Genomic DNA, 113510 nt, shown 5'->3' on the forward strand with positions numbered 1-113510 from the left:
CGTTGCCGTCGGGGTAGAACTCGACGGTGGACAGCGACGCGAGGTCCAGGTGCAGCCGGAACAGCAGCGACGGACCGGCGTCCAGGCCCAGCCGCAGCAGGGTCTTGATCGGCGTCACGTGGCTGACCAGCAGGATCGTGCGCCCGGCGTGGGCCTCGATCAGCTCGTCCCGGGCCTGGCGGACGCGCGCGTGGACCGCGTCGAAGCTCTCGCCGCCGGGTGGCGCGCACGACGGGTCGGACAACCAGCGGCGGTGCAGCTCCGGATCGTGCTCCGCGGCCTCGGAGAAGGTGAGGCCCTCCCAGTCGCCGAAGTCGGTTTCGATCAGGCCCGGGTGCGTCTCGACCCGGCCGCCGAGGGCGTCGGCGGCCGCTTGGGCGGTCTGCTTCGTCCGGGTCAGCGGCGACGCGATGATGGGCACGGCCCCACCGTCCTCGCCGATCAGGCCCGGCCGTCCGGCCAGCCGCTTGGCGGAGGCGGCGGCCTGCTCCCGGCCGCGCTCGGTGAGCGGGACGTCCCCGCGGCCGGAGTAGCGGCGGTCGACCGACATCTCCGTCTGGCCGTGGCGCAGCAGGAGCAGCCGGGTGGGTGTGCCGCGGGCACCGGTCCAGCCGGTCAGGGGGGCCCGGCCCGGCTCGGTGGCCCCGGCCGGGGCGGCGGCGGGGGTGGGACGGCCGGTGCCGCCGTCCATCGCGACGTTGGCGAGCCGGTCGGCGTGCGAGTTCTCGGCGCGGGGGATCCACTGGTAGGAGACGCGGTCGAAGCGCCCGGCCAGGGCCCGCGCCTCGGCGGCGAGCGGCTGCAGGGCCGCGTGCTTGATCTTCCACCGGCCGGACATCTGCTCCACGACGAGCTTGGAGTCCATCCGGATGTCCACAGTGGACGCACCGGTCTCGGCCGCCGCCTTGAGCCCGGCGACCAGTCCGGAGTACTCGGCCACGTTGTTGGTGGCCACGCCGAGGAACTCGTGCCGTTCGAGCAGGACCGCACCGGTCTTCGCGTCCTTGACCACGGCGCCGTACCCGGCCGGGCCGGGGTTGCCGCGCGAGCCGCCGTCGGCTTCGACGACCACGCGGCCGGTCACAGCCCCGACTCCAGGGTGCGGACCAGGATCGCCCCGCAGTTCTCGCACTGCACCACGGTGTCCTCGGCGGTGGCCTTGATCTCGCTGATCGTGTTGCGGTCCAGCTCGAGCTGGCAGGCGCCGCAGCGGCGGGCGCGCAGCAGGGCCGCGCCGATGCCCTTGTGCTCGAGGGTGCGCTGGTACAGCTTGAGCAGCGGTTCCGGGAAGCGCGGCAGCAGGCGCGCGCGGTCCTCGTCGCGGCGGGCGCGCGTGGTGTCGAGGTCCTTGAACGCCTCGTCGCGGCGGGTGACCGCGGCGGCCACCTCCTGCTCGGCCCGGTCGACCTCGGCCCCGGTGCGCTTGGCGTCCAGCTCCAGGGCCTCGCGCTGCTCCATCAGCTCCAGCAGGTCGTCCTCCAGCGCGCCCTGGCGCCGGCCGAGGGTCTGCAGCTCGTGCTCGATGTCGGTCATTTGCTTGGAGTTCACGGAGCCGGACTCCAGGAGCTTGCGGTCGCGGTCCACGCGGGCGCGCACCGACTCGATCTCCTTCTCCTGCCGGGCGATCTCGCGGTCGAGGTCGGACACGGCGGTCTGGACCGAGACGAGGGCGTCGCGCTTGCCCCGGACGTCCTGCTCCCCGGCGTCGATCTCGGCGAGTTCGGGGAGGGTGCGGCGGCGGTGCGCCGTGCGCGAAAGCTCGGCGTCCACCTTCGCGAGTTCGAGCAGCTGGCGCTGGACGGCGGGGTCGGCCTTCACGGTGCTCCTTGGTGGCTAGCGCGGACGGTCCACGGGTCGGTGCACCGCGTGGACACGTGGCAGTCGAGGTTACCCGCAAAGGCCGCGCCGACCACGCCCGAGGCTTGACCGCACCAGGGCCATTCGCTGGCCCAGTGGGTGAGCCCGACCAGTGCGGGCACCGTCCCGGTGGCCGCGAGGTGCTCCCCGGCGGGGTGGTGGCGCAGGTCCGCGGTGACGTAGGCGTCGACCCCCGCGGCGGCGGCCCGGGCGAGGTGGGAGTCCCCGGCCCCGCCGGAGACCGCGACGGTGCGGACCGGCCGGTCGGGGTCACCGGCGCCGAGCACGCCGGGCACCGTCGCGGGCAGCGCCCGGGCGACCCGCCGCACGAACGCGTCGAACGGCTCGGGCTCGGGCAGCTCCCCGATCCGGCCGAGCCCGGTGCGGCTGCCGGGGGCGTGCGGGTCGAGCGGCCGCCGCACGGTGAGACCGATGGCCCCGGCGAGCGCGTCGGACACCCCGGGGTCGGCCGAGTCGGCGTTGGTGTGCGCGCAGTAGAGCGCGACGCCGCCCCGGATCAGGCGGTGCACGAGCCCGCCCTTGGCGGTGTCCGCCGGCACCCCGTGCACCCCGCGCAGCAGCAGGGGGTGGTGCGCGACGATCAGCTGCGCGCCCCGCTCCTCGGCCTCGGCCACGGTCGCTTCGACCGGGTCGACGCAGAAGAGCACGCGGGTCACTTCCTCGGCGGGGTCGCCGCAGACGAGACCCACGGCGTCCCAGCTCTCGGCGAGGTGCTTCGGGTAGCTGCGTTCCAGGACTTCGATGATCTCGGACAGAGCGGGCACCGGGGGATCCTCCCACGGTGGCACCGGCGCGCGATCGACGTCACCCCTCGCCGAGCCTTGCGGTGAGGGGCCGGAGTCGCCGATGCGCCGACCGGAGAGCCGTTCTGGGAGACTCGGTCCGTGACCCATGTCGTGTTCGTCTGCTCGGGCAACATCTGCCGGTCCCCCATGGCGGAGCTGGTGTTCCGGGCGAAGCTGGCCGAAGCGGGGCTCGACGGGGCCGTACGCGTGTCGAGCGCCGGTACCGGGCCCTGGCACGTCGGGGAGGCGGCGGACCGGCGGGCCCGGGCGACGTTGAAGAAGCACGGCTATCCCACCGAGCACGTCGCCTCCGAGGTCAGTGACGAAGACCTCGAAGCCGACCTGCTGCTGGCCGCCGACGAGGGGCACCTGGAGTTCCTGCAGGCACGCGCCGCGGAGCCCGGGCGGGTCCGGTTGCTGCGGGACTTCGACCCCGCCGCGCCGCCCTGCTCCGAGGTTCCGGACCCGTACTACGGTGCCGACGGCGGGTTCGAAGAGGTGCTCGGCATGATCGAACGCGCCGTACCCGCCCTGCTCGACTGGGTGCGCGCGCACGGTTAGCCCCCTTCGTCCCCCGCGGAACCCACTGGTGGAGAGGTCGCCGCGCGCCCGGTGGCGGTGACCGCCTACCGTGGAGGGGTGCGGTTGCGCTTTCTGTTCCGGCCCGGCTGGCTGGCCTTGACGGTGGTGGTGTTCACCTTCGCCGTCTGCTGCTTCACGCTCCTGGCCCCCTGGCAGTTCCGGCGCGACGCGGAGCAGTCGGCGCAGAACAACGCGCTGACCACGTCGTTCACCGCACAGCCGGCCGCCGTCTCGGAGCTGCTGGCGCCCGGTGCGGCGCCGGACCAGCACAACGAGTGGCACCTGGTGAAGCTGACCGGCACGTACATCCCCTCCGCCGAGGTCGTGGCCCGGCTGCGGACCGTGCAGGGCGAAGCGGCGTTCGAGGTGCTGACCCCGCTGCGCGCCTCCGACGGCACCGTCTACCTCGTCGACCGCGGCTACGTGCGGCTCAACGACAAGTCCGGTGTGCTCCCGTACGCCGCCGCTCCCGGCGGGCAGGTGACGGTGGTCGCGCGCATCCGCGGCGATGAGGCCGACCCGAAGCACCGAGACGCTTTCGCGGACGCGTCCACCGACGGCAAGCTGCAGAGCTACACCGTGGACTCGCAGGTGGTCGCCCGCGCGTCGGGCCTGCCGATCCGCCCCGGGTACTTCCAGCTGGACCAGAACCAGCCCGGTGTGCTGGGCGCCCTGCCGCTGCCGCAGCTCGACTCGGGCCCGTTCTTCTCCTACGCGCTGCAGTGGATCGCCTTCGGCTCCATGGCCGTGCTGGGCTGGCTGTACTTCACCGTCCGCGAGCTGAAGCCCGGCGGCGCGCTGACCACGGAGAAGGCCGACCGGACCCGTCGCAAGTCCGTCGCCGAGATGCTGGCCGAGGACGACGAGGAGTTCACGGCCGTCCGGTAGCCCGGCGATCTCCACCGACGCGGTCCACCCGCGGTTTCGCCGATTCCCCTGCCGCCCGAGCGCTCAGCTCCTGCGGTGCCGCAGACCCGCCGCCAGGGCCAGTACCACCGAGGTCGCGCCGGCGAGCCAGCCGACCACCCGGGAGAGTTCGACCGCCCTGGTCACGTGGCCCGCGTCCGGGTTGCGGCCGACGCCGAGGACCGGGAGCTCGACGACGCCGTGCGGGTAGACGGTGCGGCCGCCGACGCGGATTTCCAGCGCACCGGCGAAAGCGGCTTCGACGCGGCCGGCGTTCGGGCTCGGGTGGGCGATCGTGTCGCGGCGCCAGGCCCGCCAGGCCCCACCGGCCGAGCCGCCGACCACGGGGGCCGCCAGCACGGTCAGCCCCGCCGCGGCGCGGGTCGGGAGCAGGTGGATCAGCTCGTCGATCCGCTCGACCGCCCAGTGGGGCCGGCCGGTGCGGCCCCGGGCCACCGATCGCAGCACGCTGATCGTGCGGGAGGCGAGCAGGCCCGGCACCCCCGCGAGCGCGCCCCACAGCAATGGCGCGACAACCACTTCGGACGTGTTCTCCGCCAGGGTCTCGACGGCGGCGCGGGAAAGCGCGATCGGGCCGAGCCCGTCCGCGACCCGGGCGTCCCACGCGGACAGCGTGGCGCGGGCCGGTTCGAGATCGCCTTGTTCGAGGTCCCGCGCCAGCTCGGTGCCCTGGGTGACGAGACCGGCCGCGCCGACCACCGCCCAGGTCGCGACGGCCGTCGTCGCGGCCTGCGCCACCGGCCGCCCCCGCGTGGCCCGCTCCACCACCACACCGACGGCCACCGCCGCGGCCGCGACCCCCAGGCCGAGCACCACCGGGCGCACCGCCGCGGGGGCGGTAGAGGTGAGGGGAATCGCCGGGGTGGACCGGATCGCGGCGGCGGCGGGGGATGCGGCGTTGGCGGGCGAAGCTGCGAAATTCCCGTCATGGACTGGTCCACCGACCTCGGGCACGGCCGCCGAAGCAGTGGTCCCGCCACCACCCCCGGGCCCGATCGAAGCCGTGGCCAGGCGTCGGAAGGCCGTCACCGGTGGCCGCTCCCGGGGGTCGCCCAGCACCCCGTCGGCCGCCAGGCCCAGCATCAAACCGATGGCGCGCGCCGCGCTCACAGAAGGCCCCCGGATTTCGTGACGAGGTCAGTGCGGGCCGAGGTTACCCGGCCACGGCGGCGGCGATTTCGTCGCGTGCCTGCTCGACGATGGCGCGCATGGCGCGCTCCGCGCGGTCCGGCTCGGCGGCGTCGACCGCGCGGGCGACCTCCACGTGCAGGGCCACCGCTTCCGGCTGGGGCTCCGGCGGCATCAGCCCGTGCTCCGTGCGGCCCGCCAGCACCTCGGCGACCACCGAGGAGAGCTGCGCGAACATCGGGTTCCCCGAGGCGGCCAGCAGCAAGTCGTGGAACTCCACGTCGTGGCCGAGGAACTCCGGCAGGTCGCGCGCCCGCGCCGTGCGCTCCAAACGGGACGCCAGCGCGCGCAGCCGGCCCCGCTCCTCCGGGGTCGCGCGCACGGCGGCGAACCGCGCGGCGCACGGTTCCACCCCCGAGCGGAGTTCGGTCAGCGTGCGCAACGCCACGGCGCGGCCGGGGCCGTCCAGTTGCCAGCGGATCAGGCGCGGGTCGTAGTGGTTCCACTCGGACGGTTCGCGCACGATCACGCCCACGCGACGACGGCTAGTGGTCAGCCGCATCGTTTCCAGCACGCGCACCACTTCGCGCGCGACAGTCCGCGAGGCACCGAAGCGCTCCTGCAGCTCGTCGGAACGCAACACGGAGCCAGGCGCCAGCTCGCCGCCCGCGATCGCCGCGCCCAGCTCGTCCAGTACTTCCTCGTGCCGGTCACTCCCCACGTCGGCCAATCTAACCTGCTGATTCGATTAAGTACTACTTCTTGTTGATTAAGTAGTACTTTTGAGTTTGACTACTCCGGACACAAGGACGTGGGAGGTGCGGATGACCGTCGTCGTGGTGATGGGGGTTTCGGGGTCCGGCAAGACGACGGTCGGTTCGGCGCTGGCCGAGCGGCTGGGCGTCGAGTACGCCGAGGCCGACACCTTCCACTCCCAGGCCAACATCGGCAAGATGACCGCGGGCCACGCGCTGACCGACGCCGACCGCGCACCCTGGCTCGAGTCCATCGCCCGGTGGATCCGGAGGCACCAGGAGACCGGCGGGGTGGTCACCTCCTCCGCGCTCAAGCGCCGGTACCGCGACGTCCTGCGCACCGGCGGCGACGTGTGGTTCCTGCACCTGGACGGCGACCGGTCCGTCCTGGCCGAGCGGATGAAGACCCGCACCGGCCACTTCATGCCCGTCTCGCTGCTCGACTCCCAGCTCGCCGACCTCGAACCGCTGCAGCCGGACGAGCCGGGCCGCGTCTTCGACATCACCGAGCGGCCCGAAGCCATCGTCGCCGCCACGCTGGCCGGCTTCCGGGAGCACGCGTGAGCACCCTCGCCGCCGGCTGGACCGGCCACGACACCCGCCTGATCGGCGCGACGGTGCTCGCCATCGCCGTGATCGTGGTGCTGATCAGCAGGGTGAAACTGCATCCGCTGCTCGCGCTCACCCTCGGCTCCGGCGTGCTCGGCCTGGTCGCCGGGATGCCGGTCGACCAGGTGCTCAAGAGCTTCGAGAACGGCGTCGGCACCACCATCGCGTCGGTCGGCGTGCTGATCGCGTTCGGCGCCATGCTCGGCAAGCTGCTGGCCGATTCCGGGGGCGCCGACCGGATCGTGGACACCGTGCTCGGCCGGGTGCGCGGACGCGGGCTGCCGTGGGCGATGGCGCTGGTGGCCGTGTTGATCGGGCTGCCGATGTTCTTCGAGATCGGCCTGGTGATGCTGATCCCGGTGGTGCTGCTGGTGGCCAAGCGCAGCGGAAAACCCGTGCTGCTGCTGGGAGTTCCGGCACTGGCCGGGCTTTCCGTGCTGCACGGGCTGATCCCGCCGCACCCCGGCCCGCTCGCGGCCGCGGGCGCGCTGAACGCCAACGTCGGCCTCACCCTGGCCCTCGGCCTGCTCGTCGGCCTGCCCACGGTGGTCGTCGCGGGCCCGCTGTTCGGCCGCCTGGCCGCGAAGCTGGTGCCCGGCGCCGCCCCGCCCGAGCGGCTCGTACCCGATTCGGAGCTCACCGGGGCCGAGCACCGGCCGAGCTTCGCCGCGACCCTGTCCACCGTGCTCCTGCCCGTGGTGCTCATGCTGGCCAAGGCCCTGGCCGACATCCTGGCGGACCAGGGGAACGGCGTCCGCCGCGTGCTCGACTTCGTCGGTGACCCGCTGGTGGCGCTGCTGCTCGCGGTGCTCGCCGGAATGGTCCTGCTGGGCCGCCCCGCGCGGCTGAACCGCGCCCGGCTGACCGCGATCGTCGGCGAATCGCTGGGCCCGATCGCCGGCATCATGCTCATCGTCGCCGCGGGCGGCGGGTTCAAGCAGACGCTGGTGGACGCCGGGGTCGGCGGCGTCATCACCAGCCTCGCCACCGGGGCGCACTTCTCCCCGCTGCTGCTGGGCTGGCTGGTCGCCGTCGCGATCCGGCTGGCCACGGGCTCGGCCACCGTCGCGACCGTGTCCGCCGCCGGCATCGTCGCCCCGCTGGCGGCCACTCTCGACCCGGCCCACAACGCCCTGCTGGTGCTGGCCGTCGGCGCCGGCTCACTGTTCTTCTCCCACGTGAACGACGCCGGGTTCTGGCTGGTCAAGGAGTACTTCGGACTGTCGGTCGGGCAGACCCTGAAGACCTGGTCGGCGATGGAGACGATCATCTCGGTGGTGGCGATCGCGCTGATCCTGCCGCTCGGCGCCCTGCTCTGAAAACCCGCGCGCCGGCGCCGCCGGACCGACCCGGTTGACACGTGACCTTTTGGTCACCTATTCTCCTCCCATGCCGGAGGACGACCTGGTGTTCAAGGCGCTGGCGGACCCCACCCGGCGGTTCCTGCTCGACCAGCTGTTCGCGCGGGACGGGCGGACGCTGGGCGAGTTGGAGTCCGAAGTGGACATGACCCGCTTCGGGGTGATGAAGCACCTGAAGCTGCTGGAGGAGGCCGGGCTGGTGACCAGCCGCAAGGAGGGCCGCGAGAAGCGGCACTTCCTGAACGCGGTGCCGATCCGCCAGATCCACGACCGGTGGATCGGCAAGTACACCGCTCGCCACGCCGCGGCGCTGCTCGACCTCAAAGCCGAACTGGAGAAGGAGCCACCGAAGTGACCGAGACGAAGACCGTGCAGGTCAACCGCGTCTACATCAAGGCGAGCCCGCAGGCGATCTGGGACGCCATCACCAAGCCCGAGTGGACGGCCAAGTACGGCTACGGCGGTCTGGCCGACTACGACCTCACCCCCGGCGGCAAGCACCGCGTGCGCCCGACGCCGGAGTTCGTCGCGGCCGGGTTCACCGGGGATCTGCTCGACGGCGAGGTCGTCGAGGCCGATCCGCCGCGCAGACTGGTCATCACCTGGCGGATGCTGATGGACCCGAGCCTGATCGCCGAGCCGTACACCACGCTCACCTACGACATCGAGGAAACGAAGTCGACCGGCACCCGGCTCACCGTGACCCACGACCTCACCGGCGCGCCGAACCACGCCGCGATGGTCGCCGGGGTGCACGAGGACCTCGACGCCGGCCCCGGGCAGAACGCGGGCGGCGGCTGGCCCTGGGTGCTTTCGGACCTCAAGTCCCTGCTGGAGACCGGCGAAACCGTCGCGGTCCGCTGACCTCCCGGCTCGTGTGCCGGTTCCGATCCGCCGCCGGACGCGGCGGATCGGGGCCGGACACGAGACCGTCCCGGTCGTGCAGGCCGGGGGCGGTCCGGCCGGAGCCTCGGGTCAGCGCCGTCCGGTCACTCGTCCACGTCGGCCCAGGCCTTGAGCATCACGCGGGCGATGGAGGAGTTGCCCGGCAGGATGATCGCCGCCGCGCCGCCCGCGATCGGGGTCGGGACGGCGCCCTCGGTGCGGACTTCGCTGTTGCGGAAGGCCTCGCGGACCTCTTCGCGGGTGACCCACAGGGCCTCTTCGATCTCGCCGTCCGCCGGGACCAGCGGCTTCGCCGGGTCGGCGCGGGCGGTGAAGCCCAGCATGATCGAGCGCGGGAACGGCCAGGGCTGGCTGCCCAGGTACCGCACGTCCGAGACCTCGGCGCCGACCTCCTCGCGGATTTCGCGCTCGACACAGCCTTCCAGCGATTCCCCGGCCTCGACGAAGCCGGCCAGCACCGAGAACCGGTTCGCGGGCCAGATCGGCTGGCGCGCGAGCAGCACCCGCGAGCCGTTGATCCCTTCGTGGTCGTGCACCAGGCAGATCACCGCCGGGTCGGTGCGCGGGTACTCCTCGTGGCCCTCGGCCTCGCACCGGCTGGCCCAGCCGAACTGGATCAGCTCGGTCGGCGAGCCGTCACGGGTGCAGAACTTGGCCCGGCGGCGCCAGTTGCGCAGGGCCTGCGCGGTGGTGAACAGCCCGGCCGAGGTGTCGTCCAGCCGGTCGCCGTAGCCGCGCAGGTCGACCCAGATCTCGCCGGCCACGCGCGGGACCTCTTCGACGAAGCCCCAGCTCCCGGGCATCCGCACGGTGTCCGCGTCGCCCTCGGCGCGGCCGGGCAGCGACCAGTAGCCGGTGTCCTCCCACTCGCCGAGGAACACCGCGTCGGCCGGCGGCTCGCTGCCGAAGTCGATCGCCTTGCGGGTGGCCAGCGAGGTGGCGCCCTCGGCGACCGGGGTGCGCCCGGTGTCGTCGAGCAGCACCACCCGCGACTGCGGCCACTTCGAAATCAGCCGCTCCGGGTTGCTGCGCAGCATCTCCTGACGGTCCACAGTGGACCGCGACAGCGTCGGGAGTGAATCCAGGGTGTACGGGACGGCCATCGGTGCTACTCGCCCGCGATCTCTTCGCCGACCGTGACGTCGCCCAGCGCGGTCAGCTTCGGGCCCAGCAGCTCCGCGTCGCCCACGACCACGCCGGTGAACCGCTTGGGCGCGAAGAAGTCCAGCGCCGCCTGCGCGACCTGCTCCTCGGTCACCGCCGCGACCCGGGCCGGGTGCTCCTGCAGCCATTCCACGCTCAGGCCGGTGGCGGCGAGCGCCATCACCTGGCCGGCCAGGCCGGTCTGCGAGGAGGTCGAGGTGAGCAGCGAGCCGATCGCGTACTGGCGCACCGACTCGACCTCTTCGGCCGTCGGCGGCACCAGGCCGAGGCGGCCCAGCTCGTAGCGGGTCTCCAGCAGCGCCGCGGCCGTGACCTCGTTCGCCGTGTCGGCGTCGACGTTCACCGTCGCGTTCTGGTCGGTGAACTCGAAGCCCGAGTGCGCGCCGTAGGTGTAGCCCTTGTCCTCGCGGATGTTCTCCACCAGGCGCGAGGAGAAGTACCCGCCGTAGGCCAGGTTCGCCAGTTGCAGCGCCGGGTAACGCGGGTCGGTGCGGGGCACCGACTGCGCGGACAGCCGGATCTGCGACTGGACCGCGCCGGGCCGCGGGACCAGCAGGACGTGGCCGCCGGTCAGCTCGGGCAGCGGCGGCAGCCGCAGCGCGGAGCGGTCCGACGCCCAGCCGCCCAGCGCGCGCTCGAGGTCGGCCGGCACGGTCTGCGGATCGAGGTCGCCCACGATCACCAGCACGGAACCGCGCGGCAGCACCGAAGCCGCGTGCAGCGCCCGCACCTGATCAGGAGTCACGACTGCGACATCAGCGGCCTGCGGCACCTCGCGCGTGGCCGGGTGGTCGCCGTAGCGCTGCTTCTGCAACGCCTCCCGCGCGATCGTGCGCGGCTGCGTGCGCGAGACCGCGATGCGCTCGATCAGCCGCTCACGCTCGCGGCCCACTTCGGCGTCGGTGTGCGCCGCGCCGGTGAGCACGTCGCCGAGCACGTCGAGCAGGGTCGGCAGTCCGTCCGAAAGCGCGGAACCGGTGACGTAGAGCCGTTCCGGGTCGACGCCGGCGCCCAGGTCGCCGCCGATCAGCGCCAGCTCGGCGTCGATCTCGACCCGGTCGCGGCGCGCGGTACCGGTCAGCAGGGTCTCCGCCAGCACCTCCGCGGTGGCCGGGTGCAGCTTGTCCTCGCCGGCGAACGGGATCCAGACGCGGAGCTCGACCAGCGGCACGGTCGCCTTGCGCACGGCCAGCACCCGCAGGCCGTTGCTCAGCGTGGTGTCCACGTGGGACAGGTCCGCGGCCACGGACTGCGCGCCCAGCGGGGGCAGCGGGCGCGGACCGGCCGCCGTGCGGCCGATCTCCTCCGCGGTGCGATGAGTAGCCGAAGTCACTGCTCGGTCCCTTCCGTGGTGTCCGGGTTCTCGGCGCCGGCCGGTTTGACGACCAGCACGGCGCGCGAATCGGGCCGCAGCGCCTTCGCCGCGGCCGACACCGCCTCGCCGGTGACCGCCGACATGCGGCCGGCCAGCCGGTGCACCAGCGTCGCGTCGCCGTACAGCAGCTCGAACGCGCCGAAGGCGAGCGTGCGCGACACCAGCCGGTCGTGCTCCGAGTGCAGGCTCGCGGCCCAGCGGGCGGTGACCTTCTTCAGTTCCTGCTCGTCCGGCGGCGTCGAGGCGAGCTTCTCCAGCTCCTCGTCGAGCGCGGCGAGCACCCGTTCGCGTGAGACGTCCGGCGGGTGGATCGCGGTGATGGTGAACGTGTCCGGGTCGCGGGCCTCGAACGGGCCGAACAGCCCGGCGCCCGCGCCGATGTCGACCACCAGCGGCTCGCGGTGCACCAGGCGCTGCTGCAGGCGCGAACCGTCGCCGTCGGTCAGCAGGCTGGCCAGCACCAGGTAGGCGAGGTAGCCGTCGAGGTCGTTGATCGGGTCGGGCATGCGGTAGCCCACGGCGAGCGCGGGCAGCGGCGCGTGCGCGTCCTGGTGCTCCCCGTGCAGCTCGCGGGTCGGCGCGGGCTCGGCGAACGAGCGGCGCGGCGGCGCGGGCCGGTGCGGGACGTCGCCGAAGTGCTTCCCGATCAGCGCCTTGGCCTCCTCCACCTCGAAATCACCCGCGACGGTGAGCACCGCGTTCGCCGGGGAGTAGAAGGTGTCGAAGAACGCCGCGCAGTCCTCCAGGGTGGCGCCCTCCAGGTCCTCGAACGCGCCGTAACCGTCGTGGGCGTTCGCGAAGGTGTCGTACAGCACCGGCGGCAGCAGGATCCACGGGAAACCGCCGTACGGCCGGTTCCGCACGTTGAGGCGGATCTCCTCCTTGACGACCTCGATCTGGTTCGCCAGGTTCTCCGCGGTCAGCTTCGGCGCGCGCATGCGGTCGGCCTCGAGGAACAGCGCGCGCTCGAGCGCGGCCGAGGGCAGCACCTCGTAGTAGTCGGTGTAGTCCGGGTGGGTGGACCCGTTGAAGGTCCCGCCGCTGGACTGCACGTGGCGGAAGTGGGCCAGCTTCTCCAGGCTCTCGCTGCCCTGGAACATCAGGTGCTCGAACAGGTGCGCGAACCCCGTCAGCCCCTCCGGTTCGGAGCGGAAGCCCACGTCGTAGTGCACGCTGACCCCGACGACCGGCGCGGTCGGGTCCGGAGCGAGCACCACGCGCAGACCGTTGTCGGTGGTGAATCGGACGAGTTCGGGATCGGCCATGCCCCCACCCTACGCAGGCGCGGGGTCCCTCGGCGCGTCCGGTCGCCCGCCTCGCACGCGGTGCTGCGCCGTCGCGAACGCGGCGACCAGTGCGGTGGCGAAACCGCTGGTCGCGGCGATCGCGGCGGCGTCTTCGGCGGCCGTCCCGTACCAATACGCCTGTGGCGAACGGCCCGCTCGCGCGAACGCCGCCACCCACCGGTCGGCTTCACCGAGCGCGAGCGCGTACGGCAACGCCCGGGAGAAGAGCACTTCGCGGTCCGCGGCGGTGAGGCGGTCGGGCTCCGGCGAAGCCAGCCGGGCGCGCAGGCCGGTCAGGCGGCGACGCAGGAGCAGGCCCGAAGCCGTCCGCGCCGGAAGCAGCCGGGCGCCGAGGGCGAGGGCCACCCCGCAGGCGATCACCACGAGGCCGAGCTGGGTGTAGCCGACGGTGAAGGTGAGCAGCACGGTCAGGAACGCGCCGTACAGACACAACCGCGAGCCGGCCCGAGCCAGCCGAGGGCCGCGACGGGACAGCCAGCGGCGACGGACGACGTCGGCCAGCAGCCGGTCCTCGACCAGCGGTGTTCGCCCGAACAGCGGTGTCTCCTCGAACAGCGGTGTCTTCGCGCGCAGAGCCGAAACCGGGGCCGAATCGCCGGGTACCACGGCCTCGTACACCGCCCGTTCGAATCGGCCCAGCTGCTCGTCCGGCGGGTTCCGGCGGACGAGCACCCAGTCGCGCGGACCGTCCTCGCTCACCCAGAGGTAGTTGCGCACGCACAGGTCCAGCACGGTCGCCGCGAGGTCGACGGGGCCGGCCCGGCCGGTCAGCAGCGGGCCGACGTGACCCGGCAGCACCCCGTCGGGCGAGGAGAACCGCCCGTCCGCCAGCAGGTCCACCGGCAGTTCCATCGGCAGTTCCATTGGCACTGGCTCGACCGGCGCGGCGTCGCGGCGTCGCAGGAACGCCACCAGTGCGAGGGCCACGAGCAGCAGGACCACCAGCGCGCCCCAGGCCCACCCCACCGGGGCCGACGCCGAGAGCGCGCCCGCCACGGTCCGAGCCGGCACCAGCCGCTCGGTGACCGGCACGGTGCCGCCGGGCAGTTCGGCCGTCAGCTCCACCCGCTGCCCCGCGGCGAGCTTCGAAACCGAGACCCGGGTGAGCCCGGAGTGGTCGATCTGCGCGGCCCCGCACGGGGAGCTCGAGCCGGGCGGGCCGGCCAGGCAGGTCACCGCGTCCGGCAGGCTCGGCGCGGCGAACGTGGCCCGCACCAGCTCCAGCCGGGTGTCCCAGCCGCCCGCCAGGTCCCAGGTCACCCGCTCGACCCCACGGCCCGCGCCGACCGCGCCGTCCACTGTGTACTGGACGACCGAGGTGCCGCCGCGCAGGTCGAGCGTGACCGCGTCGGCCGAGGTCTCGGTGCTGGCCGCGCCCTGGATGTTGAGGTCGCGGATGGTGAGCAGCCGGTCCTGGTCGTCCTCGGCCGGCGCGCGCAACGGGATGCGGCGGCTCATCGAAGTGCCTTCGGGCACGGAGACGGCCTCGGTGACGGAGAGGCTGCCATCGCGCTGGACCTTCAGCGTGATCTCCGCGCTCTGCGGCAACGCGGGGAGGTCCTGCGCCGAGGCGGGCGCGGCGATCAGCAGCAGCACGGGGACGGTCAGGAGAAGGGCGCGCCTCATGCGAAAACCCCGTCCAGGGCCCGGCGGCGCTCGGACAGGGCGAGCACCCCGTCGAGGGCGGCGGCCAGCGCTTCGTCCCCGGGCCGGGGCGGGGCGGTGAGGGTCCGGCCGCGAGCGGTGCGACGAGGCAGGCCGGGTGCGGCGGCGATCAGCGCGAGACCGGCGACGATCACCCAGACGCCCAACAGCGCGTCGCCGACGGTGAAGGTGAGCACGGCCGTCGTGAGCACACCTGACGCCAGCAAAGCGAAGCCGAGCCTTCGCACGCGGACGGGCCAGCGGGATAGCCAGCCTTCGCGGACGGCGTCGGCCCGTAGGCGCGTACGCAGCGCTTCGGGATCGAGGGGACGGGCTTCCGATAGGCGGGGCCCGTCGAAGGCCATGAGCACGGTGCGCTCGAAGTCCCGCAGTTCGTCGCCTTCGCCGCGGGTGACCAGCCAGTCGGCGCCGTCGGTCTCGGTGAAGTGCAGGTGCCCGCGGGCGGCCAGGTCCAGCGCGGTTCCGGCCAGGTCGAGCCGGTCTTCGACGATGGCGGCGTACGCGGGTGGGACCACGGTGACTCTCGTGGCCCTGGTGGTCGCGCGGTCACGGCGCCGCAGCCCGGCGACCGCCAGCGCGCCGAGCAGCAGGGCCAAGGCGAGCACGATGAGCCCCACGGCAGGGACCGGGCCGAACGCGAAAGCCGCCGCGATCGTCGAGACCGGGACGAACCGGGCGTTGGCCGGCAACGATCCCGGCGGCAGTTGCACGGCGAGGTCGATGCGGTCGCCCCGGGCGAGGCCGTCCTGCTCGACGCGCACCACGCCGTGCTCGCCGATCTCCGAGAAGGTGCACTGCCGCGCGGAGCCGGGGGCCCCGGCGAAACAGTCCGCAGTGGACATTCCGGGCACGGGTGGGGTGAAAGTGGCGGTCACCCGGTTCAGGCCGGTGTCCCAGCCGCCGGTGACCGACCAGCGCAGCCGGCCGGTGTCGTCGACCGCACCGTCCACTGTGTAGCTCAGCGTGGCCGGGCCGCCGGTGAAGGTCGCGGTCACGCCGTCGCGGCCGGTTTCGGCGTGGCCGCCGGTGAGGTGCACGTTCCCGATCGCGTAGACGCGGTCCTGCTTCGCGGTCGCGGGCGCCCGCAACGGGATCCGGTGGACGGCGGGACCACCGGTGGTGACCCGCTCGGTGACGGTGAGCGAGCCGTCTCGCCCGCCCGTCACGGTGACATCGTCGGTCACCCCGCCGGACGGCGCGAGCACCAGCGCCACGGCCAGTTCGGTCAGCACGCCGTCAGCGTAGGGCCGCGGTCAGGCCGGTGGGGTGAACGGGTTCTCCGGCTCGTCACGCGGCGCCGGGGCGGACGGGACAGCGGAAGACTGGGGCGGAGCAGGCTGGGGTGCATAACCGGGGTGGGGCGCGTAACCGGGCTGCGGCGGCGGTCCGTAAGCGGAAGCGAGCCGGGCCTGGTCGCGGTTGCGGCGTTCGGCCAGCACCGCCTGCAGGAACGCCCACGGCGGCACCCCGTACGGGCCGGCCGTCCCGATGGCCGCCGCCACCTGGTGGGCGAGCCCCTGTCCGAGCGACGCGGCCGCGTCCGGGCTCAGCTCGTAGTAGCGCCCGAGGAACTGCCGGGACGCCAGCGCCAGTTCGTCGGGCAGGCGGCTGAGGTCGAGCTGCGCGGCCCACCCCGCCAGTCCCGGCGGCATCACCACGTTCGCCTGCGCGCTTTCCGGCACCCGCTCGCGGATCACCAGCGTGCCGGCCAGGAAGTCGCCGACCCGGCGGCCGTCGGACGAGGTCAGGGAGACGATCACGGCCACCGCGCCCAGGAAGCCCAGGGCCCAGAAGTCCACGAAGAACCCGGCCAGCGCGCGGGTCAGCGCGTGGCGGAAGCGGATCGGGCCGCCGTCGAGGCGGACCACGCGCAGGCCCAGCGCCAGCTTGCCGAGCGAGCGGCCGCGGCTGAGCGTTTCGAACAGCACCGGGTAGCCGATCACCACCAGCACGAAGACCACCAGGATCAGGGTCAGGGCCAGCGAGCGGTCGGCACCGGAGAGGGTGGACACCAGCACGATCACCGCGACCAGCAGCAGCCCGGCCTGGACGAGGACGTCGAGCAGCATCGCGACCGCGCGGCTGGCCAACTTGGCCACCCGCAGGTCCAGCACCACGGCTTCGCCGGTGACGAGATCGGACTCTTCCTGCACCGGGCCAGCCTAGTGAACCGGGCGGCACCCGACACCGAGATACCGACACCGAGACAACCCACGTCGTGATCGGCGGGGCGGTCGGGTCGTGACCTCCGGTGAACCCGGCCGCCACCCGCGGCGCTGATCGGCGAGCACGCGGCGGAGTTCGTCCTCGGCGGCTGAGCAACCTCTAAGCTGGGGGCCACGGCAGAGGGGGTGACCGGTGGACGTCGACGTCTTCGTCGCGGCGCACAGCGCGGAGTGGGCGCGGCTCGGCCGGCTCGTGCGGCAGCGGCGGCTCAGCGGCGAGGAGGCCGACGAGCTGGTGACGCTGTACCAGCGCGCGGCGACGCACCTTTCGGTCATCCGCTCGACGGCGCCCGACCCGGCGCTGCTCGCGCGGCTGTCCACGCTGGTGACGCGGGCGCGCTCGGCGGTCACGGGCTCGCACAGCCCGGCCTGGCGGGAAGTGGCGCTGTTCTTCACCCGCCGGTTCCCGGCCGCGGTGTACCTGAGCCGGCGCTGGTGGATCCCGGCCGCGCTGGCCTCGGTGGCGGTGATGGCCGTGCTCGGCGTGTGGATCGCGGGCGATCCGCAGGTCCGGGCGTCGCTGATCTCCCCCGACGAGCTGAAGGCGATGACCGCGCCCGGCGGCCAGTACGAGACCTACTACTCGACCGGCCCCGCGGCCTCGTTCGCGGCGAAGGTCTGGACGAACAACGCCTGGGTGGCCGCGACCTGCCTGTTCCTCGGCGTCGCGCTCGGCCTGCCGGTGATCAGCGCGCTGTGGCTCAACTCGCTGAACGCCGGCATCGCGATCGGCCTGATGTCCTCGGCCGGTCGCGGCGACGTGCTGCTCGGCCTGCTCCTGCCGCACGGGCTGCTGGAGCTGACCGCGGTGTTCATCGCCGCGGGCACCGGGCTGAAGCTCGGCTGGACGGTGATCGACCCGGGCCGCCGTTCCCGCAGCGCCGCTTTGGGCGAGCAGGGCCGTTCGGTGGTGGTGATCGCGCTCGGGCTGGCCTGCGTGCTGCTGGTCTCGGGCGTGATCGAGGCCTTCGTGACCCCTTCGGGCTGGCCGACCGGGCTGCGCATCGGCATCGGCGTGGGGGTGGAACTGCTGTTCCTGGCCTACGTGTTCACCCTCGGCCGTCGTGCCGCCCGCGAGGGCGAGGCCGGCGACCTGGAGGCCCAGTACACCGGCGACGCGCTGCCGGAGGCCGGCTGAGGCGCGCCGGGTTCGGGCCGCTCCCACCGGCCCGGCTTCCCCCTTCACAACCGCCCCGCCGCCTTCAACGCCAGGTACCGATCCGCCAGCGCCGGCGGCAGCTCCTCCGGCACCGCATCCACCACACCCACCCCGCGCCGGCCCAGCTGCGCCACCGCCGACGCGCGCTCAGCCATCGTGCGCTCCGCCGCGGCCGCCGCGTACACCGCTTCGGCGTCACCACGCCCGCGCGCCATCTCCTCGACGCGCGGGTCCGCCACCGAGGCGACGATCACTTCGTGCCGCGAAGTCAGCGAGCCCAGAACGGGGAACAAGCCCTCCTCCAACGGTGCCGGGTCGAGACCGGTCAGCAGCACCACCAGCGCCCGTCGCCGGGTGCGGCGCAGGATCTCCGAGACCAGGCCACGCGCGTCCGTCTCGATCAGCGACGGCTCCAGCGGCGCCATCGCGTTCACCAGCGAAGGCAGCAGCGTGGTCGCCGAAGAGCCCGGCACGGCGGCCCGCAGGCGGCGGTCGTAGGCCAGCAGGTCCACCCGGTCGCCCGCGCGGGAGGCCAGCGCGGCCAGCAGGAGTGCGGCGTCCATCGCCGCGTCGAGCCGCGGGGCGTCGCCGACGCGGCCGGCCGAGACCCGGCCCGTGTCGAGGACCAGCACCAGGTGCCGGTCGCGCTCCGGTCGCCAGGTCCGCACCATCACGTCGGAGGCCCGGGCCGAGGCGCGCCAGTCGATCGAGCGCACGTCGTCACCGATCACGTACTCGCGCAGGGAGTCGAACTCCGTGCCCTGGCCCCGGATCAGCACCGCGTTGCGCCCGTCGAGCTGCTGCAGCCGCGCGAGCCGCGACGGCAGGTGCTTGCGGCTGTGGAACGGCGGCAGCACCCGCACCGACCACGGCACCGCGTGCGAGCCCTGCCGCGCCGCCAGCCCCAGCGGGCCCAGCGCGCGCACGGTCACGCGGACCGCCGGCCGGTCGCCGCGGCGCGTCGGCAGCAGCCGGGTGGTGAACGCCCGCCGCTCCCCCGCCGGAACGGCGATCCGGTGCCGGTCCGCGGCCCCGGCGCTCGGCGGCCACGCGTCGCGCAGCAGCCCGCGCACCGTGCGCCGTCCGGGGTTGGTGACGGTCAGCGTCACCTCGGCCGGCTCGCCGAGGCGCACGGAAGTGGTGCCGGCGCGGGAAAATCGCAGCGCGCGCACGCTGCCCGCGAGCGCCAGGTCCACCGCCACGAGCACCAGCAGCACCGCCAGCACGGCCACCACGCCCGTCCCCGACGGCACGAGCAGCCCGACCACCAGCGCACCCAGCAGGGCCAGCAGTCCGAGCCGCCCGGTCAGCGCCATCGGCTCAGCGCGGCACCGGCACGGCGGCCAGCACCCGGTCGAGGACGCCGTCCGCGGTCACGCCTTCGAGCTCGGCCTCCGGCCGCACGCCCAGCCGGTGCCGCAGCGCCGGGCGGGCGAGCGCCTTGACGTCGTCCGGCGTCGCGTAGTCGCGCCCGGCGAGCCAGGCCCACGCCCGGGTCACGGCGAGCAAAGCCGTGGCGCCGCGCGGGGAAACGCCCAGTTGCACGGCCGGCAGCTCCCGCGTCGCGCGGCACAGGTCCACCACGTAGCCGATCACCTCGGGCCCGACGGTCACCCGCGCCACCGCCTGGCGCGCCGCCGCGAGGTGCTCCGCCCCGGCCACCGGCCGCAGGCCCGCAGCCGCGAGGTCCCGCGGGTCGAAGCCCTGCGCGTGCCGCCACAGGATGCCGATCTCGTCCTCACGGGTGGGCGCGGGCATGGTCAGCTTGAGCAGGAACCGGTCGAGCTGCGCCTCCGGCAGCGGGTAGGTGCCCTCGTACTCCACCGGGTTCTGCGTCGCCACCACCACGAACGGGTCGGGCAGCGGACGCGAGCGGCCGTCGATCGAGACCTGTCGCTCCTCCATCGCCTCCAGCAGCGAGGACTGCGTCTTCGGCGGCGTCCGGTTGATCTCGTCGGCCAGCAGCAGGTTGGTGAACACCGGGCCCTCGCGGAAGGAGAACTCGCCGCTGTGCGCGTCGTAGACGATGGAGCCCGTGACGTCGCCCGGCATCAGGTCCGGGGTGAACTGCACGCGGGTGGTCTTCAGGTCCAGCGAGGCGGCCAAAGCCCGCACCAGCAACGTCTTCGCGACACCGGGCACGCCTTCGAGCAGCACGTGGCCGCGGCAGAGCAGCGCCAGGATGAGCCCGGTGACGGCCGCGTCGTGGCCCACCACGGCCTTGCCGACCTCGGCGCGCAGGGCGATCAGCGCCGCCCGCGCGTCGACCGGCGCCTGCGTCTGTTCGGTGCTCAAGACCGCTCCACCTCTCGTTCCACCCTGTCCAGTTCGCCCGCCAGCCGCACCAGCCCGGCCTCGTCGGCCGGCGGCGGGCCGTGCAGCACCGCGCCGACCTCGGCCGGAGCCCGCCCGGCCCGGGCGCTCACCGTCTCCACCAGCGACGCCGGCTCCGCCTCGCGCGGCAGGCCCAGTCTCGACCGCAGCCGCCCGCGGGCCGCTTCCCGCAACGTCTCCGCGGCGTGCCCGCTCGCCCCGCCCCGGCGATACAGCCGCGCGCGGCCCTCGGCCGTCTCGGCCGCGCGCACGACGATCGGCAACGGCTCGCGCACCACGGGACCGAGCCGCCGGGCCCGCCACAGGGCCAGCAGCACCACGGCGAACCCGGCCATCAGCGCACCGTAGCGCCAGCCCGCCGGGATCAGGTCGAAGAACGGCTTCTTGGCGGTTTCCAGCGCGGGGTCCACGGGCGAAGGCAGGTACCAGACGAGCCGGCCGTGATCGCCCAGCAGCCGCAGGCCCAGCGCCGCGTCGCCCTCGTCGGCGAGGCGGTCGTTGGTCAGCGGCGCGGCGGTGCCGAGCACCGTGACGGTGCCGGTGCGGTCGGCGAACTGCACGAACGTCGGGTCGGCGCCGTCGCGGTAGCAGGACCGCGCGGACGGGTCCGTGGTGCGGTACCGCATCCCGCCGAGCGTGGCCGGACCCGCGGCGACGGCGGAGCCGACCGTGCAGTCCGGGTTCAGCGTGCGCACTTCGCCGGAACCGGCCGCGCTGAGGCTGGGCAGCACCTGACGCAGCGCGTCCGGACCGGGCGCGATCAGCACGAGGTGCGCGACCCGGCGGCGCAGCTCGGTCAGCCCGGTGCCGGGAACCAGGTCCGGCGCGGTGACCAGCAGGGTCCCGCCGTCGGCCTGGTCCGTGGCCTCGCTGATGGTGTGCGCCGGGTGGATGTCCACGCCCTGGCGGCCCAGCAGCCGGGCCAGCGCGTGGCTGCCGTCCGGTTCGTAGGAGCCGGGCTCGAGCTCGCCACTGGTCTGCTCGCCGCGGCTGAGCACCAGGGCCAGCCCGGTGAGCACGATCAGCAGCAGCAGCGCGAGCGGGATCCGGGCACCGCGCCAGATACCGCGCAGGTCGGGCGAGACCGAAGTGTCGCTCACGCGCCCACCAGGGCCGGTCGCTCGCGGCGGACGCGGTTCTCCAGCTCGGTCAGCGCGCGGTAGGCGTCTTCGGTACCGGGACGGCCGCCGTAGTGCACGTCGTCGAACCGCCGGGCGCCCGAGGTGAGGTCGGCGGCCAGGTCCGGCAGCAGCACCCCGGCTTCGGCGGCGGCCTCGTCGGCGGTCCGGCCGGAGCGGTGGTCGAGCAGCGCGCGCTCCTCCAACCCCCGCACGAGCGCACGGAAGCGCTCACGGACGGCGTCGGCGAACTGCCCCCGAGCCGCGGCTTCTTCGGCGGCGCGGCGGTACTCGCCGGCGGACCGGCGACGGCCCTCGAAGACCTGCCCGGCCTGCTGCCGGGCGCGGCCGACCGGGCCGATCCGCAACCGCACCACCACGGCCAGCACGATCAGCAGCGCGAGCACCAGCAGCAGCCCCAGCGGACCGCCGGGCACGCCGGACAGCGAGTCGAGCAGCTTGCCGAAGAGCTCGCCCAGCCACCGGCCGACCCGCTCCAGCAGCCCCGGCTGGGCGGCCCGGTACCGGGGGTCGGACAGCTCCTGGGCCGCCTGCGCGCGGGCGGTGTCCCGGTCGAGGTCGACCGGGACGTCGATGAGCCGGAACGTCACCACGCCTGCTGCGGCGGCATCGGCGGGTTGAGCCCCGCCGCGCGCGCCAGCTCGATGTCCATGCCCTCGCGCCGCATCCGCTGGTCGAGGTAGAGCACCACGCTGACCAGCGCCTTGAACGGCGTGACGATGGTCGCCGCGATCACCCCGCCGACCGCCTGCAGCACCAGGCTGCCGGCGCTCTGGTGGGGCACCGTGGCCTGCGGGTCGAACATCCCGGAGAACGCGCCCGAGCCGAGGTCGAACGGCACGCCGATGATCGCGGTGATCAGCCAGCCGATCAGCGCCGCCAGCAGCAGGATGCCGAACACCCGCCAGAACGCGCCGGACACCAGTCGCTGCGAGCGCTTGAAGGCTTCGCGGACCGTGCCCCGCTCCAGCACCAGCGCCGGTCCGGCCAGCGCCCAGAAGACGTACGGGACCACCGCGGGCAGCAGGCAGAAGACCGCGGCGACCGCGGTGGCCAGCGTGTAGAGCAGGGTCAGGCCCAGCAGCGGCAGCAGCCGCGGCGCCACCTCGCGCATCGCCGCGCGGAAGCCGACGGGACGGCCGAGCACGGCCTTGCCCATCACCACGGTGAGGAAGCCGGTGAGGAAGGTTTCGCCCAGGATCGAGATGATCAGCGTCGGGATCAGCGTGAGCAGGGTGCTGCCCAGCAGGTTGTACACCGCGTCGAGCTGCTCCTGCTGGGTCGCGCCGGGCCCGAGGGAGGTGACGCGGGTGAAGTCCGGCAGCAGCGTCAGCGAAATGATCAGGTTCAGCCCCGCCACGATCACCGCGACGACCGCCGAGACGCCCAGCACGAGCACCGGGTAGCGGCGGATCGCGGTGATCGCGCCGTCGAGGATGTCGCCGATGTTGAGCGGGCGCAACGCGATCACGCCGGGCTTGCCGAGCCCCTGCGGGTGCCAGGCCCCACCGGGACGGCCGTACCCGCCCCCGGGTTGCTGCGGCATCGGCGGCGGCCCGGGCGAGCGCCACTGCGGTCCCGGCGGCTGGCCCGGCGAGTGCCACTGCTGACCGGGCGGTCCGGGCTGACCCGGCTGTCCGGGTGCGCTGCCGGTTCCGCCGGGAGACGGCGGGTTCTGCCGCGGCAGCCCGGAAACCGGGGTCCTGGCGTCGTCACCGGACCCGGCCGGAGAGGACTCGGGCCGGGACTGCGAAGACGGCGGGGAAGCGGAACCGGCGCCGGGACCTTCGGGCTTCGGGAAGCCCTGGCTCGGGGTCGGCGTCTCGTCATCCGCACCGGGCCCCGGCGAGCCGGGTGTGTCTGTCATCGGAACCCCTCGTCCTCACGACCCGTCACTATCTGGCGCTCACTCTTCCAGAGGCCCTTGAACCCGGCCAGACCTGGGGTGACGACCGGGACGGGTGACCAGTCTCGGCAAGTGGTGGGGCTGGGGCCGGTTCCCCCGATATGCTGAACGCCGAGCCGGGGGCCGCCCGGTTTCGCGCCGAGACCCACCGGGACTGCCCTGATGACGCAACCGCCCCACGGCCCGGTGCCGCCTCGCGGGACCGTGCAACCGCCCCCGGTGCCGGGCCGCGGGCCGGTCCAGCCGCCGATGGGCCCGCCGGACGGGCCGTACCAGGGGCCGCCGCCCGGCGCCCAGAACCCGGGCACCCAGAACACCGGCGCCCAGAACCAGGCCACCCAGAACCTTGGCATCCAGAACCAGGCCACCCAGAATCTCGGCGCCCCGTACTCGGGCCAGCCGTACCCCGGCCAGCCCTACCCCGGGCCGCCCGGTCAGCCCCCGCAGGGCCCGTGGAATCAGCAGCACGGTTTCCCGCCGCCGCCGCGGCGCCCGACCGGCCTGATCATCGGGCTCTGCCTGGGCGCGGTGGCCGTGCTGGTGCTGGGCGTGGTGACCATCGTCGCGCTGCGCGGCTCCGGTTCCACCGTCACCAACGCCGGCTACCAGAACACGCCGTCGCCGGTGCCGAGCAGCCCGTACGAGCTGCCGCCGAACAACGACCCGTCGTCCACCCCCGCGCCGTCGACCTCGGACGCGCCGAGCACCGAGCCCAGCTCGACCGGCCCGCAGAAGGTGCTCAAGCTCGCCGACCACCCGATCCTGCAGGACCCGAACGCCGGGCTGCAGAACCGGGTCTGCACCCTGCCGCCCTGGGTGAGCACGCAGGAGGGCGCGGAGGCGTTCTTCACCGCGGCCAGCAAGTGCCTGGACGCGGCCTGGGGCCCGTTCCTCGAGGCCTACAACCTGCCGTTCACCTCGCCCGCGCTGCACTTCCCGACCGGGCCGAGCTTCGAGACCGAGTGCGGCACCATCCAGGTCGGCATCGCGACCGCCGCGTATTACTGCGAGAACAACCTGTACGTGCCGTTCAAGGGGTTGCAGACCGACCAGTACGGCAACAACCCGGGCGTCTACCTGGCCCTGTTCGCGCACGAGTACGGCCACCACGTTCAGGAGGTGGCCGGGATCATGGACGCCGCCTGGCAGAAGATCTACGCGGCCGGCCAGAACAGCCCGGACGGCCTCGACATGTCACGCCGCAAGGAGTTGCAGGCCCAGTGCTTCTCGGGCATGTTCCTCGGCGCGCACGTCGACCAGGGCGGCACGGTCACCCGCGACATGTACAACAAGGCCTGGAACGACCAGGAGACCCGCGGCGACAACACCTCGCACAGCCACGACCACGGCACCAACGCCCACTACGCGCAGTGGTGGCGGGCGGGCGCCCGCAGCAACCGCATCACCGACTGCAACACCTTCGCCGCCCCGGCCTCCGACGTCAGCTGAGCCCCGGCCAACCCCGGGCGAGGAAGGCAGGATCGGCCGCGTCCGCCCGGAAGTCCCGGCTGGGGTCAGCTCAGCAGGGCCAGCCGTCCGGGCCCCTTGACCACCAGGAACGCGTACATCCCGCCGGCGAAGCAGGCGAACACCAGCAGCGCCAGCGCGATCGGGCCGCGGGCGTCCTGGGAGCCGGCCGAGGTGTCGGCCGCGCGAACGGTGACCGGCCCCTGCGCCGGGGCGTCGGCGGGGACGCCCACCTCCACCTGGTCGCCCTGGGCGTGGCCGCAGCCGTTCAGACTGCCCTCACGGGTCTGTCCGCCGAGGGTGAACTTGACCGACTCCACCGGGTCCGCGGCCGAACAGGCCGCCGGCTTGGTGATCTGGGCCGGGGTGGGCGTGCCCGCGTCGTTCACGACGACCCCGAACAACCCCGGACCGGCGATCCAGGCCAGCAGGACCACGAGCACACCGACGGCAGTGGGGATGCCGACCTGCAGCCACCGCTGCAGGGAGGTCTTTCTCGCCGGGCCGGAAGGAAGCACGGACGCCATGGTTCCAGATCCCCCCGGCAAAACCCAGTGAAGGTGACGGCGGCCCCGGCGGGCGCGCCACGCCCGAGTGAGGGCCACGACTGGATCGGCGGGTGCTGTTCCGGGTGAACGGGTGACCTGGGGCGTTGTTGTCGCGCATCGAGGGACCGGACTGTCTGACCTTGTCGAAGGGTTCAACCGGGCACCCTGCGTAGCAGTGAAGCTTCCCGCCATCTTTGCATGGTGGCATGAATTTCCGAGGTAGCAGTTTGCCGTCAAACTATTTTTTCTTTTACACGCCAATCCGCGAGCGCCGTCAAGCAGATATTTTTACGTGCAATGACTATGTTACTTATTTATAGGGTTTATAAAGAGAAGATCTGGCAATCAGCCCGCCGGTAATCCAAGTTATGAGCAGCAGGCGGCACCCCGGCTACGCGCCCGTGCACTCAGCCGCCGAGCCATCGCCTGTCTCTTCGTGTCGTCTCGAACAAGGTCGGCAGCGGCGATGACAACCAGGTCAGCGCCACCGAGCAGGGCCGCGACAACGGCGGCGAGTTCGTTTCGGGGGCGAGGCTCATACAGCATCCGCACGAGGCCACACCCGCCGTGAACTGCGGCTTTCTGCCACCGTCGGCATTGCCCGTCGTCGGCGTAGTCAGGGAGTTGAGGCCCGATGATGACCTCCGTGCGACGCGGGCTCGCACCCCCGGCAGGGCTCCGCGATGTCGGGGTCCACCGGCCAACACCGCGACTACGCCAGCACCGGCTTCGACTGTAGCGGCCCGGCCCCTTTCTTTGCCTGCACCCACGTCGGCATCGGCCCGCCTCACCACTTCAACGTCAGCACCCGTATACCTCGATCCGTAGTCCCGGCCGCTGAACCCGCCGACCTCATCTTCTACAGCCCGCGACAACCCACCACGTCGAGCAACAGCCGGGTGATCAACGCCCGAGAATCCGGACCCTCGTCCGATCAGTCGCTTGGTCTGAACAGGTACGCAGGCGCCGTCCGGCTCCTGTGGTAAGCCCGCTCCTACGTAGGTTGATGCCGTGCGGGCCCGTCAGACTGGTGCGGTGGCTACTGCTTGTCGACATCCCGACGGACGAGCTTCACGAACACGCCTGAGAGCGCCAGAAAGCCGAAAATGGCCACCGCTACGACGACACCGGCCAGGACGAGGCTAGGTCCGAGCGCTAGAAAGAGCCGTAGCAGAAGGAAGGCTGCTACATAGATGGGTGGCGTTGCTGCTGCGGTCCACAACAGCGGGTGTCTTTCCCATGAAGCTCGCAATGTCACTCCTGGACAGGCTCCGCGGGGGCGAGTCGTCCGCTGCCCCCGCGAAGCATAGTAGTCAGGTCAGGGACGCGTAGATGGTGCCGCCGATCAGGCCCGAGCCGCTGCCGAGAATGGCTCCTACTTTTCCGCCGAGTTCCGCCCCGGCCAAGATTCCCGGCGGACCCGCCGCGATGCCTCCCAAGATCGCTCCGCCGACCACACCGAGGGCAGTGCCGATTGTCACGCCTCCCCCCACTCCCTTGACCAGATTCCCAAAGCTGAATCCGCCGGTGGGGTCACTGTTGTTGATGGGGTCGTCTTTGGCGTAGGCGTAGTGGTTGGCTTCCTGTCCAGTGGGGTCGGGTGAGGTGAAGCGGCCCCAGCCGGGGAAGTACCAGCGGTAGCCCAGCAGCGTGTCGACGTTGTACTGGTACTGGCCGAGATAGTGGAACGAGTTGTCCCCAGCCGATGCGCCGGTCGCGGTGCTGCCGCCGTAGGGGTCGTACCGGTAACTGGCAGCCAGCACACCGGTGGTGGAAACCAGCCCCACAACACTGCCCTGATAGTCCGTGACCAGGTTGTACCGGCTCGTCCCGGCCTGCTCGGTCACGATGGTGCCCTTGGGGTCCCGGACCACGCTGGTCCGAACCCCGTTGTGCACAGCCTGGGTCACACCCAGGGCGGTGGTGGTGAACTGGTCGGTCGTGGTCGCGGTGGGAGTGGCGTAGGTGAGCTTGTGGGGCTGGGTCTGGTCCAGGGTGTCGTAGCTGGCGGTGAAGCTGTCACCGGCCGCATCGGTACCCGAGGTCAGCTGGCTGGTGTCGCTGAAGTAATTGGTCTCGGTCGGGCTGGTCGAACCAGTGAGGTTGCCGGTCGTGTCGTAGCTGCGGGTCCGGTTGTCGTTGGTGAGTTCGTCGGCAGCGTTGAAGGTGAACCTGGTGGCATCCAGCTTGGTCATGTTGCCGGCGTTGTCGTATTCGAAGCCCGCGGCGCCGGCGGTCTTCAACCGCTGCATGGTGTCGTAGGCGTAGCTGGTGGTGCCGGAAGCGTCGGTCTTGGACTGCATCTGATCGGAGTCGGTGCCGTCGCTACGCGTGTATTTGTAAGTGGTACTCAGCAATTGAGTGCCACCACTGTTCTTCACGGTAAGACTGGTCTGCCGACCGGAATTGTCGTAACCGTTGGTCTGGCTACCCGCCCCCGGCCAGGTGACGCTGGTGCGGCGGTCGGCGTTGTCGTAGCCGAAACCGGTGCTCTGCCCGAACGGGTCCTTCACCGAGGTGAGCCGGTTCGCGGCGTCGTAGCCGTACACGCTTTGGCCGCCGGGATCGGTCATGGCGGTGAGGTTGCCGGTCAGGTCGTAGCCGTAGGTGATCTTCTCGGCCGGGCCGGTGGTGTCGGTGCGGGTGTCGGTGAGCAGCTGGCCACCGGTGTCGTAGGTGAACGTGTGCACCGCGGTCGCGGTCTCACGGCGCAGGAGGCTGCCGTTGTTGTCGTAGGTGACCGCCTGCAGCACGACGTTGTCGCTGTGGCGGGTCACCGACACGACCCGGTCGAGCTTGTCGTAGCCGTAGTCCAGCCGGATCCCGCGGCCGTCGGTGACCGACGCGACCCGCGAGAGCGAGTCGTAGGTGTAGCTGGTCGGTCCGAGCGGGGTGGGCGGGGTGACCTTGCTGAGGTTGCCGGCGTTGTCGTAGTCGTAGGTGGTCGAGTGCCCGTTGCCGTCGACACTGGTCCGGACCAGGCCCAGCGGCTGCCAGTAGGTCAAGGTCTGCAGGTCGGCGTTGAGCCCGTCGGAGTGAATGGTCTTCACGTTTCCGGCGTCGTCGTAGGTGCGGGAGATCTTGTCCCCGGCCGGGTCCGTCACCGTGGTCGGCAGGTGCGGGTGGGCGGCGTCGGTGTAGCCGACCCCGGTCTTCGCGCCGGTGGGCAGCTGGGTGCCGATCAGGTTGTTCAACGGGTCGTAGCTGTTGGTGGTGGAGTTGTTCAGCCCGTCCGCGGTGGTCTGGACATCGCTGTTGGCGGTCCACTGCTGGGCCTGGGAATGGCTCAGCGCGTCCGTCGCCGACGTCTGCCGGCCCTGGCTGTCGTACTTGTAGGTCACCGAGTGCGAGCTCGGGTCGGTCTCGGTGGTCTGCCCGTTGCCGTAGCCGAACTGGGTGACCGAGTCGCCGGCCTGCCGGGGCACGGTCACCTTCGTGACGCGGTGGTTGCCATCGTAGGCGAAGCTGTAGGTCTTACCGTCCGGGTCCCCGACCGTGGCCAGGTCACCGGACGGCGTCCAGGTCAGGTGCATCGAGGTGCCGGAGCGGTCGGTGAAGTCGGTCAGCTGCGACGCGCTGTTGTAGCTGTAGGTCGCCGCGGTCGTGCCGGTCGGGTCGGTGATCGCCGAGACCAGCCCGTTCTGGTAGCCGAAGCGGGTGACCCGGCCCTGGGAGTCGGTGACCGACGCCGTGGTGCCGTCGGAGTTGTAACGCGGCGTGGTGCTGTTGCCGTTGCGGTCGGCCTGCGAAAGCAGCCAGCCCGCCGGGCTGAACGTCCACCGCTCGTTCGAGCTGTCGAAGATCAGGCTGTACTTGCCGTCCGAGCCCTTGGACAGCTCCGCGTGCACCCCCGGCGCCTCGACGTAGCTGCCGTCGGTGTTGTGCTTGTAGGTCGCGCAGTACCCGGAATCGCTGTGCAGGACCACATCACTGCCGTTGAACGTCAACCCCACGTCCTGGCCGCTGCTCAACGCCCAGCCGGTGCCGAAGCTGCCGTTGCCCGGACGCTGGTTGTTGTAGACCTGGCTCAACGACAGGTTCTCACCCGTGCCCCTGACCGTCAGCTGCCGCTGCGTGATCGTCAGGTTCCCGTCGTGGGTGTTGACCAGCGCCTCCATCCGGTCCGAGACCGGGAACCGCTCCAACGGGTACTGCGGGAGCAAGCCGGTCTCGTTCACCCCGCACGACGACACCGCTGCCGGACCGAAACCGGGCTTCCACCCCGGCGCCCAGTTCGCCGCCGGCGGCTGGCCACCGGTCGGGGTGTGGTTCACCGCCGTCGGCGGCGTCCACACCGTCGTCGGCGGCGCCACCGCATGCGCCTCAGCGGACGCGGTGTGCGGTACAGCGACCACCAGCGCCCCCCACGTCACAGCGGCCACCGCCGCAGCAGATCTGTGCCTCATCAGTTTTCCCCTCAACCCAGCTGAGTGCAGCATGAAACCGCGCCAGAAGACCCCGAACAGGCACAACGAAAAACCCCCGCAGAAGCCCCCTCGCACGGCCGAACATCGTGCAGGGGGCTTGATCGTCCACCACCGTTACTTCGTCACAGCAAACAGTCCGTTAGGTCCCGTTCGCGAGCATTTCTCCATCTAATGGAGCAAGGAAAGTTTCCCCGCCGTTCCTGGTTGGTTATTCACGGCTGGCGCTCGCGATGGCCGCAAGCGCCGGGAACGCATGGTGCGGTGACCGATCAGGCTCAGGAACGGTGCGAAGTATGGGCAAGAACAAGCCGAAATGGGACGGAGAACCGCATCGAGTACTACCAGCCGGCCTCGTTCCGGGCCTAGGACACCCTCCCCGCCTCGGGCCTACCGCTCGACCTTGTCCGCCTGGGTGACCTTCTTGACGTACAGCAGCCGGTCGCCGGGCTCGATGGCGTCGGACTGCGGGGCGTCCACGCGGTAGAGCACGCCGTCGCGGACCACGCCGAGCACGATGTCCGGCAGGTGCCGCGGCGAGCCGCCCTCCTCCGAGGGCTCCACCGGGCGTTCGGCGATGGCCAGCCCCGATTCCGGGGTCAGCAGGTCCTCGACCATGTCGACCACCAGCGGGGTGGAGGTGGCCAGGCCGAGCAGCCGTCCCGCGGTCTCGCTGGACACCACCACCTGGCTGGCCCCGGACTGCTTGAGCAGGTGGACGTTCTCCGCCTCCCGCACCGACGCCACGATGTGCGAGTTCGGCGCCAGCTCCCGCGCAGTCAGCGTGACCAGCACGGCGGTGTCGTCCCGGTTCGGCGCGACGACCACGGCGCGCGCGTGCTGCACGCCCGCCACCCGCAGCACGTCCGCGCGGGTCGCCGAGCCGTGCACGGTGACCAGGCCGAGCGCGCTGGCCGCGTCCAGGGCCTGCTGGTCGGTGTCGACCACCACGATCCGGCTGGGCTGGACCTCCTCGTCGCCGAGCAGCGCGTTGACGGCCGAGCGGCCCTTGGTGCCGAACCCGACGACGACGGTGTGGTCGCGCACCTTCGTCCTCCACTTCTGGATCTTGAATGCCTGCCGGGAGCGCTCGGTGAGCACCTCCAGCGTGGTCCCGACGAGGACGATGAGGAACAGCACCCGCAGCGGGGTGATGATCACGATGTTGACCAGCCGCGCCGAGGCCGAGGCCGGGGCGATGTCGCCGTAGCCGGTGGTCGAAAGCGAGACGGTGGAGTAGTAGATGGCGTCCAGGAAGGAGACGCCGTCGCCGTTGACGTCACGGTAGCCGCTGCGGTCGGCGTACACGATCAGCACCGTGGCCAGCAGCGCGAGCAGCGCCCCGATGATCCGCTTGACGATCGAACGCATCGGGCTGACGGTCAGCTCGGGCATCCGGATCACGCCGACGAGCTCGTGATCGGGGCGGTCGTTCAGCCGGACGTTCAGCGGCAGCCGCTTGAGGGCCTTCATGCACCGGCTCCCCGCGGGTGTTCGGCGTCACTCACGTCGGGGAGCCTAGCCCAAGGTCACCCGCCGCACACCCGCCGCTGTGGCAGGGTGGGGGCATGTCCGACTCCCGTGGTTCGCAGCGGCCCGCCTTCCTCCTCGCCGGTCTGCTGGCCACCTCCGGCGCCCTGCACTTCCTGCGCCCGAAGCCGTTCGACTCCCTGGTCCCGAAGGAGCTGCCCGGCACCCGCCGGGCCTGGACCTACGGCTCGGGGGTCGGCGAGCTGGGGGTGGCCGCGGCCATCCTCGCCCCGCGCACCCGCGAGCTCGGCGGGCTCGCGGCGGCGTTGCTGTTCGTCGGGGTGTTCCCGGGCAACGTGAAGATGGCGCTCGACTACCAGCGCAAGGGCCGCCCGGCCCGCGACCGCGCCATCGCCTGGCTGCGGCTGCCGGTGCAGTGGCCGCTGGTCCAGTGGGCGCTCACGGTCCGCGAACGCGGCTGATCCCTCACTCGGACGGCACGTTCCGCAGCAGGTCACGCAGGCCCTCGGCGTCCAGCAGATCGGCCGGGCGCAGCGTGTTCCCGTGGCGGACGTAGTGGAACGCCGCCCGCACCCGCTCGACCGGCACGCCCTTGAGCGCGGCCCAGGCCAGCCGGTACGCGCCGAGCTGCACCGAGAGCGCCGGGAGCCGCTCGGCCGAGGGCACGCCGCCGGTCTTCCAGTCCACCACGGTCCAGCCGCCGTCGGGATCGGCGTACACGGCGTCCATCCGGCCGCGGACGGTCACGCCCTCGACCTCGGCGGAGAACGGGATCTCCACGGCCAGCGGCACCCGCTCGGCCCACTCGCTGCGTTCGAAGGCCGCCTGCAACTGCTCGAAATCGCTGTCCGGGGCCTCGCCGAAGTCGGCGGCGCCGGGCAGGTCGTCGATCTCCAGCAGGCGGTCGCCGGAGAAGCGCTGCTCCAGCCAGCCGTGGAAGGCCGTGCCGCGCCGGGCGAAACTGCTGGGCGGCAACGGAAGCGGACGACGGAGCCGTTGCGCGAGCCCGTCCGCGTCGGCCGCCAGCTCGACCAGCTGGCTCACCGACAGCCGGGACGGCAGCACCACCCGGTCCACTGTGGCCCGGGACCGGGCGCGCTCGGCCAGCAGCACGTCGGTGTCCGAAGCCCAGCCGTCCGGGTCCTCCGGGTCGACCTCGTCCGACGGGTCCGTTTCGGGCTCCTCGAACGGTTCCGCACCGTCTTCGTAGCCGTCTTCGAACTCGTCCGGTTCCGGGGGCAGCGGCCAGTCTTCGTCCGGCGCCGCCCCGGCCGTCTCGACCGTGTCCACAGTGTCCACAGTGGATGCAACGACCGCCGGTTCCGGCTCCGGCGGTGCGACGGCCATCTCCGCGAAGACCAGCTCCACCCCCGTCGACACGCCGGTCCGCCGGTCGCCCAGCGGGTCCAGCGGCCAGCGGCCGGTCCGGGAGTCGGCGACCAGCGGGTTCTCCTCGTCCTCGGCCGGTTCCCCGGCCCACGGGCCGAGCGAGCCGAGCGGCGGGTCCGAAGCCCGCAGCACCTCGGCGATGTCGGTCAGGAACACCGAAGGTCCCTTGGGCCGCGCGCTGCTCTCGTTCCACCAGTGCCCGGAGACGATCAGCGCACGCTCGGAGCGGGTCAGCGCGACGTAGCACAGCCGCCGCTCCTCGTCGGCCTCCCGCTCGGCGAAACCCTCCTCGTGCAGTTCGAGCCCTTCCTGGACCTCCTTGCGGTCGAAGCCGGCGGAGACGCGCAGTTCGGGCAGATCGGCCGAGTCGCCGCGCAGCACCGCGGGCAGCGCCGTCGAGGTCCGCAGCCACGAGGACGAGCGGCGCTTGCTCGGGAACACGTCGGCCACCAGGTGCGGGACGGCGACGACCGCCCACTCCAGCCCCTTGGCCGAGTGCACGGTCAGCACCTGCACCCGGTCCGGCACCACCTCGACCTCGCCGGGCGTGAGTCCGTCCTCCGCGTGCGCGGCGGTGTTCAGGTAGTCCACGAAGGACAGCAGGGTGGCGGTCGGCGCGGTCTCGGCGTAGTCGGTGACCACCTCGGCGAACGCGTCCAGGTGCGCGCGGCCCGCCGAGCCCGGCCGGGCCAGCGACTCGACGTCCAGCAGCAGGGTCCGCTCGACGTCGGCCACCAGCTCGGGCAGCGACTGGTCCAGCCGTCGCCGCAGCGCGGCCAGCTCGGCGCCCACGCGCCGGATCCGCCGGTACCCGTCCTCGGAGTACCGCTCGGGCGCGCCCGGCTCGTCCACGGCGTCGATCAGGCCCGTCTGCTCGGCGCGTTCGGTGACCAGCGCCGGTTCCTCGCCCGCGGCCCCGGCGGGCGCCGGCGAGGAGAGTTCGTTGGCCCGCCGCCACAACGCCGCCAGATCAGCCGCCGCGAGCCGCCAGCGCGCCCCGGTCAGCAGGCGCGCGGCCGCGCTGCCCGCGAGCGGGTCGGCCAGCACCCGCAGCGTGCTGACCAGGTCGGCGACCTCCGGCTCGTCCAGCAGCCCGCCGAGCCCGACCACCTCCACGGGCAGCCCGCGCCGCCGCAGCTCCCCCGCGATCGGCGCCATGTCCGCGCGCCGGCGCACCAGCACGGCCGCGGTCGGCGGTTTCCCGTGCTCCTCCTTCTCCGCGAACCAGCGTCGGGCCAGCGCGTCCGCGACCCACTCGCGTTCGGCGCGCACGTCCGGCTGAAGCGAGACGGCGATGTCCGCCGGCCCCGCGCCCTCGCGGGCCCGCAGCCGCTCCACGCCCAGCCCGCGCGCCCGCAGCGGCTCGGCCACGGCGTTGGCCAGCTCCAGCACCTCCGGCGGGTTGCGGAAGCTGGTCAGCAGCCCGAATTCGTGCGCCGGCTCCAGCCGCTGCCCGCCGTGCCGGGGGAAGTCCGTGGTGAACCGCGGCAGGTTGGCCGCGCTCGCGCCGCGCCAGCCGTAGATCGCCTGCGCCGGATCGCCGACCGCGGTGACCGGCATCGGCCGGTGCCCGCCGCCGCCGAACAGCGAGCGCAGCAGCACCCGCTGGGCGTGCCCGGTGTCCTGGTACTCGTCGAGCAGCACGGCGCCGTAGCGTTCGCGCTCGCCGGTCACCACGGCCGGGTAGTCCTCGGCCAGCTGCGCCGCCAGCGACATCTGGTCGGCGAAGTCGAGCGCGCCCTCGGCCCGCTTGCGCCGGTGGTAGGCCTCGACCAGGGGCAGCAGTTCGAGCCGGAACCGTTGCGCCGCCATCACTTCGGTCAGCTTCACCGGCAGCGAGGCCCGCTGGCCCCTCGCCCGTGGCGCGTTCTCGATCACGTCGCACAGCCACGAGGTGTACTCGGCCAGCCGTTCGGCCGGCACCAGGTGCTCGCCCAGCTCCCCGGCCAGCGCGAGCAGCTGCGCGGTGACCGAGGACGGCACCCGGTCGGTCTCCAGGTCGTTGTCCCAAGTGGACACCACGCGGTGGGCGAGCTGCCAGGACGAGGTCTCCGAAAGCAGCCGCACGCCGGGCTGCACCGGCAGCCGCAGCCCGTGCTCGCCCAGCAGGCGGCCGGCGTAGGCGTGGTAGGTCAGCACCGTCGGCTCACCGGCGACGACGGTGGCGCGCAGCCCGCCCGTCGGGTCGAGCCGCTCCAGCAGCCCGGAACCGGCCAGCCGTCGCAGCCGCGCCCGCACGCGCTCGCCGAGCTGGCGCGCGGCCTTGCGGGTGAAGGTCAGGCCCAGCACCCGCTCGGGGCTGACGATCCCGTTGGTGACCAGCCAGACCACCCGCGCGGCCATCGTCTCGGTCTTGCCCGCGCCCGCGCCCGCGACCACCAGCGAAGGTTCCACCGGCGAGGCGATCACCGTCGCCTGCTCCGGCGTCGGGCGGTGCAGGCCCAGCGCGTCGGCGATCTCCGCCGGCTCCACCGGGTTCGCGATCAGCAGCGGGCTCACGGTCCGGTCACCTGGCGTCCCTCGGGCCGCAGCGGGCAGCAGCCGCGGGCCGGGCAGCGGTCGCAGTCCGGGTTCTCGCTGGCCTGGTAGTCCGGCCCGGCCGCGGCGTTCGCCGCCGAGCGCACCAGCTCGAGCCACTGCTTGCCGCTCTCGGCGTCGAGCGGCGGCTGGTCGCGCTGGGTCGAGCCGGTCTGCTTGTTGGACTTCGCGACGTACACCAGCCGAGCGCCGCCGGGGGTGTCCTTGCCCTCGATCGCGCCGAGCAGCACGGCCAGCTGGTAGGCGGCCAGCTGCGGGTGCTGCTCCGCGTCGGCGGCGGACACCGGCACCTTGCCGGTCTTGATGTCGACGATCACCGGGCGGCCGTCCTTGTCCATTTCGACCCGGTCGACCCGCCCGCGCAGCAGCACCCGCACCTCGCCGTCGCCCAGCGGCAGCTCGACCTCGATGTCCTGCTCGACCCCGGCCTCGATCAGCTCGCGGCGGCTGGTCTCCAGCCAGGTGACGAAGTTGCGCAGCATCTTCTCCACCCGGCCGCGCTCGCGGCGGGAGAACCACGGAGCGCCCGCGTCCACCCGCGCCCACGCCTCGTCGAGCGCCGCCTGAATCTGCTCCTCGGTGCTGCCGCCCGCGACGGCCTGGGCCAGCCCGTGCACCAGCGTGCCGGTGACCGCGGCGAGCTGCGCCGGGTCGCTGCCGCCGTGGCGCTCGATCAGCCAGCGCAGTGGGCACTTGACCAGGATTTCCACAGTGGACGGTGAGATGCGCATCAGGTCGCCCGGACCGTGCACCGGCCGGTCGGTCGACGGTGGCAGCAGCCCGTACCAGGTGCTCGGGTGCGCCCCGGGCACCCCGGCGTTCGCCAGCCGCGCGAGCTGCTTCGCCGCGCGGGCCCGGCGCGCGGGCTCGGACTTGTCGTCGCAGACCACCTCGCGCAGCTCACCGACCAGCTCGGCCAGCACGAGCGAGCGGCCGGGCGGCTTCATCCGCGAGTCGAGCGCGCCGTCGTCGGCCCCGTTCTCCTCCAGGTCGTCGAGGAACCGCGAGGGTTGCTCGTCCTCCCCGGCGACCGCCGTGACCAGCAGGGTCCGGCGGGCGCGCCCGGCCGCCAGGTAGAACAGCCGCCGCTCCTCCGCGAGGATCGGCGCGACGGCCGACACCTTGTCGTTGTCGTCCACTCCGGACAGCAGGTCGACCAGCCGTTCCACGCCCAGCAGCGAGCCGCGCAGCCGCAGATCCGGCCAGGCGCCCTCCTGCACCCCGGCCACCGCGACCACTGTCCACTCCCGACCGGCGGAGGCGTGCGCGGTGAGCAGCGAGACGCCGTCACCCGGGATCGCCGCGGGCGCCAGCGTGTCCCCGGCGATGTTCTGCGAAGCCAGGTAATCGGCGAACGCCGCGACGCTCGCGCGTGGCAGCCGGTCGACGTACCGGCCGGCCGAGTCGAACAGCGCCACCACGGCGTCGAGGTCGCGGTCGGCCTGCGCGCCGAGCGAGCCGCCACGGTCGACCATCCGCAGCAGCCGTTCCTGCAGCCCGCTGGCCTGCCACAGCTCCCACAGCACCTGCTCGACGCCGTCACCGCGCCGCACCGCCTGGTTCGTGACGCTCAGCAGCGAGCCGACGCGCCGCACGGGCAACGCCTCCGCGTCGGCCAGCCCGGCCAGGACGTCGCCGCCCCGCAGGGCTTCCACCAGCAACTCGTCGCTGGAACGCTGCCCGCCACCGGCCAGCTCCAGCCGCCGCAGACCGCGACGCAGCCGCCGCAGCGCCAGCGGGTCCGCGCCACCGAGCGGGGACGAGAGCAGCATCTCGGCCAGGTCGACGTCGAGCAGTTCGGGCTCGGCCGCGATCCGCAGCACGGCGAGCAGGGGACGGACGCCCGCGTGCCGGGCCAGTGGCAGCTCCTCGGTGGCCGAGCCGATCGGCACCCCGGCCGCGCGCAGGGCCCGTTGCAGCACCAGGAAAGTACGCGCGGGCGAGCGCACCAGCACGGCCATCTCGGTCCACGGCACCCCGTCGACCAGGTGGGCCCGGCGGAGCTGGTCGGCGATCCAGCCGGCCTCGGCGGCCGGGGTCGGCATCAGCCGCACCCGCACCTTACCCCCGCGTTTGCCTGGTGGAGTCCCGAGTTTCCGGTGCTGGGACGCGCCGGGCAGCGTGGCGCCCAGGCGCGTCACGGCCTCGCGCACGGCCGGGGCCAGCCGGTGGGAGGTGGTGAGCACCACCGTCCGGTCACCGTCGGTGTCCGCGTCGGCGAACAGGCGCGGATCGGCGCCGCGGAAGGAGAACACGGACTGGTCCGGGTCCCCGGCCACCACGAACTCCGCGGCGGTGTGCCCGATCAGCCGGATCAGCTGGCTCTGCAGCGGGTCGAGGTGGTGCGCGTCGTCGACGAACAGGTGCCGCACGCGGGCCCGTTCACGGTCGCGCAGCTCGTCGTCGTCCTCCAGCGCGAGCAGCGCCGAGGTGACCAGCTCGGCGGCGTCGAGGGCGGGTGCGCTGCGGACCCCCAGCGCGTTGCCGCCCGCGCCCTGCAGCTGGGTGACCTCCTCGTACTGCGCCCAGAACCGCCCGGCGGCCACCCACTCCTCGCGGTCCTTGCGGCGCCCCAGCTCTTCGAGGTCTTCGGGGCCGAGTCCGCGTTCGGCCGCGCGCATCAGCAGGTCGCGCAGCTCCTCGGCGAAGCCGGGCACGACCAGCGCTGGGCGCAGCGGCTCGGGCCAGTCGAGCGCGCCGGACTCGAGATCGCCCTCCAGCAGCTCCCGCACGACCACGTCCTGTTCGGCGCCGGCCAACAGCCGGGGCGCGGGCAGCTCCTCGGCGCGGGCCTCCAGGCGCAGCAGCGAAAAAGCGTACGAGTGCACGGTGCGCACCAGCGGCTCACTCACCGTGCGCGGCAGCGGTGAGCCCTGATCGGGTTCAGCGGTGAGCCACCGGGTGAGGTCGGCCCGCACGGCGTCCGCGGCCTTGCGGGAGGAGGTGAGCACGAGCACGCTCTCCGGGTCCGCTCCGTCGGCGATCCGCCGCGCCGCCGCGGAGGCGAGCAGCGAGGTCTTCCCGGTACCCGGCCCGCCGAGCACGCGCACGAAGCCCGCGGGCGCGGCGAGCACCCGATGGGCGCCTTCACCCCAGGTGAACGACGGCAGGCCGACGGCGGGCGGGCGCACCAGCCGCGCCCGTCCCTGCGCCGTTCTCCGCCCGTTCACACCAGCGATGGAACCATGCCCGCCCGCGGGGGTGGCGCACCGGCACGCCCTTGGCGGGCCGGGGCGGCGAACTGTCGGTGTGGTGCGGCAAAGTGCGGTCCCATGGACGAAGAACTGCACGAGCGGATCCGCGCGGTGATCGCCGACGTGCCCGCGGGCGCAGTCGCGACGTACGGCGACATCGCGGCAATCTCCGGCGCCCCTTCCCCCCGCCTGGTCGGCCGAGTCCTCGCCGAGGACGGTGACGACCTGCCGTGGCAGCGAATCCTGCGCGCGAACGGCACCCCGGCCCCCCACCTGGCCCACCGCCAACTGGAGCGGCTGCGCGAAGAGGGCGTACTAGCCGACGGCCCCCGCGTCGACCTGCGCAAGTACCGCTGGCTCCCGGACGCCCTGGCCGACGATGGCCCGGAGGGGCTGTTTTAGCCAGGTTGTTCCAGCCAGGTTGTTCCAGACGGGCTGTTCTAGACGGGCTGCTCTACCGGGCCGTTCCAGCCGGGTTGTTCCAGACGGGCCGTCCTGGCCGGGTTGTTACAGCCAGGCTGCTCCAGCCGGGGCTGCTCCAGCCGATTGTTCCAGACGGGCTGTTTCTACCGGGCCGTTCCAGCCGGGTTGTTCCAGGCGGGCCGTTCTAGCCGGTTGCTCCAGACGGGCTGCTCCAACTGGGCTGTTTCAGCCGGATTGATCCCACCAGTCCGCTCCCGCCAGTCCGCTCCCGCCAGTCCGCTCCCACCAGTCCGCTCCCGCTGAGTCGCTCCCCCGGCTGCTCCCGCCAAGCTGCTCCCCCAAGCCGCTCTCCCCAACACCACCCCCAAACCGCTCCCGCCGGATTCCTCCTGGCCCCTTCCCGCCGGATTACTCCCCGTGGAACACCCCAGCCGAGCCTCCCCGGCCGAGTCATCCCCACTGGCCCGGCTCAAACCGCACCGTTCAGCCTGGGCTGGTCTCGCCGGGCTGTCCCCAGCAGGCCGTCCCTCCAAAGACCGCCCCACCCAAGCCCCGGCCAGCGCATCCGTTCCCACCGTGGCCCTCCGCCCACAAGATAGGTTAGCCTGGCCTAATGGGACTGAACTACCACCGTGGCCGGGTCGCCGCGGTTCGCCGGGTGACGCCGCACATGGCCAGGATCACCTTTGCCGCGCCGGGTCTCGCGGCGGCCGGGCCGGTCGCGCCCGACGCGTACCTGAAGGTCTTCTTCCCCCGGCCCGGCGAGACCGAGCCCGTGCTCCCGCCGACGCCGGTGGCCGTTGAGGTGGCGGCCTGGTATCGCTCCGGCTACCTGGCGATGCCCGACGACGTCCGTCCGCCGATGCGCACCTACACCGTGCGCGCCGCCCGTCCGGACGCCGGCGAGGTCGATGTGGACTTCGCGCTGCACGAAGACGACGGCGGCCCGGCCTCGACGTGGGCGGCGGGGGCGAACGTGGGCGACACCGTCGCGTTCCTCGGCCCGCACGGCCTGTACGAGGTCCCCGAAGGCACCGGCTGGCAGCTGCTGGCCGGAGACCAGACCGCGCTGCCCGCGATCGGCGCCATCGTGGAGTCCCTGCCCGCCTCGACCCGCGCGGTGGTGTACGTCGAGGTTCCGGACCGTGCGGAGCGCCAGGTGTTCGACACCCGCGGCGCCGTGGAGCTGCACTGGGTGATCAGCGGCGACCGTCCGCGCGGCGAGGCCCTGCTGGACGCCATCCGCGTCGCGGACCTACCGGGTGGCGCGCCTTACGCGTGGGTCTCGGGCGAGGCAGGCATGGTGAAGCGGCTCCGCCGCCACCTGGTGCACGACCGGGGGTTCGACAAGCGCGCGATCTGCTTCACCGGGTACTGGCGCCAGGGGATGAGCGAGGAAGCCGTGGGCCGCGCGAACGTGGCGGCGAGTTCGTGAGCGACTACGCCGGTCGGAACCGGGCCGAGCGCTCACGAACTGCCCTTGGCCAACACCGTGACCAGTAGCTTCACCAAGGCCCCCAACCGCTGCCGCTCCGGCTGCACCGTCCGGATCCCCGCGTCCTCCAGCGGCGCCGCCGTGACCGGCCCGACGCAGGCGCACACGACATCACCACGTCGCAGAACCGCCAGCAGTTCCTCGCGGCGGCCGTGCTCGGCGGCCAGCGCCAGGAAGTTCGCCGCCGCCGGGGCGCTGGTGAAGGCGATGGCCTCGACCCCGCCCGAGAGCACGTCGTGGACCAGCGAGAGGACCGGTTCGGTGTTCGGCGGCGAGTGCCAGCGGTAGGGCTGCACCGCGATCGGCGACGCGCCCGCGTCCGCGAGCAGGTTCGTGTACTCCGGCAGCGGCGTGCCGTGCAGCTGAACCGCGATCCGGGCCCCCGAGACCCCGGCGTCCACCAAGCCGCCGAACAGCTCGGCGTTGCTCTCCCCCGGGGCCGAGAACTCCTCGCGCAGACCCGCGCCGCGCAGAGCGCCGACCGCTTTCGGGCCGCGGGCGAAGATTCGTGAAGCGGCGAAGGCGTCCAGCAGCGGCCGGCGCAGGCCCCAGCCCTCGGCGGCTTCGAGCCAGCCGCAGAAGCCCGCGCCGGTGGTGACGGCGGTGAAGCCGATCGGGCGGGCGAGCACGTCTTCCGTGGCCGCCCGCAGGCGCGGGTCGTCGGGCAACGGGACGATGGTGATCGTCGGAGCGTGCCGGACGTCGGCGCCGGCCCGGGTCAGGGCCCCGATCAGGTCGTCGGCACGGCGCTCGGCCGTGACCCCGATCCGCACGCCGTCCAGCTCACCCATACACCGCGCCCATCTCCTCGATCGCCTTCGCGAGCCGCGCCCGCAGGTCCGCCGGTTCGAGCACTTCCAGGTGGGGCCCGAACCGCAGCAGCTCGCCGATCGCGGGCTCGCCCGGCTCCACCGGTAGCTCCAGGGTGAGCCAGCCGTCCTCGTCGGGCCCGGTCTCGCCGTCGACGGCCGCGCGCAGCGCCCGCGCACCGGCACCGCCCAAGTAGAACGGTACGAGAGCCTGAGCGCGCGCCGAAAGCCGCACCTTCGCCGCCGTCGGGTACATCCGCTTCTCGAACTGCGCGGACCAGTCCTGCCAGTACTGCGCGAGATCGAAGTCCGGCGGCCGCTCGAACGGCTCGCCCAGGTCCTCCAGCGCCAGTACCCGCGAAACGCGGTAGGTGCGATCGGTCCCTTCGCACCTACCGGCCAGGTACCAGTTGCCCGCCTTGAGGATCAGGCCCAGCGGCTCCAGCACCCGCTCGACCACCCGCGCGCCCCACCGCTCGTACCGGATCCGCACGCGGTGCGCCGACCACACCGCGTCGGCGACCGCCGAAAGGTGCGGCAGGCTCTCGATGCCGCGATGCCAGCCCGGCACGTCCAGGTAGAACCGCTCGGCGACGCGGCCCGCGCGGCTTCGCAGCTCCGGCGGAAGCGCCGCGTGCAGCTTGAGCTGCGCCGCCGCCAGCACCGTGCCGAGCCCCAGCTCGGCTGCCGCCCCCGGGAGCCCGGCGAGCGAAAGGGACTGTGCCTCCGTCTCGGTCAGCCCGGTCAAGCGCGTGCGGTAGCCGTCGACGAGCTGGTACCCCCCGGTCCGCCCGCGGTCGGCGTACACCGGGACACCGGAGGCCGAAAGCGCTTCGATGTCGCGGTAGACCGTGCGTACGGACACCTCCAGCTCGGCCGCCAGCTCCTCCGCCGTCATCCGGCCGCGGTTCTGCAGCAGCAGGAGGACGGACAGGAGGCGGCTGGCGCGCATGAACGGCGATTATGCCGGTAAAACCTGACACGAGCTGACAGGTATGACTGGTTCAGTAGCCCACATGAACGCCTTCACCCTGCAGAACTGGGAAGAACACCTGGCCAGCGGCACCGAAGGGGCACCTCGGGTGGCCTACGCGCACGCCACGATGGCGTACACCGGCGTCATCGAAGGCGAGTCGATCTGCGACTACCTGCTGTACTACCCCGGTGAGGGTTACGACGGCGGTGAGACGACTTCGCCCGGTTACGAGCGCTTCACCGGCACCGTTGCCGGCCGGCGCGGGAGCTTCGTCGTACGGCACGAAGTCGCCTTCGACCCGAAGGGCATCGAATCGAGGTTCGAGGTCGTGCCCGGCTCGGGCACGGGCGAGCTGGCCGGGCTCACCGGGACCGGTTCGGTGCACGGAGCGCTGGGCGAGCCGTCGATGAGCTACACCTTCGACCACCGGCTCTGAGCGGAAGGGAAACAGTGGTGCTGGAAGTGTCGCGCCAGCAGGTGCTGGCGTACCGGGTCGCGGAGCACGGGCTGCACCGGCGCGCGGGCGAACCGGCGGCGGTGTTCGACCTGGGCCTGCAGGACAGCCTGCGCGACACGGCGTTGCTCGCGCTCGCCGCACGCTCGGCCGTGCCCGTGCGGCCGACGACGCTGATCGAAGACCCCCGCCTGGCCCTCGTGTGGTCGCACCGCGGAGCTCCCCACTTCCACCGCCGCGCGGACCTGCCGGAGCTGGCCGCGTCACTGGTCCCGCTCGGCGAGGCCGACGCCCTGTCCCGGATCCTGTGGCGGCAGAAGGAACTGAGCGCAACCGGACTGTCCGCAGTGGACGTTCTCTTCACCACGGCCCGCGCGCTGCGCCAGGTCGTGACCGCGACGATGACCAAGGGCGCGGCCAGCGCCGCGGTGACGAAGCTGCTGCCGGACTCGTTCTCCTACGCGTGCCGGGGCTGCCGGGCCACGCACGTCTACGAGCAGCTCATGCGCGTCGCCGCCCTGCCCGGCGGAATCCGGCTGGCGGCGGGCCGATCCCCAGCCACACTGGCGCCACTGGAGGACCGTGGCCGGTTCTCGACCCGAGCGGACCCGTCGGCCGCGGCGCGCGTGCTGGAGCGGTACCTGCGCCTGAACGGTCCGGCGACCCCGGCCGACGCCGCGGCGTTCGCCGGCACGACCAAAGCCGTGGCCACGCAGAACTGGCCGGCCGACCTGGTCGAGGTCCGCGTGGACGGCCGCCGCGCCTTCCTCCCCGCGGACCGGATCGCCGCTCTGGAAAACCCGCCCTCGCCGTCCCCGGTCCGGCTGCTGCCGCCGCTGGACCCGTTCACTCAGGCGCGCGACAAGGCCGTGCTGGTCCCGGACCAGGCGTACGCGAAGGAGATCTGGAAGGTCCTCGGCAGCCCCGGCGCCCTGCTCGTCGACGGTGAGCTGCACGGCACCTGGCGGGCCAAGGCCACGGGGGCCCGCCTGAACTTGACCATCACCCCGTTCACCCCGTGCAGCCGCGCGACCCGGACCGCGGCCGAGGACGAAGCCGCTCTCGTGGCGACCGCCCGCGGCTACGACCAGCACGCGGTGACCTGGGCCTGAACGCCCACCGGCGGTTCAGAGCACGGCGCTGACCTCGCGCGCCGCGGCCCGCAGGCCGTCGAGCGCCGCGCCGGTGGAACGGGGGTTGAGCGCGTTCGCGGCCAGCCGGAACAGCACCGCGCGCAGCAGCAGTTGCGGCCACTCCGGCAGGTGGGCCCAGCGGTCGATCAACGCGGCCGTCGCGCCGCCCCAGGACAGCGCGTCGACCGCGGCGATGGCCGCGCCCCACTCGCCCGGGCGGTAGTACGGCACGAAGCCGACGATGCCGGGCGCCGCGGCGCCGTCGAACAGCACGCCGCCGAGCAGTTCGCCGTGGGCGACCTGCGGCGCCAGCTTCACCGGGCGGCGGGCCGGAGCCAGGACCTCGAACCAGCGGCCGCCCCTGGCCTCGTCGAGCGGAAGGTCCTGCTCCTCCCAGGCGATCCGGTCCGCGATCGCGTCGACATCGGTGCGGGCGGCCAGGAAGTCCGGCCGTGGCAGGTCGGCGGTGGCGCGGTGCAGCTTCACCGCGGTGAGCACGGCCTCGTCGCAGCGGTGCTCGGGCGTGCCGGAGAGGTGGTGCCAGGCCGACCAGTCGCCGACGATCCAGCGCCCGTCCCGCGAGCGAACCGGCTTGGCCACCCGCAGGCCCGGCTCGTCGACGTGGTCCAGCGCCCGCGCGGTCCACAGGGTGCGGGACTTGTCGGTGACCGGCTTGAGCACCAGCTCTCCGCAGCGCCAGGCCGACGAGTCCGGCAAGGACGAAACCCGGCCGGGGTCGCCGCCGAAGGCTGCGCACACGCGCTCGGGTGGCCGTTCGAGAGTGGACCGCACAACCAGGCACGCTACCCCGGCCGATTCGCCACGAACGAGCAGACGCGCTGGTCACGCACCGTTTTCTCAGATGCGGACGAGCCCGCCGAAACGCCGTCGAGGCCCCCGGCTCCCCGGGCGGAGCGGAGCAAGGGGCCTCGGCGGCGACTACGGTCAGTAGGTCGGAAGGCTCGGGTCGATCTGCCGGGCCCAGGCCAGCACGCCACCGCCCAGGTGGGTCGCGTCCTTGAACCCGGCCGAGTGCAGCGCCGCGAGCGCCTCCGCGGACCGCGCGCCGGACTTGCAGTGCAGCACGATCGGCTTGTCCTGCGGCAGCTCGGCCAGCGCCTCACCGGAGAGGATCCGGTCCTTCGGGATCAGCTTCGCGCCCTTGATGTTGACGATCTCGTACTCGTGCGGCTCACGGACGTCGATCAGGGCGAAGTCCTCGCCGCGGTCGAATTTGGCCTTGAGCTCGGCGGGCGTGATCGTGCTGCCCGAAGCGGCCTCGGCCGCCTCGTCGGAGACCACTCCGCAGAACGCCTCGTAGTCGATCAGCTCGGTGATCTTCGGGGTCTCGGGGTCCTTGCGGATCTTGACCTCGCGGTACTTCATCTCCAGCGCGTCGTAGCTGATCAGCCGCCCGAGCAGCGGCTCGCCGATACCGGTGATCAGCTTGATCGCCTCGGTCACCATGATCGAGCCGATGGACGCGCAGAGCACGCCCAGCACGCCGCCCTCGGCGCACGAGGGCACCATCCCGGGCGGCGGCGGCTCGGGGTAGAGGTCGCGGTAGTTCAGCCCCTTGCCGTTCGGCGCGTCCTCCCAGAACACGCTGACCTGGCCCTCGAACCGGAAGATCGAGCCCCACACGTACGGCTTGCCCAGCAGCACGGCGGCGTCGTTGACCAGGTACCGGGTGGCGAAGTTGTCCGTGCCGTCGACGATCAGGTCGTACTGGCCGAAGATCTCCAGCGCGTTGGCCGATTCGAGCCGCTCGGTGTGCAGGTAGACCTTGACCAGCGGGTTGATCTCGGCGATCGACTCCTGCGCCGAGGCGGCCTTGAGCTTGCCGACGTCGGAGATGCCGTGGATCACCTGGCGCTGCAGGTTGGACTCGTCGACCACGTCGAAGTCGACGATGCCGAGCGTGCCCACCCCCGCCGCGGCGAGGTACAGCAGCGCGGGACTGCCCAGACCGCCGGCGCCGATGACCAGGACCTTCGCGTTCTTGAGCCGCTTCTGCCCGACCACCCCTACGTCAGGGATGATCAGGTGACGGCTGTACCGGGCCACCTCTTCCTTGGTGAGCTCGGCAGCCGGCTCGACGAGCGGCGGCAGGGCCGTGTCTGACATCGGGTCCTCCATCTCGCGCGGATCGCGTTGTCGATCCCAGTGTCTACAACGCGCGCACGCAAGCGCGCCTTCCCCCGGTCCAGATCGTGGGAAAGGGGTTGCTTTGTGCGGCTACTGCGGCGGGGTCGGGTTCGGCCAGGCGTTGGGCACGCAGACGTGGTGGTCGGCGGCCACCTTGCCCTTGTCGCCGCCGGGGATGTTGTTGAGCGCGGCCACGTAGTCGTCGGCCACGCCGAACGACTGCTGCATCATCACCGGCGCGGGCTGGCCGTTGCCGGGGCAGCCGACGTGGATGTTGCCCAGGGCGTGGCCCACCTCGTGGTTGATCGCGTACTGGCGGTAACCGGTCATGTCCGCGCCGTAGACCTTGGCCCCGCGCACCCAGCGGGCCAGGTTGATCAGCACCCGGCCCATGCTGCGCCGGTAGCAGGAGGCCTCGAACTTGATCTGGAACCCGCAGGCGTCGGCCCGGTGCGTGGTGTTGGGCGAGGTCAGGCTCACCTGGAAGTCCGGGTCCGGGAAGCTGACGTCGACCCGCTGCAACCGGATCTCGCCGTTCCAGGTCCAGCTGCGCGGATCGGACAGGATGCCCTGGACCGCGGTGCCGAAGCTGTCGTCACCGGCGTAGCTGGACGGGTCGATGCCGTCCTCGACCGCGACGGTGTAGGTGTAGAGCTTGCCGGCCCGGCCGACCACCGGACCGGAGCCCGGGACGACGTGCCAGGTGCCCTTGCCGTCCTGGGTGAAGGCGCCGCCGGTGGGCAGTTCCGCGGTCGGCACGGTGACGTCGACCGGTTTCGCCGGGTTCTCCGGGATGCCGTCGCCGCCGTCGATCGCGCCCGCCGCGGAGTCGCCGACAGCCGCCTCGCCGGTCGCGGCCCCGGACGTGCCCGGCTCGGGCGGGCCGGTGGCGGTGTTGAACACCACCAGCGCGGTGATCACCACCAGGATCGGCAGCGCGTACACCCGCCAGCCGTAGGTCTTGATGAACTTGCCGACGCCGCCGCCGGGCTTCCGGGCCGGGCGGCGGGCGGGCCGCTCGGGCTCGCCCTCGCCCTTCGGCTGCCACGACGCGCGCAGCGGCTCCCCGGTGGTCCGGCGAGTGCCCGGGCGGTACCGGTCCTCGCCGATGCGCTGGGCCGGGGGCTTCGAGGGGCGGAACTGCCCCACGCGGGGCGAACCGGTGTCGGTCAGCGGGGAGTTCGCGGGCTTGCGGGCCGAGCCGGACGAAGATTTGGCCGAGCCGGACGAGGCCGGTGGAGCACCCGACCCGGACGACGACGTGCGCCGCGACGACCCGGCGTACGAAGCCCGCTGGTCGTCTCCTCGAGCGTCGTGCCTGAGCCGGTCCACCGCCCCAGAGTGCCATAACCGCACGGTGATGCCGAAAGCGACTGGCGCATTACCGAGAGATCATCTTTCACCCGTTCGGACTACCATTGACCGTTTTCCGCCGACTCCCAGAGCCCGAGCACGGCCCGCGCTACGACGTTCGGACGTTCCATCTGCGCCACGTGGCCGGTTCGGGGGAGCACCAGTAGCCGGCCGTGCGGCAGCAGCCGCGCGGTGCGGGGCGCGCGGCGGACCGAGATCACCCGGTCGTGCAAGCCCCAGACGATCAGCGTGGGTGCGTGCACCCGCGGCGCGACCGCCCAGAGCGAGCCCTCGCCCCGGGCCGACCAGGCCCGGAAGATGCCGAACGTGCTGCGGGCCAGGGCCGGTGCGGCCCAGGCGAGCGCGGCCCGCGCGCCGTGCTCCTCGGCCAGCTCGTCCAACCGCGCGTCCGGGAACCGCTCCGGCTCGTGAAAGCACAGCCGGATCACCTGCGCCGCGCGTTCACGCGGGGTCAGCGCGGCCATCCGCCGGCGCACGCGCGAGCCCACCACCGGCAGCAGCAGCAGCGGCATCAACGGGTCGGACAGCCGGCGCGGGTCCGGGCGGCGGTCCGGCATCGCGGGCGAGATGAGCGTGAGCGTCCGGACCAGTTCGGGCCGCTGGGCCGCGAGGAGCAGGGCGACCGCGCCGCCCATGGAGTTGCCGAGCAGGTGGACGGGCCCGGCACCGAGCCCCTCCACGTACTTCGCGAGGACTCGCGCGTGTGCGCCGAGGCTGAAGTCGAACGGCTCTTCGGGCTCGGAGTAGCCGAAGCCCGGCAGGTCGACCGCCCGCCCGGTGGCGACCGGGGAGAGCAGCGCGGCGAGGTCGGTCCAGTTGCTGGACGAGCCACCGAGCCCGTGGACGTAGACCGCGACCGGGCCGTCCGGGCCCGGGGTGCGGCGGACGTTGAGCGCGACGCCGCCGACCTCTTCGACCGCCCCCGGCCAGGGCGGGAGCACCGGTTCGAGCGGCGGCAGCGGCCGTGTGGAGAGGGGCACGTGGGTCAGGGCCGCGCGGGCGGCGGTTCGGGCGGTCGGACTGGTCACGGATCCAGAATGCCCGACCCTTGGCGTTTCCGGCATACCGACGAGTAATCTCAACACCACTTCACGCGGTGGTGACCCCGCCCGTCGAAGCCGCGGACGGGAGGGACAATGACCGACATGGCGCGACTGCAGCAACGGGGAGTCCGGCTGCCGAGGACGGAACGCCGCGCCCAGCTCCTGGCGGCCGCCCAACGCGTTTTCGCCGAGAACGGCTACCACGCCGCGGCGATGGACGAGATCGCCGAAGAGGCCGGTGTCAGCAAACCGGTGCTCTACCAGCACTTCCCCGGGAAGCTGGACCTCTACATCGCGCTGCTGGAGAGCCACGTCGACGATCTGGTCGCCCGGGTCAAGGGCGCACTGGACTCGACCACCGAGAACCGGCAGCGGGTGCCCGCCACCGTGGCGGCGTTCTTCGACTTCGTGAGCAACGACGCCGGCGCCTTCCGCATGGTCTTCGAATCGGACCTGCGGGGCGAGCCGGCCGTGCAGGAGGCGGTGGACCGGGCCACCTCGGCCAGCGTCGAGGCGATCACCGAGACGATCACCGCGGACGCGGGCCTGGACGAGGACAAGGCCCGGCTGCTGGCCGTGGGCCTGGTCGGGATGAGCCAGGTGAGCGCCCGCTACTGGCTCCAGCACAACCAGGCGATCAGCAAGGAGGAGGCGGTGGCGCTGACCGCCAACCTGGCCTGGCGCGGGGTCGGCGGAGGGTTCCCGCTCAAGGACAGCTGAGGGTCCCCGCCCCGGATCGGGGTCGTCAGGGACGTCGGGGACCAGGACGGTGGGAGCCGGCCCGGCCGCTCACGGACGAGTGCGCGGGGTGGCCGCCCGGACCAGCGCCCCGATCCGGACCGCCACCTCACCCGAGCGCTCCAGCGGCAGCATGTGCCCGGCCCCCGGGTAGCGCACGAACTCCGCGTCCGGCAGCTCGTCGGCGATCACCTTGGCGTGCGCCAGCGGGCACAGCCGGTCCTTCTCCCCGGCCAGCACCACCGTCGGCGTGCCGCGCAGGGCCGCCAGGGCGACCCGCCGGTCGTGCGTGGAGATGGCGTCCTGGAACTCGCCGAGGCTCGCCGGGTGCGCGCACAGCAGCTGCTCGGCGACCAGCCGCACGTCGGCCCGCCGCGGGTGGTTCCCGAACACCAGGAACCGGGCCCCGGAGCTCACCACCGCCGGGTTCAGCGGCAGCCGCTCGCCGCGGCGGTGGGCCAGTGTCTTCGCGAGCCGCCGCTCGAACCGCACGGAGAACTCCCCGGCCAGCCCCGGCAGGCCCAGCGTGATCCGGTCCATCTGGCCCGAGGACGTGGCCACGAACGCCGCCCCGGCCACGCGCAAGGCCACCAGCTCCGGATGCCGTTCGGCCAGCGCCATCACGGTCATCCCGCCCATGGAGTGCCCGGCCAGCACGATCGGCCCGGACGGCACCCGCGCGGCGATCAGCTCGGCCAGGTCGTCGGCCAGGCGCGGGATCGTCGCGCTGCGGCCGCGGGCCGGCCCCGAACCGCCGTGGCCGCGCAGGTCGTAGCGGACCACCCGGGCCGCCGGGCCGAGCGCGGACACCACCCCGTCCCAGGTGCGGTGGTCCTGCGTCCAGCCGTGCACCAGCACCAGCGTCACCGCGGCGTCGGCCGGGCCGGAGACCTCCACGTGCAGCGCGCAGCCGTCGCTGGTGACGAACCGGTGCTCCCGCGCCGGGTGGCGCAGCCGTTCGGCGGTGGTCACGGCCTACTCGCCCTTCGGCAGCAGGAACGACTTGCGCCAGAAGTACCTTCCGGGCAGCCCCACCAGCCCGGACTCCTGCAGGAACGGCATGATCTTCTCCCCGGCCCAGGCGATGGTGGCCTGCCAGTGCGGGTTGGTCAGCGCGGCCTGGACGCCGTCGCGCGGGCGGATGCCGACGGCCTTGTAGACGTTCGGGTTGATGAACGCGCGGGTGACGAAGTAGGAGATCAGCGCGATGGTGAACTGCTGGTAGGCGATCTCCGCCTTCGACAGCTTCGCCATCCCGCGCGTCACCTCCTCGCGGGCGAACGTGACGTGCCGCGCCTCCTCCAGCACGTGGATGCGATTGACCATCCGGACCAGCGGCTGGACCTGCTCGCTGGCCATCTGCTCGCGCTGGAGCCGGTCGAGCACCTCTTCGGCGACCAGGATCGCGCCGTAGCGCGCGGGGCCGTAGGAAATGGCCGGCATCAGCTTCGCGAAGCGGCGCAGCACCGGCACCGGCCCGTACGCGGGGCAGCCGATCCGCGCGGCCATGCGCGCGAACATCGTGGAGTGGCGGCATTCGTCGGCGATCTCGGTGAGCGCGAACTGCGCGTGCGCCGTGGTCGGGTCCTCTTCGTAGACCTCTTTGAGCAGCATCTGCATCAGCAGGATCTCGAACCACAGTCCGGTGGTGGCCACGCTGGCCACCTCGTGCTTGCCCAGCTCGATCCGCTGCTCCGGGCTCAGCTTGTCCCACAGTTCGGTGCCGTAGAGCGAGGAGCGCTCGTCGAGGATGAACTTCTTGCCCTCGACCAGCGGCGCGGCCCAGTCGATGTCGACGTCGGGGTCGTAGAACTTGTTCGCCGAGGACTTCAGCAGCCGCTCGGCGGTCCTGTCCCGGTCCGTGTCCTTGAGCGTCCGCGTCATGAACTCGCCCCTTCCGGCGCCGGTGCCACATACATGTAACCCGAGGTAACAGTTACCTCTGGTAGCATGACCGGCGTGATCGAACGTGTCAAGCGCTCCAGCAAGCAGTCCGGCAAGCAACCCGCTTCCGGAGAGGCGACGACCGGCGACGCCCGGCGCGACCGCTGGCGCAAGCACCGCATCGCCCGCCGCGCGGAGTTCGTCGAAGCCGCGCTGCGGGCGCTCGACAACCACGGTCCCGACCTGGGCATGGAGGACGTCGCCGCGGAGGCGGGCGTCACCAAGCCGGTGCTGTACCGGCACTTCGAGGACAAGGCCGACCTGTACGTGGCCCTCGGCCAGCGCGGCACGGAGATCCTCTTCGAGCGGCTGATCCCGGCCATCAACGCCGAACTGGCGCCGGTGCCGCGGATCCGGATGGCGCTCGACGCGTTCTTCACCGTGATCGAGGAGCACCCGAACCTCTACCGCCTGCTCGCACACGGCGGACTGCCGGGCAAGGTCGTGGACTCCGACGTGGTGGCCGAGGACAAGGAGGTCATAGCCACCGCGTTGACCGCGCTGCTCGGGGACTACATGCGGATGTTCACGATGGACTCCGGCGCCGCCGAGCCGTGGGCGCACGGCATCGTCGGCATGGTCCAGAGCACCGGTGAGTGGTGGCTCGACCGCCGTTCGATGAGCCGCGACTCGGTCGTGGAGTACCTCACGCAGATCATCTGGGCCGCGATCGACGGGCTGACCCGCCAGCACGGCGTGGTGATCGACCCGAGCCTGCCGCTGGAGGCCAACAAGGTCGTCCAGCTCGGCCGTTCGGAGAACCCGCAGGACCCGGCCGACAGCGACGCCGGCTGAGCAGAGGAGCACGGTCATGAGCGAGCACGACGAAGACGGCTACACCGGCCCCGCGACGCTGGTCGCCGACGGCCGTGAGCTGGCGGTCGAGGTCGACCTGCGCGGGTACTTCCAGCCCATCGACGGCTACTACCACTGGTACGGCCGGATCGCCGCCGACCCGGCCGTCGCCGAGCTGGCCGGCGGGAAGAAGAAGGCGTGCGAGCTGCGCGCCGGTGACCGCACCGCCGCCGGCGAGCTGTCCGACCCCGACCCGTGGGGCCGCTACCGCGTGATGGGCACCTCGACCCCGCCGTTCGCGGTGCCGACCAGCCTCGAAGAGCTCAACGCCTGAGAAGACGCAGGGAGGCCGCCCCGGGAAATCCCGGAGCGGCCTCCCTGCGTTGTCCAGCCGGGCCTCAGCCGCTGACGCCGAAACCGACCTTGCGCGTGTCCGAGGGGGCGATCTCGACGTACGCGATGCGGTCGGCGGGCACGAGGTACTTGCGGCCCTTCTCGTCGTTGAGGCGGAAGAGCCCGTCACCGGCCGTCAGCGCGTCGGCGACCAGCTGCTCCACCTCGTCGGCGGTCTGGCCGCTGGACACCACCAGCTCGCGCGGGGTGTCCTTGATGCCGATCTTGACCTCCACGTGGGACCTCCGCAGAAAATTCGATGTTGTTACGCCTGGCAAGGCTAGCCGAAGCACCGCGCTCCGGTGCCGCGCGTCCGCGCGGTGAGGCGACGTCACGGGCCTCAGCCGAGACCGAGGGCCTGCATGCGCTTGGTGTGCCCCTGCTGCAACCGGCGGAACAGCGCGCCGATTCCCGACAGGTCGCCCGAGCCGGCCACGATGAGTTCGGCCAGGCCATCGCGCTCGGCGACGACGTACTGGGCCTGGGTCAGCGCCTCCCCGAGCAGGCGGCGGCCCCACAGCGCGAGCTTGTCGCGCGTCTTCGGGTCGGCCTTGATCCCGGCGGCGACTTCGCGCTCGGCGAACGCCGAATGGCCCGTGTCGGCCAGCACGGTGAGCACCAGGTCCTTGGTCTCGGCGTCGAGCCAGCTGGCGATCTCGCGGTAGAGGTCGGCCGCCAGCCCGTCGCCGACGTACGCCTTGACCAATGACTCCAGCCAGGACTTCGGGCGCGTCGAGGCGTGCCAGGCGTCCACCTGCGCCACGAACGGGCCCATCGCGTCCTCGACCGTGACGCCGCTGCCGGCCAGGTGCGCGGCCAGCAGGTCGTAGTGACCGATCTCCGCCGCGGCCATCGACGCCAGCGCGGCGCGCCCGGCCAGGGTGGGCGCGCTGCGGGCGTCCTCGGCCATCCGGTCGAACGCGGAAAGTTCGAGATAGGCGATCACGCCGAGCAGGTCGACGACGCCTTCGCTGATCTCTTTCGCCTCGGTCACGGCGACGAGGGTACCGCCGAACGGGCCTTGACCGCCGGGAAGAGACCGATCCCACCCGGCCCGCCGCGCCCGGTACTGTCGAAAAACTCCTGACCAGCTACACTGCGGGTGGATAGACCAAGCTTCCGCACGCCATGGGGCGGCGGGAACCAGGCGGGCGACCGGCGCCACCAGGGCAACCGGGCCCGCCGCAAATTGTGCGTGCACGCCTCCAGCGGCATTCCCGGGTGGACGGCTCCGACACCGTAAGCCGGTGCGAGCCCGAGCCCCCGGTCGAGTGTCGAGTGACAAACCGGCCTGTGCGCGCTGGTCACGAGAGAGGCGATCACCCTGACCGCAGAAGGTTCCACCACCGAAACCACGGGAAAGACGGCCGCGGCGGCCCTCGAGCACAGTGAGAGCGCACCGCCCGCGCTCGACGTTTCGCACCCGTTGCAGGCCGGGGCCCCGGTCACGCCCGAGGCCCCCACGTTCGCCGAGTTCGGCGTCAAGCCGGAGATCGTCCGCGCGCTGGCCGAGGCCGGCATCGAGCGCACGTTCGCGATCCAGGAGCTCACCCTGCCGCTGGCCATGGCCGGCGACGACCTGATCGGCCAGGCCCGCACCGGGATGGGCAAGACGCTGGGCTTCGGCGTCCCGCTGCTGCACCGCGTCCAGGTCCCCGGCGACGGCACCCCCCAGGTGCTGGTCGTGGTCCCGACCCGTGAGCTGTGCGTGCAGGTGGCCAGCGACCTCAAGGGCGCGGGCAAGCACCTCGGCATCCGCACGCTGGCCATCTACGGCGGCCGCCCCTACGAGCAGCAGATCGACGCGCTGCGCAAGGGCGTCGACGTGGTGATCGGCACCCCGGGCCGGCTGCTCGACCTGGCCGAGCGCCAGGACCTGGTGCTGGGCAAGGTCCGCGGACTGGTGCTCGACGAGGCCGACGAGATGCTCGACCTGGGCTTCCTGCCCGACATCGAGCGCATCCTGCGGATGGTGCCGGACGAGCGGCAGACCATGCTGTTCTCGGCCACCATGCCCGGCCCGATCATCACGCTGGCCCGCACCTTCCTGCGCCAGCCGACGCACATCCGCGCCGAGGAGAACGACGCGAGCGCGATCCACGAGCGCACCACCCAGTTCGTCTACCGGGCGCACTCGATGGACAAGCCCGAGGTCATCGCCCGCATCCTGCAGGCCAAGGACCGCGGGCTGACGATGATCTTCAGCCGCACCAAGCGCACCGCGCAGAAGGTGGCCGACGACCTGGTGGAACGCGGTTTCGCCGCCGCCGCCGTGCACGGCGACCTGGGCCAGGGCGCGCGGGAGCAGGCGTTGCGCGCGTTCCGCTCGGGCAAGGTCGACGTGCTGGTCGCCACCGACGTGGCCGCCCGCGGCATCGACATCGACGACGTCACGCACGTGATCAACTACCAGTGCCCGGACGACGAGAAGACCTACGTGCACCGCATCGGCCGCACCGGCCGCGCGGGCCGCACCGGTGTCGCCGTGACCCTGGTCGACTGGGACGAGATCCCGCGCTGGAAGCTCATCTCGGACACCCTCGGCCTGGACCAGCCGGAGCCGGTGGAGACCTACTCCTCGTCGAAGCACCTGTTCGACGACCTGGACATCCCGGAGGGCACGACCGGGCGGCTGCCGCTGTCCAAGCGCACCCGCGCCGGGCTGGCCGCGGAGGAGGAAGAGGACCTGGGCGGCAAGCGCCGTGGCCGGGGCGGTCCCGGGCGTGGCAACGCCGGTGGCCCGGGCCCCGACGCCGAAGAGGCCCCGCGCAAGCGCAACCGCACCCCGCGCAAGCGGACCCGCGGCGGCGCGCGGGCGGCCGAGGCCGTGGAAGCCGCCGACAACGCGGCTGCGGACTCGTCCCCGGACTCCGCGGAGGGTGGCGAGCGCAGCCGCTCCCGCCGTCGCTCGCGGGGCGCGGGCAACTCGAGCCCCGAAGCCACCGGCCCCGCCGGCTCGGCCGAGAAGGACTCCTCCGGCGAAAACGGTGAGCGCCCGGCCCGTCGCCGCCGCCGTCGCCGCCCCTCCGCGACGTCTGATACACCTGCGTCGGCAGACTGAGGGAACAGCGGAGCCGAACGGCGGGAGCAAGGCACGTGAGCGACCACGGGGACGGTGTCGGGTTCACCCCACCGGAACAGCCCGGATCGGACGTAGCGGGCGTCCCCGCCGACGGCCAGCAGCAGAACACCGGAACGCCCGGCGTCGAGAACCTCGACGCCGGGCGCTTCGGCTCCAGTGAAACCGCACCCGTCGAGGGCAGCGCGCAGAAGCACGAGGCCGCGCCCGCCGCGTACGAGGCGAAGCAGCACGAAGCCGAGCCACCCTCGCACCGAGCGAAGTATTACAAGGCCGAGCCATCGGCGTACGGCGACGAGGATGCCCTGATCCCGTCACCGCACGACGTCGCTCCAGGCCGGGGCAGCAAGCCTTCGGTGAAGGCGCGGAAGTCGCAGTGGAACCGGGGCCGGGACCGGGTGATCGCGGCCCTGATCGCGGTGGTCGTGGTGGTGGTCGCGCTGATCGTGGCCGCCAACAGCGACAACCTGCACACCAGCCGCGCGCTCGCCGAGCCGCCGCCCGCTCTGCCGCCGGCGCCCGAAGCGGTGCCGGGCTCGATGGCCCAGCTGTGGCAGGCGCCCAGTTCGGCCACGCCCGTCCCGATCGGCGAGGGCGGCACCGCCACCACCGCCGACGGCGGCGAGGTCGCCGGACGCGATCCGCTCACCGGGCGGATCCGCTGGCACTACACGCGGGACAACCTGCAACTGTGCACTGTGGACAGTGCCTGGGGCCGGGTGAACGCCGTGTACCACAAGTCGCAGGGCTGCAGCGAGGTCACGCAGCTCGACCCGGCGACCGGCCGGATCACCGCGCAGCGCAACGGCGACGCCGAACTCGGCACCCGGCTGGTCAGCGACGGCAGCCACGTCACCACCACGGGCCGGCGACTGCTCGACACCTGGCGCGACGACCTGGTGAAGAGCATGGAGTACGGCCAGGTCCCGGCCATCGTGAACCCGAACAAGCAGCCGCGCACCGGCTGCACCTACGGCACGGTCGCCGCGGCGGCGGACAAGGTCGGCGTGATCGAGCGCTGCCCGGGCGACCCGCACGACCGGCTCACCGTCTACAAGGCGACGGGCGAGCACGAGGACGAGCCGCCCGTGGTGTTCAGCTCGGTGCTGGCCGGCTCGCGCGCGCGGGTGATCGCGATGTCGGGCGACCTGACCGCGGTGCTGCTGCCGGAGGAGAAACTGCTGGTCATCTACGGTGCGGACGGGGCGGAGAAGTCCGCGTACCCGATGAACCTGCCGGCGGGCGACCTCGCTGGCGACCCAGCGGGCGGAGTCGAGCCGACCTCCCGCACCGACAGCGGCATCTACTGGTTCACCGGCACGAAGACCGTCGCCCTCTCCCGTGACGACCTCACCCCGCGTTGGACCCTGGACGGCACCCTGGGCCCCGGCATCACCTTCGCCCGCCAACTGGTCGTCCCGATCAAGGGCGGCCTGGCCGTGCTGAACGAACCGGACGGCTCCACCATCCGCACCGTCGGCGTCAACCGCGGTGACTACGCCGGCCCGGTCCGGCTGACCGAACTGGGCCCGGTGCTGTTGGAGCAGCGCGGCCCCACCGTGGCCGCGCTGAAGTGACCTCCGGCCGGTTCAGGCCCACCAGAACAACGTCAGCGCCACGAACGCGATCACCAGGACCCCGATCCCGGCCACCCCGGCGACCGTCCCGTTCCGCCGATCGGCCTGGCGCTGGACGAGCAACGCCGCCACCGCCGCGACCGGATGACCGATCAGCAGGAACAGCCCCGGCCCCGGCGCACCGGTCGCCGAGCCCACCACGGCCTCGCCCAGCACACCCACCGCCAGCACGGCCAGCCCGGCCGCGATCGAGCCGGTGAACCCCCGCCACCACCGCCCCCGCTCCTTCACGACCGCATGGTCAGCCACGACTCCGGCTTCCCCGGCTCCACCACCTCCACCGGCCACGGTCCCGGCTGCGCCCGCGCCAACAGCCACCACTCCGCCTTGCCCCGGCCCACCAGCCACCGCTGTCCCAGCCAAGGCTCCGGGTTTCGCCGCCCCATCAGCTACAGCTCCGGCTGCCCCAGCCCCACCAACCACGACGCCGGGTTGCCCTTGCCCGGCCCCACCAGTTACAGCTCCGCCTTGCCCTGCCCCACCATTTATGGTTCCGGCTGTCCCAGCCCTACCGGCTACGACTCCGCTCTGCCCCGGCCTACCGACCACCGCTCCGCCTTGCCCGGGCCCACCGGCAACGACTCTGGGTGCCCCCGCGCCACCGGTCACCGCTCCGGCTTGCCCCGGCCCACCGGCCACCACTCCGGGTGCCCCCGGCCCACCAGCCACCACTCCTGCTTGCCCCGCGCCACCGGTCACCGCTCCGGCTTGCCCCGGCCCACCGGCCACCACTCCGGGTGCCCCCGGCCCACCAGCCACCACTCCTGCTTGCCCCGCGCCACCGGTCACCGCTCCGGCTTGCCCCGGCCCACCGGTCACCGCTCCGGGTGCCCCCGCTTCACCGGCCACGGCTGTCCCAGTCTCGCCAGCCGTTACTGCGGCTTTCCCCGCCTCGGTTCCAGTTGCCCCCGCCCCATCGGCCGTCCCAGCCCCACCGGTTCCGGCTTCGGGTCCGGTCCCCGTTTCGGCTTCGGCTTTCGCCCGCCCAGCAACGGATTCCACCGTCAGCTCCACCGTCGCGTCGGCCGCCCCCTCGGCGTCGGTGGGCAACTCGGCCGTGGCCTCCGCCGCCGCATCCGCGCCCGGGCGGTCGCCGGTGCGCAGGGGAACGGTCGCCAGCTTCTCGGTGTCGGGTGACGCCACGTTCTCGTCGGTCCAATCTCCGTCGGGGCAGTCAGATTCCGGGCAACGGCGGTCCGGGCAGTCGGGTCGTCGGCGAACGCTGATCCGGGCCGTCGTCTTCCAGGGGCGGCGTCAGGGGGCGAGCAGCTCCCACGACGGCAGCCCCGGCGCCGCCTGCTGGCCCTCGGCGCAGCTCGGGCGGAAGTCGCACCAGGAGCAGCGGCGGTCGGGGCGGGCGGGGAAGAGGACGTCGCCGTCGCCGCCCGCGTCCAGGGTATCCGTCGCGAGGCGGAGGTCTCCGGCGGTCTCCTCGGCGCGTTCGAGGTGGCGCCGCAAGGTTTCCGGGGTGTGCTCGGCGGCCGCGACGGTGCCCGTCGGCAGGTGGTGCAGCTCGACCTTCGTGCACGGCATCCGCAACGTCCGCGAGGACGCCACCGCGTACATCGCCAACGCCTGCGACGCCCGCGCTTCGTACTCGTCCGGCTCCCGCCGCCCCGTCTTGTAGTCGACGATCACCAGCTCACCACCGCGCTGGTCGATGCGGTCGGCCCGGCCCTCGATGATCAGCGTCGGCGGTCCGCCGGCCGGGCTGACCGGAGCCGAAACCCAGCGCTCGAGCCCGATCGGGTCCTCGCTGACGTCGTTGTCCTCCACGTACTCCGCGACCCAGCCCTGGGCCCGGGCCCGGTACCGCGCGGCCTGCTCGGCATCGGCGAAGCCCGCGTCCTTCCAGTGCTCAGCCACGAGCGCCATCGCCCGCTGCGCCGTGCGCTTGGCCGCCGGGAGGTCGAGCAGCGCGCGCAAAGCGTTGTGCACCACCGCGCCCAGGGTGCTGTGGGCCCACGGGCCGGTGCGCTGCGGAGTCGGCCGCTGCAGGTAGTTCAGGCGGTAGCGGCGCGGGCAGTCCTCGAACGTGGCCAGCCGCGCCGGTGAGACCTTGGTCAGCCGCTGCGGCTGCTCGACCCCGAAGTCGAACCCCAGCTGTTCCTTCACGCCGCCCCCTCTCCTGGAGTCGGCGCCCACGCTACGCACCACCACCGACACTTTCCGGAGCGGGGCGCCTCCCCGGACCGCTCCGTGACCACCGGGGCACCCGGAAACCCTTGCCACTGAACGAAAGTTCTCAGCCCGAACCGTCGATGAAGCCCTTGACCGAGTTGGCCACCAGCTCGACCGCGATGGCCGCGAGCAGCAGACCGGCGATCTTGGCCAGCAGCGTGATGCCGCTTTCCTTGATCAGCCGGATGACCACGCCCGAGAAGCGCATGCACGTCCACAGCACGAAGTGCACGGCGACGATCGCCAGCGCCAGCGCGATGTACGCGCCGAGGTGGCCGTCGGCCTGGCGCACGAACACGATCGTCGCCGCGATCGCCCCCGGTCCGGCCAGCAGCGGCGTGCCGAGCGGCACCAGCGCGACGTTGACGTCGTCGCTGGCCTCGGGCTCGCTGCCGCCCTTGCCGGTCAGCAACTGGAGCGCGATGAGCAGCAGCAGCAGTCCCCCGGCGCCCTGCAACGCGGGGATGCCGATGCCGAGGTAGGCCAGGATCGCCTGCCCGGCCACCGCGAACAGCGAGATGACCAGCAGCGAGACCAGCACCGCCTGCCGCGCGGCCTTGACCCGGGTGGCCATCGGCTTGCGGCCGACCAGGCTCAGGAACACCGGCACCGTGCCGGGTGGGTCCATGATCACCACCAGGGTGATGGTGGCGCTGATGAACAGCTTGGCGTCGAAGAAGTCCGAGAGCACCATCTCACCCCCTCACGATCTGGGAACCGACGGCGCGCGAGACGAGCTCCTCGAACTGGCCCGGGTCGGTGGTGTCCTGGCCGAGCCCGATGGTCTTGTTCGTGCCGTGGTAGTCACTCGAACCGGTGCGGACCAGCCCGAGTTCGCCGGCCAGCTCCCGGGTCCGGACCCGGGTCTGCGCGGTGTGGTTGGGGTGGTCGACCTCGACGCCGGTCAACCCGCGCCCGGCCAGCTTTCGCAGGGTGTCCTCACTGATCGTCGCCCCGCGGCTGTACGCGAAGGGGTGCGCGATCACCGTGACGCCGCCCGCGGCCGCGATCATGTCGATCGCCTCCTCCACGGGGGTGTCGCGCCGCGGCACGTAGTACCCGCGCCGGCTGCTGAGGTAGTCGGCGAACGCCTCGTCGACACTGCCGACCAGGCCCGCGCGGACCAGCGCCTGCGCGAGGTGGGGACGGCCGGCGGGTGAGTCGGCGGGCAGCAGGCCCATGATCTCGTCGGCGTCGACCGGGAGCCCGTCCGCGGCCATGCGGTCGGCCATCGCGCGCAGCCGCGTGCGGCGTTCGGCCCGCAGCCGCGTCTGCTCGGCGACCAGCGCCGGCGAGGCCGGGTCGAACAGGTACGCGAGCAGGTGCACGCTGACCGGGTAGGGCCGGTCCGGTTCGTCGGACACCGTGGACAGCTCGGCCCCGGGCACGAGGACCAGGCCGGGCGGCACGGCGGCAGCGGCCGGGACCCAGCCCGCGGTGGTGTCGTGGTCGGTGATCGCGACCACGTCGAGACCGGCCCGCGTCGCGGCGGCGATCAGCTCAGCGGGGCTGTCGGTGCCGTCGGAGGCCGTGGAGTGGGCGTGCAGGTCGATGCGCATCGTGTCCATCATCGACGATGCGCTGCGTCACATCGACGCCGGTACCTGGGACAACGCCCAGGGGGTCAGCCGACCGGCTTCTTGCCCCGGGCGGCGCGCTGTGCCTTGATCATCGAGAAGCGCTCGGCCTGCTTCTGCTTGTCGCCGAACACCAGCTCGGAGATCGTGTCGTAGAACTCCTCCGGCCGGGGCAGGTAGTCGATCTTGTTCAGCGCCTGGATCTGGCCGGCGGACTCGACCACCATCGTGCCGTACCCGAGCATCCGGCCCCAGGCCGTGCGCTGGTAGGTGAGGTCGGTGACCTTGCTGATCGGCATCATCAGCACCTTGGTGGTGAACACGCCGGTGGTCATCACGAACCGCTTGTCGGTGACCACCAGCCGCTCCACCCACCACTCGACCACCACGTAGGCGAACCGCAGCACGACCAGCAGGGCTATGTACCAGAGGATGTTCTGCACGACCCACAGCGAGGGCGGCAGCAGGTACGACACCAGGACGCAGACGGCCAGCAGCGCGGCGGCCTCGAAGGTGTCCCACAGGAGCACGGCCCAGTGGCGGCGGATGCGGATGACCCGCCGCTCGGTGTCGAGGAGGTACTCGTCGGGATCGCGGGGCGCGAACATGGTTCGAGGGTAGCTCCTGTCAGCCGTGGAAGACGCCGCTGACGAACGTGATCACCGATTCAGCCGAGCTGCGGAGGAAGTCGACGATGTTGCCGACGAGACCCGCCGCGTGATCCGGCTGGGCAATCACGAAGAACAGCACCAACGCGATACCCACGAGACCCGCAAGCTTCTTCGCGTTCACAGCGATCAATCCCGTCTCTTAACGTGACACCGGAAAAACTGACTTTCTACGTTGTACCGCACCGACCGCCCGAGCGGGAGGAAAGTCCCGCGCATGGGTCAGCAGGGCGATCGGAGTGTACCGTATGACTACTCTCCGTGTACAGCACCGCGATTCCGGACCGGGAGCGCACTGGCTAACGTCGGCGGACATGGACCCCCACGTGCGCTGCGTCGGCGGCATCGTGTTCGACGACCTGGGCAGACTCCTGTTGATCCAGCGCGGAAACGCGCCCGGCAAGGGCCTCTGGTCGGTGCCCGGAGGACGGGTTGAACAGGACGAAACGGACAAGATGGCCGTGGTGCGGGAGCTGCGCGAGGAGACCGGGTTCGACGTGACACCGCACACACTTGTGGGCAACGCGGTCCGCGGCCGTTACGACATCTACGACTACTCGTGCACCGTCACCGGCGGCACGCTCACCGCGGGCGACGACGCGGACGCCGCCCGCTGGGTCGACTCGGCCGAACTGGTCGCGATGGACGCCGCGGGCCAGCTCGCGGAATTGCTCTTCGTGACATTGCGTGACTGGGGAGCGCTGCCGCGGAGGTGAGGAATGGTGTTCGCATTTTCGTGGCGGCGTGTCGGCAAAGGGAGACGCGCGACTGTGACGCGGAAAGGCCAATGGCGGTTGTTCACCGGCTGAGCACGGCGAATGGGGCAATTGGCGGTATTCGTTATCGCTCATGCGCATGAGTGGGGGTGTCGGCCGGACGGGGGTGAGCGGACCCGGTGCGAATGATGGGGTGAAAGTGGCGCCTGTGACCCTGAGTGCGGAGAGGCTGGGTCGCGCTGCGCGGTGGGCCGCCCTTCACCGATCGACCGGCCGGTGAGCAGGCGGATCCGCCGACCGGCGGGATGGCCGCCCATCGGGCGATCGGACCGCCCCGCCCGCCGCCGGACGGCCGATTCCGCTGCGACCGAGCCGACCACCACGTCGACCGCCGACCGGCGGCTTCACCGGGCTGAGCCGCGCCGCCACTGAGCGAATCGCAGCCCCCAGGCGTCTTCCGGCCACAGCTTCCGGTCACGCCCGGCGTGCAGCCAGACCCACCCAGCCCGCTGCCCGGCCTCTGTCGCTAGCCGAGGACGCCCGGCCGAAGCTCTCCGGTCAAGCCCAAGCACCGTCCGGGCCGTCCGGTTCAGCGGGCCGTCCGGGCGCCTGGCTAGGCGGGCAGCCAGGTCATCCGCTGCCCGTGCGGTGTGGTCCGGGCCAGGGCGCGGGCCTCGGACCGGCCGTCCGTGAAGTGGATCAGCCCCAGCACGCACATCTCCCCCGTGCCCGGTACCGCGGCGGCCAGGTCGGGGCGGTCCGGCAGGACCAGGTCCAGGGCCGCGCCGTAGAACCCTTCGGTCACCCACCAGACCGGGCGGTCCTTCGACAGCTTCGCCAGCTCCTCCACGAAAGCGGCGCGGCGGTCGCCGAAGTAGGCCAGGGCGTGGCTGGTCAGCACCACCAGCGGCAGCTCCGCCGGCAGGGAAGCGGCGGCGGACTCCAGGTCGTCGATGCCGTCACCGGTCAACAGGGTGGGCGCGTGCTTGCGCTGCTCCGCCGCGGCCGTGCGCAGGAGGCGGATCCGGTCGGGCTGGTCGGCCCAGACGCAGGCCTCCAGCCAGGCCAGCTCGTCCTCGTCGGCCAGGTCCACGGGAGCCCGGTCCAGGCCCGCGCGGGCACCGATGGCGATCTTCTTCGGCAGCTTCGGCAGGACCGCGCCCGGGGCGAGGTCCAGGCTGCAGTGCAACCCCACGGCGGCCTTGGCCGGGCCCGCGACGAGTTGCTCTCCGCCGTCGCACTGGTAGCGGTAGGCGAAGCGGTCCAGTCCGAGCAGCAGGCCGGCGCTGCACCCGACCTCGAGGAGCGCGATCTTGCCGGCCGCCTCCCTGGCCGCCGCGGCGATGGCCGGGTAGACGAGCGCGGCGCGGCGCACCTCGTTGGTCTGCGTGTAGCGCGAAGCGATGATCTCCCGGGCCTGGTCCGCCCGCTCCAGCAGGAACGAGCGGAACAGCGGCCAGGTCTCCCCGTCCACGCCGTCGAACCCGCCGAGGGAGGGGTAGTACCGCGAGAGCGGATGGATCGGGTCGGCCTGGACCAGCCGGTGGGCCGCGGCCATCAGCAGCGTGCCGCGGGCTTCGCCGCCACGGGCGTCCGCCAGCAGGCCGGCCACCTCGTCGTCCTCGGCCGCGCGCGTGGCCAGGTGGTCGTAGAGCGGGGAGACGCCGCGCGCTTCGACCTCGGCGAACTCACGCAGCGTCTGCTTGATCTTTTCCAGGGCGATGGCCACCCGTGCTCCTCGGTCCGGTCGGTTCACTCGTGCGGCGTCGGGCGGCCGGGCTGCTCGCCACCCCGGGTGTCGCCGTAGGACCGCTTCGGCACCATCACCTTGCGGCGGAAGGTGCACACGATCGTGCCGTCCTGCTTGTAGCCCCGGGTTTCCACGTGCACCACACCGCGGTCGTCCTTGGACTTCGACGGCGTCTTGCCGAGCACCTCGGTCTCACCGTAGAGCGTGTCGCCGTGGAAGGTCGGCTTCACGTGCTTGAGCGACTCCACCTCGAGGTTCGCGATGGCCTTGCCGGAGACATCGGGCACCGACATGCCCAGCAGCAGCGAGTAGATGTAGTTGCCGACCACCACGTTCTTGCCGAAGTCGGTGGTCTCACCGGCGAAGTGGGCGTCGAGGTGCAACGGGTGGTGGTTCATGGTCAGGAGGCAGAAGAGGTGGTCGTCGTACTCGGTGACCGTTTTGCCCGGCCAGTGCTTGTACACCGCGCCGACCTCGAACTCCTCGTAGTACCGGCCGAATTGCACCCGTCTGCCTCCCGTCCGCGTAACGCCGCCTGAGCCGCGTGCGACACGTAATCGTGGTGAGGAGTACCCTCAACCATTGGTGTTCGTGCGTCAACGCGAGCCCCACCACTCTCCGCGTCTCACGACCGCGCCGGACCGAAGGAGGTGAGGAACGCCCCATGAGTAGTGGCGATAGTCCGCTCCCTAGTAGTCCCAGCGTTCCCCCTTCGGCCGGTCTCCCCCGCTCCTGCTGGTAGGCCTGGCGATCCGGGAACGCTGGTAACGGGCGGACGTGCAAGTCCGCCTGGCCGTCGTCTTCGTGCTCCACCACGACGCCAGCTCAGGAGATTCCATGCCTGCCATTCCCTCGCTCGGCGGCCTTCGAGGCCGCGGCGGAAACCGCGCCAAGGCGACGGCCCCGCGCCCGATCCCCGTCCCGCTGTCGGCCTACGTGGTCGACTGCGCGGTGTACGTGGAGGGCAAGCGGCTGCCGGGGCGCTGGACCCATTCGGAGGCCATCGGCGAGGTCCGCAAGCGCCACGCGGGCTTCGTCTGGATCGGGCTGCACGAGCCGGACGCCGAGCAGATCCAGGGCGTCGCGGACACTTTCGGGCTGCACGAGCTGGCCGTGGAGGACGCGCTGGAGGCCCACCAGCGGCCCAAGCTGGAGCGCTACGACGACACGCTGTTCATGGTGGTCAAGACCGTGCGCTACGTCGAGCACGAGTCGCCGACCACGGCCAACGAGATCGTCGAGACCGGCGAGCTGATGGTGTTCCTCGGCCGCGACTTCGTGATCACCGTCCGGCACGGCAACCACTCCGGTCTGGCCCGGCTGCGCCGCGACCTGGACGAGGACCCGGAGCGGCTCGACCTCGGGCCCGCCGCCGTCGTGCACGCCATCGCCGACCACGTGGTCGACCACTACCTGGAGGTCACCAGCCGGATCGAGGCCGACATCGACGAGATCGAGGCGCAGGTGTTCGCGCCGCGCTCGCTGGTCAGCGCCGAGCAGATCTACCTGATGAAGCGGGAGGTGCTGGAGCTGCGGCGCGCGGTGATGCCGCTCGGCACGCCGGTGTCCCGCCTGGCCGAGGGCTACACCCGGCTGGTGCCGGACGAGGTCCGCTCCTACTTCCGCGACGTCGCCGACCACCTCGCCACCGTGTCCGAGCGGGTGGCGGCGTTCGACGAGCTGCTGAGCACCCTGGTCGACGCCACCGTCGCCAAGATCTCGCTGCAGCAGAACACCGACATGCGCAAGATCACCTCGTGGGCGGCGATCATCACCGTGCCGACCATGGGCGCCGGCATCTACGGGATGAACTTCGACTACATGCCGGAGCTGCACTGGAAGTTCGGCTACCCGCTCGTGGTCGGCGTGATCTTCGCGATCTGCCTGCTGCTCTACCGAATATTCAGGAAGAACGGCTGGCTCTAGCCGGCCCCGTCCCCTTCCCCCACCCGGTAGCCCTGCAGGAGTACTCCGATGCCTCGTCTGCTGACCAACCTCAAGTTCTGGGCCGTCACGCTCAGCCTCGCCTGGATCCTCGCGATCGTCACCGTGATCAGCCTCAACCCGGGCTTCTCGCACGGCATGAAGTAGCGCCGCGGCCCGTTACCCTGGGCACATGCCGAAAGCGCTGGTGGTGGCCGACGAGGTCGACGAGCGGTTGTGGACCGGTGCGGTCCGCGCGCTGCGGGTCGACCTGGTCGTCGGGGCCGGCGACCTGCCCTACGACTACCTCGAGTTCCTCTCCAACGCCCTCGACGTGCCGTGCGTTTTCGTACCCGGCAACCACGACCCCGACCTGTCGGGCTACACGCGCTACGGCGGACTGTCCATGAAGGACGGTTTCCCGACCGAGTGGCCCGGCCCGGCGGGCGGGGTCAACGCCGACGGGCGGGTGGTGGACGTCGCCGGGATCCGGTTCGCCGGCCTCGGCGGCTCGGTGCGCTACAACGAAGGCCCGAACCAGTGGACGCAGCGACAAGCCTCGCGGCGCGCCCGGGCGCTCGAACGGCGGGCCCGGTGGCGGCGGTGGCGCGACGGCCGCGAGGTCGACGTGCTGCTCACCCACTCCCCGCCCCGGCGCCTCGGCGACCGCGAGGACCCGCCGCACCGCGGCTTCTCCTGCCTGCACCGGACGATCGAGACGCTGCGGCCGCGGTGGCTGCTGCACGGCCACATCCACCCCCACGGTGAGCCGGTGCCCGACCGCCGGGTCGGGCCCACCACCGTGCGCAACGTGGTGGGGCACCGAATCATGGAGTTCCCGCGATGACCCGACCCACCGGCTTCCCCCGCGCCGACGCCGAGCACGACTTCCTCCGGGCCCGGCGCGGCCAGGTCCTGTCCCGGCTGGCCACCTGGCTGCGCCGCGAGCCGGACGACGTGAACATCATGCTGCCGTTCCACGAGGTGGTGGAGGCGCTCGGCTACGCGGGCGAGGCCCGGCTGGGGCTGCGGGTGATCCGGCTCGACTCGATCGTCGGCACGGTGGACCGCAGCCGGGACTTCGACCGCCGCTTCCGCCCGACCTCCGGGCGGGTGCGCGAACGCTGGGAACGGCTCGCGCTAGCCGCCCGCCGGGGCGAGGAGATTCCGCCGATCGAGGTCTACCGCGTGGGCGAGCTGCACTTCATCATCGACGGCCACCACCGCGTCTCCGTGGCACTGGCCCAGGGGGTGTCCACAACGGAGGCTTCGGTGACGGTGGTGCGCACGAAGCTGGACCCGAGCGGCATCCGCTACCGCGGCGACCTGATCGTGAAGGACTACCGGCGGCTGTTCCTGGAACGCGTGCCGCTGACCGGCCACGCCCGGGCTTCGGTGATCGTCTCGGACCCGTGGGACTACGCGCGGCTCGGCGAGCACGTCGAGGCCTGGGGCTTCCGGCTGATGCAGGACGAGGGCCGCTTCAGCGAGCGGGGTGCCCTGGCCCAACGCTGGTTCGACGAGGAGTACACCCCCGTCGTCGACCTGCTCCGGCAGGCCGACCTGATCGGCGACCGCACCGACGCGGAGGCCTACATGTGGGTGGCGTCCGAGCGCTACCGGCTGATCCGCACCCACCGCTGGGACGACGAGGTGATCGAGGCGTTGCGCGCGCGGCGGCACTGAGGCCCCGCGGCCGACCCGGTTATTCGTCCATTTCGGACGATCACGACCCCGGGCCCCTCCCGGCCGAGGTCGGGAGGGGCCCGGCGTCGCCGACGTCCGAGACCGCTTACACGTGCACCGCGGTCACCGTGGCCTGCCCCTTCGGCGCTCCCGAGCGCAGGAGCAGGGCGGTGATCACCGAGCCGGCCACGAAGATCGCCGCCGCCCAGGTGAAGGCGGTGGTGTAGCTGTGCACCGCGGCCTCCGCCGCGAGCTGCGGCGTCGGGGTGCGACCGGCGATGAAGGACGAAGCCGCGTTGCCCGCCAGGGTGCTCAGCAGGGCCGTGCCGATCGAGCCGCCGACCTGCTGCATCGTGTTGACGGTCGCGGAGGCGACCCCCGCGTCGTGCTGGTCGACGCCGAAGGTCGCGACGCTCATCGCGGGCGCCATGGCCAGGCCGATGCCCAGGCCCATCACCATCAGCGGGCCGAGCACGCCGCCGGCGTAGGTGCTGCCGATGGAGATGCCGCTCAGCCAGAACAGCCCGAGCCCCGCGATCAGCATGCCCGTGGGCACCAGCGGCCGCGGGCCGAACCGCGGCAGCAGCACGCTGGTCGCGGTGGTCGCGGCGATCATCAGGGTGGCGACCATCGGCAGGAAGCCGAACCCGCTCTGGATCGGGGTGAACTTCAGGTTCAGCTGCACGTAGAAGGTCAGGAACAGGAAGATCGCGAACATCCCGATGGCGAGCAGGAACATCGCGAGGTACGCGCCGCCCCGGTCCCGGTCGAGCAGCACGCGCAGCGGCAGCAGCGGGTGCCGGACCCGCTGCTGCAGCCAGACGAACGCGGTCAGCAGCACCAGTCCGGCGGCCAGGAAGCCCCACACCGAGACCGAGCCCCACGAGTCGTGCTCGGCGTTGGAGAAGCCGTAGACCAGGGCGAACAGCCCGGCCGAAGCGGTGACCGTGCCCGGTAGGTCGAGCTTGGGGCGCGGGCCGCCGGACTCCTGGCGGCGCAGCAGGATCGCGCCGCCGACGAAGGCGACCACCGCGAACACGATGTTCACGAACATGCACCAGCGCCAGTCCAGGTACTCGGTGAGCACCCCGCCGAGCAGCAGGCCGATCGCGGCACCCCCGCCGCCGATCGCGCCGAACACGCCGAACGCCCGCCCGCGCTCCTTCGGGTCGGTGAACGTGGTGGTGAGCAGCGAAAGCGCGGCCGGCGCGAGCAGCGCGCCGAACACGCCCTGTGCCGCCCGGGCGATCAGCAGCATCTCGATGTTGCCCGCCGCGCCGCCGATCGCGGACACCGCGGCGAAGCCGGCGAGACCGACCAGCAGGGCGTTCTTGCGGCCGAACAGGTCCGCGAGCCGCCCGCCGAGCAGCAGCAGGCTGCCGAACGCGAGCGCGTACGCGGTGACCACCCACTGGCGGGCGTCGTTGGAGAAGCCCAGGTCGGCCTGGGCCGAGGGCAGGGCGATGTTCACGACGGTGGCGTCGAGCACCACCATCAACTGGGCGAGGCCGATCACCACGAGGATCAGCCAGCGCCGGGCGTGGTGCGGGTTGTCGGCGTGGCTCGGCGCGTCCTCCCCCGGACGTTCGAGCGTGGCCGTTGGCTCTGTCATGCGGGCGAATCCCTCACTGGTAGTGATCACAGCGCTATGTGGAGTAAGTACCTCCCCTTACGTCGACCAAGGTACACAAAAAGCGGAGAACCCGCCTCGACTTATTTTGGTAACCTGGTCTTCATGACCCGGGACGCTGCTCCCGCCGCACCGGCGCGGCCGCTGCGGCGTGATGCCGAACTCAACCGCCGTCGCATGCTCGAATCGGCGCGAGCCGTCTTCGGTCGGCGCGGGCTGGAGGCCACCCTCGACGACGTCGCCCACCACGCGGGGCTGGGCGTCGGCACCGTCTACCGGCGGTTCCCGAGCAAGGAACACCTGGTCGAGGCCATGTTCGCCGATCGGATGGAAGACCTGACCGACCTCGCCGCCCAAGCGCTGGAGCACGAGGACCCCTGGGTGGGCTTCGTCGAATTCACCTGGCAGGCCGCCGAGTTGCACTCGTGCGACCGCGGGCTGCGCGAGATCATGCTGTCGAAGGCGTTCGGGCACGATCACGTGGCCGACGCCAAGGCGCGGATGGTGCCGCTCATCACCCGGCTCGTCGAGCGCGCGCAGGCCTCGGGCCAGTTGCGCGCCGACGTGGTGCCGACCGACCTGCCGCTGATCCACCAGATGATCGGCTCGGTCGTGGAGTACACCGGCCAGATCGAGCCGCGGCTGTGGCGCCGCTGCCTGGCCCTGATCCTCGACGGGCTGCGCGCCGAGCCGGGCCGCGCCTCCGACCTGCCCCACCCCGGACTGGACCAGGACGAGATCGACGAGGCGATGTGCGCGTGGCGGCTGCCCAAGCGCAAGGACTCGTGAGCGGCCGCGACGGGGAACCGGCGCGGCCGCTCCTGAGCCCTACTCGCTGGGGATGATCGCCCAGAGGATCAGGTAGGCCACGAACTGCGGGCCCGGCAGCAGGCAGGACAGCACGGCCAGCAGCCGCACCTTGCCCGCCGAGACGCCGAAGCGGCGGCCGAGCCCGGCGCACACCCCGCCGATCCTGCGGTCGTTGCGCGGACGGCTGAGCCGGCGTGTGACGGTGGTGGTCATCGTCTTCCCCTCCCGATGGGTGCTTGGTCCCATGCCACCACGGCGAGCGGGGCGCGCGCATCGCCCCGCGGGACGATCCGGGCCCCTAGGGGACGGCCGGCTCAGGGGTGGAATCCTCCGGCCGGTGCCCAATTTTCCGACGCTGACCTGCGAAGACGTTGTCGGGGACGGTGAGATTTCCCGGTCAGGGCTGGTGCTTGCGCCGTTCGTGGTGATACTTCACCCCGTGCGCAACCCACTCGGACCTGTAGTCGTCGCGCTCGTTGGCACCCTGGCCCTGGCCGGCTGCGCCGGCGCGCCGGCGGCCCCCGAAGACTCCTCGCCCACCCCGCTGACGGCGAGCGCGGCGCTCGGTGAGTTCACCACGCTCGACTACTGCAGCTTGCTCGACGTCGGCCGGCTGCGCGGCGCCACCGCCGACCGGCCGGACTCCTCGTTCGACTCCTGCCGCGGCGAGTTCGTCCAGAACGGCCGGCACCGCGAGGTGGCCGTCGGCCCGCTCCGCGCCGACGCCGATCCCAACGTCAAGCCCTACTACGGCTACCCCGGCGTGATCCCGGACGGCCTCGCCGTGGCGGAGTCGAGCTTCGACGCGGACACCTCGTGCGCACGGGTGATCACCTTCGCCGACGGCATCCGGCTGAACGTCGCGGTCACCGACTCCGCGGGCCCCTCGGCGAACGCCGACCGCTGCGCCGACGCCGACGCCACCGTCAGCGGGGTCTTCGCCGCCATCAGCGGGAACCACGTTCGGCACCAGGACTTCGCGGACCGCTCGTGGGGCCGGGTCGACGCGTGCGCGCTGCTGAGCGGGCCCGACCTCGACGCCGTCAGCGGGGCCGGCGCCCAGCCGGCCGTGGCCCTGTCCGGGCACTCCTGCATCCGCGGGCGGCTGAGCGTGAAGTTCTCGGTCGAGCCGTCGGCGCCCGCCGGGCCGACCGAGGTGCTGGGCGGACGGTCCGCCCGCGTGGCCGCCGACGGCGCGTTCTGCCACGCCATCGCCACGCAGCCGGCCCCCGGCGCGGCGGGCCGCGGTGAGCAGGTCGAGGTGGACGTGGTGGACACCAGCGGCTCGGCCGGCGACGCCGCCTGCGCGGACACCCGCACCGCCGCGGCCGTCGTCTTCGCGAAGGTGCCGTGACCGAGCCGGCCGGATTCCCGGAGCCGCATACGCCGGTGCCCGGCGGGGAAACCCCAGCCGGGCACCGGGCTCACCTCCGGGGTTACTCGCTGTAGGTGATGTTGCGGCCGTTCGCCGGGTCGAACAGCTTGACCTTGTCCGGGTCGAACCAGAGCCGGACCTCGGCGTTCTCCTGGGCGGCCGAAGCGGCCGACAGCCGCGCGACGACCTGGGAATCGCCGCCCGGCACGTCGGCCGAACCGCTGTCCGCGGCCAGCTCCGCGAGCTCGGCCGAGGTCGCGGCGCCGCCCTCCAGCGTGAAGTGGGCGAACTTCTCCGAGCCCATCGACTCCAGTACGTCCACCCGGGCGGTGAAGGTGCTGCCGCCCGCGGACTCGACCAGCGCCGCGTCCTCGAAGTGCTCCGGCCGCACGCCGACGATCACCTCGCGGGGCGCGTCCGCCGCCTCGGCCATCCGGCGGATCCGGTCGGTCAGCGGCGTGGTGCCCAGCGGGCTGCGCAGCTCACCGTTCTCCAGCGTCGCCGGCACGAAGTTCATCGACGGCGAGCCGATGAACCCGGCCACGAACAGGTTCGCCGGGTTGTCGTAGAGGAACTGCGGCGCGCCGACCTGCTGCACGTACCCGCCGCGCAGCACCACCACCCGGTCGCCCAGGGTCATGGCCTCGGTCTGGTCGTGCGTCACGTACAGCGTGGTGGTGCCGAGCTGCTTCTGGATCTTCGACACCGAGGTGCGCATCTGCCCGCGCAGTTTGGCGTCCAGGTTGGACAGTGGCTCGTCCATCAGGAACGCCTTGGGGTTGCGCACGATCGCGCGGCCCATGGCCACCCGCTGCCGCTGCCCGCCCGAGAGGTTGGCCGGCCTGCGGTCGAGGTGGCCGCTCAGGTCGAGGATCTTCGCCGCCTCCTCCACCTTGGACCTGACCACGGATTCGTCCACCTTGGCCAGCCGCAGCGGGAACGCCATGTTCTCGCGCACGCTCATGTGCGGGTACAGCGCGTAGGACTGGAACACCATGGCGATGTCCCGGTCCTTCGGCGCCTTCTCGTTGACCCGCTCGCCGTCGATGCGCAGCTCACCGGAGGAGATGTCCTCCAGCCCCGCCACCATGTTGAGCGTGGTCGACTTCCCGCAGCCGGAGGGGCCGACGAGGATGATGAACTCGCCGTCGGCGATCGTGATGTCCACTTCGGACACCGCCAGCGCCCCGTCGGGATACTTCTTGGAAACCTTGTCGAGAACGATCTCAGCCATGGATCAGCCCTTCACCGCACCGGACGTCAGCCCCGCCACGATGCGACGCTGGAAGAACAACACGAACAGGATGATCGGGACGGTGATCACGACCGCGGCCGCGCTCACCTGACCCGTCGGGTCCTCGAACTGCGAGGACCCGGTGAAGAACGACAGCGCGGCCGGCACCGTGCGCGACGCCGTGGTGGACGTCAGCGAGATGGCGAACAGGAAGTCGTTCCAGCAGAAGATGAACGCCAGGATCGCCGTGGTGAACACGCCCGGTGCGGCCAGTGGCGCGATCACCTTGCGGAACGCCTGCGCGGGCGTCGCCCCGTCCATCTTCGCCGCCTTCTCCAGCTCCCACGGGATCTCCCGGAAGAACGCGGAAAGCGTGTAGATCGACAGCGGCAGCGCGAACGTGATGTACGGCAGGATCAGTCCGGGCCAGGTGTCGAACAGGCCGAGACTGCGCTCGATGTTGAACAGCGGTGTGACGAGCGAAACCTGCGGGAACATCGCGATCAGCAGGGAGAGCCCCACCAGCAACTGCTTGCCGGGGAAGTCGAGCCGCGCGATGGCGTAGGCCGCCATCGTGCCCAGCGCCACCGCGATCACCGTGGCGATCACCGCGATGCCGATCGAGTTCACCAGCGCCCGGATGAACTCCGTGGTCTGGAAGATGTCGGCGTAGTTCTTCAGCGTCCACGACTTCGGGAAGAAGCTGCCGTCGGCGAGGGTGTCCTTGGTCTTGAAGGACAGCGAAACCACCCACAGCACCGGGACGAGCGCGAACACCACCACCAGGATGTCCACCAGCCCCCAGCGGATCTTGCGGCCGGTCGTGACCGCTCCACCCATGACCATCAGCGTTTACCCCCGTTGTCGCTGCCGGGTGCGGCGGTGCCGAACACCTTGATGAAGATAAACGCGATGATCGCCACCGTGATGAAGATCAGCACCGCCATGGTGGAGCCGATGCCGAGATTGAGCCCCTTGACCAGGTTGTCGTAGGTCTGCATCGACACGGATCCGGTGTCCTGCGCGCCGTTGGTCAGCACGAAGATGTTGTCGAAGATGCGGAACGCGTCGAGCGTGCGGAACAGCAGCGCGACCAGGATCGCCGGCTTCATCACCGGCAGCATCACCTTGGTGAACCGCTGCCAGGCCGTGGCTCCGTCCATCGAGGCGGCCTTGAGCAGGTCGTCCGGCACCAGCGCCAGCCCGGCCATCAGCAGCAGCGCCATGAACGGCGTGGTCTTCCACACCTCGGCCGAGATGATGATGAACAGCGAGGGCCACCGTTCGGTCAGCGGCGCGCCGCCCGAGGCGAGCAGGTTCGCCAGGTAGCCGCTCTTCGGCGTCCACGCGAAGAACCACGAGTACGCCGCGACCACCGTGACGATGCCGTACGGGATCAGCGCGACGGTGCGCACCAATCCCCGGCCGACCAGCGTGCGGTGCATGACCAGCGCCAGCAGCATGCCGAGCACGAACTCGATCGCCACCGACACCACGGTCAGCAGCATCGTCGTGCCGAACGCCGTCCACCAGTACGAGTTGGACAGCACGGCCGCGTAGTTGGCCAGGCCGACGAACTCGTGCTGCAGGGGGAACCGCAGGTCGTAGCGCTGCAGGGAGAGCCACACCGAGTAGATGATCGGGTAGCCGGTCACCGCCACCATCACCAGGAACGCGGGCGCGCACAGCCAGAGCCCGAGCCGGCGCTCGGCCTTCTTCCCTTCGCTGAGCGCGGGTTTGCCCTTCCGGTGGGTGGCCGTCTGGTGCGTGGCCGTCGCGCCCGTTCCGGCCGCGGGGTCCTGGACCGTCACGGGATCACTCCCTTCGACTGGAGCGCGTCGTTGAGCTGCTCTCGCAGTTTGTCCGCCGTCGCCGGCGGGTCGATGTCCGAAGGCGGCGAAAGGATCTTCGCCATCACCGTCGCGGCGTTCTGGTACGCGGGGGTGAGCGGGCGGACGGCGGCGGTGCTCAGCGCGCTCAGGATGGTGTCGCGCATCGGGTACTTCACCGCCATGTTCGGGTTGTCGGCCGAAGCCGGCTTCGCCGCGTCCACCGGCACGTCGTCGTGGTACACCGATTCGATGGTCGGCGGCACGCCGTCGTTGATGGCCGAGAACTTCTGGCTCTCCGCACTGCGCAGGCACAGCGCGGCTTCGAAGGCCTGCGGCTTGTGCGCGGAGTACGTGCTCACCGCGAGGTCGTAGCCGCCGATCGTGGTCTTCGCCGGCGTGCCCGCCTTGGCCTGCGGGTACACCGCCCACTTGAAGTGGGCCAGGTCCTGCGGCTTCTCCTCGGCGTAGGAGGGGTAGACGAACGGCCAGTTCAGCTCGAACGCGGCGTCACCGCGCTGGAACGTCTGGCGGACGTCGTCCTCCTTCTGGTTGGTCAGCGACGGATCGGTGATGCCCGAGGAGGTGACCTGCTTGAGCAGTTGCAGCGCCTGCACCGCGCCGGCGTCCATCACCACGGACTTGCCGTCGTCGGACAGGATGTGGCCGCCGAGGGATTCGACCAGCGTGTTGTAGACGACCACCAGGCCCTCGTACTGGGCCCCGGTGAACACGATGCTGTACGGCTTGTGCTCGCTCTTGAGCTGCTGCGACATCTGCATCATCGCCTCCCACGTCCGGGGCGGGCTCGGGGTGATGCGGTCGTCGTACCAGAGCAGCTGGATGTTGGTGTTCTTCGGGGCCGCGTAGACCTTCCCGTCGTAGGTGGCGGTCTCCATCGGCGCCTTGAGCACCCCGGCCGTGGCCGCCGCCTTGTCCTCGCCGGTCCACTCCTGGGCCCAGCCCGCCTCGGCGAACTCCGAGACCCAGGTGACGTCGAGGCCGAGCACGTCCATCGAGGTGTCGCCGGCCGCGAGCCGGCGGGCCATCTGGATGCGCTGGTCGTCGGCGCCGCGCTGGAGCTTGTTGTAGACGATCTCGTAACGCCCGGCCGCCGCCTTGTTGCAGTTGTCGACGACGGTCTGGAAGTGGTCCTCGGGCGCGTAGTAGACGTTGATCCGGACCCCGGAACCGGACCCGCAACCGGCCACCAGGCCCGTGGTCACCAGCCCCGCGGCCAGCAGCGCGGCGGCCCTCGCGGGCGAACGCCCCCGCAGCCTCTTCTTCCCCATTAGATTGCCTCCTCACCCGCGTGCACGTCGGTTACCGTGAAGCCCCCAGGCATCACGACGCGATGAGGCCGACCGCGCCAGCACCCCGACGTGCTAGTGATCAGCCGATCGTGCTGCGCAGGTCACGACCGGCCGACTTGGTGTCGGCCAACCTATGCCGGGCGATCACACCCCGCAAGCAGTATCGGTAACGATTCAGCCCTGTGCCGGGTGAAACGCCGGGAACTCCATGGCCATCGGGAATTCCACCGGCGGCACCGCCTCGGACGGGTGACGCGAGTGCGGCGGTAGAAGTACCGCCGGGCGGGAGACCGGGTGCGGCGGCGGATCTTCGGCGCCGACGGGTGCGCGGCGGCAACGATGGCCGGGTTGCGCCGGGGGCTCGGGGTGGGGCCCGCCGGGCTCAGGCGGGGGTGGCGGGTGGCTTGAGCGCCAGCTTCGCCAGCAGCTCGCGGCCCTGCTCGGCCGTGCGCGGCTGGCAGAGCACGTCGTAGCGGCCGGCGACGAGCTGGCTCGCCGAGGAGAAATCACGGCGCCCGCGCGAGAGGCCGTAACCGATGGCGGAGAACAGGAGCCCGGCCAGCACGCCGAGCGCCAGTCCGCTCAGCAGTTGCAGCGGGAAACCCTGGTTCACGAACAGCCCGAGCAGCAGTCCGGCGAAGAGGCCGAACCACGCGCCGGAAACCGCGCCCGCGGCCAGCGCCCGGCCCCAGGACATGCGGCCGATCACGCGTTCCACGAGCATCAGGTCGACCCCGACGATGGTCACGTCGGTGACCGGGAACTCGCCCTCGGCCAGGAAGTCCACCGCCCGCTGGGCCTCGCCGTAGGTGCGGTACGAGCCGATCGGCCAGCCGGTGGGCGGGGTCGGGAGCCGCGGCGGCCGGGCCGGTTGCTCGCGCCCGCCGCCCAAGGGAGTGCTCACCATCGTCTCCAACGCGCTCGTCCGGACCGGAGGGCCCATCTTGTCAAGAACCGGCGAACCGTGCGAACCGCGTGGGCCACCGGCCGCCGGTGAAGGGTGTTCACCGAAGCCCGGCGCGAGCGCGGCGGCCGAAGCGGACCGGTCGGCTTTCCGAGGTGATGCTCACCGGAGTGTCCTCAGTGGACCACCGCCGGCCCCGGCCGGCAGTAGTCCACTGCGTCAGGACTTCGCCTTGTACTCGCGCAGGAGGCCGCGGCTGATGATGGTCTTCTGGATCTCGCTGGTGCCCTCGCCGATCAGCAGGAACGGGGCCTCGCGCATCAGGCGCTCGATCTCGTACTCCTTGGAGTAGCCGTAACCGCCGTGGATGCGGAACGACTCCTGCGTGACCTCGGCGCAGTACTCGCTCGCGATCAGCTTCGCCATCCCGGCCTCGACGTCGTTGCGGGCCCCGGAATCCTTGAGCCGCGCGGCGTTCACCATCATCAGGTGGGCCGCCTCGACCTTGGTGGCCATCTCCGCGAGCTTGAACGCGATCGCCTGGTGCTCGGCGATCGGCTTGCCGAAGGACTTGCGCTGCTGGGCGTAGTCCACGGCCAGCTCGAACGCGCGGATCGCGATCCCGCACGCCCGTGCCGCGACGTTCACGCGGCCGACCTCGACCCCGTCCATCATGAACGAGAAGCCCTGGCCGGGAGCGTCGCCGAGCACCTTGTCCGCGCCGATGCGGAAGCCGTCGAACACGGCCTCGGTGGTGTCGACGCCCTTGTAGCCCATCTTTTCGATCTTGCCCGGGATGGTGAGGCCGGGGGCCACCTCGCCGAAGCCCTCGGGCTTCTCGACCAGGAACGTGGTGAGGTTGCGGTGGGCCTTCTCCGCGCCCTCGTCGGTCTTGACCAGCAGTGCGATCAGGGTGGAGCTGCCGCCGTTGGTCAGCCACATCTTGGCCCCGTCGATGACGTAGCCGTCGCCGTCGCGCCGGGCGCGGGTCTTGATCGCCGCGACGTCCGAGCCGAGGTCCGGCTCCGACATCGAGAAGCTGCCGCGGACCTCACCGGTCGCCATGCGCGGCAGGAAGTGCCGCTTCTGCTCCTCGGTGCCGTGGCGGGAGATCATGTGCGCGACGATGAAGTGCGTGTTGATCACGCCGGACACGCTCATCCAGCCGCGCGCGATCTCCTCGACCACCAGCGCGTAGGTGAGCAGCGACTCGCCGAGCCCGCCGTACTCCTCGGGGATGGTGAGCCCGAACAGGCCCATCTCCTTCATGCCCTCGACGATCTCCGCCGGGTAGGTGTCGGAGTGCTCCAGCTCCTGCGCGTGCGGGATGACCTCCTTGTCCACGAACGAGCGGACCGTCGCGAGGATTTCGGACTGCACGTCGGTCAGGCCGGCGGTCTGGGCGAGGCGGGCCATCACAGATTCCCTTCGGCGGGGCGACGCCGGCTCCCGGCGCTGGGGTTACCGGCGAGTATGACGATAAACCGGCCGCCCGGCTATGAGGGTGCTCACGCCGGGTGGCCGGTTCCGCCCGTTAAGGTGCGGAAACCGGCCGGCCTGGGGCGTTTTCGGCTGGGTGGTTTCGCTTGGGTGATTTCGACGGCGTGGTTTCGAAGATGGAGGGACAGGCGATGAGTGAGGGTTACGAGCCCCCGTCGTTCGAGCACCAGCCGTACCCGCCGCAGGGGCCGCCGCCGGGTGCGGGACTGGCGATCGGCTCGCTGGTGTGCTCGATCGCCGGGCTGATCGTCTGCGCCCCGGCGGCGATCGCGGGGATCATCATGGGCCACGTCGCCCACGCCCGGTCGCGGCGCGGCGCGGCGACCGGGGGCGCGGTGGCCGTCGCCGGCTTCGTGATCGGGTACCTCGGCCTGGTGGTGTGGGGGATCATGATCCCGTTCGTCGTGCACGAGCTGGCCGCGCACGGGGCCTTCGGCTGAGGCGTCCCGCTACGGTGGAGACCCGCACGACCCGAGGGGACCCCCGATGACCAACCCGACCGACCCGGCTGAGCCGTCCCGCCCGGCCGAGGCCCCGTCGCCGCCGAAGCCGGCCGAGGTGTCCGAGACCTGGTCGCAGGACCGGCCGGGCGACCCCACCATGGGCGGCGCGACGAGCTACGCGCCCACCCCGTACGCCCCGCCCGAGCCGGTTCACTTCGACCCCCCGGCCACCGCGGTCCCCTACCCGGACCCCGCCGCGCACCACACCGGCGGGCCCGGCACCAGCGCCCCCGACACCACTGCCTCCGATACCGTAGCGATGCCGGGAGCGTCCGGCCCGGACCCGTTCGCCGCGCCGTCGGCCTATCCGCCGCCCACCCATCCCGGATCGCCCTACCCGGGCGCGACGACCGGTTACCCGGCCGGCGCACCGCAGGACCAGGTGCAGCCCTACCCCCAGCAGCCGTACGGGCAGCCGTACCCGCAGCAGCCGTACCCCCAGCCCTACGGCCGGCCGTACTCGCCGTACGGACAGCCGGGAGCCGCATCGCTGGACACCGGGCTCGCGGTCGGCGCGCTGGTGTGCTCGCTGATCGGGCTGCTGACCTGCCTGGTCGCGGTCCCGGGCGTGATCATGGGCCACATCGCGCTGAGCAAGGCCAATCGCGGCGAGGCCGGTGGCCGTGGCATGGCGCTGGCCGCCGTGGTGATCGGCTACGTGATCATCGCGCTGTACGTCGGCTTCTTCGTGACGTTCATCCTGCTGGGCGTCAACGGGTACCTCGGCCCGTGACCTAGTCGGGCTGGGGCTGGGCGTCGCCGGGCCGGCGGGGTGCCGGGGTGACCCGGCCGTTGGTCTCGGGATCGGCCGCAGCCGGGGGTTCCGGGGGTACCGCCGCGGGGGGCCGGGGGGTGGCCGCGTCGAGGAACCGCAGCAGTTCCACCGGGAACGGCAGCACCAGGGTCGAGTTCTTCTCCGCCGAAACCTGCACCACCGTCTCCAGCAGGCGCAGTTGCAGCGCGGCCGGGGTGTCGGCCATCGTGGCCGCCGCCTGGGCGAGCTTGTGCGAAGCCTGCAGCTCGCCGTCGGCGGAGATCACCCGGGCACGGCGCTCCCGCTCGGCCTCGGCCTGGCGGGACATCGAGCGCTTCATCGTCTCCGGCAGGGCCACGTCCTTGATCTCCACGCGGTCGATGTGGATGCCCCAGTCCAGCGCCGGGCTGTCGATCATCAGCTCCAGGCCCTGGTTGAGCCGCTCGCGGCTGGACAGCAGGTCGTCGAGGTCGCTCTTGCCGATGATCGAGCGCAGCGAGGTCTGCGCGACCTGCCCGACGGCGGCGCGGTAGTCCTGCACGTTCACCGTGGCCAGGACCGGGTCGACCACCTTGAAGTACACCACCGCGTCGACGCGCACGGTGACGTTGTCGCGGGTGATGCCGTCCTGCGCGGGCACCGGCATGGTGACGATCTGCAGGTTGACCTTCTGCAGCCGGTCGGCCACCGGCCACAGCACGGCCAGCCCGGGTCCGCGCACCTTCGGCCGGACCCGGCCGAAGCGGAAGACCAGGCCGCGCTCGTACTGCTTCACCACTCGCAGGGCGGAACCCATCCACACCCCGCCCGCAACGACGACCGCACTCAGGATCTCGACGATCATGGCAGCTCCGTAGGTCCACCCCTGGCCTTCCCACTCTACGCGCGCGGCGCGGTCCGGGAAATGGACTGGACGCCCCTGAAAGGCTGGCCCGGTGACCCCGCTGCGGATCCCGCCCGCCTTCGCCGCCCGCGCGCCGCGCGTGCTCGGGCCCGGGAGCCGGCCCTGGCTCGCCGCCTTGCCCGGCCTCGCCGGGCAGTACGCCCGCGAGTGGGGATTGACCTTCGAAGGCGAAGCGATGCACGGCTTCGTCGGCGTCGCCCAGCCCGCGCGCCGGGACGACGGCACCCCGGTGGTGCTCAAGCTCGGCTGGGTGGAGGAGGAATCGCGCTACGAGCCGCTCGCACTGTCCACATGGGCCGGTCGCGGGGCCGTGCTGCTGCTGGAGTCCGCGCCCGAAGCCGGGGCGCTGCTGCTCGAACGCCTCGACCACACCCGGACGTTGGACGACGAGCCGGTGCTCGAAGCCGTCGGAGTGATGAGCGGGCTGGCCCGGCGCCTCGCCGTGCCCGCGCCGCCCGAGCTGGCGCGGACCCTGCGCGGCGAGGCCGAACGGTGGCTCGAAGAGCTGCCGAAGTCCTGGCACGAGCTGGGCCGTCCGCTCCCCCGCCGAGCCCTCGACGCCGCGCTCGAGGTGTGCCGCGACCTCGGCCCCTCGTCCGGTCACGCGCTGGTGAACGAAGACCTGCACTACGAGAACGTGCTGGCCGGACAGCGCGAGCCGTGGCTGGTGATCGACCCCAAACCGCTCGCCGGGGACCTGGAGTACGGGGTGTTCTCCCTGCTGTGGAACCGGTTCACCGAGTCCACATTGGACGAAAAGACCGCGGCCACCGGACTGGACGCCGGGCGGGTGAAGGCCTGGACGCTGGTCCGCGCGGTGCAGAACCTGCTGTGGTTCGCCGAAGACCTACGCGACACCGGGGACCTCGGCGACGAGCAGCCCGCCGTCGAGGCCCTCCCGTGCCTGGTTTCCTGGGCCATGTCCTGACTGAGAGGACGCGGAGAACGCCCGGTTGGGCAGCGCGGGCGCACCGGCGCGGCAGCCGATAGGGTCTGGTGCATGTCCCCCGTGAACAGGGTTTTCGCCGCTCAGCTGGCCGGTCTGCCGGTGTTCGGACCCGACGGGGAGTCGATCGGGAAGGTCCGCGACGTGGTCGCGGGCCTGCGGCTCGACCAGCAGCCGCCGCGGGTCCTCGGCCTGGTGGTCGAGCTGGCGACGCGGCGGCGGGTGTTCGTGCCCATGCTGCGCGTGACCGCGATCGAGCCGAACGCCGTGACGCTCGCCACCGGCTCGGTCAACATGCGCCACTTCACCCAGCGCCCCAACGAAGTGCTGGTGTGCGGGCAATTGCTCGACGCGCACTCGACGCTGGTCGGCACCGAGACCCGGGTCACCGTCGTCGACGCCGCGCTGGAGCCCACCCGCACCCGGGACTGGGTGCTGGCCAAACTGGCGATCCGCGAACGCACCACCCGCCTCGCGCTGGGCCGCCGCCGCTCGGCGATGCAGGTGGTGCCGTGGAGCGAGGTGGCCGGGCTCGGCCTGACCGACCTGACCGGGCAGCCCCAGGGCGCGGGCCAGCTGCTGATGCTGTTCGACACCATGCGCGCGGTCGACGTCGCCGCGACCGTGAGCGACCTGCCGCTCAAGCGCCGGCACGAGGTGGCCGACGCGATGGACGACGAGCGCCTCGCCGACGTCATCGAAGAGCTGCCCGACGACGACCAGAAGGAACTGCTGGGCTACCTGCCCGAGGAGCGCGCCGCCGACATCCTCGAGGCGATGAACCCCGACGACGCGGCGGACCTGCTGTCCGAGCTGGCCCCGGCCGAGCAGCGGCGGCTGCTGGACCTGATGGAGCCGGAGGAGTCGGCGCCGGTCAAGCGGCTGCTGGCCTACTCCTCCGACACCGCGGGCGGGCTGATGACCCCGGAGCCGGTGGTCCTCGCCCCCGACGCGACGATCGCCGAGGCGCTGGCCCACATCCGCAACGCCGACCTGCCCGCCGCACTGGCCACCATGGTGTTCGTCTGCCGTCCGCCGTCGGCGACGCCGACCGGGCGGTTCGTCGGCGTGGTGCACTTCCAGCGGCTGCTGCGCGAGCCGCCGGCCGAGCTGATCGCGAGCGCCGTCGACACCGACCTCACCGCGCTGCGGCCGAACGCGTCGCTGCCCGAGGTGACGCGGTACTTCGCGGCGTACAACCTGGCCTGCGGCCCCGTGGTCGACGCCGAGGACCACTTGCTGGGCGCCGTCACCGTCGACGACGTGCTCGACCACCTGCTGCCCGACGACTGGCGCGAGACCGGCCTGCGCGACGTCGCCGACGGCGTAGAAGACTCCCGCGCCCCTGAGCCCGACCACTCCGCCGAGACCCAAGGGGCCCACCGTGCCTGAACTCACTTCGGGCCGCCGGCTCGACCAGCCGCGCGGGCAGGCCCGGCTGCGGCTCAACATCGACCCGGACACCTTCGGCCGGTTCACCGAGCGCATCGCGCGGTTCCTCGGCACCGGCAAGTACCTGTTCTGGCAGACGCTGATCGTGATCGTCTGGATCGTGCTCAACCTGGTGGGGATCTCCTTCCACTGGGACCCGTACCCGTTCATCCTGCTCAACCTGGCCTTCTCCACGCAGGCCGCGTACGCCGCGCCGCTGATCCTGCTGGCGCAGAACCGGCAGGACGACCGCGACCGCGTCTCGCTGGACGAGGACCGCAAGCGCTCCGCCCAGACCAAGGCCGACACCGAGTACCTGGCGCGCGAGCTGGCCTCGCTGCGGCTCGCGGTCGGCGAGGTGGCCACCCGCGACTACCTGCGCAGCGAGCTGGAACGGCTGCGCGAAGACCTCGACATCGGGGTGAAGCCGAGGCGAACCAAGGCGTCGGAACATCCTCGCGCTACCAGTACGTAACATGGGCTGGGTGACGAGTACGCAGCAACTCCCCAGCGTCGACGACGTCCGCACCGCGCTGAAGGACGTGTACGACCCCGAAATCAAAAAGCCGATCACCGACCTCGGCATGGTGAAGGACGTGGTGGTCGGCGAAGACGGGGTGGTCACCGTCGGCATCTACCTGACCGTGGCCGGCTGCCCGCTCAAGGCGACGCTGACCCAGGACACCACCGAAGCCGTCAAGAAGCTCCCCGGCGTCGCCGACGTGCGGGTCGAGCTCGACGTGATGAACGACGAGCAGCGCACCGAGCTCCGCAAGTCCCTGCGCGGGGACGCCACCGATCCGGTGATCCCGTTCGCGCAACCGGGTTCGCTGACCCGGGTGTACTGCGTGGCCTCGGGCAAGGGCGGGGTCGGCAAGTCGTCGGTCACGGTGAACCTGGCCGTGGCCATGGCCGAGCGCGGGCTTTCGGTCGGCGTGGTGGACGCGGACATCTACGGCCACTCCATCCCGCGGATGCTCGGCGCGCGCGAGAAGCCGACCAAGGTCGACACGATGATCATGCCGCCGCAGTCCCACGGCGTGAAGGTGATCTCGATCGGCATGTTCACCCCGGGCAACGCACCGGTGGTCTGGCGCGGGCCGATGCTGCACCGCGCGCTCCAGCAGTTCCTGGCCGACGTGTTCTGGGGCGATCTGGACATCCTGCTGCTCGACCTGCCGCCGGGCACCGGCGACATCGCCATCTCGGTGGCGCAGCTGATCCCGAACGCGGAGATCCTGGTCGTCACCACCCCGCAGCAGGCCGCGGCCGAGGTGGCCGAGCGCGCGGGCGCCATCGCGATGCAGACCCGCCAGCGCGTGGCCGGGGTGATCGAGAACATGTCCTGGCTCGAGACGCCCTCGGGTGAGCGGATGGAGGTCTTCGGCTCGGGCGGCGGCCAGTCGGTGGCCGACTCGCTGTCGAAGTCCATCGGCTCGCCGGTGCCGCTGCTCGGCCAGGTCCCGCTCGACCCGCGGCTGCGCGAGCAGGGTGACGAGGGCACGCCGATCGTGCTGGCCGAGCCGGACGCGCCCGCTTCGCTGGTGCTGAAGGAAGCGGCGAAGAAGCTCACCGTCCGGGCCCGCGGCCTGGCCGGGATGATGTTGAACGTCAGCCCCGCCGGGCGCTGACCCCCGGACGCGGCGAGGCCGGTGGGTCTCCTCGCCGCGGTTCCGGGTCAGGAAGCGTGCACGGTGGTCAGCACGACTTTGGCCTGGCGCAGGGAGACCTGGGTGTCGCCGGCCTTCGTCACGGTCCAGTCCACGCCCTCGGCCTCGTCCGGGCCGACGTCGGCGCTGCGGTCCGGCTGGCCCTGCACGTCGATGTCCTGCTTCTGGTCCGAGGTCACGGAGATCTTCACCTTGGCGCCGACCTGCACGTCCACCACGCCGGCGGGCGGGGTGACCTGGCCGTTCCGGTAGGCCACGGTGATCAGCACGTCGACGTCGGGCTTGCCCGTGTCGGCGCCGCGCTTGACGTTCGACCCGCCGCCGGGCGTGGCCGAGGAGCTGGGGGCGGCGGGATTCACGGCCGGGAGGGTGGGCGGCGACGGGTTGGTGCTGGGCCGGTCGTCAGCGGAACAGCCGGCGGCCGCCATCGTCGCGACGGCGATCGTCGCGGCCAGTACTCCCGTGCGGCGTGACATTCCAGGACCTCCTGCTGAGCTGACGGACGGTTGACCCAGAGGCTACCCAGAAAGATCGACGGCGACTCGCAGCGGTCAGGTGGCGTCCGGGTCCACCGGCGGGCGCTCGCCCGGCTTCAGCGGCTCGGGCTGCGGGACGATGCTCTGCGGCTTGACGCTCGCGCCGTTGCTGCCGTTGGAACCGTTGCCGCCGGTGAACGAGCTGAGCCCGAGCGGGTCCGAGTCACCGTCGAACAGGTGCTGGGTGACCACGCGCTTGGGGTCGAAGTTCCGCAGCCCGCGCAGGTCCTCCAGCGGTTTGCGCAACTGGTCGAACTCCGGTCCCATCTCCTGGCGCAGCTGCTCCTTGGCGCCGGTGGCGAACTCGCGGACCTTGCGCACGCTCTTGGCCATCCACGAAGCCGCCTCGGGCAACCGCTCCGGCCCGAGGATGAAAAGACCGGCGACGATGAGCACGAGGATTTCGCCCCAGCCGACACTGTCGAACACCCGTGAACCTCCGCTCGCGCGCTACCGGCTCAGCCTACCCGGGCCGCCCCTGGCTCCGGCAGGGCCGAGGGCGAACGGTTCCCTTACGTCCGCCCGGACCCCGGACGTCGCGGCCGGGTCAGTCCGAGCCGAGGGTCACGTCGACCACCAGCAGCGCACCGTCGCGGGCCAGTTGCACCGGGACCACTTCGCCGATGTCGTGGTTGCGCACGGCCACGGTCAGCTCGGCGGAGTCGCGGACCGGGCGGTCGCCGATCTTCGTGATCACGTCGCCCTCCTTGATCCCGGCCGCCGCGGCCGGGCCGTTCGGGGCGACGTTCTTCACCTGCGCGCCCATGGTGGCCGAGCCGGCGACCGTGGACGAGGCGTTGATGCCGATGTCCGCGTGGTTGACCTTGCCGTCCTTGATCAGCACCTTGGCGATCTTGAGCGCGTAGTCGCTCGGGATGGCGAAGCCGATGCCGATGCTGCCGCCGTCGGAGCTGGAGGAGCGGATGGAGGAGTTGATGCCGACCAGCGCGCCGGTGGAGTCGACCAGCGCACCGCCGGAGTTGCCGTGGTTGATCGCCGCGTCGGTCTGGATCGCCTCGTAGGTCACCGGGGGCGCGCCGTTGTCGCCGCCCGCGGTGATGGGCCGGTTCAGCGCGCTGACGATGCCGGAGGTCACGGTGTTCTGCAGGGCCAGCGGCGAGCCGACGGCGATCACCGCGTCCCCCACCTGCAGCCCGGCGGACCTGCCGATCTGCAGCACCACCGGGTTGGTCACGTTCACCTTCACCACGGCGAGGTCGCTCTTCTGGTCCGAGCCGACGACCTTGGCCTCGGTGCGCGTGCCGTCGTTGAAGATGGCGGTGACCTTGGTGGACGGATCGGAGACCGCGGCGTTGACCACGTGCTCGTTGGTCAGGACGTAGCCCTGCGGGTCGATCACCACCCCGGAGCCCTGCTCGCCGGAGTCCGCGCCGGGCTTGAACACCTCGAGCGAGACCACGGCGGGCGAGACCCGCTTGGCGATGTCGGCGACCGAGCCCGGCGGACGCTCCTTGGCCGCGTCGGTCTCGGAGATGGTGGCGCTGCCGGTGAGCTCGGACCCGGTGTCGGCCACCCACCAGCCGACCAGGCCGCCGACCGCGCCGACGAGCAGCGCGACCACCCCGAGCAGCACCAGCGCCTTGGTCTGGACCCGGCGGCCGAACAGCACCTCGGGCAGGCTCAGCAACGCCCCGGCCGGGCGCTGACCGGGCTTCGGCTCGTCCTCCGCCGGCACCGCCGGACCGGCCAGCACGGCGCCCGCGGCCGGATCGCGCCACGGGTCCGCGCCGTCCGTCCACAGGGGAGCCTCCGCGGCGTTCGCGTCCCCGGTGGCCTCGCGCGGCCGCTCCAGCAGCACGCCTTCGGCCCCCGGCGGGCGCCGGAACGCCTCCGCCAGCGATTCGGGCGCGGGCGGCGCGAGGCTCAGGTCCCGGCGGCCGTTGGCGGCCGGGGTGTAGAGCTGGTCGAACGCCCCGTCGACCCCGTGCGGCCGGCCGAACACCGCCGTCTGGGCCGGGTCCACCGCGGGCCGGTCCAACGGGCGCGGGCCCAGCCGGTCGTCGCCGGCGGAGCCCGGCTGGGCAGGGTTCGCGTCAGGCTGCTCGGTCATTTTTCCCCGGGGCTGAGATGAGGTGGCTGGGCGTCGACGATACCCAAGGCTCGACGCCCGAGTGTGTCCGAACGACGGTGAAATGGCTGTTGTCTACCCAGGGAAAGGGACATAACGGACCGATACTCTTGGCCTGCGTCCGAGCGCACCCCGGGGTTGACCGAAACCCTCAGCAGCACCGCATCCTCAGCCACTGCATCCTCAGCCGCACTGCATCCTCGGCCACTGCATCCGCATCCTCGAACGCACGGAACCCCTCAGCGCGGCCACGACCCACACCGCCCGCCGACGGCGACTGGCCACTTCAGCGGGCCGGGACCGCCGCGATCGCGCTGGTGTCGCTGACCGGGATGACCGTGGGCGGCTGGAGGGGGGCCGGTGCGACCGGCCGGACCGGCTTCGGCACCGCCAGCTGGGCCGGCAACAGGTTGGCGTTCGGCTGGGGCAGGGTGGCCGGGTCGGTCGCGCCCTCACCGCTGTCGGCCGAGGTCCCCACCAGCGCCAGCGCGCTCAGCACCAGGCCCGAGACGACCACGCCGGCTCCCTGGGCCGCCTTCTTCCGGCTGGAGCGGCCACTGCCGAGCACGTTCGGCGACTGGCCCAGCGGGGCGGTCGAGCCCAGCGGCGTGCCGCCGAACACCCCGCGCTCCCGCAGCCCGGCCACGCGGTCGGGGCGCTGGATGGCGACCAGCTGGCCCTCGGCCGTCACCGCCAGGTTGTCCGGCGCGCTGGGCAGGTCGGTGTGCTCCGGGATGGAGCGGAGGCTGGCCAGGAAGCCGGCCGACATGGACGGGGCGCCGGCCCGCTTGACCGCCGCGACGGCCTGGCGCTGGGCCGTCACCTCGGCCGCGCAGCCCGGGCAGCGGGCGATGTGCGCCGCGGCCCGCTCGCGCGGGCCCAGGGACAGCTCGCCGTCGACGAACGCGACGACCACGTCCGGCAGCAGGTGCGACTCGGGCAGGCCCCAACCTCGCGGTGCGGTCATACCGACACCTTCGCAGACTCGTCCCGCTGCGCGCGACGGCGCTCGAGCGAAACGCGCAACGCCTGGCGACCGCGGTGGATGCGGCTGCGGACGGTGCCCAGCTTGACCCCGAGCGTCGCGCCGATCTCCTCGTAGGACAGGCCCTCCACATCGCACAGCACCACGGCGGCGCGGAACTCCGGGGGCAGCTCGTCCAGCGCCTCCTGCAGGTCCGGGTCGAGGTGGGTGTCGGTGTAGACCTGCTCCGGGCTCGGGTCGTCGCCGACGATCCGGTCGGTGTCGTCCGGCAGCCCCTCCATGCGCACCCGCGACCGGCGGCGCGCCAGGTCGAGGAACAGGTTCGTGGTGATCCGGTGCAGCCAGCCCTCGAAGGTGCCGGGCTTGTAGGACGCCAGCGACCGGAAGACGCGGATGAACGTCTCCTGGGTCAGGTCCTCGGCGTCGTGGGCGTTACCGGTGAGGCGGTAGGCCAGCCGGTAGACCCGGTCGGCGTGCTCGCGCACGATCTCGTCCCACGAGGGTGGGGTCCAGGCCGCCTCGCCGCCGCCGTCGACGGCGACCGGCTCGGCCTCGGGCATATCGGCGTTCTGCATCAGGGGAGCAGGCACCTCCATCTGCGTGTCTCCTCTTCTGCTCGACCAACGCGCTCCGGGGGCACGGAGTTCCCGTGCCTCGATCCTGAGTGTCTCGGCTGTTCTTATGGTTCTAGTGAGACAGGACTGAGAACAGCCTGAGAAGTTATTTCGACGGGCTCACCAGGGAGCCTGCACGGATTCGCCGAGCGGCAACGCTAACCTTCGCGCGTGAGTTCCGGGACGCGTGCGGCCTCGGCAGCCGATCCGGTCGGTGCCGAGTACGTCGACGGATACCTGCCCGACGACGCCGTATTGGCCGCGGCCCGGGCGCGCGCGGCCGATCTCGGCTGCGTCCCGCTGGCCCCGGGAGCGGGGGCGACCTTGCGCTTCCTGGCCGCGACGCTGGGGGCGCGGGCGGTCGTGGAGGTCGGCACGGGCACCGGCGTCAGCGGTCTGCACCTGCTGCGCGGCATGGCTTCCGACGGCATCCTGACCTCGATCGACCTGGAGCCGGAGTACCAGCGGGCCGCGCGCAAGGCGTTCCTGGAGGCGGGGTACCCACCGGGCCGGACGCGGCTGATCGTCGGGCGCGCGCTGGACGTGCTGCCGCGGCTCACCACCGGGGGGTACGACCTGGTGTTCATCGACGCGGCCCGGATGGAGTTCCCCAGCTACTACGAGAAGGGCGTGGCCCTGCTGCGCCGCGGCGGGGTCATCGCGTTCCACAACGTGCTGGTCGGCGGACGCGTCGCCGATCCGTCCCGCCGCGACCCGGAGACCCTGGCGCTGCGCGAAGTCGCCCGGTCCATGCGTGAGGACGAGGGCCTGGTCCCCGCGCTGCTGCCGGTGGGCGGCGGACTGCTGGTCGCCGCGACCTGCTGATCCGCGCCGGCCCCTCACGAGCTCTTCACCGCGAGTCCGTGCCGCCGGGCGGGCGTGCGGGCGGTGGTGCCCACCCACACCGCGCCGACCGCCAGCACCAGCCAGGCCACGACCGCGCCGATCAGCCAGGACCAGCCGGCGTGGCCGTAGACCGCGCTGCCGATCGAGCCGCCGATGCTGCTGCCCAGGTAGTACATCAGCGTGTACGTGCCGCCGACCTGGCCGCGTGCGTTGGCCGGGGACTCGGCCGCGGCCCAGCCGTTCGCGATCGCGTGGGCGGCGAAGAACGCGCAGGTCAGCACCACGAAGCCGAGCACCACCACGACCAGCGAGCCCGAGATCGTCAGCGCGGCGCCCACCGCCATCAGGAGCAGCGTGGCGCTCACGGCGCGGCGGCGGCCGATCCGGGCGGCGAAGCGGCCCGCCATCGCCGAGGAGATCGAGCCCAGCGCGTAGGCCAGGAAGACCAGCGAGGCGATGGCCGGTGACAGGTTCAGCGGCGCGCCGGTCAGCCGGAACCCGGCCGCGTTGTAGAGCGCGACGAACGAGCCCATCGCGAGCAGCGCCACGGCGTACTGGGCGAGCAGCACCGGTTTCCGGACGGCGGCGAGCAGCCCGGCGCCGACGTCGCGCAGGGTCTGCCGTCCGGCGTCCGGCTGCGGGACCGAAGGCGGCAGCGCGACGGCGGTGATCACCGCGCACACCAGGGAGAGCCCGGCCACCACCGACAGCGCCCCGCGCCAGCCGAGCGGGCCCGCGGTGAAGCCGGTCGCGAGCCGCCCGGTCATGCCACCGATGGAGTTGCCGGCGATCATCGCGCCCACGGCCGCGGCCACGCCGGTCCGGCCGAGCCGCTCCACGAGGTAGGCCGTGGCGACCCCGGGGAAGCCCGCGATCGCGATGCCCTGCACCGCGCGCAGCGCCAGCATCAGCGGGTACGAGGGCATCAGCGGCAGCAGCAGTCCGAGCACCGCGGACACCAGCACCGAGGTGAGGATGACCGGACGCCGGCCGACCACTTCGGACAGGGCGGCGATCGGCAGCACGGAGAGGGCCAGCGCACCGGTGGCGACGCTGACCGCGAGCGAGGCCCCGGCGGGGTCGAGGTGGTACTGCGCGGCGAGCTGCGGCAGCACCGGCTGAGGTGCGTAGAGCAGGGCGAACGAGGTGAATCCGGCGGCGGCGACGGCGACCTTGACCCGTCGGGCGGGAGCAGAACGGGCGGGAGCGGAAGTGGTCACGAACCGAAAGTAAGCAGCGCTAATCAATACGTCCAATACGGCCATCGGCGATAATCGATACCATGTCGCATGAGACGCTGACCGCGCAGCTCGCACCCCATCTCCTGCTGCTCGCAACCTTGCGCAAGACGAGGAACGTCACACAGGCCGCGGAGCTGCTCGGCGTCCCGCAGCCGACGATCAGCCGCCGGCTCGCGGCGCTGGGCGAGACGCTGGGCGCCCCGCTGACCGTCCCCGACGGCCGCGGCATCCGGCTGACCCGCGCCGCCGAGTTGCTGGCGGAGGCCGCGGAACGCGCGCTGGCCCCGGTCGACGCCGGCGCCCGGCTGGCCCGCGAGGAGATCGAGCCGGGCAGTGGCCGGGTGGTGCTGGGCTTCCTGCACCTGCTCGGCCGCTCGCTGGTCCCGACGCTGCTGCGCGGCTACCGGGCCCAGGCGCCGTCCGCGCGGTTCACCCTGGTGCAGGGCTCGCGGCAGGAGATGCTCGACCGGCTGTCCCGGGGCGAGCTGGACCTGGCCCTGCTCGCCCCGGTGCCGCAGGACCCGGCGCTGGCCACCGCCGTGCTGGACGAGCAGCCGATCCTGCTGTCCGTGCCGGCGGGCCACCGGCTGGCCGGGCGCGCGGGCGTCCGGGTGGCGGAGCTGGCCGAGGAGGAGTTCGTGATGCTGGAACCGGGTTACGGACTGCGCCGGATCACCGACGACCTGTGCGCGGAAGCCGGGTTCAGCCCGAAGATCGCCTTCGAGGGCCAGGAGTCGGACACCGTGCGGGGGCTGGTCGCCGCGGGGCTGGGGGTGGCGCTGCTGCCGCACTTCGAACCGGGCGCGCCCGCGGGGGTGGCGGAGGTCCCGCTCGTACCGCGGGTCGGCCGGACGATCGGACTGGCCTGGCGCGCGGGCGAGCCGGTGTCCCCGGCGGTGCGGGCGTTCCGGGACCACGTGCTCGGCGGAAGTGCCCGCGAGCACCCGTGACGGGTGCCCCCTGGACCGCCTCGACGCGGGCCAGGGGGCCTGGACGGGCTCCGGGCGTCCCCGGGCTCAGGAGCCGTAGGAAGCCGCGAACTCCACCAGCGTGCGGCTCGCGAAGCCGGAGGCGCCCGGGACCACGTCGTCGTAGGTCTTGTCCGCCCGGGCCGGGCCCGCGATGTCCAGGTGGACCCAGGGCCGGTTCGCCGTGAACTCGCGCAGGAACAACGCCGCCATGATGGCGCCGGGACCACCCGGGGCCTGGCGGACGTCGCCGAGTTCGCCCTGGATCGCGGTGGCGTAGTCCTCCACCAGCGGCATGCGCCACCACGCCTCGCCGACGCGGGCGCCGGCCGCGACCAGCCGGGCCGCCAGCTCGTCGTCGGTGGCGAAGAGGCCACCGGTGCGCAGGCCGAGCGAGACCTTCATCGCGCCGGTCAGGGTGGCCGTGTCGACCACCACGTCCGGCCGGTACCGGTCGATGCCGTACGCCAGCGCGTCGGCCATCACCATGCGGCCCTCGGCGTCGGTGTTGCCCACCTCGGTGGTGCGGCCCCCGTAGTGGCGCACGACGTCGCCGGGGCGGTAGGCCGAACCGGAGACGTGGTTCTCCGCCGCCGGCACCAGCGCGGTCACCCGCACCGGCAGCTTCAGCTCGGCGATCGCGCGCACCGCGGCGATCACGGCCGCGCCGCCCGCCATGTCGGTGCGCATCAGGTGCATGCCCTCGGCCGGCTTGATCGACAGGCCGCCGGTGTCGAAGGTGATGCCCTTGCCCACCATCAGCACGTGTGAGGCCGCACCGCGCGGCTTGTACTCCAGTTCGATCAGCCGCGGCGGAGAGGCCGAGCCGCCGCCGACGGCCAGCACGCCGCCGAAGCCGTTGTCCGCGAGCCACTTCTCGTCCCGCACGGTCACGGTCACGCCCTCGACCGCACCGACCACCTTCGCCGCGGTACCGGCCAGCCACGCCGGGTTCTTGACGTTCGACGGGGTGTTGGCGAGATCGCGGGTCAGCGCGGCGGCCGCGGCCAGCGCCCGCACGCGCGCCACCTGCCCCTCGTACGCCGCCACCAGGTCCTCGCGCGCCGCGATCAGCCGGACCGAGACCAGCGCGGGCTTCGGGTCCTCGGTGCTCACCTTGAACCGGTAGCCGCCGAGCAGCAGGCCCATGGCCAGTTCGCCGGCCTGCTCGGCCGTGACGTGCTCGGGCAGCAGCACCTGGGCCGACCGGCCGTCCACGGCCCGGGCCAGTGCCGCACCGGCCGTCCGGTAGTCGCGTGGCCCGCCCTCGCCGAGCCCGGCCACCCACCGGGGCGAGGTTCCGCCGGGGATCTCGTGCACGTCGCCGCTCTTCCCGCCGGCGCCGGGCTCCACATGCGACTCCCCGCCCGGGTCCGGGGCGAGGGCGAGGTGCGCGAGCGGGGCCCCGCGCCGATGGGTGAGGGAGACCTCGATCTCGGGCAGCTTCGTCGGGACGGGCGGTAGTGAGTTACGCACAGTGGGCAACCTTTGGGCGTAGACGAACCGCGACCCCGGCCTCCAGGGGGAGACCGGGGTGCGGAGATGAACGGAGTCGGAGAGCCGGGATCAGCCGGTGACCTCCTGCAGGGCCGCGCCGAGGTCCTTCGCTTCATCCGCGGAGAGCTCGACGACGAGCCGGCCACCACCTTCCAGTGGCACCCGCATCACAAGGCCCCGCCCCTCCTTAGTCACCTCGAGGGGACCATCTCCGGTCCGGGGCTTCATGGCCGCCATAGCGTGCTCCCTCCGTCTCAACCGGCGCGCCCGGGTCGCGCACTCCCAAACCAGCCGGGTCTCGTCCCCCATTGTCCCTCATCAGCGGCCGGGCGCGAACGCGGACCGATCATTTGCCGTCGCATCGGTGCTGGTATGCCGCCCGCCGGGGGTGAAACACTGCGGTCCGCAGACCGTGTTTCCGCCCAGAGGAGCTTCAGTGACCACATCCGACGTCCTGCTGACCGCCGATGCCGACGGCGTGCGCACCCTGACCCTGAACCGGCCGAAGGCGTACAACTCGCTGACCGTCGAGCTCAAGGAGCGGCTGCTGGCCGAGCTGCGCGCGGCCGCCGGGGACGCGGGCGTGCGCGCGGTGGTCCTCACCGGCGCGGGCCGGGCGTTCTGCGCCGGGCAGGACCTCAAGGAGCACGTCGGGCTGCTCCAGGCCGGCGACCCCGCCCCGCTGAACACCGTGAGCGACCACTACAACCCGATCGTCCACGCGATCATGGACCTGCCCAAGCCGGTGATCGCGGCCGTGAACGGCACCGCGGCGGGCGCGGGCGCGGCCTTCGCCTACGCCAGCGACCTGCGGATCGCGGCGAGCTCGTCGAGCTTCCTGATGGCCTTCGCCAACGTCGGCCTCGGCCCGGACTCCGGCGCGTCCTGGACGCTGCAACGGCTGATCGGCCTCGGCCGCGCCGCGGAGCTGATGCTGATGGCGCGCACGGTCGACTCGGCCGAGGCGCTGCGGATCGGGCTGGTCGGCGAGGTCGTGCCGGACGAGGAGCTGGCCGCGCGCGCCCAGTCCGTGGCCGCGAAGCTGGCCGCTGGGCCGACCGTCGCATACGCGAAGATCAAGCACGTGCTGTCGGTCGCGTCCCAGTCCTCTCTGGACGATGCGCTCGCCGCCGAGGACGCCGCGCAGACCGCGCTGGGCGCCACCGCCGACCACGCCGAAGCGGTCGAGGCCTTCGTCGGCAAGCGCCGCCCGGACTTCCAGGGCAAGTAGGGCTCACGAGTGGCTACGCCGGTGCTGACCGACGTAGCCGCTCACGAGCGCTTCGCCCGGAAGCAGCCGGCCACGTGGTCGTCGACCATGCCGGTGGCCTGCATCAGCGCGTAACAGGTGGTCGGGCCGAGGAAGGCGAAGCCGCGCTTCTTCAGGTCCTTCGCCATGGCCTTGGACTCGGCGGTGATCGCCGGCACGTCGGCCATCGTCTCCGGCCGCCGGTGCTCGGCCGGGGCGAAGGACCACAGCAGTTCGTCCAGCGGCGTGTCCAGGGTGGCGATGGCGCGCGCGTTGGTGATGGCGGCCAGGATCTTGGCCCGGTTCCGCACGATCGAGGCGTCCTGCATCAGCCGCTCGACCTCCGCTTCACCGAAGCGCGCGACCTTCGCCGGCCGGAACCCCTCGAACGCCCGGCGGAAGTTCTCGCGCTTGCGCAGGATGGTGATCCAGGACAGCCCCGACTGGAACGATTCGAGGCAGAGCCGCTCGTACAGCGCCGCCTCCCCGTGCAGCGGGCAGCCCCACTCCCGGTCGTGGTAGGCCGCGTAGTCCGGGGTCGAGTTGCCCCAGGAGCACCGGGCGACACCGTCTTCGCCGAGCAGTACGGTCATCGTCCCTCCACCGAATAGCCTTCCGCGAACCGCGCGAACTGCCGCAGCGAATGCCGCACGCCCAGGGCGAACGCCGGGCGCAGCATCGGCCAGGCCAGCCGCCCGGCCACGCCGAACGGCAGCTCCAGGTGCTCGACCCAGACGAACGTGCAGCGCGTGCCGCCTTTGGCCACCACCTGGAACACGCCCGTGCCCCGCACCACCCGGCCGAGGTGGCGCACCGTGCACCGCAGCGGCGGCTCCCAGGTGGTGATCTCCATGGTGTCGGTGAACCCGAGCCCGGCGACGCCGGTGAACGCGGCGAGCCGGGAGCCCACGCTGCGGCCGTTGCCCTCGACCACCCGCACCGAGGTGCCGAGCATCCACTCACCCTGCCGCGCCCAGTCGGTCAGGGCCAGCCAGGTCGTGCCCGCCGGCGCCGCGACGTCGACGGACAGCACCAGGTCACTCACCCGTGACCCACGGCTGCGCGCCCGCCTCGGAGGATTGGTGGGCGCCGGGTTCGCCGGCGCCGTGGGGCTCGCGGGCCTCCAGCTCCGCGACCCGCGCGCGCAGCCCGTCCAGCTCCGCGCCCAGCCGCCGCATCACCCAGTCCACTTCGGACATCTTGTACCCGCGCAGCACGAGCTGGTAGTGCACCTGCCGCACGTCCTCGCCGGTGATGTCCTCGGCGGGCAGGCGGGTGGGCGAGCTGCCCGGCGGCAGCGGGGCCAGCTCCTCGCCCCGGCCGAACACCACCGCGGCCAGCAGGAACACCACGGCGGCCACCAGCAGCATGACTACGAGGTAGATCAGCGCGGTCGTCACGTCACGATCGTGGCACACCGGCCCCGGGAACGTCGCGCGAGCACGACCAGCCCCGCCGAAAGGCGGACCCAGGCCGCCACCCGGTCACGCCGGGGAGCAGGCACGACGCGCCCGTTCACGGCGAGCCGCCCGAGGGCCCGGGAACAAAGCCCGGCCGCCGTGACCACCCGCGGATCCGGGCCGCCTGGGTGACGCCGAGCCGGTTCGGTGCCGACCGCCTGGTCCCGTCACCGAAGGTGACCAACCGGGCGAAATCCCCGACCGGCGGCAGCGAGGCCACGGGCGGCCCGGCGAGGATCCCCTGACCGCGGGGTAGCCCACTTCGCCCGAAACCGTTACCCGCCAAACGGCTACTCGCGTGGCGATCGGAGACATCCGGGGAGGTTCCGGCCCCGGGCCCGGCTGGAGTCCGATGTGGACGCGGGACCGGACGTCCCGCTCCGCCCGCCGGACGAACCGCGTCGGGGGCCCGGCGAGCGGGCAGCGAGTCTCCGCACCGGCCGACCGCTGCTCGTCGAGCGCCGACCGCCCGACCGGCACCGACCGGCACCGACCGGCGTCGACCGGCATCGACCGGCACCGCCCGGTCACGCCCGGCCGCGAGGATGACAGCCCGGCTCCGGCCCGGTGCGACGCTCGGACCAGGTCCGGGGGTGATCGTGCCATGCTGGGGTGACCGAACGGCCCCCTGGAGGGAGACCCCTTGCTGTCCCTGCTCGTCCGCTTCGTGCTCGGCCCGCTGGTCCGCGTGCTCTACCGCCCGCAGGTCCAGGGCGTGGGGAACATCCCGTCCGGCGGTCCGGTGCTGCTGGCCTCGAACCACCGGGCGGCGCTCGACACCGGCGTGATCACCTTCACCACCCCGCGCCGGGTCCGGTTCCTGGGCAAGGCGGAGTACTTCACCGGCAAGGGCCTCAAAGGACGGTTCGTCGCCAAGTCCCTCGACGCGCTGGGGTACATCCCGGTCGAGCGCGGCAACGCGCAGGCCGGGCTGGCCGCGCTGGAGGCGGGCCGCAAGGTGCTGGAGGCGGGCGGCGTCTTCGCCATCTACCCCGAGGGCACCCGCTCCCTGGACGGCCGCCTGCACCGCGGCCACACCGGTGTGGCCGCGCTGGCCCTCTCCACCGGGGCCAAGGTCGTGCCGGTCGCGCTGTTCGGCACCGAGGGCATCCAGCCGGGCGGCGCGAAGATCCCCCGGCCGGCGAAGATCAAGGTCGTCTTCGGCGAGCCGCTGGACTTCTCCCGCTACGAGGGCCAGGACTCCTCCTCGGCCATCCGCCGTTCGGTCACCGACGAGATCATGTACACGATCCTGGAGCTGTCCGGCCAGGAGTACGTGGACCGATACCACAAACGTCCCGGTGAAGGCGCCGCCTGAAATGGTGAACGGGAACCACTTCCCCGTGGGCCGGAAAGCGGGAACAACGCGGGCGTGACCGCCGGTTCACCCGGGTTCGGCCAAATGGTGCAGTCCGGTTAGGACAGAATGGGAAACCGCCGGGTACCAAAGGACAATGCCGGGTTTCCGGTATTGCCAATCCGGCCGGTTCCTCCGTAACCTGTGCCCGCCGTCACTGCTTTTCGTTCCGATCCGGACACCGTTCTCGGTCTCCGGAGGATTCGGGGTGCCGGTCTTCGCCCTCACGGATGGGAAACCCGGATGCCTGTTGCCGCCTCAGCGGTGCACGACCTGGAACGATTGTTCGTCGCGGTGGACCGGTGGGCCGAGAGCACCCCGGCCGCCACCGCGTTCTCCGCCCCCGACGGGACACTCGACTTCCGCGGGCTGGCCCGGCACACGGCCTCGATCGCTTCGGCGCTGGCCGGGGCCGGGGTCCGGGCCGGCACCGTGGTCGGGGTGGCCACCGGGCGCTCCCGGCTCGCCGCGTCCGCCCTGCTGGCCGTCTGGCGGCTCGGCGCGACCGCGGTGCTGCTCGACGAGCGCCACCCCGCCGGGCGGCTCGCGTTCGTCCTGGCCGACGCCGGGGTCGAAGTGCTGCTGGCCCACCGGTTCCCGGAGTCCGGTGACCTCCCCCGGGTCGATCCCGAGTCCGTCGCGCCCGACGAAGGCGCCGCGACCGAACCCGGGCCCAGGCCCGAACCCGGCGACCTCGCCTACCTCGTCTACACCTCCGGCACCACCGGCCGGCCCAAGGGGGTGGAAATCACCTACCGCGGCCTCGGCGTCCTCCTGGCGGCGCTGGCCGAGGTCGGCCTCACCCCCGGCGGGACGGGCGTCAACGCGCTCTCCCCCGCCTTCGACGGCTGGCTGTGGTGCACGCTCCTGCACCTGCTGCACGGCCAGGGCACGGTGGTCATCGACCTCGCCGACGACCGCGGCGAGGAAGCCGACCTGGCCCAGCGCATCAGCGCGGCCGGCCCGCGCACCGTGGTGCTGACGCCGTCCCTGATGGCGGCCTGCACCGGCGCGCTGTCGACCGCCGAAGTGGTCGTCGTCGCCGGCGAACGCTGCCCCCGCGGGCTCGCGAAGCTGCTGGCGGCCGAGCACCGCGTGCTCAACGTGTACGGCCCGACCGAAACCACCATGGCCGCGACCTGCGCCGACACCGCCCGCGGCGACGACGTGTCCAGCATCGGCCGCGCGCTGACCGGTTACCGGACGTTCGTCCTCGACGAGCACCAGCGGCCCGTGCCCCCGGGCTCGCCGGGCGAGCTGTACGTCGGCGGCGACGCCCTCGCCCGGGGCTATCGCGGCCGGCCGGAGCTGACCGCCGAGCGTTTCGTTGCCGTGCCGGGGATCGCCGGGCGGCTCTACCGGACCGGTGACCTGGTCTCCGCCCGCCCGGACGGCCAGCTCGACCACCTGGGCCGCACCGACGACCAGGTGAAGGTGCGAGGCTTCCGGATCGAGCCGGCAGAGCTGGAAAAAGTGGTCGAGGAGCTGCCCGCGGTCACCAAGGCGGCCGCGTTCGTGCTGGCCTCCGGCGAAGCGCTCGGGCTCGCCGCCGTGGTGGCGCCCGGGCACGACGAAGCCGCCGGGGCCGCGATCGTCCGCGAGCACTGCCGGGCCAAGCTGCCCGCCCACCTGGTCCCGGCCGTGATCGACTTCCTGCCCGCGCTGCCCGCCACGACCAGCGGCAAGGTCGACCGGGAGGCGCTGAGCCGGGCGTGCGCCGAGCGCCGGAGCCCCACCGGGCGGGCGCCGGGCACACCCCGGGAGATCGAGGTGTGCGCGGCCTGGAGCGAGCTGCTGGACCGTCCGGTGACCGACGTCGACGCCGACTTCTTCGAGCTGGGCGGGCATTCGCTGCTGGCCGCGCGAGCCGTGGCGGCCCTGCGGCGCTCCACCGGCGTCCGGTTCTCCATCACCGTCCTGCTGGCCAATCCGACCGCCGCCCGGCTGGCGCGGGAGCTCGACCGGCGCACCGAGCCGAAGGCCGAGGACGTCCGCCCGGCCCCCTGGCTCGTCACCTGGCACCCGGAACCCGCCCAGCGCCCGACCCTGCTGTGCCTGGCGCACGGCGGCGCCGGCTGCGGGCGTTACCGCTCGTGGCAGGACCGGCTCGGCGACGCGGTCTCCGTGGTCGGGGTGCAGCTTCCCGGCCGGGAGAACCGCTGGCGCGAGCCACATCCGCCCACCATGGGCGAGGCGGCCGCGGCCGTGGTGACCGAGGTGCTCGGGCTGGTCTCGCCGGCCGCGCCGCTGGTGGTGTTCGGGGAGAGCTTCGGCGCGCTGCTGGGCTACGAGGTCGCCCGGCAGCTCGGTGAGCGGGGACGGCCGCCGGTCGCGCTCGTGGTCGCGGCCAGCGACCCGCCGCAGGTCTGGTCCGAGGGTCACCAGTACGGCAGCGAAGCCGTCCTGCGGGAGCTGCTGGACCAGGGTTCCACCGCGGAGTTGGACGAAGACGCCCGCGAGTACACCCTCGGGCTCCTGCGCAAGGACGGCGCCCTGGCTTCGACCTTCGTCCTGCCCGCCGAGCCCCGGCTGGCTTCGGCCGTGCACGCCTGGGGCGGCGACACCGACCAGCTCGTCACCCCGTCCGCTTTGGACGGCTGGCGGGCCTGCACCAGCGGCGAGTTCTCCCGGCAGCAGTTCGACGGCGGTCACACCTTCGGCACCGACCTGGCCGAGCTGACCGTGCCCCGGCTGGCCCGGCTGCTCGGGGCGGACCCGTGCTGATCGACCTCACCGACGAGAAGACGTTCGCCGGCAACGGTTTCTGGGAGGACCTGGCCTGGCTCCGGGAGAACGACCCGGTGCACTGGCACCCCCAGCCCGACGGCCCGGGCTTCTGGGCGGTGACCCGGCACGCCGACGCGCTCGGGGTCTACCTCGACTGGGAGACCTTCAGCTCCCGCAACGGGATGCGGCTCGACACCAATCCGGCGGCGGTGGCCGCGGTGACCCAGCGGATGCTGATCGTCTCGGACCCGCCGGATCACTCGCAGCTCAAACGCGTGCTGGCCAAGGGTTTCTCCCCGGCCGAGATCCCGCACGCCGAGGACCTGGTCCGGCGCGTGGTGCGGGAGCTGCTGGCCGAGGCCCTGCGGGAACGGGAGATCGATCTCGTCGACCTGGCCCGGCGGGTGCCGACCCGGGTGGTCTGCGCGCTGATGGGCGTCCCGCGCGAGGAGTGGGACTGGCTGGGCGGCACGATGAACGCCGCTTTCGAGGGCGAGGACGAGGCGAGCCGGCGGGCCGCGCACGCCGAAATCTTCCTGTACTTCTCGGAACTGGTGACCACGCGGCGGGAGGAGCCCGGGGACGATTTCGTCAGCCGCATCGCGCACGACCGCCGGTCCACTTCGGTGCCGGGCGAAACCCGGCTGCTGTCGGACGAGGAGATCGTGGTCAACTGCAACGGTGTGCTCGCCGGAGGCAACGAAACCACCCGGTACTCGGCCGGCGGCGCGGTGCTGGCGCTGCTGCAGAACCCGGCGGAGTGGGAGAAGCTCCGCGCCTGGGGCCGCCCGATCCCGCCGTCGGCGATCGAGGAGGTGCTCCGCTGGACCACGCCCGGCGTGCACGTCCTGCGCACCGCCACCCGGCCCACGCGGATCGCCGGCACGGACATCGCCGCCGGCGACCGCGTCACCGTCTGGAACGTCTCGGCCAACCGCGACGAAACCGCCTTCGACGCCCCCGAGCGGTTCGACCTGACCCGCACCCCGAACAAGCACCTCACCTTCGGCGGCGGGCGGCACCAGTGCCTGGGCGCCCGGCTCGCCCGCCTGGAGCTCACGGTGTTCCTGGAGGAGCTGGTCGCCGGCGTCGAAGCGATCGAGCCGACCGGCGAACCCGGCTACACCGCGTCGAACTTCACCTGGGGCGTCCGCCACCTGCCGGTGCGGCTGACCCCGGCCCGCTGACCCTGGCCCGCTGACCTCAGAGGCTCAGGGCCGCCGCCCGCGGGCCGCGACGGTCATCCAGGTGTAGTCCACGAACGACGGTGTCTCGTACAGGGCGAAGGCCTCGTCGAGCTGCTCGCGGGTGATCAGGCCGGTGGCCAGGGCGTGCGGCTCGACCAGCTTCGTGGTGTTCATCAGCCAGTGGGCCAGCGGCTCCCCGCCCCGGGCGGGCAGGATCGAGCCCTCGGCCGCGCAGTCGACGAGCCCGGCCGCCTCCAGCGGGACCGGCAGGGTGCGCCCCCACTCCGCCGCCGTGCCCACGCGCTCGGTCATCACCCGGGTCAGCACCGCCATGGAACGGCGGGTGGCCGGGTGCGAGGACAGCTCGGGCATCGTCGTGCCGATCTCCAGCAGCAGCCAGCCGCCCGGCTTGAGCCACGAGGCCATCCGCTTGATCACGTCCTCGCGCCCGGGCAGGTGGTCGAGCACGAACCGGGTGTGGATCAGGTCGAACTCGCCGGGGGCTTCGTCGGTGGTGACGTCGTGGCGCAGCACCGTCACGCCCAGCTCGGTCAGCGGGTCGAGGAACTTGAGGCTCAGGTCGGTCGCCACCACGTTCCCGGGGCCGGCCAGCTCGGCCATCCGCCGGGCCAGGGAGCCCGCCCCGGCGCCGACCTCCAGGCACTGCCAGCCCGGCTCCACCCCCAGTCCTTCGAGCTGGCGGAGGCTGAACGGGTCGAAGATCCGCTCCAGCAGGCGCAGGCGGCGGTGCTCCGCCTGCGTTTCGGTGTCGACGAAGTTGTTCCAGCCGATCGCCTGCGACATCCGGAATTTCCTCCACTGTCGGTGAACCGCGCGAAAGTCGGTGCGCGCCGGGTGACGCGCCCGAGGGCTAGGCGTAACTGCGCGAGACGTCCGGGTCCGGCTCCGGTGCCCCCGGTGCCTCGTCGTCGGGCGCCTCCCGGTAGCCGTCCAGCAACGGGGAGCCCGACAGCAGCGCCGCGCCGGTGGCCAGCAGCACGGCCCCCAGCGCCGCACCGAGCAGCCACCAGCCGCCGCGCACCTGCTCGTGGAAGACCAGCACCCCCCAGAGCACGGCCACCACCGGGTTGGCCAGCGTGATGCCCGGCTGCGACGCGACCAGCCGGCCGGCCTGCAGCGCGTTCTGCAGCAGCACGAACGCGCTACCGCTGACCAGGATCAGGGCCCAGGTCTGCCAGGTCGAGGCCAGCGCCGCCACCCCGTGCGGCACCGCCGCCGTGACCGGTTTGACCACCACGGCGATCAGCCCGGCCCCCATTCCGGCGGCGATCCCGGCCAGCGCGGTGCGGACCACGCGCCCGGCCCACCGCGAGAACACCAGGATCGCCGCGATGGCCGCGACCGTCACGGCGAGCCCGGTCAGCCAGGTGCCCAGCCCGACCGCCTCCGCGTGCCCGCCGTGCGGGGAGAGGGCCAGCAGCAGGATGATCAGGCCGAGCGTCATCGACCCGATCGCCGCCCACTCCCGCTGCCGCAGCTTCCCGCCGAGGATGAGCTGGGACAGGATCAGCGTGAACGGCAGTTCCATCACCACCAGCAACTGCACCGTGGTGACCGTGCTCTGCGACAGGGCCAGCGCGTGCAGCCCGAACTCCGCGAGCATGGTGGCGATGCCGGCCAGCCAGAGCGGGCGGTGGCGGATCATCAGCCACAGCTGCGACCACGAGAACCCGGGCCGCTCCGGCTCGGACTGGTTGGCCTTGCGCAGCAGCACCAGGCCCAGCCCGCTGACGGCGGCGGCGAGCAACACCAGCAGGACCGCCACCGTCGAACCTCATTCCGTGCGCTCGGTCGCGGGACAGCTCGACCTCAACCGTCGGCGCCGGGCCGTCCGCGGTCAGGCGCACCGCGAAGACCGGGGATGACCCGCCGGACCCGGTTCGCCGCCGCGAAGGACGGGTGAAGGCGTCCCCACCTTCGGCCGAATGGAACTCGAAGTATTTCCGCATCGTACCCGGGCCGGGTCCCGGCCCCCGGGTGCGAACCCGCCGGGCTCAGGCGCCCAGGCCGAACCGGTCGAGCAGCACGGCCGGGTCGGCGTCGATCGTGAGCAGGTCGCGGTAACCGGCGCCGAGGAAGCCCTCGGCCACCATGTGCTCGGCGAACGACATCAGCGGCGCGTAGTACCCGGCGACGTCGACCAGCCCGATCGGCTTGGCGTGCAGGCCGAGCTGGGCCCAGGTCCAGACCTCGAACAGCTCCTCCAGCGTGCCCGCCCCGCCCGGCAGCGCCAGGAACGCGTCGGACAGCGCGGCCATCTTCGCCTTGCGCTGGTGCATGTCGGCGACCACGTGCAGCTCGCTCAGCCCGGCGTGCGCGATCTCCACCCGCGACAGCGACTCGGGGATCACCCCGATCACCTCACCGCCCGCGGCCAGCGCGCCGTCGGCCACCGCGCCCATGGTGCCGACGCTCGCGCCCCCGTAGACCAGTCCGATCCCGCGCTGCGCCAGCAGCTTGCCCAGCGCGGTCGCCGCCTCCGCGTACCCCGGCGAGAAGCCCATCGAGGAGCCGCAGAACACACAAACCCGCATCAGTGCGAATCCTCCCAGGCCTGGTACGAGTCCTGCACCACCTGCACGGCGTCGTCGATGTCGTCGGTCAGGTGCAGCAGGTCGAGGTCCTTCGCCCCGATCTTCCCACCCTCCAGCACGGACTTGGCGATCCAGTCGTAGAGCCCGCCCCAGTACTCGGTGCCGAACAGCACCACCGGGAACTTGGTCACCTTCTTGGTCTGGACCAGCGTCAGCGCCTCGAACAGCTCGTCCAGCGTGCCGAAGCCGCCGGGCAGGCAGATGAAGGCCTGCGAGTACTTGATGAACATGGTCTTGCGCGCGAAGAAGTAGCGGAAGTTCACGCCGAGGTCGACCCACGGGTTCAGGCCCTGCTCGAACGGCAGCTCGATGCCGAGGCCGACCGAGAACCCGCCGGCCTCGGCCGCGCCGCGGTTCACCGCCTCCATCGCGCCCGGGCCGCCGCCGGTCATCACCGCGAAGCCGGCCGCGGCCAACGCGCCGCCGATCTTGCGGCCCAGTTCGTACTCGGGGTGGTCCCGCTTGGTCCGCGCGGACCCGAACACGGTCACCGCGCGCGGCACCTCGGCCAGCGCGCCGAAGCCCTCCACGAACTCGGCCTGGATGCGCAGCACCCGCCACGGGTCGGTGTGCACCCAGTCGCTCGGCCCGCGCGCGTCCAGCAGCCGCTGGTCGGTGGTGCTGCCCTGGTCACGACGGTCGCGCCGCAGCACCACCGGGCCCTTGTGGCGCTCCACCGGGCGCTCCGGGTACTGGCCGTCGGGAAACTCAGACTGTTCGCTCACCCACCCCAGCCTACGGCCCGGCCGGCCGGGCAGAACCCCGGCGCCACGCCGCCGGTGACCCCCGGATGACGCCCCCGTGAACACCTCGGCGCGGACCACCGGCCCGCTCCGACGAACGGGGTGTAACGGACAAATCCCTACGAAAGTCGCCCCCCGGCTCCGGCCGGGGTGAAAGCCCTGATGTTCAAGGGTTTTTCACCTTCGCGCCAGGCGCGGGTAAGGCGACGCTGGTCCGTTCGGCGCCTTGACCGGCCGGGTGACCGCTCGTTTACTCGCGGTGTCCGCGGATTCCCTGAGAGTTTTCCCAGCTCGACGGCACCACCAGTCCCGTTCCGCTCACCGCGATCCCCCAGCCCCGGCCGGTCTCCCCGTTCCCCTCCGCCGGTGCCCCCGGGCGCGGTCTCGTCATCCGAGAGGACCCCGATGACCGTCAGAAAAGTGCGCACCGCCGCCGTGGCCACCGCCGCCGGCTTGGCGCTCTCCCTGCTCGCCGCCCCGGTGACCCCGGCGCTCGCGGCCCCCGCCCCACCCGTGGCCGACCCGCTGGCCACCGCGGCCACCGCCTCCGACCAGGCCGCCGCCGTGGGCCTCGACCGGCTGCGCAAGGGCTCGGACGAGGCGTTCCGCCGAACCGGCACCACCCCGGGCGACGCCGGGCTGTTCTACAGCTCCTACGAGCGCACCTACCGCGGCCTGAAGGTCGTGGGCGGTGACGCGGTGGTCGTCGCCGACGGCGCCGGCCGCGTCCACGACACCGCCGCGGCCGAGACCGCGCCGATCGGCGTGGCCACCGAGCCGGTCTTCGACGCCCCCCGCGCCGCTTCCGCGGCCCGCACCCAACTGCCCACTGTGGACAGTGTCGGCACCCCGGAACTGGTGGTGCTGGCGGGCTCGGCGCCGAAGCTGGCGTACGAGGTGGTCGTCACCGGACGCACCGCGAAGACGCCCAGCCGCCTGCACGTGTTCGTCGACGCGGCCACCGGAGCCGTGCTCGAGCGGCGCGACGACGTCAAGGCCGAAGCCCCGCAGAACCCGGGCACCGCGGCGGGCGCAGCGCTGGCCGGCACCGGCAACAGCTACTACGTGGGCCAGGTCGGCATCGACACCACCGGTTCCGGCAGCTCGTTCTCCATGCGCGACCCGGGCCGCAAGGGCATCAGCTGCGGCCGCGAGGGCGGCTCGGTGTTCACCGGCACCGACAACGCCTGGGGCAACGGCAGCGGCACCGACCTGGAGACGGCCTGCGTCGACACGCTGTTCAGCGTCCAGACCGAGTGGAACATGCTGCGCGACTGGCTGGGCCGCAACGGGATCAACGGTTCCGGCGGTGGTTATCCGGCGTCGGTCGGGCTCAACGACGTGAACGCGTACTGGAACGGCTCGTCCACGCACTTCGGCCACTCGCAGGACAACCGGCGCCAGGCCACCTCGATGGACGTGGTCGGGCACGAGTTCGGCCACGGCATCTTCCAGACCACCCCGGGCGGCGCCGGCGGCGGCAACGAGAACGGCGGGCTGAACGAGTCCACCGGCGACATCTTCGGCGCGCTCACCGAGGCCTACGCCGCCAACGCCAAGGACACCCCGGACTACCAGGTCGGCGAGGGGGTCAACCTGGTCGGGCAGGGCCCGATCCGCTACATGTACAACCCCTCGCTGGCCGGCGACCCGAACTGCTACTCCTCCTCGATCCCGAGCACCGAGGTGCACGCCGCCGCGGGCCCGCAGAACCACTGGTTCTACCTGCTGGCCGAGGGCTCGGCGGGCGCGGGCCGGCCGGCCAGCCCGACCTGTGACAAGAGCACCGTCACCGGGCTGGGCATCCAGAAGGCGGGCAAGATCTTCTACAACGGCCTGCTGAAGAAGACCTCTTCGTGGAACCACAAGGCCGCCCGCAAGGCCACCCTCGAAGCCGCGCGGGCGCTGTACCCCGGCGGCTGCGCGGAGTTCGCCACCGTGAAGGCCGCCTGGAACGCGGTCGGCGTGCCCGCCGTCAGCGGCGAGCCGGCCTGCACCGCCACCGCACTGGCCGCGACCGCGCCGGACATCTCGCTGGCGAACATCAAGGCGCACCTGAACCAGTTGCAGGCCATCGCCCAGCGCAACGGCGGAAACCGCTCCGCGAGCGGTGGTTACGCCGCTTCGGTGTCCTATGTGGAGCAGAAGCTGAAGGACGCCGGTTACACCGTCACCCGGCAGACCTGCACCAGCTGCGCGGGCCGCACGCAGAACCTGATCGCGGAATGGCCGAAGGGCGACGCGAACCAGGTGCTCATGCTGGGCGCGCACCTGGACAGCGTGAGCGCCGGTCCCGGCATCAACGACAACGGCTCCGGCAGCGCCTCCATCCTCGAGGTCGCGCTGACCCTGGCCAAGACGGACCCGGCCATGGCCAAGCGGGTGCGGTTCGCCTGGTGGGCCGACGAGGAGTCGGGCCTGCGCGGTTCGCGGTTCTACGTCAGCAGCCTGTCCCCGGCCGACCGCACGAAGATCAAGACCTACCTGAACTTCGACATGATCGGCTCGAAGAACTGGGGTTACTTCGTCTACGACGACGTGGCCTCGGTCAAGGCGGTGTTCGACGAGTACTTCGCCTCCATCGGGATCCAGACCGAGGGCGACAGCGAGGGTGACGGACGCTCGGACCACGCCTCGTTCAAGAGCGCGGGCATCCCGGTCGGCGGCCTCGCCACCGGCGCGGGCGACGTGAAGACCGCCGCCCAGCAACGCAAGTGGGGTGGCACGGCGGGCGCCGCGTTCGACAACTGCTACCACCGCGCCTGCGACACCGTCTCCAACATCCCGGACCCGCCGCTGGAGCGCAACAGCGACGCGATCGGCTACGCGGTGTGGAAGCTCGCGACCTCGTGAACCGTCGGCCCGCCCGGCTCGCGCACCCGTGAGCCGGGCGGACCAGGCCGGACCGGTGGGGTGGCGACGCCCCCCGGTCCGGCCCGGGCCGAATCACCATGTTGTCTAGACCACCCGTTAGTAGGTAGTCAACCTCCGGGCGGGGCGCCTACCGTCAGCCGGAACGCCGTGCCTGGTCAAGGCTGTTCTCGAGAACGGGAGCCGGTATGTCCGCTCGGAAGTCACGTGTCCTCGGCGCCGCGCTGGCCGCGCTGCTCGCCGTTCCGCTCGCCGCCTTCGCCGGCGCGACGCCCGCCGGCGCCACCCCGCAGGCCGACACCTGCGCCGTGAAGTCCCGGCCCGCTGGCCAGGTCCTGCAGGGTTACTGGGAGAACTGGGACGGCGCCGCGAACGGCGTCCACCCCGGCCTCGGCTGGACCCCGATCACCAACCCGGACCTCGCGGCCCACGGCTACAACGTGCTCAACGCCGCGTTCCCGGTGATCCGGTCCGACGGCACCGTGCTGTGGCAGGACGGCATGGACACCACCGTGAAGGTCGCGACCCCGGCCGAGATGTGCGCCGCGAAGGCGGCCGGCGCCACCATCCTGATGTCCATCGGCGGCGCGGCCGCGGGCATCGACCTGAGCTCCTCGGCCGTGGCCGACCAGTTCGTCGCCACCATCGTGCCGATCCTGCAGAAGTACAACTTCGACGGCATCGACATCGACATCGAGACCGGCCTGACCGGCAGCGGCAGCATCACCAGCCTGTCCGCCTCGCAGTCGAACCTGATCCGGATCATCGACGGCGTGCTGGCCCGGATGCCGTCGAACTTCGGCCTCACCATGGCGCCGGAAACCGCGTACGTCACCGGCGGCAGCGTCACCTACGGCTCGATCTGGGGCTCGTACCTGCCGATCATCAAGAAGTACGCCGACAACGGCCGCCTGTGGTGGCTGAACATGCAGTACTACAACGGCAGCATGTACGGCTGCTCCGGCGACAGCTACGAGGCCGGCACCGTCACCGGCTTCACCCAGCAGACCCAGTGCCTCGACCACGGCCTCACCGTGCAGGGCACCACGATCAAGGTGCCCTACGACAAGCAGGTCCCCGGCCTGCCCGCCCAGCCCGGCGCCGGCGGCGGGTACCTGGCGCCCAACCTGGTCTCGCAGGCCTACCGCTCGGTCCCCGGGGTGAAGGGCCTGATGACCTGGTCGCTCAACTGGGACGGTTCGAAGGGCTGGACCTTCGGCAGCACCGTCAAATCGCTGGAAGGCCGCTGAACCACCGCGGCGGGACCGCCACCGCTGGAGACCCCCGCTCCGGGGCGCTGTGCACCCGCGCCCCGGAGCGGTTCAGCGGCCACGCTCCGCGAACCGGCCGGGCCGGCGGTGGCCGCCACCGCTACCCCAGGAACTTGCGCAGCACGTCGGTGACCTGCCGGATCTCCGCGACCCGGACGTTCTCCTGCCGGGTGTGCGCCAGCGTCGGGTTGCCCGGCCCGAAGTTGACCGCCGCCATCCCGAGCGCGGCGAACCTCGCCACGTCCGTCCAGCCCAGCTTCGCGGCGGCCCGCCCGCCCGCCGCGGTCACCAGCTCGGCGGCGGCCGGCGCGGACAGGCCCGGCAGCGCGCCCGGTGACAGGTCCACAAGGGACACGTCGTGCCCGTCGAACACCTCGCGCACATGGGCCTCGGCCTGCGCCGGGCTGCGATCGGGGGCGAAGCGGTGGTTGACGGTCAGCACGGCGGCGTCCGGGACCACGTTGCCGGCCACCCCGCCGGAAACGCCCGTGGCCTGCAGGCCCTCGCGGTAGGTCAACCCGTCGATGTCGACCACGCGCGGGTGGTACGCGGCCAGCCGGCGCAGGGGCTCGGCCAGCGCGTGGATGGCGTTCTCCCCCATCCACGCCCGGGCCGTGTGCGCGCGCGTGCCGCACTCGCGCACCTCGACCCGCAGGGTGCCCTGGCAGCCGGCCTCGATCACGCCGTTCGACGGCTCCCCGACGATCGCCAGGTCACCGGACAGCCACTCCGGCAGCTCGCGCTCGATCCGGCCGAGCCCGTTCTTCGTGGCCTCGACCTCTTCGTTGTCGTAGAAGACGAACGTGACGTCGTGCCTCGGCTCCACCAGCGTCGCGGCGAGGTGCAGGAAGACCGCGTCGCCGCCCTTCATGTCCACCGAGCCGAGGCCGTGCAGCGTCTCCTCCTCGCCCTCGCCCGACCGGCGCGAGGGCAGGTTGTCGTTCAGCGGCACCGTGTCGAGGTGCCCGGCCAGCACGATCCGCGACGCGCGGCCGAGCTTCGTCCGCGCGAGCACCGCGTCGCCGTTGCGGACCACTTCGAGGTGCGGCGCCTGCGCGCGCAGCGCGGCCTCCACCGCGTCCGCCAGCTCCGCCTCGTGCCCGGAGACGCTGAACACGTCGACGAGGGCAGCGGTCAGGTCGGCGGGGTCGGCGCGCAGTTCGAGCGAGGTCATACCGGCACCGTACCCAGTGGGCGCGAGGGCTACCGTGAGGGACGTGCGCACGCGAAGCTCCCTGGTCGCCCTGAGCGGCATCCTGGCCCTGGCTCTCGCCGGCTGCGGCAACGAGGCCGGCCCGACCCCCGGTCCGAACCCCGGCACCCCCGGCCCGGACGCCCTGCCGATCAAGCTCGACGCGCTCTCCGCCGACGCCTGCTACGCCAGTCCGGAGACCCAGCTGCCGAAGGGCTGCGAGAAGTACGTCACGGAGGTCGGCGGCACCGCCGGCGCCGTGCACCAGCGCGCGCGGCAGGGCAAGACCGTCGACCGGCCGCTCGACGGCGAAGCCGGTGGCCTCGACCAGGCGGTCGGCTCGTTCCGCGCCGCGGGCTGCACCACCGTGCCGGCCCCGGGAGGCGCCTGCACCAAGGCGCTCACCGACATCGCCGAGGTGCTCGCCTCGATCAAGAAGATGGTGAACCAGCAGGCCACCACGGGTTGAGGCACGTCGCTCGGCTACCGTGACCGGCGTGAGCGAGCAGACCCCTGACCCCGAAACGACCGGCGCCGTCGGCGTCGGGCTGGCCACCGTCACCGCCGACGGGACGGTGCTGGACACCTGGTACCCGCACCCCAAGCTGACCGAAGCGGGCCCGAGCGGCACCGAGCGGCTCTCCGCCGCCGAGACCGCCGAGCTGCTCGGCGAGGCCGCCGCCACCCTGCTGGGCCCGGACACCGACCGCGGTGTCGAGGTCGTCGCGGTGCGCGTGACGGTCGGCCGCCTGGACGCCGCCCCGGCCGACACCCACGACGTCTACCTGCGGCTGCACCTGCTGTCGCACCGGCTGGTGCCGCCGCGCGGCCAGAACCTCGACGGCATCTTCGGCCTGCTGGCCAACGTCGTGTGGACCAACCACGGCCCGTGCCCCGTCGAGGGCTTCGAGCAGACGCGCCTGCGCCTGCGCTCCCGCGGCGCGGTGACCGTGTACGGCGTGGACAAGTTCCCGCGGATGGTCGACTACGTGTTGCCCACCGGCGTGCGCGTCGCCGACGCCGACCGCGCCCGCCTCGGCGCCCACCTGGCGTCCGGCACCACCGTGATGCACGAGGGCTTCGTCAACTACAACGCCGGCACGCTCGGCGCCTCGATGGTCGAAGGCCGCATCTCGGCCGGTGTGGTCGTGGGCGACGGCAGCGACGTCGGCGGCGGCGCGTCCATCATGGGCACGCTCTCCGGCGGCGGCACCGAGGTGATCTCGATCGGCGAGCGCTGCCTGATCGGCGCGAACGGCGGGGTGGGCATCTCCCTCGGCGACGATTCGGTCATCGAGGCCGGGCTGTACGTGACGGCGGGCACCAAGGTGATCGTCGACGGCAAGACCGTGAAGGCCCGCGAGCTCTCCGGCATTTCGGGCGCGGTGTTCCGCCGCAACTCGGCCAGTGGCGCGGTCGAGGTCGTGGCCCGCGCCGGCGCGGGCATCGAGCTGAACGCGGCCCTGCACGCGAACTGACCTCCGGTCTTTCCCCGGCCAGGGGAACCCGTTCCGGACCGCCGAAGGGCGCGTTCCCCACCGTTCACCCACTGTGGGAGCGCGCCCTTCGCCGTTCCCGTCGACGGCTCGTTCACCTACCATTCACCTGGTGACCTCCGAAGCAGCTCCCGCGACCCCGGTCCGCCGCCGTGCCCCCCAGCCGACGACCCCGGCTGAGCTGGGCCTGCCCGAAGCGCCGTCGAAAGCCGGACCGCGCGACCCGGCCGCCACCCACCTCCGCGCGAAGCTCGACCACGAGCTGCGTGAGCTGCTGGCCCGTGAGCCGGGCACCCGGGCCGGCGCCGACCCCGAGGACCTGCACCAGATGCGCGTGGCCCTGCGGCGGATGCGCAGCGTGCTGAAGACCTCCGGCGCCCTGATCGGCCCGGGCGCCGAGACCGCGCGAGCCGAACTCGGCTGGCTGGGCCAGTCCCTGGGCGAGGTCCGCGACTACGACGTGCTGATCGGCCACCTCCGCGAGGTGATCGCGACGTTCGAGGTCCGCGACCAGCCCGCCGGCCGCCGTCTGGTGACCGCCTTCGTCGCCGAACGCACCGCCGCCCGCAAGCGCCTCACCCGAGCCCTGTCCAGCGCCCGGTACGCGGCTCTGCTGCAGAGCATCGCCCAGCTCACCCGCACCCCGGACCACGAGGTCGACGAGACCCCGTCCGCCACCCTGGTCGGCGACGTGCGCAAGCCGTACCGCCGCTTGGCCAAGGCCGTCCGAGCCCTGGCCGCCGACCCCCCGGACGACGAGCTGCACGCCCTGCGCATCCACGGCAAGAAGCTCCGCTACAACGCCGAACTGGCCCGCTCCTCGGCGAAGAAGAAGCAGGCCGCCCACCTCGCCGCCCTGCTCAAGGCGACCCGCAAGCTCCAGACCGTCCTCGGCGACCACCAGGACGCCGTGATCGCCACCGACCGCGTCCGGGCCCTGCTCCCCACCGCCGACGCCGAACTCGGTTTCGTCGCGGGCCGCATAGCCGAACACGAACTCCGCAAACGCACCGAGGCCCGCGCCGCCTGGCCCGCGATCTGGGCCCGCATCCAGCGAGCCGCACCCGCGGCCACGGCCGGTTAGTCCACACAGGACAGTCCAGCCCGCGGCCCGGTCCCCGCCGCCGGGCCACCAGCCCGAGCCACGGACCACACGTACCCGTCCGGCCGCACCACCACCCGCGCCCCCGACCCGACCCCGTAAGCGGCATGCGCGTGCCCACCCGCGTCGACCAGGTCGGTCCCCGTACCGGCGGCGTCGGCGGCGTCGGTCTCGAGGATGCGGTACCCCGGGAAATCGGCGGCCACCGGACCGTCGCCGAAGACCAGCTCGGTCGCGTGCGGACCGCGGAAGAGCTCGAACAGCCGCACCGGCTTGCCGGTGGCGTCGACCACCGGGGCATCCGGCGCCCGGTCGCCGGGACGCAGGTCGCCCGAGCCGGCCGCGGCCAGTGGACCCCCACGGTAACCGAGGTCGAGCTGCCGGGTCTCCGGTCCGCGACGGTGCGCGGCCTCGTCACCGGCGACGTACTTGTCCAGCAGCTCCGTCGACAGCCCGAGCACGCGGGCGGCGACCGTCCGGCGCTCGGGTTCGTAGCTGTCCAGCAGCTCGGCCGAGCCGTCGGCGAGTTTCCAGCCCAGGTTGTACGCGTCCTGCACCCCCGTGTTCAGCCCCTGTCCCCCGGTCGGCGGGTGCACGTGCGCGGCGTCGCCGGCGAGGAACACCCGGCCCCGGCGGAACGCCTCGGCCAGCCGGGTGTTCGGCCGCCACACCGTGGACCAGGCCAGATCGTGCAGCCGGACACCGCCGCCGGACACCGAGTCGAGCCGGGACTGCAACGCCGCCAGCGAGGCCCTGGTCTCGCGCTCACCCAGCGGCGAGCCGAACTGGAAGTACGGCGTGCCCGCCAGCGGGGTGAAGACGACCCCGTCCATCGGCGCCGCCGCCCGCGCGAACCAGTGGGCCGCCGCGTGGTCCAGGCCCTCCGCCCGCACGTCCCCGAGCAGCATCCGGATCGTCTCGTCCGTCGTCCCCTCGAACGCGATCCCCAGCGTCTTGCGCACCACGCTCTTCCCGCCGTCCGCCCCAGCCAGGTAGGCCGCGCGCACGGTTTCCTCCGCCCCGTCTCGCGAAAGCACCGCGGTCACGCCGAGGTCGTCCTGGGTGAACCCGGTCAACGCCGTCCCCAGCTCCACCCGGACGCCGAGCTCGGCCAGCCGCTCCCGCAGGATGCCCTCGATCTGCGACTGGCCCAGCATCCGGACGTTGGGGTACGGCACCGCGGGCGTCGGCGCCACGGGTTCGCTCATCCAGCGCTCGGTGACGAATTCCCCGTCCAGGTACACCTTCACCGGGTACTGCTCCGCGCTGGCCGCGAGGATCGCGTCCAGCACCCCGAGGTCCTCGAAGACCTCCAGCGTGCGCGGCTGCATCCCGTCCCCGCGCGAGCCGACGAAGTGGGAATCGGCCTGGTCGATGAGCCGGACATCGACATCGCGCCGGGCCAGCTCGATGGCCAGCGTCAGCCCGGTCGGTCCCGCTCCCGCGATCAGCACCCCGGTCTC

At 72.4% G+C, this 113510-nt stretch carries 106 protein-coding genes (2 of these 106 cut by a window edge); 41 read left to right on the forward strand and 65 right to left on the reverse strand.

Translation table 11 applies throughout. The features are described 5' to 3' along the window. The 3 genes in view from NYF13_RS00235 to NYF13_RS00245 are tightly spaced (each overlapping or abutting the next) and all read right to left on the reverse strand, a layout consistent with a single transcriptional unit that may run on beyond the window. Positions 1 to 1084, reverse strand: the 5' portion of a protein-coding gene (locus NYF13_RS00235) for a bifunctional RNase H/acid phosphatase (protein ID WP_315653430.1). The gene continues 41 nt to the left of window position 1, outside the view; only the first 1084 of its 1125 coding nucleotides appear in the window; its start codon is at positions 1082 to 1084; the stop codon falls past the left edge of the window. Further along, on the reverse strand, positions 1081 to 1818 hold the full coding sequence (locus NYF13_RS00240) for a C4-type zinc ribbon domain-containing protein (protein ID WP_315653431.1): 738 nt from the start codon (positions 1816 to 1818) through the stop codon (positions 1081 to 1083). The genes NYF13_RS00235 and NYF13_RS00240 overlap by 4 nt, the downstream gene beginning before the upstream one ends. Then, entirely contained in the window at positions 1815 to 2642 is an 828-nt protein-coding gene (locus NYF13_RS00245; protein WP_315653432.1) for a Nif3-like dinuclear metal center hexameric protein, read from the reverse strand. The genes NYF13_RS00240 and NYF13_RS00245 overlap by 4 nt, the downstream gene beginning before the upstream one ends. A 120-nt stretch (positions 2643 to 2762) precedes the next feature. Here NYF13_RS00245 and NYF13_RS00250 point away from each other — a divergent pair, with 120 nt between their 5' ends. Both NYF13_RS00250 and NYF13_RS00255 read left to right on the forward strand, forming a co-directional pair. Then, positions 2763 to 3224 carry a low molecular weight protein-tyrosine-phosphatase gene (locus NYF13_RS00250; protein WP_315653433.1) on the forward strand — a complete coding sequence of 154 codons (462 nt, stop codon included), beginning with the start codon at positions 2763 to 2765 and terminating at the stop codon, positions 3222 to 3224. A gap of 78 nt (positions 3225 to 3302) precedes the next feature. Further along, positions 3303 to 4133: an SURF1 family cytochrome oxidase biogenesis protein gene (locus tag NYF13_RS00255; RefSeq protein WP_315653434.1), complete on the forward strand. Its 831-nt coding sequence runs from the start codon at positions 3303 to 3305 to the stop codon at positions 4131 to 4133. Positions 4134 to 4196: 63 nt separating this feature from the next. Here the strand turns inward: NYF13_RS00255 and NYF13_RS00260 are convergent, their stop codons facing one another. After that, positions 4197 to 5282 (reverse strand): cobalamin biosynthesis protein, encoded by a 1086-nt coding sequence (locus tag NYF13_RS00260; RefSeq protein WP_315653435.1) that lies wholly within the window; start codon positions 5280 to 5282, stop codon positions 4197 to 4199. 43 nt (positions 5283 to 5325) lie between these two features. Continuing rightward, a complete protein-coding gene (locus NYF13_RS00265) occupies positions 5326 to 6021 on the reverse strand; it encodes an FCD domain-containing protein (protein ID WP_315653436.1) in 696 nt (231 codons plus the stop codon). Positions 6022 to 6124: 103 nt separating this feature from the next. Here NYF13_RS00265 and NYF13_RS00270 point away from each other — a divergent pair, with 103 nt between their 5' ends. The 4 genes from NYF13_RS00270 to NYF13_RS00285 all read left to right on the forward strand — a co-directional run bounded on the left by NYF13_RS00270 (position 6125) and on the right by NYF13_RS00285 (position 8889). After that, positions 6125 to 6619 carry a gluconokinase gene (locus tag NYF13_RS00270; protein WP_315653437.1) on the forward strand — a complete coding sequence of 165 codons (495 nt, stop codon included), beginning with the start codon at positions 6125 to 6127 and terminating at the stop codon, positions 6617 to 6619. Then, positions 6616 to 7983 carry a gluconate:H+ symporter gene (locus NYF13_RS00275; RefSeq protein WP_315653438.1) on the forward strand — a complete coding sequence of 456 codons (1368 nt, stop codon included), beginning with the start codon at positions 6616 to 6618 and terminating at the stop codon, positions 7981 to 7983. Before NYF13_RS00270 ends, NYF13_RS00275 begins: the two co-directional genes overlap by 4 nt. A gap of 70 nt (positions 7984 to 8053) precedes the next feature. After that, positions 8054 to 8380: a metalloregulator ArsR/SmtB family transcription factor gene (locus tag NYF13_RS00280; RefSeq protein WP_315653439.1), complete on the forward strand. Its 327-nt coding sequence runs from the start codon at positions 8054 to 8056 to the stop codon at positions 8378 to 8380. Then, entirely contained in the window at positions 8377 to 8889 is a 513-nt protein-coding gene (locus tag NYF13_RS00285; protein WP_315653440.1) for an SRPBCC domain-containing protein, read from the forward strand. The genes NYF13_RS00280 and NYF13_RS00285 overlap by 4 nt, the downstream gene beginning before the upstream one ends. 125 nt (positions 8890 to 9014) lie before the next feature. On the opposite strand, the gene nudC is transcribed toward NYF13_RS00285, so the two are convergent. From nudC to NYF13_RS00315, 6 genes are read right to left on the reverse strand one after another with little or no spacing between them, the layout of a single operon-like run. Continuing rightward, on the reverse strand, positions 9015 to 10034 hold the full coding sequence (gene nudC, locus NYF13_RS00290; RefSeq protein WP_315653441.1) for an NAD(+) diphosphatase: 1020 nt from the start codon (positions 10032 to 10034) through the stop codon (positions 9015 to 9017). Positions 10035 to 10039: 5 nt separating this feature from the next. Further along, complete coding sequence (locus tag NYF13_RS00295; protein ID WP_315653442.1) at positions 10040 to 11428, reverse strand: pitrilysin family protein; 1389 nt, start codon at positions 11426 to 11428, stop codon at positions 10040 to 10042. Beyond that, positions 11425 to 12735, reverse strand: a complete 1311-nt coding sequence (locus tag NYF13_RS00300) for a pitrilysin family protein (protein ID WP_315653443.1) — start codon at positions 12733 to 12735, stop codon at positions 11425 to 11427. The genes NYF13_RS00295 and NYF13_RS00300 overlap by 4 nt, the downstream gene beginning before the upstream one ends. Positions 12736 to 12744: 9 nt before the next feature. Continuing rightward, positions 12745 to 14403 (reverse strand): DUF2207 family protein, encoded by a 1659-nt coding sequence (locus NYF13_RS00305; RefSeq protein WP_315653444.1) that lies wholly within the window; start codon positions 14401 to 14403, stop codon positions 12745 to 12747. Continuing rightward, on the reverse strand, positions 14400 to 15674 hold the full coding sequence (locus NYF13_RS00310; protein ID WP_315653445.1) for a DUF2207 domain-containing protein: 1275 nt from the start codon (positions 15672 to 15674) through the stop codon (positions 14400 to 14402). The genes NYF13_RS00305 and NYF13_RS00310 overlap by 4 nt, the downstream gene beginning before the upstream one ends. A 21-nt stretch (positions 15675 to 15695) precedes the next feature. Beyond that, positions 15696 to 16595 (reverse strand): RDD family protein, encoded by a 900-nt coding sequence (locus NYF13_RS00315; RefSeq protein ID WP_315653446.1) that lies wholly within the window; start codon positions 16593 to 16595, stop codon positions 15696 to 15698. Between the two features lie 205 nt (positions 16596 to 16800). On the opposite strand from NYF13_RS00315, the gene NYF13_RS00320 reads away from it, so the two are divergent. Next, positions 16801 to 17805, forward strand: a complete 1005-nt coding sequence (locus NYF13_RS00320; RefSeq protein ID WP_315653447.1) for a stage II sporulation protein M — start codon at positions 16801 to 16803, stop codon at positions 17803 to 17805. 44 nt (positions 17806 to 17849) lie between these two features. On the opposite strand, the gene NYF13_RS00325 is transcribed toward NYF13_RS00320, so the two are convergent. The 5 genes from NYF13_RS00325 to NYF13_RS00345 are packed head-to-tail and all read right to left on the reverse strand — an operon-like array spanning position 17850 to position 23166. After that, a complete protein-coding gene (locus NYF13_RS00325; protein ID WP_315653448.1) occupies positions 17850 to 19142 on the reverse strand; it encodes a DUF58 domain-containing protein in 1293 nt (430 codons plus the stop codon). A 4-nt stretch (positions 19143 to 19146) separates the two neighbouring features. After that, positions 19147 to 20121, reverse strand: coding sequence for a MoxR family ATPase (locus tag NYF13_RS00330; RefSeq protein ID WP_315653449.1), 975 nt, complete (start codon positions 20119 to 20121; stop codon positions 19147 to 19149). Then, positions 20118 to 21260, reverse strand: a complete 1143-nt coding sequence (locus NYF13_RS00335) for a DUF4350 domain-containing protein (protein ID WP_315653450.1) — start codon at positions 21258 to 21260, stop codon at positions 20118 to 20120. Before NYF13_RS00335 ends, NYF13_RS00330 begins: the two co-directional genes overlap by 4 nt. Beyond that, positions 21257 to 21892 (reverse strand): DUF4129 domain-containing protein, encoded by a 636-nt coding sequence (locus tag NYF13_RS00340; protein WP_315653451.1) that lies wholly within the window; start codon positions 21890 to 21892, stop codon positions 21257 to 21259. The genes NYF13_RS00335 and NYF13_RS00340 overlap by 4 nt, the downstream gene beginning before the upstream one ends. Further along, positions 21886 to 23166: a hypothetical protein gene (locus NYF13_RS00345; RefSeq protein ID WP_315653452.1), complete on the reverse strand. Its 1281-nt coding sequence runs from the start codon at positions 23164 to 23166 to the stop codon at positions 21886 to 21888. The genes NYF13_RS00340 and NYF13_RS00345 overlap by 7 nt, the downstream gene beginning before the upstream one ends. A 540-nt stretch (positions 23167 to 23706) precedes the next feature. On the opposite strand from NYF13_RS00345, the gene NYF13_RS00350 reads away from it, so the two are divergent. After that, positions 23707 to 24654, forward strand: a complete 948-nt coding sequence (locus NYF13_RS00350; RefSeq protein WP_315657109.1) for a neutral zinc metallopeptidase — start codon at positions 23707 to 23709, stop codon at positions 24652 to 24654. Positions 24655 to 24719: 65 nt separating this feature from the next. Here the strand turns inward: NYF13_RS00350 and NYF13_RS00355 are convergent, their stop codons facing one another. From NYF13_RS00355 to NYF13_RS00365, 3 genes are all read right to left on the reverse strand, one after another. After that, positions 24720 to 25199, reverse strand: coding sequence for a hypothetical protein (locus NYF13_RS00355; RefSeq protein WP_315653453.1), 480 nt, complete (start codon positions 25197 to 25199; stop codon positions 24720 to 24722). Between the two features lie 1334 nt (positions 25200 to 26533). Continuing rightward, positions 26534 to 29602: an RHS repeat-associated core domain-containing protein gene (locus NYF13_RS00360; protein WP_315653454.1), complete on the reverse strand. Its 3069-nt coding sequence runs from the start codon at positions 29600 to 29602 to the stop codon at positions 26534 to 26536. Between the two features lie 432 nt (positions 29603 to 30034). Continuing rightward, the gene (locus tag NYF13_RS00365) at positions 30035 to 31117 is read right to left on the reverse strand and encodes an NAD-binding protein (protein ID WP_315653455.1); all 1083 of its coding nucleotides are present in this window, start codon (positions 31115 to 31117) and stop codon (positions 30035 to 30037) included. 95 nt (positions 31118 to 31212) lie between these two features. Here NYF13_RS00365 and NYF13_RS00370 point away from each other — a divergent pair, with 95 nt between their 5' ends. Further along, a complete protein-coding gene (locus NYF13_RS00370; RefSeq protein ID WP_315653456.1) occupies positions 31213 to 31596 on the forward strand; it encodes a hypothetical protein in 384 nt (127 codons plus the stop codon). A gap of 4 nt (positions 31597 to 31600) precedes the next feature. On the opposite strand, the gene NYF13_RS00375 is transcribed toward NYF13_RS00370, so the two are convergent. Together NYF13_RS00375 and NYF13_RS00380 are read right to left on the reverse strand one after the other, a co-directional pair. After that, positions 31601 to 35023, reverse strand: coding sequence for an ATP-dependent DNA helicase (locus NYF13_RS00375; protein WP_315653457.1), 3423 nt, complete (start codon positions 35021 to 35023; stop codon positions 31601 to 31603). Then, positions 35020 to 38232 (reverse strand): ATP-dependent helicase, encoded by a 3213-nt coding sequence (locus NYF13_RS00380; RefSeq protein WP_396286056.1) that lies wholly within the window; start codon positions 38230 to 38232, stop codon positions 35020 to 35022. Before NYF13_RS00380 ends, NYF13_RS00375 begins: the two co-directional genes overlap by 4 nt. Before the next feature lie 102 nt (positions 38233 to 38334). On the opposite strand from NYF13_RS00380, the gene NYF13_RS00385 reads away from it, so the two are divergent. Together NYF13_RS00385 and NYF13_RS00390 are read left to right on the forward strand one after the other, a co-directional pair. After that, positions 38335 to 38658, forward strand: coding sequence for an MGMT family protein (locus tag NYF13_RS00385; RefSeq protein ID WP_315653458.1), 324 nt, complete (start codon positions 38335 to 38337; stop codon positions 38656 to 38658). A 634-nt stretch (positions 38659 to 39292) separates the two neighbouring features. Further along, positions 39293 to 40114, forward strand: coding sequence for a siderophore-interacting protein (locus NYF13_RS00390; protein ID WP_315653459.1), 822 nt, complete (start codon positions 39293 to 39295; stop codon positions 40112 to 40114). Positions 40115 to 40146: 32 nt separating this feature from the next. Here the strand turns inward: NYF13_RS00390 and NYF13_RS00395 are convergent, their stop codons facing one another. Further along, entirely contained in the window at positions 40147 to 40965 is an 819-nt protein-coding gene (locus NYF13_RS00395; protein WP_315653460.1) for a uroporphyrinogen-III synthase, read from the reverse strand. After that, positions 40958 to 41935, reverse strand: a complete 978-nt coding sequence (locus NYF13_RS00400; protein WP_315653461.1) for a YafY family protein — start codon at positions 41933 to 41935, stop codon at positions 40958 to 40960. The genes NYF13_RS00395 and NYF13_RS00400 overlap by 8 nt, the downstream gene beginning before the upstream one ends. 64 nt (positions 41936 to 41999) lie before the next feature. Here NYF13_RS00400 and NYF13_RS00405 point away from each other — a divergent pair, with 64 nt between their 5' ends. Together NYF13_RS00405 and NYF13_RS00410 are read left to right on the forward strand one after the other, a co-directional pair. After that, positions 42000 to 42395: a DUF3224 domain-containing protein gene (locus NYF13_RS00405; protein WP_315653462.1), complete on the forward strand. Its 396-nt coding sequence runs from the start codon at positions 42000 to 42002 to the stop codon at positions 42393 to 42395. Between the two features lie 17 nt (positions 42396 to 42412). Further along, on the forward strand, positions 42413 to 43525 hold the full coding sequence (locus tag NYF13_RS00410) for a DNA glycosylase AlkZ-like family protein (RefSeq protein ID WP_315653463.1): 1113 nt from the start codon (positions 42413 to 42415) through the stop codon (positions 43523 to 43525). Between the two features lie 15 nt (positions 43526 to 43540). Here the strand turns inward: NYF13_RS00410 and NYF13_RS00415 are convergent, their stop codons facing one another. The 4 genes from NYF13_RS00415 to NYF13_RS00430 all read right to left on the reverse strand — a co-directional run bounded on the left by NYF13_RS00415 (position 43541) and on the right by NYF13_RS00430 (position 48132). Continuing rightward, complete coding sequence (locus NYF13_RS00415; RefSeq protein WP_315653464.1) at positions 43541 to 44338, reverse strand: TIGR02569 family protein; 798 nt, start codon at positions 44336 to 44338, stop codon at positions 43541 to 43543. Positions 44339 to 44491: 153 nt separating this feature from the next. Next, a complete protein-coding gene (gene moeZ / locus NYF13_RS00420; protein WP_315653465.1) occupies positions 44492 to 45673 on the reverse strand; it encodes an adenylyltransferase/sulfurtransferase MoeZ in 1182 nt (393 codons plus the stop codon). 111 nt (positions 45674 to 45784) lie between these two features. Further along, a complete protein-coding gene (locus tag NYF13_RS00425) occupies positions 45785 to 47026 on the reverse strand; it encodes a DUF3152 domain-containing protein (RefSeq protein WP_315653466.1) in 1242 nt (413 codons plus the stop codon). An 80-nt stretch (positions 47027 to 47106) separates the two neighbouring features. Next, positions 47107 to 48132 (reverse strand): alpha/beta hydrolase, encoded by a 1026-nt coding sequence (locus NYF13_RS00430; protein ID WP_315653467.1) that lies wholly within the window; start codon positions 48130 to 48132, stop codon positions 47107 to 47109. Between the two features lie 72 nt (positions 48133 to 48204). Between NYF13_RS00430 and NYF13_RS00435 the strand changes: the two genes are divergently transcribed. Further along, positions 48205 to 48831, forward strand: coding sequence for a TetR/AcrR family transcriptional regulator (locus NYF13_RS00435; RefSeq protein ID WP_315653468.1), 627 nt, complete (start codon positions 48205 to 48207; stop codon positions 48829 to 48831). 69 nt (positions 48832 to 48900) lie between these two features. Here the strand turns inward: NYF13_RS00435 and NYF13_RS00440 are convergent, their stop codons facing one another. Together NYF13_RS00440 and NYF13_RS00445 are read right to left on the reverse strand one after the other, a co-directional pair. Then, positions 48901 to 49821: an alpha/beta hydrolase gene (locus tag NYF13_RS00440; RefSeq protein ID WP_315653469.1), complete on the reverse strand. Its 921-nt coding sequence runs from the start codon at positions 49819 to 49821 to the stop codon at positions 48901 to 48903. A 3-nt stretch (positions 49822 to 49824) separates the two neighbouring features. Beyond that, on the reverse strand, positions 49825 to 50733 hold the full coding sequence (locus NYF13_RS00445; RefSeq protein ID WP_315653470.1) for a diiron oxygenase: 909 nt from the start codon (positions 50731 to 50733) through the stop codon (positions 49825 to 49827). 66 nt (positions 50734 to 50799) lie between these two features. Between NYF13_RS00445 and NYF13_RS00450 the strand changes: the two genes are divergently transcribed. Together NYF13_RS00450 and NYF13_RS00455 are read left to right on the forward strand one after the other, a co-directional pair. After that, complete coding sequence (locus NYF13_RS00450) at positions 50800 to 51588, forward strand: TetR/AcrR family transcriptional regulator (RefSeq protein ID WP_315653471.1); 789 nt, start codon at positions 50800 to 50802, stop codon at positions 51586 to 51588. 16 nt (positions 51589 to 51604) lie between these two features. Next, on the forward strand, positions 51605 to 51922 hold the full coding sequence (locus tag NYF13_RS00455) for a DUF4873 domain-containing protein (protein WP_315653472.1): 318 nt from the start codon (positions 51605 to 51607) through the stop codon (positions 51920 to 51922). Between the two features lie 64 nt (positions 51923 to 51986). On the opposite strand, the gene NYF13_RS00460 is transcribed toward NYF13_RS00455, so the two are convergent. Next, complete coding sequence (locus tag NYF13_RS00460; RefSeq protein WP_315653473.1) at positions 51987 to 52217, reverse strand: DUF3107 domain-containing protein; 231 nt, start codon at positions 52215 to 52217, stop codon at positions 51987 to 51989. A gap of 104 nt (positions 52218 to 52321) precedes the next feature. Beyond that, positions 52322 to 52975 carry a ferritin-like fold-containing protein gene (locus tag NYF13_RS00465; RefSeq protein WP_315653474.1) on the reverse strand — a complete coding sequence of 218 codons (654 nt, stop codon included), beginning with the start codon at positions 52973 to 52975 and terminating at the stop codon, positions 52322 to 52324. A 432-nt stretch (positions 52976 to 53407) separates the two neighbouring features. On the opposite strand from NYF13_RS00465, the gene NYF13_RS00470 reads away from it, so the two are divergent. Beyond that, entirely contained in the window at positions 53408 to 55042 is a 1635-nt protein-coding gene (locus NYF13_RS00470) for a DEAD/DEAH box helicase (RefSeq protein ID WP_315653475.1), read from the forward strand. 35 nt (positions 55043 to 55077) lie between these two features. Beyond that, positions 55078 to 56637, forward strand: a complete 1560-nt coding sequence (locus NYF13_RS00475) for a hypothetical protein (RefSeq protein ID WP_396286064.1) — start codon at positions 55078 to 55080, stop codon at positions 56635 to 56637. Between the two features lie 12 nt (positions 56638 to 56649). Here NYF13_RS00475 and NYF13_RS00480 read toward each other — a convergent pair whose 3' ends face one another. The 6 genes from NYF13_RS00480 to NYF13_RS00505 all read right to left on the reverse strand — a co-directional run bounded on the left by NYF13_RS00480 (position 56650) and on the right by NYF13_RS00505 (position 61247). Beyond that, positions 56650 to 56928, reverse strand: a complete 279-nt coding sequence (locus NYF13_RS00480; protein ID WP_315653476.1) for a hypothetical protein — start codon at positions 56926 to 56928, stop codon at positions 56650 to 56652. Positions 56929 to 57951: 1023 nt separating this feature from the next. Then, a complete protein-coding gene (locus NYF13_RS00485) occupies positions 57952 to 58812 on the reverse strand; it encodes a PD-(D/E)XK nuclease family protein (RefSeq protein ID WP_315653477.1) in 861 nt (286 codons plus the stop codon). 130 nt (positions 58813 to 58942) lie between these two features. Then, positions 58943 to 59572 (reverse strand): MarC family protein, encoded by a 630-nt coding sequence (locus NYF13_RS00490; RefSeq protein ID WP_315653478.1) that lies wholly within the window; start codon positions 59570 to 59572, stop codon positions 58943 to 58945. Between the two features lies 1 nt (position 59573). Further along, positions 59574 to 60437 carry a PHP domain-containing protein gene (locus tag NYF13_RS00495; RefSeq protein WP_396286080.1) on the reverse strand — a complete coding sequence of 288 codons (864 nt, stop codon included), beginning with the start codon at positions 60435 to 60437 and terminating at the stop codon, positions 59574 to 59576. A 65-nt stretch (positions 60438 to 60502) separates the two neighbouring features. Beyond that, positions 60503 to 61063, reverse strand: coding sequence for a PH domain-containing protein (locus NYF13_RS00500; protein ID WP_315653479.1), 561 nt, complete (start codon positions 61061 to 61063; stop codon positions 60503 to 60505). Between the two features lie 19 nt (positions 61064 to 61082). Beyond that, positions 61083 to 61247: a hypothetical protein gene (locus tag NYF13_RS00505; protein ID WP_315653480.1), complete on the reverse strand. Its 165-nt coding sequence runs from the start codon at positions 61245 to 61247 to the stop codon at positions 61083 to 61085. Positions 61248 to 61437: 190 nt separating this feature from the next. Between NYF13_RS00505 and NYF13_RS00510 the strand changes: the two genes are divergently transcribed. Then, the gene (locus NYF13_RS00510) at positions 61438 to 61839 is read left to right on the forward strand and encodes an NUDIX domain-containing protein (protein ID WP_315653481.1); all 402 of its coding nucleotides are present in this window, start codon (positions 61438 to 61440) and stop codon (positions 61837 to 61839) included. Positions 61840 to 62452: 613 nt separating this feature from the next. On the opposite strand, the gene NYF13_RS00515 is transcribed toward NYF13_RS00510, so the two are convergent. Both NYF13_RS00515 and NYF13_RS00520 read right to left on the reverse strand, forming a co-directional pair. Further along, positions 62453 to 63568: a DUF2332 domain-containing protein gene (locus NYF13_RS00515; protein ID WP_315653482.1), complete on the reverse strand. Its 1116-nt coding sequence runs from the start codon at positions 63566 to 63568 to the stop codon at positions 62453 to 62455. A gap of 23 nt (positions 63569 to 63591) precedes the next feature. After that, the gene (locus tag NYF13_RS00520) at positions 63592 to 64095 is read right to left on the reverse strand and encodes a MaoC family dehydratase (protein ID WP_315653483.1); all 504 of its coding nucleotides are present in this window, start codon (positions 64093 to 64095) and stop codon (positions 63592 to 63594) included. 331 nt (positions 64096 to 64426) lie between these two features. Between NYF13_RS00520 and corA the strand changes: the two genes are divergently transcribed. From corA to NYF13_RS00535, 3 genes are all read left to right on the forward strand, one after another. Then, entirely contained in the window at positions 64427 to 65515 is a 1089-nt protein-coding gene (gene corA / locus NYF13_RS00525; protein ID WP_315653484.1) for a magnesium/cobalt transporter CorA, read from the forward strand. A gap of 190 nt (positions 65516 to 65705) precedes the next feature. Continuing rightward, positions 65706 to 66359: a metallophosphoesterase gene (locus NYF13_RS00530; RefSeq protein WP_315653485.1), complete on the forward strand. Its 654-nt coding sequence runs from the start codon at positions 65706 to 65708 to the stop codon at positions 66357 to 66359. Next, entirely contained in the window at positions 66356 to 67198 is an 843-nt protein-coding gene (locus NYF13_RS00535) for a chromosome partitioning protein ParB (RefSeq protein WP_315653486.1), read from the forward strand. The genes NYF13_RS00530 and NYF13_RS00535 overlap by 4 nt, the downstream gene beginning before the upstream one ends. A 106-nt stretch (positions 67199 to 67304) precedes the next feature. Here NYF13_RS00535 and NYF13_RS00540 read toward each other — a convergent pair whose 3' ends face one another. After that, positions 67305 to 68810, reverse strand: a complete 1506-nt coding sequence (locus NYF13_RS00540) for an MFS transporter (RefSeq protein ID WP_315653487.1) — start codon at positions 68808 to 68810, stop codon at positions 67305 to 67307. Between the two features lie 123 nt (positions 68811 to 68933). Between NYF13_RS00540 and NYF13_RS00545 the strand changes: the two genes are divergently transcribed. Beyond that, the gene (locus NYF13_RS00545; RefSeq protein WP_315653488.1) at positions 68934 to 69617 is read left to right on the forward strand and encodes a TetR/AcrR family transcriptional regulator; all 684 of its coding nucleotides are present in this window, start codon (positions 68934 to 68936) and stop codon (positions 69615 to 69617) included. 39 nt (positions 69618 to 69656) lie between these two features. Here NYF13_RS00545 and NYF13_RS00550 read toward each other — a convergent pair whose 3' ends face one another. Continuing rightward, complete coding sequence (locus NYF13_RS00550; protein WP_315653489.1) at positions 69657 to 69851, reverse strand: PspC domain-containing protein; 195 nt, start codon at positions 69849 to 69851, stop codon at positions 69657 to 69659. A 226-nt stretch (positions 69852 to 70077) separates the two neighbouring features. Here NYF13_RS00550 and NYF13_RS00555 point away from each other — a divergent pair, with 226 nt between their 5' ends. Next, entirely contained in the window at positions 70078 to 70992 is a 915-nt protein-coding gene (locus NYF13_RS00555; RefSeq protein ID WP_315653490.1) for a hypothetical protein, read from the forward strand. A gap of 82 nt (positions 70993 to 71074) precedes the next feature. Here NYF13_RS00555 and NYF13_RS00560 read toward each other — a convergent pair whose 3' ends face one another. The 6 genes from NYF13_RS00560 to NYF13_RS00585 form a co-directional block, all read right to left on the reverse strand. Further along, positions 71075 to 72247 (reverse strand): sn-glycerol-3-phosphate ABC transporter ATP-binding protein UgpC, encoded by a 1173-nt coding sequence (locus tag NYF13_RS00560; protein ID WP_315653491.1) that lies wholly within the window; start codon positions 72245 to 72247, stop codon positions 71075 to 71077. Positions 72248 to 72250: 3 nt separating this feature from the next. After that, positions 72251 to 73093, reverse strand: a complete 843-nt coding sequence (locus tag NYF13_RS00565) for a carbohydrate ABC transporter permease (RefSeq protein WP_315653492.1) — start codon at positions 73091 to 73093, stop codon at positions 72251 to 72253. Then, positions 73093 to 74058 carry a sugar ABC transporter permease gene (locus NYF13_RS00570; RefSeq protein WP_315653493.1) on the reverse strand — a complete coding sequence of 322 codons (966 nt, stop codon included), beginning with the start codon at positions 74056 to 74058 and terminating at the stop codon, positions 73093 to 73095. Before NYF13_RS00570 ends, NYF13_RS00565 begins: the two co-directional genes overlap by 1 nt. Then, entirely contained in the window at positions 74055 to 75368 is a 1314-nt protein-coding gene (locus tag NYF13_RS00575; protein ID WP_315653494.1) for an ABC transporter substrate-binding protein, read from the reverse strand. The genes NYF13_RS00570 and NYF13_RS00575 overlap by 4 nt, the downstream gene beginning before the upstream one ends. A gap of 403 nt (positions 75369 to 75771) precedes the next feature. Further along, positions 75772 to 76296: a general stress protein gene (locus tag NYF13_RS00580; protein WP_315657115.1), complete on the reverse strand. Its 525-nt coding sequence runs from the start codon at positions 76294 to 76296 to the stop codon at positions 75772 to 75774. 216 nt (positions 76297 to 76512) lie between these two features. Then, positions 76513 to 77709, reverse strand: coding sequence for an acyl-CoA dehydrogenase family protein (locus NYF13_RS00585; protein WP_315653495.1), 1197 nt, complete (start codon positions 77707 to 77709; stop codon positions 76513 to 76515). Between the two features lie 170 nt (positions 77710 to 77879). Here NYF13_RS00585 and NYF13_RS00590 point away from each other — a divergent pair, with 170 nt between their 5' ends. Both NYF13_RS00590 and NYF13_RS00595 read left to right on the forward strand, forming a co-directional pair. After that, entirely contained in the window at positions 77880 to 78233 is a 354-nt protein-coding gene (locus NYF13_RS00590; protein ID WP_315653497.1) for a DUF4190 domain-containing protein, read from the forward strand. Between the two features lie 46 nt (positions 78234 to 78279). Next, positions 78280 to 79029 (forward strand): DUF4190 domain-containing protein, encoded by a 750-nt coding sequence (locus NYF13_RS00595; RefSeq protein WP_315653498.1) that lies wholly within the window; start codon positions 78280 to 78282, stop codon positions 79027 to 79029. 1 nt (position 79030) lies between these two features. On the opposite strand, the gene NYF13_RS00600 is transcribed toward NYF13_RS00595, so the two are convergent. Then, on the reverse strand, positions 79031 to 79894 hold the full coding sequence (locus tag NYF13_RS00600; protein ID WP_315653499.1) for a slipin family protein: 864 nt from the start codon (positions 79892 to 79894) through the stop codon (positions 79031 to 79033). Positions 79895 to 79985: 91 nt separating this feature from the next. Between NYF13_RS00600 and NYF13_RS00605 the strand changes: the two genes are divergently transcribed. From NYF13_RS00605 to NYF13_RS00620, 4 genes are all read left to right on the forward strand, one after another. After that, positions 79986 to 80882: an aminoglycoside phosphotransferase family protein gene (locus NYF13_RS00605; protein ID WP_315653500.1), complete on the forward strand. Its 897-nt coding sequence runs from the start codon at positions 79986 to 79988 to the stop codon at positions 80880 to 80882. A gap of 72 nt (positions 80883 to 80954) precedes the next feature. After that, positions 80955 to 82292 carry a magnesium transporter MgtE N-terminal domain-containing protein gene (locus NYF13_RS00610; protein ID WP_315653501.1) on the forward strand — a complete coding sequence of 446 codons (1338 nt, stop codon included), beginning with the start codon at positions 80955 to 80957 and terminating at the stop codon, positions 82290 to 82292. Further along, entirely contained in the window at positions 82285 to 82806 is a 522-nt protein-coding gene (locus NYF13_RS00615) for a DUF1003 domain-containing protein (protein WP_315653502.1), read from the forward strand. Before NYF13_RS00610 ends, NYF13_RS00615 begins: the two co-directional genes overlap by 8 nt. A 10-nt stretch (positions 82807 to 82816) precedes the next feature. Further along, complete coding sequence (locus tag NYF13_RS00620) at positions 82817 to 83962, forward strand: P-loop NTPase (RefSeq protein ID WP_315653503.1); 1146 nt, start codon at positions 82817 to 82819, stop codon at positions 83960 to 83962. A gap of 47 nt (positions 83963 to 84009) precedes the next feature. Here NYF13_RS00620 and NYF13_RS00625 read toward each other — a convergent pair whose 3' ends face one another. From NYF13_RS00625 to sigE, 5 genes are all read right to left on the reverse strand, one after another. Next, positions 84010 to 84477: a hypothetical protein gene (locus NYF13_RS00625; protein WP_315653504.1), complete on the reverse strand. Its 468-nt coding sequence runs from the start codon at positions 84475 to 84477 to the stop codon at positions 84010 to 84012. Between the two features lie 75 nt (positions 84478 to 84552). After that, the gene (gene tatB / locus NYF13_RS00630) at positions 84553 to 84966 is read right to left on the reverse strand and encodes a Sec-independent protein translocase protein TatB (protein WP_315653505.1); all 414 of its coding nucleotides are present in this window, start codon (positions 84964 to 84966) and stop codon (positions 84553 to 84555) included. Positions 84967 to 85084: 118 nt separating this feature from the next. Beyond that, positions 85085 to 86608 (reverse strand): trypsin-like peptidase domain-containing protein, encoded by a 1524-nt coding sequence (locus NYF13_RS00635; protein ID WP_315653506.1) that lies wholly within the window; start codon positions 86606 to 86608, stop codon positions 85085 to 85087. Positions 86609 to 86912: 304 nt separating this feature from the next. Next, positions 86913 to 87593 carry a zf-HC2 domain-containing protein gene (locus NYF13_RS00640; RefSeq protein WP_315653507.1) on the reverse strand — a complete coding sequence of 227 codons (681 nt, stop codon included), beginning with the start codon at positions 87591 to 87593 and terminating at the stop codon, positions 86913 to 86915. Next, positions 87590 to 88207, reverse strand: a complete 618-nt coding sequence (gene sigE / locus NYF13_RS00645; protein ID WP_315653508.1) for an RNA polymerase sigma factor SigE — start codon at positions 88205 to 88207, stop codon at positions 87590 to 87592. Before sigE ends, NYF13_RS00640 begins: the two co-directional genes overlap by 4 nt. A 189-nt stretch (positions 88208 to 88396) precedes the next feature. Here sigE and NYF13_RS00650 point away from each other — a divergent pair, with 189 nt between their 5' ends. Further along, complete coding sequence (locus tag NYF13_RS00650; RefSeq protein ID WP_315653509.1) at positions 88397 to 89050, forward strand: O-methyltransferase; 654 nt, start codon at positions 88397 to 88399, stop codon at positions 89048 to 89050. Positions 89051 to 89064: 14 nt separating this feature from the next. Here the strand turns inward: NYF13_RS00650 and NYF13_RS00655 are convergent, their stop codons facing one another. Continuing rightward, positions 89065 to 90291 (reverse strand): MFS transporter, encoded by a 1227-nt coding sequence (locus NYF13_RS00655; protein ID WP_315653510.1) that lies wholly within the window; start codon positions 90289 to 90291, stop codon positions 89065 to 89067. A gap of 62 nt (positions 90292 to 90353) precedes the next feature. Between NYF13_RS00655 and NYF13_RS00660 the strand changes: the two genes are divergently transcribed. Next, positions 90354 to 91262, forward strand: coding sequence for a LysR family transcriptional regulator (locus NYF13_RS00660; RefSeq protein WP_315653511.1), 909 nt, complete (start codon positions 90354 to 90356; stop codon positions 91260 to 91262). 66 nt (positions 91263 to 91328) lie between these two features. Here NYF13_RS00660 and NYF13_RS00665 read toward each other — a convergent pair whose 3' ends face one another. Next, positions 91329 to 92756 (reverse strand): leucyl aminopeptidase family protein, encoded by a 1428-nt coding sequence (locus tag NYF13_RS00665; protein WP_315653512.1) that lies wholly within the window; start codon positions 92754 to 92756, stop codon positions 91329 to 91331. Positions 92757 to 92846: 90 nt separating this feature from the next. Then, a complete protein-coding gene (locus tag NYF13_RS00670; RefSeq protein ID WP_315653513.1) occupies positions 92847 to 93014 on the reverse strand; it encodes a DUF3117 domain-containing protein in 168 nt (55 codons plus the stop codon). A 199-nt stretch (positions 93015 to 93213) separates the two neighbouring features. Between NYF13_RS00670 and NYF13_RS00675 the strand changes: the two genes are divergently transcribed. Next, complete coding sequence (locus NYF13_RS00675; protein ID WP_315653514.1) at positions 93214 to 94008, forward strand: enoyl-CoA hydratase-related protein; 795 nt, start codon at positions 93214 to 93216, stop codon at positions 94006 to 94008. Between the two features lie 41 nt (positions 94009 to 94049). Here NYF13_RS00675 and NYF13_RS00680 read toward each other — a convergent pair whose 3' ends face one another. The 3 genes from NYF13_RS00680 to NYF13_RS00690 are packed head-to-tail and all read right to left on the reverse strand — an operon-like array spanning position 94050 to position 95426. Beyond that, the gene (locus NYF13_RS00680) at positions 94050 to 94619 is read right to left on the reverse strand and encodes a DNA-3-methyladenine glycosylase I (protein ID WP_315653515.1); all 570 of its coding nucleotides are present in this window, start codon (positions 94617 to 94619) and stop codon (positions 94050 to 94052) included. Then, complete coding sequence (locus tag NYF13_RS00685) at positions 94616 to 95071, reverse strand: SRPBCC family protein (RefSeq protein ID WP_315653517.1); 456 nt, start codon at positions 95069 to 95071, stop codon at positions 94616 to 94618. Before NYF13_RS00685 ends, NYF13_RS00680 begins: the two co-directional genes overlap by 4 nt. Next, positions 95064 to 95426, reverse strand: a complete 363-nt coding sequence (locus NYF13_RS00690) for a DivIVA domain-containing protein (RefSeq protein WP_315653519.1) — start codon at positions 95424 to 95426, stop codon at positions 95064 to 95066. Before NYF13_RS00690 ends, NYF13_RS00685 begins: the two co-directional genes overlap by 8 nt. Before the next feature lie 703 nt (positions 95427 to 96129). On the opposite strand from NYF13_RS00690, the gene NYF13_RS00695 reads away from it, so the two are divergent. From NYF13_RS00695 to NYF13_RS00705, 3 genes are all read left to right on the forward strand, one after another. Beyond that, positions 96130 to 96804 (forward strand): lysophospholipid acyltransferase family protein, encoded by a 675-nt coding sequence (locus NYF13_RS00695; protein WP_315653520.1) that lies wholly within the window; start codon positions 96130 to 96132, stop codon positions 96802 to 96804. 282 nt (positions 96805 to 97086) lie between these two features. Continuing rightward, entirely contained in the window at positions 97087 to 99567 is a 2481-nt protein-coding gene (locus tag NYF13_RS00700) for an amino acid adenylation domain-containing protein (protein WP_315653521.1), read from the forward strand. Next, positions 99561 to 100757 (forward strand): cytochrome P450, encoded by a 1197-nt coding sequence (locus NYF13_RS00705; protein WP_315653522.1) that lies wholly within the window; start codon positions 99561 to 99563, stop codon positions 100755 to 100757. Before NYF13_RS00700 ends, NYF13_RS00705 begins: the two co-directional genes overlap by 7 nt. Before the next feature lie 24 nt (positions 100758 to 100781). On the opposite strand, the gene NYF13_RS00710 is transcribed toward NYF13_RS00705, so the two are convergent. From NYF13_RS00710 to NYF13_RS00725, 4 genes are all read right to left on the reverse strand, one after another. Then, the gene (locus NYF13_RS00710; RefSeq protein WP_315653523.1) at positions 100782 to 101561 is read right to left on the reverse strand and encodes a class I SAM-dependent methyltransferase; all 780 of its coding nucleotides are present in this window, start codon (positions 101559 to 101561) and stop codon (positions 100782 to 100784) included. 67 nt (positions 101562 to 101628) lie between these two features. Continuing rightward, positions 101629 to 102543 carry a DMT family transporter gene (locus NYF13_RS00715; RefSeq protein WP_315653524.1) on the reverse strand — a complete coding sequence of 305 codons (915 nt, stop codon included), beginning with the start codon at positions 102541 to 102543 and terminating at the stop codon, positions 101629 to 101631. Between the two features lie 229 nt (positions 102544 to 102772). Continuing rightward, positions 102773 to 103315, reverse strand: coding sequence for a TIGR00730 family Rossman fold protein (locus NYF13_RS00720; RefSeq protein ID WP_315657117.1), 543 nt, complete (start codon positions 103313 to 103315; stop codon positions 102773 to 102775). Further along, positions 103312 to 104097: a TIGR00730 family Rossman fold protein gene (locus NYF13_RS00725; protein WP_315653525.1), complete on the reverse strand. Its 786-nt coding sequence runs from the start codon at positions 104095 to 104097 to the stop codon at positions 103312 to 103314. Before NYF13_RS00725 ends, NYF13_RS00720 begins: the two co-directional genes overlap by 4 nt. Positions 104098 to 104520: 423 nt before the next feature. On the opposite strand from NYF13_RS00725, the gene NYF13_RS00730 reads away from it, so the two are divergent. Both NYF13_RS00730 and NYF13_RS00735 read left to right on the forward strand, forming a co-directional pair. Next, positions 104521 to 106968: a M28 family peptidase gene (locus NYF13_RS00730; RefSeq protein WP_315653526.1), complete on the forward strand. Its 2448-nt coding sequence runs from the start codon at positions 104521 to 104523 to the stop codon at positions 106966 to 106968. Between the two features lie 206 nt (positions 106969 to 107174). Beyond that, positions 107175 to 108236, forward strand: a complete 1062-nt coding sequence (locus NYF13_RS00735) for a chitinase (protein ID WP_315653527.1) — start codon at positions 107175 to 107177, stop codon at positions 108234 to 108236. A 121-nt stretch (positions 108237 to 108357) separates the two neighbouring features. Here the strand turns inward: NYF13_RS00735 and dapE are convergent, their stop codons facing one another. Continuing rightward, the gene (gene dapE / locus NYF13_RS00740; RefSeq protein ID WP_315653528.1) at positions 108358 to 109431 is read right to left on the reverse strand and encodes a succinyl-diaminopimelate desuccinylase; all 1074 of its coding nucleotides are present in this window, start codon (positions 109429 to 109431) and stop codon (positions 108358 to 108360) included. A gap of 43 nt (positions 109432 to 109474) precedes the next feature. Between dapE and NYF13_RS00745 the strand changes: the two genes are divergently transcribed. From NYF13_RS00745 to NYF13_RS00755, 3 genes are all read left to right on the forward strand, one after another. Further along, positions 109475 to 109918: a hypothetical protein gene (locus NYF13_RS00745; protein ID WP_315653529.1), complete on the forward strand. Its 444-nt coding sequence runs from the start codon at positions 109475 to 109477 to the stop codon at positions 109916 to 109918. Between the two features lie 28 nt (positions 109919 to 109946). Further along, positions 109947 to 110927, forward strand: coding sequence for a 2,3,4,5-tetrahydropyridine-2,6-dicarboxylate N-succinyltransferase (dapD, locus tag NYF13_RS00750; protein WP_315653530.1), 981 nt, complete (start codon positions 109947 to 109949; stop codon positions 110925 to 110927). Between the two features lie 130 nt (positions 110928 to 111057). Then, a complete protein-coding gene (locus tag NYF13_RS00755) occupies positions 111058 to 112029 on the forward strand; it encodes a CHAD domain-containing protein (RefSeq protein WP_315653531.1) in 972 nt (323 codons plus the stop codon). Here NYF13_RS00755 and NYF13_RS00760 read toward each other — a convergent pair. Continuing rightward, positions 112026 to 113510, reverse strand: partial view of an FAD-dependent monooxygenase gene (locus tag NYF13_RS00760; RefSeq protein ID WP_315653532.1) — the 3' portion only. It continues 6 nt past the right edge of the window; only the last 1485 of its 1491 coding nucleotides appear in the window; the start codon falls outside the window, past its right edge; it ends in the stop codon at positions 112026 to 112028. The genes NYF13_RS00755 and NYF13_RS00760 overlap by 4 nt on opposite strands.

Source organism: Amycolatopsis sp. PS_44_ISF1, assembly GCF_032335455.1.
Lineage (GTDB): Bacteria > Actinomycetota > Actinomycetes > Mycobacteriales > Pseudonocardiaceae > Amycolatopsis.

What these genes read in the sequence shown, in the direction of transcription:
- nudC (WP_315653441.1), bottom strand. Translation starts at nt 10,034, where the DNA reads ATGGCCGTCCCGTACACCCTGGATTCACTCCCGACGCTGTCGCGGTCC.
- NYF13_RS00490 (WP_315653478.1), bottom strand. Translation starts at nt 59,572, where the DNA reads ATGGTGCTCTCGGACTTCTTCGACGCCAAGCTGTTCATCAGCGCCACC.
- moeZ (WP_315653465.1), bottom strand. Translation starts at nt 45,673, where the DNA reads ATGTCAGACACGGCCCTGCCGCCGCTCGTCGAGCCGGCTGCCGAGCTC.
- NYF13_RS00670 (WP_315653513.1), bottom strand. Translation starts at nt 93,014, where the DNA reads ATGGCGGCCATGAAGCCCCGGACCGGAGATGGTCCCCTCGAGGTGACT.
- NYF13_RS00560 (WP_315653491.1), bottom strand. Translation starts at nt 72,247, where the DNA reads ATGGCTGAGATCGTTCTCGACAAGGTTTCCAAGAAGTATCCCGACGGG.
- NYF13_RS00635 (WP_315653506.1), bottom strand. Translation starts at nt 86,608, where the DNA reads ATGACCGAGCAGCCTGACGCGAACCCTGCCCAGCCGGGCTCCGCCGGC.
- NYF13_RS00365 (WP_315653455.1), bottom strand. Translation starts at nt 31,117, where the DNA reads ATGAAGGCCCTCAAGCGGCTGCCGCTGAACGTCCGGCTGAACGACCGC.
- NYF13_RS00585 (WP_315653495.1), bottom strand. Translation starts at nt 77,709, where the DNA reads ATGGCCCGCCTCGCCCAGACCGCCGGCCTGACCGACGTGCAGTCCGAA.
- NYF13_RS00565 (WP_315653492.1), bottom strand. Translation starts at nt 73,093, where the DNA reads ATGGTCATGGGTGGAGCGGTCACGACCGGCCGCAAGATCCGCTGGGGG.
- corA (WP_315653484.1), top strand. Translation starts at nt 64,427, where the DNA reads ATGCCTGCCATTCCCTCGCTCGGCGGCCTTCGAGGCCGCGGCGGAAAC.
- NYF13_RS00575 (WP_315653494.1), bottom strand. Translation starts at nt 75,368, where the DNA reads ATGGGGAAGAAGAGGCTGCGGGGGCGTTCGCCCGCGAGGGCCGCCGCG.
- NYF13_RS00550 (WP_315653489.1), bottom strand. Translation starts at nt 69,851, where the DNA reads ATGACCACCACCGTCACACGCCGGCTCAGCCGTCCGCGCAACGACCGC.
- NYF13_RS00735 (WP_315653527.1), top strand. Translation starts at nt 107,175, where the DNA reads ATGTCCGCTCGGAAGTCACGTGTCCTCGGCGCCGCGCTGGCCGCGCTG.
- NYF13_RS00305 (WP_315653444.1), bottom strand. Translation starts at nt 14,403, where the DNA reads ATGAGGCGCGCCCTTCTCCTGACCGTCCCCGTGCTGCTGCTGATCGCC.
- dapE (WP_315653528.1), bottom strand. Translation starts at nt 109,431, where the DNA reads ATGACCTCGCTCGAACTGCGCGCCGACCCCGCCGACCTGACCGCTGCC.
- NYF13_RS00660 (WP_315653511.1), top strand. Translation starts at nt 90,354, where the DNA reads ATGTCGCATGAGACGCTGACCGCGCAGCTCGCACCCCATCTCCTGCTG.
- NYF13_RS00530 (WP_315653485.1), top strand. Translation starts at nt 65,706, where the DNA reads ATGCCGAAAGCGCTGGTGGTGGCCGACGAGGTCGACGAGCGGTTGTGG.
- NYF13_RS00495 (WP_396286080.1), bottom strand. Translation starts at nt 60,437, where the DNA reads ATGCGCATCGACCTGCACGCCCACTCCACGGCCTCCGACGGCACCGAC.
- NYF13_RS00700 (WP_315653521.1), top strand. Translation starts at nt 97,087, where the DNA reads ATGCCTGTTGCCGCCTCAGCGGTGCACGACCTGGAACGATTGTTCGTC.
- NYF13_RS00680 (WP_315653515.1), bottom strand. Translation starts at nt 94,619, where the DNA reads ATGACCGTACTGCTCGGCGAAGACGGTGTCGCCCGGTGCTCCTGGGGC.
- NYF13_RS00450 (WP_315653471.1), top strand. Translation starts at nt 50,800, where the DNA reads ATGACCGGCGTGATCGAACGTGTCAAGCGCTCCAGCAAGCAGTCCGGC.
- NYF13_RS00600 (WP_315653499.1), bottom strand. Translation starts at nt 79,894, where the DNA reads ATGATCGTCGAGATCCTGAGTGCGGTCGTCGTTGCGGGCGGGGTGTGG.
- NYF13_RS00385 (WP_315653458.1), top strand. Translation starts at nt 38,335, where the DNA reads ATGGACGAAGAACTGCACGAGCGGATCCGCGCGGTGATCGCCGACGTG.
- NYF13_RS00325 (WP_315653448.1), bottom strand. Translation starts at nt 19,142, where the DNA reads ATGGCGCTGACCGGGCGGCTCGGACTGCTGGCCCTGCTGGGTGCGCTG.
- NYF13_RS00430 (WP_315653467.1), bottom strand. Translation starts at nt 48,132, where the DNA reads ATGCCGGAAACGCCAAGGGTCGGGCATTCTGGATCCGTGACCAGTCCG.
- NYF13_RS00280 (WP_315653439.1), top strand. Translation starts at nt 8,054, where the DNA reads ATGCCGGAGGACGACCTGGTGTTCAAGGCGCTGGCGGACCCCACCCGG.
- NYF13_RS00595 (WP_315653498.1), top strand. Translation starts at nt 78,280, where the DNA reads ATGACCAACCCGACCGACCCGGCTGAGCCGTCCCGCCCGGCCGAGGCC.
- sigE (WP_315653508.1), bottom strand. Translation starts at nt 88,207, where the DNA reads ATGGAGGTGCCTGCTCCCCTGATGCAGAACGCCGATATGCCCGAGGCC.
- NYF13_RS00345 (WP_315653452.1), bottom strand. Translation starts at nt 23,166, where the DNA reads ATGACAGACACACCCGGCTCGCCGGGGCCCGGTGCGGATGACGAGACG.
- NYF13_RS00610 (WP_315653501.1), top strand. Translation starts at nt 80,955, where the DNA reads ATGTCCCCCGTGAACAGGGTTTTCGCCGCTCAGCTGGCCGGTCTGCCG.
- NYF13_RS00455 (WP_315653472.1), top strand. Translation starts at nt 51,605, where the DNA reads ATGAGCGAGCACGACGAAGACGGCTACACCGGCCCCGCGACGCTGGTC.
- NYF13_RS00730 (WP_315653526.1), top strand. Translation starts at nt 104,521, where the DNA reads ATGACCGTCAGAAAAGTGCGCACCGCCGCCGTGGCCACCGCCGCCGGC.
- NYF13_RS00710 (WP_315653523.1), bottom strand. Translation starts at nt 101,561, where the DNA reads ATGTCGCAGGCGATCGGCTGGAACAACTTCGTCGACACCGAAACGCAG.
- NYF13_RS00510 (WP_315653481.1), top strand. Translation starts at nt 61,438, where the DNA reads ATGGACCCCCACGTGCGCTGCGTCGGCGGCATCGTGTTCGACGACCTG.
- NYF13_RS00580 (WP_315657115.1), bottom strand. Translation starts at nt 76,296, where the DNA reads ATGGTGAGCACTCCCTTGGGCGGCGGGCGCGAGCAACCGGCCCGGCCG.
- NYF13_RS00625 (WP_315653504.1), bottom strand. Translation starts at nt 84,477, where the DNA reads ATGTCACGCCGCACGGGAGTACTGGCCGCGACGATCGCCGTCGCGACG.
- NYF13_RS00355 (WP_315653453.1), bottom strand. Translation starts at nt 25,199, where the DNA reads ATGGCGTCCGTGCTTCCTTCCGGCCCGGCGAGAAAGACCTCCCTGCAG.
- NYF13_RS00370 (WP_315653456.1), top strand. Translation starts at nt 31,213, where the DNA reads ATGTCCGACTCCCGTGGTTCGCAGCGGCCCGCCTTCCTCCTCGCCGGT.
- NYF13_RS00500 (WP_315653479.1), bottom strand. Translation starts at nt 61,063, where the DNA reads ATGTTCGCGCCCCGCGATCCCGACGAGTACCTCCTCGACACCGAGCGG.
- NYF13_RS00435 (WP_315653468.1), top strand. Translation starts at nt 48,205, where the DNA reads ATGACCGACATGGCGCGACTGCAGCAACGGGGAGTCCGGCTGCCGAGG.
- NYF13_RS00405 (WP_315653462.1), top strand. Translation starts at nt 42,000, where the DNA reads ATGAACGCCTTCACCCTGCAGAACTGGGAAGAACACCTGGCCAGCGGC.
- NYF13_RS00640 (WP_315653507.1), bottom strand. Translation starts at nt 87,593, where the DNA reads ATGACCGCACCGCGAGGTTGGGGCCTGCCCGAGTCGCACCTGCTGCCG.
- NYF13_RS00535 (WP_315653486.1), top strand. Translation starts at nt 66,356, where the DNA reads ATGACCCGACCCACCGGCTTCCCCCGCGCCGACGCCGAGCACGACTTC.
- NYF13_RS00445 (WP_315653470.1), bottom strand. Translation starts at nt 50,733, where the DNA reads ATGACGCGGACGCTCAAGGACACGGACCGGGACAGGACCGCCGAGCGG.
- NYF13_RS00300 (WP_315653443.1), bottom strand. Translation starts at nt 12,735, where the DNA reads ATGGCCGATCCCGAACTCGTCCGATTCACCACCGACAACGGTCTGCGC.
- NYF13_RS00390 (WP_315653459.1), top strand. Translation starts at nt 39,293, where the DNA reads ATGGGACTGAACTACCACCGTGGCCGGGTCGCCGCGGTTCGCCGGGTG.
- NYF13_RS00270 (WP_315653437.1), top strand. Translation starts at nt 6,125, where the DNA reads ATGACCGTCGTCGTGGTGATGGGGGTTTCGGGGTCCGGCAAGACGACG.
- NYF13_RS00545 (WP_315653488.1), top strand. Translation starts at nt 68,934, where the DNA reads ATGACCCGGGACGCTGCTCCCGCCGCACCGGCGCGGCCGCTGCGGCGT.
- NYF13_RS00400 (WP_315653461.1), bottom strand. Translation starts at nt 41,935, where the DNA reads ATGCGCGCCAGCCGCCTCCTGTCCGTCCTCCTGCTGCTGCAGAACCGC.
- NYF13_RS00540 (WP_315653487.1), bottom strand. Translation starts at nt 68,810, where the DNA reads ATGACAGAGCCAACGGCCACGCTCGAACGTCCGGGGGAGGACGCGCCG.
- NYF13_RS00395 (WP_315653460.1), bottom strand. Translation starts at nt 40,965, where the DNA reads ATGGGTGAGCTGGACGGCGTGCGGATCGGGGTCACGGCCGAGCGCCGT.